At 34.3% G+C, this 115,343-nt stretch carries 101 protein-coding genes, 2 tRNA genes and 1 other annotated feature (2 of these 104 only partly in view); of the genes, 50 read left to right on the top strand and 53 right to left on the bottom strand.

The window, feature by feature from the left end:
* The 6 genes from D612_RS0117020 to D612_RS0117045 all read right to left on the bottom strand — a co-directional run.
* Positions 1 to 195 carry the start of an ABC transporter substrate-binding protein gene (locus D612_RS0117020; protein WP_017756710.1) on the bottom strand. 1,023 nt of this gene lie to the left of the window's left edge, so the window shows 195 of its 1,218 coding nt (coding positions 1-195); the start codon lies at positions 193 to 195; its stop codon lies beyond the left edge, outside the window.
* Positions 196 to 569: 374 nt separating this feature from the next.
* Positions 570 to 1,883, bottom strand: coding sequence for a UDP-glucose dehydrogenase family protein (locus D612_RS0117025; RefSeq protein ID WP_017756711.1), 1,314 nt, complete (start codon positions 1,881 to 1,883; stop codon positions 570 to 572).
* A 1-nt stretch (position 1,884) separates the two neighbouring features.
* The gene (gene galU / locus D612_RS0117030) at positions 1,885 to 2,790 is read right to left on the bottom strand and encodes a UTP--glucose-1-phosphate uridylyltransferase GalU (RefSeq protein WP_017756712.1); all 906 of its coding nucleotides are present in this window, start codon (positions 2,788 to 2,790) and stop codon (positions 1,885 to 1,887) included.
* 104 nt (positions 2,791 to 2,894) lie between these two features.
* Complete coding sequence (locus D612_RS0117035; protein ID WP_017756713.1) at positions 2,895 to 3,776, bottom strand: HipA family kinase; 882 nt, start codon at positions 3,774 to 3,776, stop codon at positions 2,895 to 2,897.
* The gene (locus D612_RS0117040; RefSeq protein ID WP_017756714.1) at positions 3,776 to 4,888 is read right to left on the bottom strand and encodes a glycosyltransferase family 4 protein; all 1,113 of its coding nucleotides are present in this window, start codon (positions 4,886 to 4,888) and stop codon (positions 3,776 to 3,778) included. The genes D612_RS0117035 and D612_RS0117040 overlap by 1 nt, the downstream gene beginning before the upstream one ends.
* Positions 4,889 to 5,033: 145 nt before the next feature.
* Positions 5,034 to 6,056, bottom strand: a complete 1,023-nt coding sequence (locus D612_RS0117045) for a hypothetical protein (protein ID WP_017756715.1) — start codon at positions 6,054 to 6,056, stop codon at positions 5,034 to 5,036.
* A 406-nt stretch (positions 6,057 to 6,462) separates the two neighbouring features.
* Between D612_RS0117045 and D612_RS0117050 the strand changes: the two genes are divergently transcribed.
* Positions 6,463 to 6,837, top strand: a complete 375-nt coding sequence (locus tag D612_RS0117050; RefSeq protein WP_017756716.1) for a hypothetical protein — start codon at positions 6,463 to 6,465, stop codon at positions 6,835 to 6,837.
* A 614-nt stretch (positions 6,838 to 7,451) separates the two neighbouring features.
* On the opposite strand, the gene D612_RS0117055 is transcribed toward D612_RS0117050, so the two are convergent.
* On the bottom strand, positions 7,452 to 8,363 hold the full coding sequence (locus D612_RS0117055; RefSeq protein WP_017756717.1) for a nuclease-related domain-containing protein: 912 nt from the start codon (positions 8,361 to 8,363) through the stop codon (positions 7,452 to 7,454).
* Between the two features lie 273 nt (positions 8,364 to 8,636).
* On the opposite strand from D612_RS0117055, the gene D612_RS0117060 reads away from it, so the two are divergent.
* Complete coding sequence (locus D612_RS0117060; RefSeq protein ID WP_017756718.1) at positions 8,637 to 9,266, top strand: PilZ domain-containing protein; 630 nt, start codon at positions 8,637 to 8,639, stop codon at positions 9,264 to 9,266.
* 177 nt (positions 9,267 to 9,443) lie between these two features.
* On the opposite strand, the gene D612_RS20015 is transcribed toward D612_RS0117060, so the two are convergent.
* On the bottom strand, positions 9,444 to 10,319 hold the full coding sequence (locus D612_RS20015; RefSeq protein ID WP_017756719.1) for a DNA/RNA nuclease SfsA: 876 nt from the start codon (positions 10,317 to 10,319) through the stop codon (positions 9,444 to 9,446).
* A 165-nt stretch (positions 10,320 to 10,484) separates the two neighbouring features.
* Between D612_RS20015 and D612_RS0117070 the strand changes: the two genes are divergently transcribed.
* Both D612_RS0117070 and D612_RS0117075 read left to right on the top strand, forming a co-directional pair.
* A complete protein-coding gene (locus D612_RS0117070) occupies positions 10,485 to 10,805 on the top strand; it encodes a YbjQ family protein (RefSeq protein ID WP_017756720.1) in 321 nt (106 codons plus the stop codon).
* 3 nt (positions 10,806 to 10,808) lie between these two features.
* Positions 10,809 to 11,033 (top strand): hypothetical protein, encoded by a 225-nt coding sequence (locus D612_RS0117075; protein ID WP_017756721.1) that lies wholly within the window; start codon positions 10,809 to 10,811, stop codon positions 11,031 to 11,033.
* 314 nt (positions 11,034 to 11,347) lie between these two features.
* Here the strand turns inward: D612_RS0117075 and D612_RS0117080 are convergent, their stop codons facing one another.
* The 23 genes from D612_RS0117080 to D612_RS0117190 all read right to left on the bottom strand — a co-directional run bounded on the left by D612_RS0117080 (position 11,348) and on the right by D612_RS0117190 (position 34,385).
* Entirely contained in the window at positions 11,348 to 11,662 is a 315-nt protein-coding gene (locus D612_RS0117080) for a thioredoxin family protein (RefSeq protein ID WP_017756722.1), read from the bottom strand.
* Between the two features lie 178 nt (positions 11,663 to 11,840).
* Positions 11,841 to 13,022, bottom strand: coding sequence for a NupC/NupG family nucleoside CNT transporter (locus tag D612_RS0117085; RefSeq protein ID WP_017756723.1), 1,182 nt, complete (start codon positions 13,020 to 13,022; stop codon positions 11,841 to 11,843).
* Positions 13,023 to 13,084: 62 nt separating this feature from the next.
* Positions 13,085 to 13,483, bottom strand: a complete 399-nt coding sequence (locus D612_RS0117090) for a cytidine deaminase (RefSeq protein WP_017756724.1) — start codon at positions 13,481 to 13,483, stop codon at positions 13,085 to 13,087.
* Between the two features lie 320 nt (positions 13,484 to 13,803).
* Positions 13,804 to 14,283, bottom strand: coding sequence for a 23S rRNA (pseudouridine(1915)-N(3))-methyltransferase RlmH (gene rlmH, locus D612_RS0117095; protein WP_017756725.1), 480 nt, complete (start codon positions 14,281 to 14,283; stop codon positions 13,804 to 13,806).
* Between the two features lie 82 nt (positions 14,284 to 14,365).
* Positions 14,366 to 14,530: a CxxH/CxxC protein gene (locus D612_RS19175; RefSeq protein WP_017756726.1), complete on the bottom strand. Its 165-nt coding sequence runs from the start codon at positions 14,528 to 14,530 to the stop codon at positions 14,366 to 14,368.
* 315 nt (positions 14,531 to 14,845) lie between these two features.
* Positions 14,846 to 16,075 carry a S1C family serine protease gene (locus tag D612_RS0117105; protein WP_026092562.1) on the bottom strand — a complete coding sequence of 410 codons (1,230 nt, stop codon included), beginning with the start codon at positions 16,073 to 16,075 and terminating at the stop codon, positions 14,846 to 14,848.
* Between the two features lie 163 nt (positions 16,076 to 16,238).
* Complete coding sequence (locus tag D612_RS0117110) at positions 16,239 to 17,033, bottom strand: MBL fold metallo-hydrolase (protein WP_017756728.1); 795 nt, start codon at positions 17,031 to 17,033, stop codon at positions 16,239 to 16,241.
* On the bottom strand, positions 17,017 to 17,757 hold the full coding sequence (locus D612_RS0117115; RefSeq protein ID WP_233275006.1) for a two-component system regulatory protein YycI: 741 nt from the start codon (positions 17,755 to 17,757) through the stop codon (positions 17,017 to 17,019). The genes D612_RS0117110 and D612_RS0117115 overlap by 17 nt, the downstream gene beginning before the upstream one ends.
* 61 nt (positions 17,758 to 17,818) lie before the next feature.
* Entirely contained in the window at positions 17,819 to 19,156 is a 1,338-nt protein-coding gene (locus D612_RS0117120; protein ID WP_017756730.1) for a YycH family regulatory protein, read from the bottom strand.
* Positions 19,153 to 20,976, bottom strand: coding sequence for a cell wall metabolism sensor histidine kinase WalK (gene walK / locus D612_RS0117125; protein ID WP_017756731.1), 1,824 nt, complete (start codon positions 20,974 to 20,976; stop codon positions 19,153 to 19,155). Before walK ends, D612_RS0117120 begins: the two co-directional genes overlap by 4 nt.
* 4 nt (positions 20,977 to 20,980) lie before the next feature.
* Positions 20,981 to 21,685 (bottom strand): response regulator YycF, encoded by a 705-nt coding sequence (gene yycF, locus D612_RS0117130; RefSeq protein WP_017756732.1) that lies wholly within the window; start codon positions 21,683 to 21,685, stop codon positions 20,981 to 20,983.
* A gap of 242 nt (positions 21,686 to 21,927) precedes the next feature.
* Positions 21,928 to 23,385 carry a M23 family metallopeptidase gene (locus tag D612_RS0117135; protein ID WP_017756733.1) on the bottom strand — a complete coding sequence of 486 codons (1,458 nt, stop codon included), beginning with the start codon at positions 23,383 to 23,385 and terminating at the stop codon, positions 21,928 to 21,930.
* 353 nt (positions 23,386 to 23,738) lie between these two features.
* Complete coding sequence (locus D612_RS0117140) at positions 23,739 to 25,031, bottom strand: adenylosuccinate synthase (RefSeq protein ID WP_017756734.1); 1,293 nt, start codon at positions 25,029 to 25,031, stop codon at positions 23,739 to 23,741.
* Between the two features lie 460 nt (positions 25,032 to 25,491).
* Positions 25,492 to 26,853: a replicative DNA helicase gene (gene dnaB, locus D612_RS0117145; RefSeq protein ID WP_017756735.1), complete on the bottom strand. Its 1,362-nt coding sequence runs from the start codon at positions 26,851 to 26,853 to the stop codon at positions 25,492 to 25,494.
* Positions 26,854 to 26,993: 140 nt separating this feature from the next.
* Complete coding sequence (rplI, locus tag D612_RS0117150) at positions 26,994 to 27,440, bottom strand: 50S ribosomal protein L9 (RefSeq protein ID WP_017756736.1); 447 nt, start codon at positions 27,438 to 27,440, stop codon at positions 26,994 to 26,996.
* Complete coding sequence (locus tag D612_RS0117155) at positions 27,440 to 29,410, bottom strand: DHH family phosphoesterase (RefSeq protein ID WP_017756737.1); 1,971 nt, start codon at positions 29,408 to 29,410, stop codon at positions 27,440 to 27,442. The genes rplI and D612_RS0117155 overlap by 1 nt, the downstream gene beginning before the upstream one ends.
* 19 nt (positions 29,411 to 29,429) lie before the next feature.
* Positions 29,430 to 30,362: a YybS family protein gene (locus D612_RS0117160; RefSeq protein ID WP_017756738.1), complete on the bottom strand. Its 933-nt coding sequence runs from the start codon at positions 30,360 to 30,362 to the stop codon at positions 29,430 to 29,432.
* Between the two features lie 148 nt (positions 30,363 to 30,510).
* The gene (gene rpsR, locus D612_RS0117165) at positions 30,511 to 30,747 is read right to left on the bottom strand and encodes a 30S ribosomal protein S18 (protein WP_026092563.1); all 237 of its coding nucleotides are present in this window, start codon (positions 30,745 to 30,747) and stop codon (positions 30,511 to 30,513) included.
* Between the two features lie 28 nt (positions 30,748 to 30,775).
* Positions 30,776 to 31,294, bottom strand: a complete 519-nt coding sequence (ssb, locus tag D612_RS0117170) for a single-stranded DNA-binding protein (RefSeq protein WP_017756740.1) — start codon at positions 31,292 to 31,294, stop codon at positions 30,776 to 30,778.
* A gap of 46 nt (positions 31,295 to 31,340) precedes the next feature.
* A complete protein-coding gene (rpsF, locus tag D612_RS0117175; protein WP_017756741.1) occupies positions 31,341 to 31,628 on the bottom strand; it encodes a 30S ribosomal protein S6 in 288 nt (95 codons plus the stop codon).
* Between the two features lie 227 nt (positions 31,629 to 31,855).
* Positions 31,856 to 32,956, bottom strand: a complete 1,101-nt coding sequence (gene ychF, locus D612_RS0117180) for a redox-regulated ATPase YchF (RefSeq protein WP_017756742.1) — start codon at positions 32,954 to 32,956, stop codon at positions 31,856 to 31,858.
* 101 nt (positions 32,957 to 33,057) lie between these two features.
* Positions 33,058 to 33,255, bottom strand: a complete 198-nt coding sequence (locus tag D612_RS0117185) for a DUF951 domain-containing protein (protein WP_017756743.1) — start codon at positions 33,253 to 33,255, stop codon at positions 33,058 to 33,060.
* A 113-nt stretch (positions 33,256 to 33,368) separates the two neighbouring features.
* Positions 33,369 to 34,385, bottom strand: a complete 1,017-nt coding sequence (locus tag D612_RS0117190) for a YkvI family membrane protein (protein WP_017756744.1) — start codon at positions 34,383 to 34,385, stop codon at positions 33,369 to 33,371.
* Between the two features lie 98 nt (positions 34,386 to 34,483).
* Here D612_RS0117190 and yyaC point away from each other — a divergent pair, with 98 nt between their 5' ends.
* Entirely contained in the window at positions 34,484 to 35,098 is a 615-nt protein-coding gene (yyaC, locus tag D612_RS0117195; protein WP_017756745.1) for a spore protease YyaC, read from the top strand.
* 51 nt (positions 35,099 to 35,149) lie between these two features.
* Here yyaC and D612_RS0117200 read toward each other — a convergent pair whose 3' ends face one another.
* The 12 genes from D612_RS0117200 to rpmH form a co-directional block, all read right to left on the bottom strand.
* Positions 35,150 to 35,863, bottom strand: a complete 714-nt coding sequence (locus tag D612_RS0117200) for a DUF554 domain-containing protein (protein ID WP_017756746.1) — start codon at positions 35,861 to 35,863, stop codon at positions 35,150 to 35,152.
* 14 nt (positions 35,864 to 35,877) lie between these two features.
* A complete protein-coding gene (locus tag D612_RS0117205) occupies positions 35,878 to 37,035 on the bottom strand; it encodes an aminotransferase class V-fold PLP-dependent enzyme (RefSeq protein WP_017756747.1) in 1,158 nt (385 codons plus the stop codon).
* A gap of 110 nt (positions 37,036 to 37,145) precedes the next feature.
* Positions 37,146 to 37,988: a ParB/RepB/Spo0J family partition protein gene (locus D612_RS0117210; protein ID WP_017756748.1), complete on the bottom strand. Its 843-nt coding sequence runs from the start codon at positions 37,986 to 37,988 to the stop codon at positions 37,146 to 37,148.
* Positions 37,981 to 38,742, bottom strand: coding sequence for a ParA family protein (locus D612_RS0117215; protein ID WP_017756749.1), 762 nt, complete (start codon positions 38,740 to 38,742; stop codon positions 37,981 to 37,983). Before D612_RS0117215 ends, D612_RS0117210 begins: the two co-directional genes overlap by 8 nt.
* A gap of 169 nt (positions 38,743 to 38,911) precedes the next feature.
* The gene (gene noc / locus D612_RS0117220) at positions 38,912 to 39,784 is read right to left on the bottom strand and encodes a nucleoid occlusion protein (RefSeq protein ID WP_017756750.1); all 873 of its coding nucleotides are present in this window, start codon (positions 39,782 to 39,784) and stop codon (positions 38,912 to 38,914) included.
* 248 nt (positions 39,785 to 40,032) lie between these two features.
* The gene (gene rsmG, locus D612_RS0117225) at positions 40,033 to 40,749 is read right to left on the bottom strand and encodes a 16S rRNA (guanine(527)-N(7))-methyltransferase RsmG (RefSeq protein WP_017756751.1); all 717 of its coding nucleotides are present in this window, start codon (positions 40,747 to 40,749) and stop codon (positions 40,033 to 40,035) included.
* Between the two features lie 133 nt (positions 40,750 to 40,882).
* Complete coding sequence (gene mnmG, locus D612_RS0117230; protein ID WP_017756752.1) at positions 40,883 to 42,763, bottom strand: tRNA uridine-5-carboxymethylaminomethyl(34) synthesis enzyme MnmG; 1,881 nt, start codon at positions 42,761 to 42,763, stop codon at positions 40,883 to 40,885.
* A gap of 35 nt (positions 42,764 to 42,798) precedes the next feature.
* Positions 42,799 to 44,175 (bottom strand): tRNA uridine-5-carboxymethylaminomethyl(34) synthesis GTPase MnmE, encoded by a 1,377-nt coding sequence (mnmE, locus tag D612_RS0117235; RefSeq protein ID WP_026092564.1) that lies wholly within the window; start codon positions 44,173 to 44,175, stop codon positions 42,799 to 42,801.
* Positions 44,176 to 44,417: 242 nt separating this feature from the next.
* The gene (gene jag, locus D612_RS0117240; RefSeq protein WP_017756754.1) at positions 44,418 to 45,041 is read right to left on the bottom strand and encodes an RNA-binding cell elongation regulator Jag/EloR; all 624 of its coding nucleotides are present in this window, start codon (positions 45,039 to 45,041) and stop codon (positions 44,418 to 44,420) included.
* Positions 45,038 to 45,805 (bottom strand): YidC family membrane integrase SpoIIIJ, encoded by a 768-nt coding sequence (spoIIIJ, locus tag D612_RS0117245; protein ID WP_017756755.1) that lies wholly within the window; start codon positions 45,803 to 45,805, stop codon positions 45,038 to 45,040. The genes jag and spoIIIJ overlap by 4 nt, the downstream gene beginning before the upstream one ends.
* A 234-nt stretch (positions 45,806 to 46,039) precedes the next feature.
* The gene (rnpA, locus tag D612_RS0117250; RefSeq protein WP_017756756.1) at positions 46,040 to 46,381 is read right to left on the bottom strand and encodes a ribonuclease P protein component; all 342 of its coding nucleotides are present in this window, start codon (positions 46,379 to 46,381) and stop codon (positions 46,040 to 46,042) included.
* Between the two features lie 74 nt (positions 46,382 to 46,455).
* Positions 46,456 to 46,590: a 50S ribosomal protein L34 gene (gene rpmH, locus D612_RS0117255; protein ID WP_017756757.1), complete on the bottom strand. Its 135-nt coding sequence runs from the start codon at positions 46,588 to 46,590 to the stop codon at positions 46,456 to 46,458.
* 664 nt (positions 46,591 to 47,254) lie between these two features.
* Here rpmH and dnaA point away from each other — a divergent pair.
* The 8 genes from dnaA (at position 47,255) to D612_RS0117295 (ending at position 57,650) form a co-directional block, all read left to right on the top strand.
* Complete coding sequence (dnaA, locus tag D612_RS0117260; protein ID WP_017756758.1) at positions 47,255 to 48,601, top strand: chromosomal replication initiator protein DnaA; 1,347 nt, start codon at positions 47,255 to 47,257, stop codon at positions 48,599 to 48,601.
* Between the two features lie 203 nt (positions 48,602 to 48,804).
* On the top strand, positions 48,805 to 49,944 hold the full coding sequence (gene dnaN, locus D612_RS0117265; RefSeq protein ID WP_017756759.1) for a DNA polymerase III subunit beta: 1,140 nt from the start codon (positions 48,805 to 48,807) through the stop codon (positions 49,942 to 49,944).
* Between the two features lie 297 nt (positions 49,945 to 50,241).
* Positions 50,242 to 50,466 (top strand): S4 domain-containing protein YaaA, encoded by a 225-nt coding sequence (yaaA, locus tag D612_RS0117270; RefSeq protein ID WP_017756760.1) that lies wholly within the window; start codon positions 50,242 to 50,244, stop codon positions 50,464 to 50,466.
* 32 nt (positions 50,467 to 50,498) lie between these two features.
* Positions 50,499 to 51,617 (top strand): DNA replication/repair protein RecF, encoded by a 1,119-nt coding sequence (recF, locus tag D612_RS0117275; protein WP_017756761.1) that lies wholly within the window; start codon positions 50,499 to 50,501, stop codon positions 51,615 to 51,617.
* 12 nt (positions 51,618 to 51,629) lie between these two features.
* Positions 51,630 to 51,881, top strand: coding sequence for an extracellular matrix regulator RemB (gene remB / locus D612_RS0117280; RefSeq protein WP_017756762.1), 252 nt, complete (start codon positions 51,630 to 51,632; stop codon positions 51,879 to 51,881).
* 73 nt (positions 51,882 to 51,954) lie between these two features.
* Complete coding sequence (gene gyrB / locus D612_RS0117285; protein ID WP_026092566.1) at positions 51,955 to 53,880, top strand: DNA topoisomerase (ATP-hydrolyzing) subunit B; 1,926 nt, start codon at positions 51,955 to 51,957, stop codon at positions 53,878 to 53,880.
* Entirely contained in the window at positions 53,873 to 56,389 is a 2,517-nt protein-coding gene (gene gyrA / locus D612_RS0117290) for a DNA gyrase subunit A (protein WP_034726481.1), read from the top strand. The genes gyrB and gyrA overlap by 8 nt, the downstream gene beginning before the upstream one ends.
* Positions 56,390 to 56,564: 175 nt before the next feature.
* Positions 56,565 to 57,650, top strand: a complete 1,086-nt coding sequence (locus tag D612_RS0117295) for an HD-GYP domain-containing protein (RefSeq protein ID WP_017756765.1) — start codon at positions 56,565 to 56,567, stop codon at positions 57,648 to 57,650.
* Between the two features lie 27 nt (positions 57,651 to 57,677).
* Here D612_RS0117295 and D612_RS0117300 read toward each other — a convergent pair whose 3' ends face one another.
* On the bottom strand, positions 57,678 to 58,643 hold the full coding sequence (locus D612_RS0117300; protein ID WP_017756766.1) for a YaaC family protein: 966 nt from the start codon (positions 58,641 to 58,643) through the stop codon (positions 57,678 to 57,680).
* Positions 58,644 to 58,778: 135 nt separating this feature from the next.
* Between D612_RS0117300 and guaB the strand changes: the two genes are divergently transcribed.
* The 14 genes from guaB (at position 58,779) to D612_RS0117375 (ending at position 77,789) form a co-directional block, all read left to right on the top strand.
* Positions 58,779 to 60,242: an IMP dehydrogenase gene (gene guaB / locus D612_RS0117305; RefSeq protein ID WP_017756767.1), complete on the top strand. Its 1,464-nt coding sequence runs from the start codon at positions 58,779 to 58,781 to the stop codon at positions 60,240 to 60,242.
* A gap of 110 nt (positions 60,243 to 60,352) precedes the next feature.
* Positions 60,353 to 61,711: a serine hydrolase gene (locus D612_RS0117310; protein ID WP_017756768.1), complete on the top strand. Its 1,359-nt coding sequence runs from the start codon at positions 60,353 to 60,355 to the stop codon at positions 61,709 to 61,711.
* A 199-nt stretch (positions 61,712 to 61,910) separates the two neighbouring features.
* Positions 61,911 to 62,798 carry a pyridoxal 5'-phosphate synthase lyase subunit PdxS gene (gene pdxS / locus D612_RS0117315; protein ID WP_017756769.1) on the top strand — a complete coding sequence of 296 codons (888 nt, stop codon included), beginning with the start codon at positions 61,911 to 61,913 and terminating at the stop codon, positions 62,796 to 62,798.
* 96 nt (positions 62,799 to 62,894) lie between these two features.
* Positions 62,895 to 63,476 (top strand): pyridoxal 5'-phosphate synthase glutaminase subunit PdxT, encoded by a 582-nt coding sequence (gene pdxT / locus D612_RS0117320; RefSeq protein WP_017756770.1) that lies wholly within the window; start codon positions 62,895 to 62,897, stop codon positions 63,474 to 63,476.
* Positions 63,477 to 63,579: 103 nt separating this feature from the next.
* Positions 63,580 to 63,805, top strand: a binding site (T-box leader).
* Between the two features lie 70 nt (positions 63,806 to 63,875).
* Entirely contained in the window at positions 63,876 to 65,165 is a 1,290-nt protein-coding gene (serS, locus tag D612_RS0117325; protein ID WP_017756771.1) for a serine--tRNA ligase, read from the top strand.
* A 79-nt stretch (positions 65,166 to 65,244) separates the two neighbouring features.
* A tRNA-Ser gene (locus tag D612_RS0117330) sits at positions 65,245 to 65,337 on the top strand.
* A gap of 155 nt (positions 65,338 to 65,492) precedes the next feature.
* A complete protein-coding gene (locus tag D612_RS0117335) occupies positions 65,493 to 67,400 on the top strand; it encodes a stalk domain-containing protein (protein ID WP_017756772.1) in 1,908 nt (635 codons plus the stop codon).
* 505 nt (positions 67,401 to 67,905) lie between these two features.
* Positions 67,906 to 69,129, top strand: coding sequence for a Fic family protein (locus tag D612_RS0117340; protein ID WP_017756773.1), 1,224 nt, complete (start codon positions 67,906 to 67,908; stop codon positions 69,127 to 69,129).
* Between the two features lie 864 nt (positions 69,130 to 69,993).
* Positions 69,994 to 71,112 carry a site-specific integrase gene (locus tag D612_RS0117350; RefSeq protein ID WP_017756775.1) on the top strand — a complete coding sequence of 373 codons (1,119 nt, stop codon included), beginning with the start codon at positions 69,994 to 69,996 and terminating at the stop codon, positions 71,110 to 71,112.
* 855 nt (positions 71,113 to 71,967) lie between these two features.
* Positions 71,968 to 72,741 carry a hypothetical protein gene (locus D612_RS0117355; RefSeq protein WP_017756776.1) on the top strand — a complete coding sequence of 258 codons (774 nt, stop codon included), beginning with the start codon at positions 71,968 to 71,970 and terminating at the stop codon, positions 72,739 to 72,741.
* A gap of 210 nt (positions 72,742 to 72,951) precedes the next feature.
* Positions 72,952 to 73,185: a hypothetical protein gene (locus D612_RS0117360; RefSeq protein WP_017756777.1), complete on the top strand. Its 234-nt coding sequence runs from the start codon at positions 72,952 to 72,954 to the stop codon at positions 73,183 to 73,185.
* A gap of 131 nt (positions 73,186 to 73,316) precedes the next feature.
* Complete coding sequence (locus tag D612_RS0117365) at positions 73,317 to 75,455, top strand: DUF927 domain-containing protein (protein ID WP_017756778.1); 2,139 nt, start codon at positions 73,317 to 73,319, stop codon at positions 75,453 to 75,455.
* 980 nt (positions 75,456 to 76,435) lie between these two features.
* On the top strand, positions 76,436 to 76,624 hold the full coding sequence (locus D612_RS20135; protein ID WP_017756779.1) for a helix-turn-helix domain-containing protein: 189 nt from the start codon (positions 76,436 to 76,438) through the stop codon (positions 76,622 to 76,624).
* A gap of 4 nt (positions 76,625 to 76,628) precedes the next feature.
* A complete protein-coding gene (locus D612_RS0117375; RefSeq protein WP_017756780.1) occupies positions 76,629 to 77,789 on the top strand; it encodes an S-layer homology domain-containing protein in 1,161 nt (386 codons plus the stop codon).
* 472 nt (positions 77,790 to 78,261) lie between these two features.
* Here D612_RS0117375 and D612_RS18550 read toward each other — a convergent pair whose 3' ends face one another.
* The gene (locus D612_RS18550) at positions 78,262 to 79,260 is read right to left on the bottom strand and encodes a tyrosine-type recombinase/integrase (RefSeq protein ID WP_017756781.1); all 999 of its coding nucleotides are present in this window, start codon (positions 79,258 to 79,260) and stop codon (positions 78,262 to 78,264) included.
* Positions 79,261 to 79,548: 288 nt separating this feature from the next.
* On the opposite strand from D612_RS18550, the gene D612_RS0117385 reads away from it, so the two are divergent.
* A tRNA-Arg gene (locus D612_RS0117385) sits at positions 79,549 to 79,621 on the top strand.
* A gap of 228 nt (positions 79,622 to 79,849) precedes the next feature.
* On the opposite strand, the gene D612_RS0117390 is transcribed toward D612_RS0117385, so the two are convergent.
* The 3 genes from D612_RS0117390 to D612_RS0117400 are packed head-to-tail and all read right to left on the bottom strand — an operon-like array spanning position 79,850 to position 82,972.
* Positions 79,850 to 80,539, bottom strand: coding sequence for an MAE_28990/MAE_18760 family HEPN-like nuclease (locus D612_RS0117390; protein WP_017756782.1), 690 nt, complete (start codon positions 80,537 to 80,539; stop codon positions 79,850 to 79,852).
* Complete coding sequence (locus D612_RS0117395) at positions 80,536 to 81,660, bottom strand: DUF262 domain-containing protein (protein WP_017756783.1); 1,125 nt, start codon at positions 81,658 to 81,660, stop codon at positions 80,536 to 80,538. Before D612_RS0117395 ends, D612_RS0117390 begins: the two co-directional genes overlap by 4 nt.
* A gap of 19 nt (positions 81,661 to 81,679) precedes the next feature.
* The gene (locus D612_RS0117400) at positions 81,680 to 82,972 is read right to left on the bottom strand and encodes a DNA methyltransferase (RefSeq protein ID WP_017756784.1); all 1,293 of its coding nucleotides are present in this window, start codon (positions 82,970 to 82,972) and stop codon (positions 81,680 to 81,682) included.
* 620 nt (positions 82,973 to 83,592) lie between these two features.
* Here D612_RS0117400 and D612_RS0117405 point away from each other — a divergent pair.
* From D612_RS0117405 to D612_RS0117450, 9 genes are all read left to right on the top strand, one after another.
* A complete protein-coding gene (locus D612_RS0117405) occupies positions 83,593 to 83,991 on the top strand; it encodes a hypothetical protein (RefSeq protein ID WP_017756785.1) in 399 nt (132 codons plus the stop codon).
* Entirely contained in the window at positions 83,991 to 84,629 is a 639-nt protein-coding gene (locus tag D612_RS0117410; protein ID WP_017756786.1) for a hypothetical protein, read from the top strand. The genes D612_RS0117405 and D612_RS0117410 overlap by 1 nt, the downstream gene beginning before the upstream one ends.
* 266 nt (positions 84,630 to 84,895) lie before the next feature.
* Positions 84,896 to 87,751 carry an AAA domain-containing protein gene (locus D612_RS0117415; RefSeq protein ID WP_017756787.1) on the top strand — a complete coding sequence of 952 codons (2,856 nt, stop codon included), beginning with the start codon at positions 84,896 to 84,898 and terminating at the stop codon, positions 87,749 to 87,751.
* Between the two features lie 374 nt (positions 87,752 to 88,125).
* Positions 88,126 to 88,353 carry an excisionase family DNA-binding protein gene (locus D612_RS0117420; RefSeq protein WP_017756788.1) on the top strand — a complete coding sequence of 76 codons (228 nt, stop codon included), beginning with the start codon at positions 88,126 to 88,128 and terminating at the stop codon, positions 88,351 to 88,353.
* Between the two features lie 13 nt (positions 88,354 to 88,366).
* On the top strand, positions 88,367 to 88,549 hold the full coding sequence (locus D612_RS0117425) for a hypothetical protein (RefSeq protein WP_017756789.1): 183 nt from the start codon (positions 88,367 to 88,369) through the stop codon (positions 88,547 to 88,549).
* 177 nt (positions 88,550 to 88,726) lie between these two features.
* Positions 88,727 to 88,915 carry a hypothetical protein gene (locus tag D612_RS0117435; protein ID WP_017756791.1) on the top strand — a complete coding sequence of 63 codons (189 nt, stop codon included), beginning with the start codon at positions 88,727 to 88,729 and terminating at the stop codon, positions 88,913 to 88,915.
* A gap of 3 nt (positions 88,916 to 88,918) precedes the next feature.
* Positions 88,919 to 90,343, top strand: coding sequence for a recombinase family protein (locus D612_RS0117440; RefSeq protein ID WP_017756792.1), 1,425 nt, complete (start codon positions 88,919 to 88,921; stop codon positions 90,341 to 90,343).
* On the top strand, positions 90,336 to 91,997 hold the full coding sequence (locus D612_RS0117445; RefSeq protein ID WP_017756793.1) for a recombinase family protein: 1,662 nt from the start codon (positions 90,336 to 90,338) through the stop codon (positions 91,995 to 91,997). The genes D612_RS0117440 and D612_RS0117445 overlap by 8 nt, the downstream gene beginning before the upstream one ends.
* Before the next feature lie 291 nt (positions 91,998 to 92,288).
* Positions 92,289 to 93,446 (top strand): tyrosine-type recombinase/integrase, encoded by a 1,158-nt coding sequence (locus tag D612_RS0117450; RefSeq protein ID WP_017756794.1) that lies wholly within the window; start codon positions 92,289 to 92,291, stop codon positions 93,444 to 93,446.
* Between the two features lie 301 nt (positions 93,447 to 93,747).
* On the opposite strand, the gene D612_RS18870 is transcribed toward D612_RS0117450, so the two are convergent.
* The 3 genes from D612_RS18870 to D612_RS18560 are packed head-to-tail and all read right to left on the bottom strand — an operon-like array spanning position 93,748 to position 96,108.
* A complete protein-coding gene (locus D612_RS18870; RefSeq protein WP_017756795.1) occupies positions 93,748 to 94,131 on the bottom strand; it encodes a type II toxin-antitoxin system RnlB family antitoxin in 384 nt (127 codons plus the stop codon).
* 14 nt (positions 94,132 to 94,145) lie between these two features.
* Positions 94,146 to 95,210 (bottom strand): type II toxin-antitoxin system RnlA family toxin, encoded by a 1,065-nt coding sequence (locus D612_RS0117460; protein WP_017756796.1) that lies wholly within the window; start codon positions 95,208 to 95,210, stop codon positions 94,146 to 94,148.
* A complete protein-coding gene (locus D612_RS18560; RefSeq protein ID WP_017756797.1) occupies positions 95,203 to 96,108 on the bottom strand; it encodes a ribonuclease H1 domain-containing protein in 906 nt (301 codons plus the stop codon). The genes D612_RS0117460 and D612_RS18560 overlap by 8 nt, the downstream gene beginning before the upstream one ends.
* Before the next feature lie 545 nt (positions 96,109 to 96,653).
* Between D612_RS18560 and D612_RS0117475 the strand changes: the two genes are divergently transcribed.
* Entirely contained in the window at positions 96,654 to 97,616 is a 963-nt protein-coding gene (locus D612_RS0117475) for a hypothetical protein (protein WP_017756799.1), read from the top strand.
* 346 nt (positions 97,617 to 97,962) lie between these two features.
* On the opposite strand, the gene D612_RS19610 is transcribed toward D612_RS0117475, so the two are convergent.
* A complete protein-coding gene (locus tag D612_RS19610; RefSeq protein ID WP_017756800.1) occupies positions 97,963 to 98,130 on the bottom strand; it encodes a hypothetical protein in 168 nt (55 codons plus the stop codon).
* A gap of 282 nt (positions 98,131 to 98,412) precedes the next feature.
* On the opposite strand from D612_RS19610, the gene D612_RS0117485 reads away from it, so the two are divergent.
* Complete coding sequence (locus D612_RS0117485) at positions 98,413 to 99,138, top strand: hypothetical protein (RefSeq protein WP_017756801.1); 726 nt, start codon at positions 98,413 to 98,415, stop codon at positions 99,136 to 99,138.
* A 441-nt stretch (positions 99,139 to 99,579) separates the two neighbouring features.
* Here the strand turns inward: D612_RS0117485 and D612_RS0117490 are convergent, their stop codons facing one another.
* On the bottom strand, positions 99,580 to 99,996 hold the full coding sequence (locus D612_RS0117490) for a hypothetical protein (RefSeq protein WP_017756802.1): 417 nt from the start codon (positions 99,994 to 99,996) through the stop codon (positions 99,580 to 99,582).
* A 204-nt stretch (positions 99,997 to 100,200) separates the two neighbouring features.
* Here D612_RS0117490 and D612_RS0117495 point away from each other — a divergent pair, with 204 nt between their 5' ends.
* The 11 genes from D612_RS0117495 to D612_RS0117545 form a co-directional block, all read left to right on the top strand.
* The gene (locus tag D612_RS0117495) at positions 100,201 to 101,211 is read left to right on the top strand and encodes an ABC transporter substrate-binding protein (RefSeq protein ID WP_017756803.1); all 1,011 of its coding nucleotides are present in this window, start codon (positions 100,201 to 100,203) and stop codon (positions 101,209 to 101,211) included.
* Positions 101,211 to 103,298, top strand: coding sequence for an ATP-binding protein (locus D612_RS0117500; protein WP_017756804.1), 2,088 nt, complete (start codon positions 101,211 to 101,213; stop codon positions 103,296 to 103,298). The genes D612_RS0117495 and D612_RS0117500 overlap by 1 nt, the downstream gene beginning before the upstream one ends.
* Entirely contained in the window at positions 103,295 to 104,638 is a 1,344-nt protein-coding gene (locus tag D612_RS0117505; protein WP_017756805.1) for a sigma-54-dependent transcriptional regulator, read from the top strand. Before D612_RS0117500 ends, D612_RS0117505 begins: the two co-directional genes overlap by 4 nt.
* Before the next feature lie 217 nt (positions 104,639 to 104,855).
* A complete protein-coding gene (gene tatA, locus D612_RS0117510) occupies positions 104,856 to 105,056 on the top strand; it encodes a twin-arginine translocase TatA/TatE family subunit (RefSeq protein WP_017756806.1) in 201 nt (66 codons plus the stop codon).
* An 18-nt stretch (positions 105,057 to 105,074) separates the two neighbouring features.
* Positions 105,075 to 105,965, top strand: coding sequence for a 4Fe-4S dicluster domain-containing protein (locus tag D612_RS0117515; protein WP_017756807.1), 891 nt, complete (start codon positions 105,075 to 105,077; stop codon positions 105,963 to 105,965).
* 13 nt (positions 105,966 to 105,978) lie between these two features.
* Complete coding sequence (gene nrfD, locus D612_RS0117520) at positions 105,979 to 107,262, top strand: NrfD/PsrC family molybdoenzyme membrane anchor subunit (protein WP_017756808.1); 1,284 nt, start codon at positions 105,979 to 105,981, stop codon at positions 107,260 to 107,262.
* Entirely contained in the window at positions 107,252 to 110,353 is a 3,102-nt protein-coding gene (locus tag D612_RS0117525) for a molybdopterin-dependent oxidoreductase (protein ID WP_017756809.1), read from the top strand. The genes nrfD and D612_RS0117525 overlap by 11 nt, the downstream gene beginning before the upstream one ends.
* Positions 110,354 to 110,368: 15 nt before the next feature.
* Positions 110,369 to 110,959 carry a molecular chaperone TorD family protein gene (locus D612_RS0117530; RefSeq protein WP_017756810.1) on the top strand — a complete coding sequence of 197 codons (591 nt, stop codon included), beginning with the start codon at positions 110,369 to 110,371 and terminating at the stop codon, positions 110,957 to 110,959.
* A 239-nt stretch (positions 110,960 to 111,198) separates the two neighbouring features.
* The gene (locus D612_RS0117535) at positions 111,199 to 111,669 is read left to right on the top strand and encodes a chemotaxis protein CheW (protein ID WP_017756811.1); all 471 of its coding nucleotides are present in this window, start codon (positions 111,199 to 111,201) and stop codon (positions 111,667 to 111,669) included.
* Positions 111,662 to 114,334, top strand: a complete 2,673-nt coding sequence (locus D612_RS0117540; RefSeq protein ID WP_017756812.1) for a chemotaxis protein CheW — start codon at positions 111,662 to 111,664, stop codon at positions 114,332 to 114,334. Before D612_RS0117535 ends, D612_RS0117540 begins: the two co-directional genes overlap by 8 nt.
* Positions 114,335 to 114,347: 13 nt before the next feature.
* Positions 114,348 to 115,343, top strand: the 5' portion of a protein-coding gene (locus tag D612_RS0117545) for a methyl-accepting chemotaxis protein (RefSeq protein ID WP_017756813.1). 552 nt of this gene lie beyond the right edge of the window; 996 of the gene's 1,548 nt are visible here — the first part of the coding sequence; the start codon lies at positions 114,348 to 114,350; its stop codon lies beyond the right edge, outside the window.

A 115,343-nucleotide genomic window follows, 5' to 3' on the forward strand; every position in this document is an offset into this window, starting at 1 on the left:
ATAAGAAGCAACCGCTCCAGAGAGCTCTAGGTTTGCTCCAATTAAAATTGTTTCTGCATCACCACCAGCTGTTTCACTGCCGCCTGATGTAGAAGTTGATGTTGATGGTGATGTTTCACTTCCACCAGAACAGCCTGCTAGTAGACCTGCAAATAACGTTGAGGCCATAAGAAGTTTTGAAAGTCCTTTCTTCATTCCTAAAAATCCCCCTTTTTTGTTATTTAACTATTCTGAAAATATGTAAGATATCTTAATTTATTCTACTAAACTAGTAGTGAATACATTACCATTTTGTTTATCAGAATAGAAAAATAATTTTTAATATTATTTCAATAATAGTATTGTAAATCAAAGACTTGTTTTCGTCTAGCATATATTTTTATATTTCTGAATATTATTTAACTATATAAATATACTACAAAAGTTCGCAATGAGAAAAAGAACAGCTTCCGATTTACTGTTCTTTTAAATTGCATTTTTTATTGGTGCTTTATAATTAAATTAGCCGCCTTTCACATCGTAAAAACCATTAAACAACTACTATTATAAACTACTATTATAAACTACGATTATTTAATAATGATCGCGGGTTTTCCAATTGGATAATACTCGATTGCTTCGCAAGCGGTTATCATTTCCTCTTTCAAACAGTTTCTGCCATCATACACAATTGGTTTTGCCATTTTATTGATTATGCATGAGAGATCTAAGTTTTTAAATTCATTCCATTCCGTTACAATAAATAAAGCATCTGTATTCAACACGGCCTCATTTACCGACTTTGCATATTTTATTGTATTTCCTAGGATTTTCTTAGCATTGTTTGTTGCAACAGGATCATACGCTACCACTTCTGACCCTAATTTTGTTAATAACGCAGCAATTTTGATTGATGGAGCTTCTCTCATATCGTCAGTTTCTGGCTTAAAGGATAGACCAAGCATCGCTATTTTTTTCCCATTTAAATCTCCAAAACGGTTCAAAGCCTTCACTACTAATAGTTCATGTTGGTGTTCATTTATTGTAATCGTTTCCTTTAAAAGTGAGAAATTGACGTTGTTATTATTTGCAGTATGAAGTAAAGCCTTCACATCCTTTGGAAAACACGAACCACCGTAGCCTATTCCAGCATATAAGAAAGCTTCACCAATTCTTTTATCCATTCCCATTCCTTTGGCAACATCTTCAACATTTGCTCCGACTGCTTCGCATAAATTTGCAATTTCGTTTATATAGCTAATTTTTGTTGCTAAAAATGCATTAGAAGCATATTTAATCATCTCTGCACTACGTAGTGTAGTTATAATTATCGGTACATTTAATGGTCGATACATTTCTGCAATTTTTGCGGCAGCCTCACTATTGTTGGAACCAATTATAATTCTGTCAGCATGCATCGTATCATGAACGGCTGAACCTTGTCTTAAAAATTCTGGATTAGAGACAATTTCAATTTTCGCATTGTTGCTACACTCATTTTCTAATACATTTTTAATGTGATCATTAGTACCAACAGGGACCGTACTCTTTATCACAACGATAGCATCATGGTTTAAATGGGCGGAAATATCCGTTGCCGCTTGCTTTAAATAAAATAAGTCCGCTGCTCCATCGCTCCCCTGTGGTGTCCCTACTGCAATGATAATAATTTCTGCTTCAGATAATCCCTCTTGGTGCGATGTTGTAAATAACAAGTTGCCCGCCTTACTATTTTTTACTAACATAGGCTCAAGACCTGGTTCGTAAATTGGTGATATACCTTGGCGAAGATTATTTATCTTTTTCTCATCAATATCAATACATGTTACTTTATGACCAATTTCTGCTAAACATACTCCTGTTGACAGGCCAACATATCCCGTCCCTACTATTGTAACGTTCATATTATTCTAGCTCCCTATTCATATTCTGGATGTCTTCACGTTTACACACGTCTTTTAAATAGGAGAGGAGCGCTTCTCTAGTATCATTTCTTTGAAGAGCAAAGTCTAAGGTTGCTTTAATAAATCCATTTTTATCACCAATATCATAACGAATTCCTTCAAAGTGATAGGCTAAAACAGCTTGATGTTTATTTAGTTCATTAATGGCCTCTGTTAGTTGTAATTCGCAACCAGCTTTAATTGGCAAATCTGCTAAAATATCAAATATCTCAGGGCGTAAAACATAGCGTCCCATGATTGCATATGTGGAAGGAGCTTCATCTATTCTTGGTTTTTCAACTAAGTAATCAATATGGTATAGGTTCGGCTCAATGTTTGCACCTTTTGGTTTGATGATTCCATACTTATATACCTCATTTTCAGGAACAGCCTGGACTGCTACAACCGAGCTATTGCAATACTCAAATACATTTATGATTTGCTTTAAGCATGGTATTTCCGACCTTACAATATCATCCCCTAGCAAGACCGCAAACGGCTCATTCCCTATAAAACTTTTTGCGCAAAGAATAGCATGTCCTAACCCTTTTGGCTCCTTTTGACGAACATAATATATGTTTACTAGGTTCGATATTTTTTGAATCTCCGCTAATAAAGCCAGCTGGTTTTTTTTTAATAACGCATCTTCTAGTTCATAGGATTTATCAAAGTGGTCCTCTATTGATCTTTTACCTCTGCCGATGATGATGACTATTTCTTCTATCCCTGAAGCGACCGCTTCCTCCACAATGTATTGAATCGTAGGTTTATCAACAATCGGCAGCATTTCTTTAGGTTGTGCTTTAGTTGCTGGTAAAAAACGAGTGCCAAGCCCTGCGGCTGGTAAAATTGCTTTCTTGATTTTCATAAGCTGCCTCCTTCTTGAATTTCCTATATTTATATTCAAAGCAGAGGCATAGGTCACGTTAGTAGCCTATGAAAATTGTTTAATTCTACAAATGATAAAATAGTCTAGTTGTGAAGGCTTTTGTATACTCTTTTTATAAATCTCGACATTACTTTAGGTAAAATTTTCCGTCGACGATGTAATAAAGTACTTACCATCGCCTTTTTTTCCTCCTTAGAAACAAACCAGTCCTCCGGGATTAATTCAACAATTTCTTCTATTAATAGAATAGGAATTGTTTGAATAATTTCTAGTTGTTCAAGAAAGTGTTCTTCATTTTTGATAAAAGACGCCATTAGTTGATGTGTTGCACTTTTGATAAGTCCGTTTGGCAACAAATCTAAATCAGTAAGCTGCCAATTATACGTTCCAAAAACCTCTGCATGGTCAATAATCCATAATTTGTATGTGTCTTTTGCATCTTCTTGTAGGAGAATATTTTTTCGCGTACGGTCGGTGTTGCATAACCAATAATCAAATAAAATAACTCCTGCTAATTCATGATGATTCGTAATTTGTGCAATATTTGTAATTTGATGCCCATTACTACAATTTGGTATATATCGAGAGGCAAATTGAAAACAGCTATAGTTCTGCTTTAGATGTTCTAGGATTAGCGCATTCTGCTTTTCGAGTTCTGATATTTGTGCATTCTCCTTTTGGAGTTTCGGTATTTGCGCATTCCGCTTTAGGAGTTCTGTTGAATTTTGCTTTTGGAGTTCAAGTATTTGCGCGGAGAATTCAGTTGGAATTTCTACTATTTGTGCGAATGAAACCGGGAGTCCGAGATAACGTGCTAAACAATACGAGACCCATTCATTTGGTAATGATTTTTCAAACCCTGGTTGGAAATATTTCACTACATAATCATTTCCATCGTTAAAAGTAATTAAATGTGCATTCGATTTCCCTTCCAATTTCCTTTGGTAGGCAACGGGTTCCATCATTAGGATTTCACCTCACTATCAGACCCTTCATCTTGCTGCACTAATTGCATTAACAAGTCCACATATTGCTTTGCCACAACTTCAATTTCAAAATGTTTTAAAACGTGTTCAATCGATGCTTTTGACATTTTCTCATGTAATTCACGGTTATCGATAATTTTGTAGAGCTGCCTTTTAGCATCATCTACATTTTGGCCCCGATATAGTAAACCTGTATTTCCATTTTTTACAATTTCGGTAACAGGCATCATTCTTGAAGCAACTACCGGGACACCACAAATCATTGATTCAATAAATGTATTACCAAATGATTCAGATTTAGTAGTTGCAAGCGTACATCCACCTGATTCGCGTATTTTGGCATACATATGCGGCATTTGCTGATAATGAATAACAGGAAACCATTTTATAATATCAGTGAGTTGTTCCTCCTGCCATTTTGCTGCAAATTCTTCGCGCTGAACACTTTGCGCCCCTCCAACTACCCATATTTCAATATCATTCCGTTCGTTTTTTATTCTCTTTGCTATTTCTAAAAGCATTGGCCAATTTTTCCTTTTATCTAATCTCCCAATATAGGCAACTACTTTTTTATTTTTTGGTAAAATAGGAACGCTTTTATAATCAATTTCTTCGTGTGGAATTGCGCGGAAAAACGATGAATCTACACCGTTATATATTACATGAGTCGGGATAGAATCAACGAGTATTGAGACTAACCGTTTTTGATAGAGGGAGGGGACTATTATTGAGACCGGTTGAATTCCTCTGAATTTTTCTAAATGAGGTTTTAGTTTAATAAGTTCTGGTGTACGTGCTTCTACAAATATCGGGCCTTTAAATTGTGCTTTTGTAATCCATTTATACGCACTAGCAGTATCAACAACAATGATCGCATCATAACTATTTTGTTTAATAATGTTGACGATTTCATCTTCATCTTTAGATAAATAAACTGGGGCTATATCCTCCATGATATGAAGGCCTCCATGATCAGTGGTATAAAGAAATTCTGTATGAATACCGTGTTTTTTAAAATATATTGAACGATTGCGCCAACCCGCATTTACCCCCCCGACAGTGAGCAAACGCCAAATTACAAGTACCTTCATCATAACGTCTCCTCTAGTTTATTTAGGGTCCTCCTCATTTTTTATTTTATTAATACATTAAGGTTTTTTAATTTTATAACAGTTGCTACTCTATTTTTTTATTTTTGGAATTTAATGGTTTTATGCTAATTCAGCAATATTTTTATTACTTTTTTCTTTTTTTTCGTTTTTCCTTATTAGTTTGTGCTTTATTCTCATTATTTTTTTTCTTTTTGCTATCCTTGTCTTTTTCCTCTGATTTTCCCTTAGCTTTTACCTTAGCTTTTACCTTAGCTTTTTCTAACCGTTTTTTTCGTTTACTCAAGTTTCTTTTGTTGAGGTTACCGTTCCCTTTTTGCTCATACTTTTCCCAGTGTTTATCGATTTTTTCCATTACAGCATCTGGATCATATCCCTGGGCAAGCATAGTTTTAACCCATTCTTCTTTAAAAACTTTATGCATTAACCCTTCTAATTGAATAACATACTTCTGGTCATCCTTTGTTGTTAATAATGATTTTGTACGCTTTTTATTTTTTTTATTAATTGACTTCTCAACAATTAGACCTTGGTATATTTGCCGTGAAAGTTCTTCCATGCGAATATAGTGCTTCCACTCCTCATATAGCTCTGGTGCCATTTCTTGAACATGAGTTAAAAATATTTCCTTATTTTCTTCACCTAAAGAAGTTAATAGCTTACGAGGATAAGGATAAACCCTGTCCCGCCAAACTGTTCTTGCTACATCAATTACCTTCAGATTACCGTCTGGTTGCAAATATATTTGGCGCTTATGGTGATCAATTCGCTCAAAGCCTATTTTTTTAAATATGATTAACATCTCTATTAGTTTTTCCGAAAGCGCCTTAGTTAATGGTTGCGATTGGAGATATTCACGTACATCTACACCTTTAACAATTTCCATAGCAATGTATAATGGTCCTTTAGCATACAATTTAGGAAAAAGACTACTTTTTTGTCCTAGTGATAGCGCGTAATATTCACGTTCACAATCCTCCTCATTCCCAAATACTTTTACGCATATATCATCAGTAAATTGAAAAACTGCGCCTTGTCTCCCTTTTCCCATCATCTTTAATGGAGACTTATTGACGACTTCCACATCAGCATTTACCATATTTTTTACTTGTATGTTTTTTACGCACTTTTTTAAATACAGAATGTCCATTTATTCACTCCCTCCCTTTGTTCCCCTCGACCTTGATACTATTTATCACAACCTTATTAGACTTATTATCAGGAGTAATTGCGGGTATCCCCGCCAATCTAAATTGTAGTATCCGTTAAAACCCTTCTATTTTTTATAAAACTTTAGACCCTACCCTTCTGTTCCTTGGGACTCAAACACTTCCTGATAATTTTTTGTAATTCCCGCTTTTATTGACCAGCTTATTTATCTACCCTTCTATATTTAATTCAAATTCTTAAGAAACGTACAGGCAATCATCCCAATTATTAAAAAAGGACTGGTTAAAATTTTACTTAAATTTAACAAATGCCCTAAAGCAGTCGTAAAAAAGAAATTTATAATGGAATTGTATACTATTATTTAATAGTGAAGAGGGATGGTACATATGAGTCAAAAGGAATGGAGAGGGTTTCAAGATAGGCGCCGCGGACCTGATTTTTGGAGTAAGGCTCTAGTGGTTGCACCAATTATTGCTTGGATATTATTATTTTTGATTCTTTCAGTAATTCATACTGCTCAACCTGAAGCATATACTTTTTTTGACCGTATTCTTAATCTTTCGCAAAGACGTACTTACTGGGATTCTCATGTTTTAAAATCAGCCTTCTATACAAGCATAATCTTGTTAGTTTTATCCATTTTCTTTTTAATTGTTAATAAATATCGGCATAAGCGAAAAACTGACCGATATAGTTATTCTTTGATCATTACAATGATTTTCTCATTTGCTATGATCCTATTTTATTTTTTTAAAATTTAGTCTCTACTTTGAGGTAATTAGGCTTTTTCTATTTTGCAACGTCTGAACTATGGTCAGGTTCGGACACCATTTGGTACTTATGCTAAAATCCTGTCCGAACTACCACCAAGTTCGGACTCCAATCGCTGTTTATGCTAAAATCCTGTCCGAACTATCGCCAAGTTCGGACACCATTTGGTACTTATGCTAAATTCCTGTCCGAACTACCACCAAGTTCGGACACCATTTGGTACTTATGCTAAATTCCTGTCCGAACTATCGCCTAGTTCGGACACCATTTGGTACTTATGCTAAATTCCTGTCCGAACTACCACCAAGTTCGGACACCATTTGGTACTTATGCTAAAATCCTGTCCGAACTACCACCAAGTTCGGACACCATTTGGTGCTTTTGCTAAAATCCTGTCCGAACTACCACCAAGTTCGGACACCATTTGGTGCTTATGCTAAATTCCTGTCCGAACTATCGCCTAGTTCGGACACCATTTACTGCTTTTGCTAAAATCCTGTCCGAACTATCGCCTAGTTCGGACACCATTTGCTGCTTTTGCTAAAATCCTGTCCGAATAGTCTCCCAAACAGCAGCGCCTATTTTTAAATCAATATACCTCGCTTCAACATTGATAATAAGTATTATTTGTACTACCAATAGTAGTGTAGTTTTTCTTTAAAATCCTACAAATTGTTCTTTTACTTACGTCCAAATTACACCAATCATAGATGCTTTGAGTAGTTACTTTTTGTTCAGGGAAAAGTAACATAAATTCACGTGCACTCCGCAAAATCGCTGTTTCAATCTTTTCTTTTCCACCACAATTACTACATAACAAAATATTATTTTTTTTGTAAACTTTAAATGACTTACAAGTATTACAATAAATGCCCTTATGCAATTGCTCATAATTGTACTTGGGCAATGAGGTAAATGGATTCTCGGTTTTGTGTAATGACACAATACTTTGAGCTAATTTTTTGTGACTTTCATTTAATTTTGATGGAGTTTTATTTAAGTCTTCTAAAAATCTATTAACTTGGGTTGGAAATATAAAAGGTTTGTCCATTGAGGCATGATATAAGGTGAATTCAGGATTGATGAAAATAACAGAGGCTTCTACTAGGAAATTTTGCCTGAGGTTTTGAAGAAATTGACGGAAAAGATTAGCACTTCTATTTAATTGATCTATTGGATTCTTGTATTCACGCTTAGTTGCCACGGAGTATAGTTTATTGGCCTCAAAGTAGCAATCACCATGATAATTTTTTATATCCAGTATGTGAATAACTCCCTGTGAGATCATTAAACAGTCTATTTGAAAAAAGTTGTTATTTACTTCAAGTAGCAAGTCATTAATGATATACCTTTCTTCTTTAAGACTTTTCGCTAGCAGATCAAATTGCAATTCTCCTTCATAACCCTTTTCCAAGTTTAAATAATGATACTTTTCCTTTTCCGTAAGCTCCATTCTCCTACTTAGATATCGCAATGCCAATAATTCATTTGATTCTAGTCTACTTTTTAGTAACATAAGCTCCATCCTTTCCTTGATATTAAACTCATTATACAAAAAACAAATTAGTATTAATTTTTTGAATATGATTATTTTGTTACATTTACATTGTTCATTTCACCGACTAATAAATTGATATCCTCTTCCTCTACTTCTATTTCATAAAGCCCGAGCCTAGATTGTCATACTTTTTTCAAAATGTTGGACAGGAATATGCTGGCCTTACATGAAATAGTTTAAGAGAGAATGTTAATTTATATTTTAAAAAAATTTATGCGGGAGGGAAATGGCATGAACAATAACTTGGACCAGCAGCTCCTTGGTGAAATTTGTACGTTAAAGTATGGTCAGGAAATATTAGTTGGACAGATTGTTCAAATAGATGAGGAACATTTTACGGTAAAACTAGTGGAAGGGGAAAAAAAATCTTCTTTTTTAGAAAAACAGGCTTTTAAAATTACAATCGAAACGCTTGATCGTAAAATTCGTTTATTAGATGCAGAATTTGTTTCTGAATCTTCTCAAGATATGAATCGATTATTATTACTAAAAGCCACATCAGATATTCAATTTCAAAGTAAGCGGCAAGGTCCACGTCTTCCATGTACAACTCCTATAGATATATTATATCGGGTATTCCCACCAATTTATCATTCTTGGAAAACCGGTAGCTTTTTTAATATCAGTACTGGTGGTGCTCAATTTATTGGTGATATGTATATTGCTATTGGCGAACTTATGGAGGTTAAACTTGGTCCACCGTTCTTTGCTGAAAATGAGATTGTCATAAGCCGAATTGTTCATGCTTCAAGTGAAAAAGGAAAGTATACGTTTTCGATTCAGTTTCTAAATTTGCAGGAAACTCATAAAGAACAGCTTAATAACTATATTAAAGAAACGCTTTCTGCGTTAAGAAAATGACCAGTTATTCGCAAGACTCAAGACGACTTAATCCACGAGTGTTTTCTCTAGTGTAAAAATATTTTATTAGATAAGGGGGCTGTCCTAAAATAGGGGCTGTCCCTATAATATTGTAGCTTTTACTTCTTTTTCTGACAAAATTCGGTATTGGGTTTGAATAGAATTTGACTTTTGCTTCTATTCGAGCATTTCTCCAGATAGATAAACCGGAAGTGGCTCATCCAAGACGATTTCATCCTCTCCGACAATACAGTCATAGGCTAAAATTTGTACTCCTTGTCGTGAAGCTTGTATTAAGGCATCCGTAAAAACTGGATCTATTTCCCTATTAGGTGCAAAAGCACGGCAACCTTTCATTTGCACTATAAACAAGATTGTACAAGTGTATCCTTCTTGAACGGCTTTTACCAATTCTAATACATGCTTTGTCCCCCTAGATGTCGGTGCATCTGGAAACATTGCGACTCCATTTGTCTCAAGTGTGACGCCTTTTACTTCAATAAATCCTTTTCCATTGTTGATATGCAGACCCTCTCCATTGTTGTTTTGCACATGGTTAGTATGCAGGCCATTTCCATTGTTGTTATGTAAGGCACTTCCAATGTTGCACTTTCCTCTCTCATTGCACTTCAAACCCTGCTTATCGATGTGCAGCACCTGCTTATCGATGTGCAGCACCTTTTTATCGTTCAGTTCAAAATAAATATCAAATCGGGAATCACCATAAGTAACTTCCCGTTTTACTAAATTTACCGAACCAAACTCCGCTAATTTACCGGCTTTAAGTAATTCAAATGCAATTAGATTGGGAGCCTGAGAATCAACATTCACCCATCCGTTATTTTTTGCTGCTGCTATTAACGAAAACCTTGTCTTCCTTGCCGGATTATCACTCAGCTCCAATAAAACCTCAGTATCCGGTAGCAGGAGCTCTTTTAAACGTCCGGTATTTTTTACATGTACCTGTTCTATTTTCCCGTTTATAAAAACTTCGGCAATAAATCTATTAACCCGCTTGTGCAGTCGGGCATGTACAATTTTTCGATATTTCATAGCTTCACTTCCAAGGAATCTTTTTCCCATATTACCAATTTGATCAAAAAATTCACAGTTGTTTCTCTTTATTTTATTGTTTATTCACATAGTAATGGTATTTTATATATATTTCAAAGTAAAATAAACATATAGTCATCCATTTTAACTAAGGAGCGAATTCATATGATCATCGTAACGACTGAGAATATTGCTAATCATAAAGTAAAAGAAGTGCTAGGTCCAGTATTTGGATTAACCGTAAGGGCAAGAGGAATCGGCAAAGATATCGTTGCCTCTTTAAAAGGGCTTGTTGGCGGAGAAATCAATCAGTACACGGAAATGCTGGAGGATGCCAGAAAACAAGCAATCGATCGTATGGTAAAGAACGCCTCTGCTATGGGAGCCAATGCGATTATTATGATGCGCTTTGATTCTGGTGAAATTGGCCAAAACATGAGTGAAATTGTCGCTTATGGAACAGCTGTTATTGCAGAAAAGGACTAAAAAATGAGCTGGATTTTTGGATTTTACGGCATACAATTCTTGATTTTACTTATTTTAATTATTGGCTCTTGGTTCATTTGGGACCGTCGTTTTAAAACAAAACATGGTAATCTAGTACCTAAAGGCTTCGTCCGAACGAACGAGATATCAATTGATCCAACCACAAGCAAAAGATTAATTGTATATTTTAATCCGGAAACTGGAGAGCGCTTTTATAAAGAAGAATAAGTATAATAAAAAGGGGTCTGTACTTTATCATAACAGACTCCTTTTCATCGCAATTAATGTAAGCCTATCTAGCACAATCCTACTTTGTAAAATGAGGAACCAAATATTCATACGTTTTCCATCAATAATTCGAGATTCTTTTTACATAGTCTAGAGCAAAATACATTGATAGCGTCAAAAGGATAAGTTCCATCTATCTTTTATCCCTTAAATATAAATCCCTTGTTTTATACCGGCATATGTAAAACAGCTACTTTTTCATACTTTTGTAAGTTAAGCTTTTGTACTAATGTTTTTGTCATTGATTACTCACCTTATTTTAATCCACTAATGAACGTTTCAATTTCTTCCTGCGTTTTGCGATCTTTGCTTACAAAGCGGCCTAATTCCGTGCCATTATTAAAAGCAATAAAGCTTGGGATCCCAAATATATCAAGCTGCTGACATAGATCGATATATTCATCACGGTCCACGTGAATAAAAATATAGTCCTTAAATTTTGATTCTACTTCCGGCAAAAACATATCAGCAAATCTGCAGTCAGGACACCAATCTGCCGAAAAAACAAATAAATGCTTCCCCTCTTTTTTTAACTGCTCAAACTGCTCTATAGATTCTAAGTTCCTCATGTATTCCTCCAACCTTGTAATAAAATTATTTTGCCATTACTCTGTCTGTATATACACCATCCTTATTTTAAAACAACTTATTCATAAAATTCTAGTTTTAGCTTGCTCATCTTTCTAATTATATTTTTGTTAAGTCCACAATTGGCGATACTTAAGCTGGTGTTGCCGTACATTTTTTTTACAAAACAATACTTACAATGACAGCTGATAGTACACTTACTAATGTTGCACCATATAAAAGTTTTAAGCCAAATTTAGCCACTACATTTCCCTTTGACTCATTCAGACTTTTTACAGCACCACTGATTATGCCTATTGAAGAAAAGTTAGCAAAGGAAACAAGGAAGACAGAGATAATCCCTAATGTACGCGGACTAAACGTTTCTGTCATTTCTGCCAAATCCATCATCGCTACAAACTCATTTGTTACAAGCTTTGTGGCCATAATACCTCCTGCCTTGACTGCCTCTGAAAAGGGCACACCCATAATAAAGGCAAAAGGTGCAAACATATACCCTAGGATTTCTTGAAATGAAATGCCGATAAGTAATTCAAATAAATTATTTATTGCAGCCATTAAAGCAACAAAACCGATTAACATGGCACCGACAATCACCGCTACTTTAAAACCATCAAGGATATATTCCCCTAACATTTCAAAGAATGATTGGCTTTCAGCGTCATGTATCTCCAGAATATCCTCCTCTGGATCAACAGTATACGGATTAATAATGGAGACAATGATAAATCCCCCAAATAAGTTTAAGACGAGTGCCGTTACTACATATCTCGGTTCAATCATGGTCATATAGGCACCAACAATCGACATTGATACCGTTGACATGGCCGATGCACAAAGAGTATATAAGCGAACAGCTGGCAAAAAGCCAAGTTGTTTTTTTACTGTAATAAATACTTCGGATTGTCCAATCATGGCTGATGCAACTGCATTGTAGGATTCCAGCTTCCCCAAACCATTTACTTTACTAAGCAATAAACCAATTGCTTTCATAATAAACGGCAGGATTTTTAGGTACTGTAAGATTCCAATCAGGACAGAAATAAATACAATCGGCAATAAGACATTAATGAAGAATGGAGATTCTCCTTTATTGGCAAGACCACCAAACACGAAGGATATTCCAGCACCTGCGTATTCCAGTAATTTCTCAAATACAGTAGCAAAAATTTTAATTAATTCCAGACCCAATACTGTATTTAATAATAAAGCAGATAATATTATTTGAATAACGACCATAAGAATAATTGGTTTTACTTTGATGTCTTTTCGATTATTGCTTGCCAAAAAAGCCATACCAAACACAACAAGCAACCCGATAACCGAAATAATATATTTCATCGTTTTCCTCCAGATGGTGTAAAAGTTCTTAGCTGATTAGTCGTATCCATTACTTTAAAAAACTATTGCTTTAAATCCTTCGCATAAAAAAATCCAGGCAGTAATTTATCAATAGTTGTCTCTACTTTATCCCCCTTTAAATTAGCTAAAATAATTTTTGTATTTATATCACAAAACTCAGCTATTACCTGACGGCAGGCTCCACATGGTGAAATAGGTCCTTCTGTATCACCGACCACAACTATTGTGTCAATTTCCCTTTCTCCCTCAGAAACTGCTTTAAAAATAGCGGTTCTTTCTGCGCAATTTGTTAACCCATAGGATGCATTCTCAATATTGCTTCCTGTAAAGACTTCTTTATTTCTTGTTAATACGGCAGCACCAACTTGAAATTTTGAATAAGGAGTATAAGCATTTTTTCGAGCCTTTATTGCTTGATCAAGTAATGATTGAGTATCCATTGTTTTATTCTCCTTTTAAATCGTGATTATTGAAGAGAGTAACGAGGTGGTGATTTGGAATTAGTCTTTTGCCGTCCATTAATAAGAAGATAAAATGTCGCCGTTCATAATTTTCACACCTATTTTCATTCCTAATTACATTTTTTATAGACATCCCTTAAGATACAACAGATAAAAAGAATTTATTCGTAATAACAAAGATTCGCATAATTGAAAAAGGGAAACAGCTGGGAAGGCTTATGGAACCATCTCTGTGGCTACACCGGTCAAACATTAGTGACTAGTCAAGGATAAGGCCCATATATACAAGAAAACCGCACCTATTTATGGTACGGTTCACCTCTATTTATCCGAAATGCCCGGTATACTTGCTCTACCAATATTAATCGAATTAGTTGGTGAGGAAAAGTCATTTTTGAAAACGACAGCGCAAAATCTGCCCTGTCTTGGACCGCTTTGCTCAACCCGAGGGAGCCGCCAATTACAAAGGAAACTTTGCTTTTGCCATAGGTAGCAAGGCGGTCAAGCTCAGCAGCTAGTTCTTCTGAATATAGCAATTTCCCTTCAATTGCTAGGATAATCACGTATGAATCATCGGAAATCTTTGCGAGGATCCGTTCCCCTTCTTTTTCTATTACTTGCAACATTTCCGCATCACTTAAATTTTCTGGGGCCTTTTCATCTGCAACCTCAACTATATCTATTTTTGCATATGGCCCTAAACGTTTTACATATTCTTCAATGCCTTGCTTAAGGTATTTCTCCTTTAATTTCCCAACACAAATAATCGAGATATTCACACTAATCCACCTACTATAAACAAGTTATTCACAATAGTTATCCACATATCCACATTTTTATCCTGTATGTTGTGGACGAATGCTAGTTCGATACAATATATACAGCGTTTTTTTCGCAATATTCACATGTTGTGAATAACTCTGGATAGTTATCCACAGATATTTTATCTATTTTTGGTGCTACTTCATATTCATCGACAATCGTATCAATTGCCACATCTACGTGTTCTTCACAACATTTAATCATCGTATCTCAACCTCTCAATAATGGTCTTACATTAGCTACTTTATGTTACTAATTTCCATTCCTTATTGTACATGAACTAGTATTAGAAAGACAGAACTTAAAAAGGAGACCATAATCCACATTGATCGCGTGGATGTTTGGTCCCCTAGTAACAGCTTACCTTTTCTCATTGTATTGTCGACTTTTACACTGTAGATGTTTCCATAGCAACTTTGTAGGTGTCTATTACTTTGAAGCTTTTTACATTATAGTTTTTTACATTATAACCTTTTACATTAAAGCTTCTCCCTTTACATTACAACCTTTTACATTTAATTAGAATGTATTTTCACCGACTAAATGCATCTGAGTTTTATATTTTTTTCCTTCGCGGTAATATATTACATCCATCGTATCACCAATATTTTTTTCTATATATAAATGCTTTCTAAGTTCCAGTACATCAGCTATCGGTTCGCCATCTAATTCAACGATGACATCCAATTCCTTCAATCCAGCGATTGCAGCTGGTGAATTTGGCACAACATTTACTAGGAAAACACCTTCATCAATTTGTTTAGGTAATTTTAGGGTTTCTTGCCAATGATAGCTAGGGATTTCATTTAATGATCTTAAACCTACTCCCATAAATGGGCGTCTAACTTCACCGAAATTCTCCAAATCCTCTATTATTGGCATAGCCATATCTATTGGGATAGAAAAACCAATTCCTTCGACAGCTTGCTCTGCAATTTTCATTGAATTAATTCCGATCACTTGCCCTTGAATATTTACTAGAGCACCACCACTATTGCCGGGATTAATTGCTGCATCTGTTTGTAAAACCTCTGCTTGCCAATCTGGTTGTCCGTCTCCATTAAGGTCTTGTGGAATCGTTCTTTCTACCCCGCTAATAATTCCCTGTGTTACTGAACCGGAGAACTCCAGGCCTAATGGATTACCAATCGCAATAACCGGCTCCCCAACTCTTACGTTTTCTGAGGATCCAATTTCAGCCACCGTATTAATTCGATCGCCATCTATTTGCAATACTGCTAAATCCATCATCTCATCACTACCTAGTACTTGAGCTGGGATACGAGTTCCATCACTTAAGCTGACTTCAACGTTTGACGCACCAGCTATAACGTGATGGTTAGTTGCAATAAAGGCCTTGCCTTTTTCTTTTTTATAAATAACACCAGAGCCTGTCCCTGCCTCACTTGTATCATTCCAAAAGCCTGTTTCCTGGATATTAATGACGCCAACAACAGCATCCGATACTTTATCAACAGCTTCAGTTACTCCAGAAATAATATTCACATTTACTTGCGATTGAATAATTTCTTGTTGATTCCCCGTTCCGTTAACTGTTGTTTGATTAGACTCTGGGCCTTTAGGAATCAAATTATATGGTAGAATATCATACTTTAATAAAATCGGAATTGTAAAAATTACAATTAATGCCCCCAAAGCGGCTCCAACTAACGCAGTTAAAAACAATCCACCACGGTTGCCCTTTTGCTTACTGTTATTTTGTTCGTAATTTTGATCATAGTAGCCCACTAATGTCACCAAGCCTTTCCTTCTGATGAATAATAATATTTGTCTAGGATGTACAGTCTTGGTTGCTAATAAACATATTATACTTATTTATCAGCCTAACTTCTATTTTGACGAACTGCTAATTTATGTAGCTTTTGTGACTTTTCAAATCACGTGTTTATACTTATACATAAGCTAGCTTTGTTGGTATTTTAGGATCCGTATCATATAGCTTGAAAGACTCACCTACTGAAAAGCCTTTTTCTTCCAATGTTTGTGAAACTGCCATTCGCGCTAATTCTTTAATGTTATTATCTTTGCTTAAATGCGCCAAATAAATTCGTTTTGTTTTTTCGCCAATACATTCAGCTAGCGCTAGACCAGCATCTTCATTTGACACATGTCCAACATCACTAAGAATACGACGTTTAACATTCCAAGGATAATGACCCATTCTTAGCATCTCAACATCATGATTCGCTTCAAATATAAATACATCTGAATTACGAATTGTACCTTTAATTCGATCACTAACATAACCTAAATCTGTGGCAAGCGTTACTTTTTTACCTTGGCTATGAAAAACGTAAAACATCGGTTCGGCTGCATCATGTGAAACACCAAATGATTCTACATCAATATCAGCAAATGTTTTAATCGAACCCATTTCAAAAATAAACTTTTGCTCTAGCGGAATAGCGCCAATTAAGCTTTCCATTGCCTTCCAAGTTTTTTCATTTGCAAAAATAGGAAGCTTGTACCGTCTTGCCATGATTCCTAGTCCTTTAATATGGTCACTATGCTCATGGGTGACTAACAGGCCGTCTAGCTCACCTGGATCCAAATTTACAGATTCCATTAATTGCTCCATCTGCTTTCCGCTAAAACCAGCATCAACAAGTAGTTTAGCTTTATCTGTTGCGATATAAAAGGCATTTCCTGTGCTACCACTTGCTAATACGCTAAAATGTAAGCTCATGCACTTCCACTCCATCTTCTAAGTATTCCATAATTTGTCCTTCAAATGCATTCACAAAATAATTCTCACTATTATCAACAATAATATGCCATGTAGGTGCAAAAAACTGGATATCATCTGACAAAGGTATATTTTTGTAATAACCAAACTCTATATTTGTGACCTGGCTACCTGGTGACAAATAATCGTTTTTATATAAGTTTTCAATTGCTTTTAAAGGTGGCAATATGTCCTGATTCGAGCCTTCTTCAGTTATTTCCTTCAAATCAATTAATAAAGTCTGTTCGTACCCGATTACTTGATTTTCTTCATTTAATTGCATTGATAGCATCGCGTGTTCATTGAAATATAGCGGTTTATTTTTAAACGTTTGAAAAAATAATAGCTTATTTGTTTTTTTATTCAATCCCCAATATAAATACTGGCCACCAGCATAAACATCTTTCTCAAGAATTTCGTTTAAAAAAGCTTCAACATTAAAGGCAGGAAGAGTTATTGGTTCATTAAATTCAGAGACAATCCATTCTTCTGTTAGAAATGAGATCCTCTGGTCTTCCAAGCTTTGGACTTCCTCTTCGGTAAACTTCTTGCGCTTCCCTGTAATATAGGTTTCATTGCGATCTACTTCAGGAAGCTCCACGTAAGAAATGTCTTCAGCCTCTAGCTGTTCTTCTATTGTTGACTCAGTAATATAATCAAGCTGACTGCTAGTGCGTTTCTCCATGAATTGAAAAACCAAAAATAAATCAAGGATAAGAAATATTAGAATAAAAATGGTTTTAGTTTTACTCCACTCCAAAATCATTTCCTCCTTGACCTATAATCGTGCTTGGTATGAAAATCTCTTCCCATTTTCCGGCATATTTTATAAACCATCTTGGCTGAACAGTTATTTCATAAACATTTGGGTTCTCAATAACAAAATCAAATCCTATTTCAGCTTTTTCTAAAAGATCTAGATTAAAGTCCGGTTTGATTTGTGCCAAATAACTTAGTAACTCTCTGCCTGATGGGATTTTAATCTGTTTTTGTTCATTTTCAACAGAGAACCTTAAATTAATTAATGACCGCTGATATTCATAGATCTCGCTATCACGCCATGATTGATAGATCGATGTAGAGCGATTTTGATCGAGCAAATTAAATACAGGATATCCTTTTATCATCAAACCAAATGTTACTGTTTGATCATTCTTGCTCCAGTTCATTAAAGAAAATGAATCTGTCCAACCTGAATGATCATTAATAAATTCAATTGATTTAAGGATCATTTCCGCTGATTCCATTTTTATAGTTTCTGATTTTGCAGGATTAACAAAACTCAACATACTTTGGTTGCTTGTAATTTCAAGTGCCTTTGATCCATCTGTATAAGATTCTTCACCGTTTAATAGGCTATATTGCTTAACCCGATTTGGGTCGGTAAATAAAGCATTCTTAAATTCGGATGCTGCTATATTTTGTGTTGTAAAAGTAAGTTGGTCTAAAATAAACGGGTTCTCAGGAAGATATATTAACTCCCCATTTCTAACCTTTATTGAAAAATAGACTGTATAATTTTGATTATTGCTTAGTATCTTTTCTTTAATTATATCAATCGTTTTATCTTCGATTTTCATTTTGATCACACTATCATTTTTCGAAGATACAAAGTATAGTGCCGGTTCTTTGTGAATACTTAAAGCGATTCTATCAAAATATTCTATTTCATACTCTTGTCTTAACGGAACCATTATATAATTACTTAGCTCCATTGGAATAGCAACAGGGAAAATCATTTCTACTATTCCATTCTGTTGTAAAAATAAATTTAATTCCTCATCAGACGAAAATGTTTCATGTTTAATCTCAGTAACATTCAAATCCATAACCATTTGATACAATTCATTGTTTTCAATATAATTAGTAAACCCAAAATGTTGATTATCCTTATGGTAAATAAATTGTATTGGTTTTATTACTTCATTGAATTGCCGTTTTTCACCTATTGTTACATTTTGAATATTATTTGTTGATTGAACAAACTCATTATGCGGTTGATAGGTCCATAATCCATAAGTTAATAGTAAGCTCAATGCTACTAGTAAAAAGAGTACGACTGACTTTGACATCTCCTTATTCATGACAGCTTCTCCTCTCGTTGATTTTCAAGAGGAAGTGTAAAGGTTATCGTTGTGCCTTTACCTTCTTGACTATCTGCCCAAATAGTACCTTGATGTACTTCTATAATTTCTTTTGCAATAGCTAAGCCTAATCCAGTCCCACCCATTTTCCTCGTTCTAGCTTTGTCAACTCGGTAAAATCGATCAAATATTTTTGTTAAACTAGCTTCAGGAATCCCCATCCCTTCGTCACTAACTCTTACATGGAGAAGGTTTTCCTTTTGAAGCAATTCAAACCTAACCTTGCCACCTTCTGGAGAATACTTAAGTGCGTTTGAAATAATATTATCCAATACTTGTGTAAGTTTGTCTTTATCTACTGCCACATAGCGATCCCGATGCGTAAAGGCTCTCTCAAATACAAAATCTGCGCCCTTACTCATTTCAAAACGATCAATAATATGCTCGAAGAAATCTGTAAAATTAATAACTTTCTTTTCAAATTTATAATCCTTGCTATCAATTCTTGAAAGCTGTAATAAATCGTTAACAAGACGAATCATTCTTTCTGTTTCTGTTTGCGTAACATTTAGAAAGCGAGGAGCCAATTCTTCATTTTGCCACGCACCGTCTGCTAAGGCCTCTAAATAGCTTCTCAATGTTGTTAATGGAGTTCTCAACTCATGAGAGACATTCGCAACAAATTCTCGACGCTCTAGTTCGATTGTCTCCTGTTCTGTTACATCTCTTAAAACCGCAATGAGGCCTGTTGGTTTTTCATTATCATCTTTTATGGCTGAAAAACTAGCACGTAATATATATTTTTTCCTTTGCTCACTTAAATCTAATAATAAGGAATCTTGATTATCGTAAAATTGTTCTATTGATGCTGCAGCCTCCAAGTTAAGTAATGAAAAAATCGAGGTATTATGCAACGTTTCACGTGAAACACTTAACATTCTTTTAGCTGGTTCATTCATAAGAATGATATACCCTTCACGATCTGTGGCTATGACACCATCTGACATATTAGCTAATACCGTGCTAAGCTTCCGACGTTCACCTTCAGTTGTTTCTTGAGCAATTTCAAGTTTGTTTGTTAAATCATTAAACGTTGCGGCAAGCTGGCCGATTTCATCATCCCCATAAATGTTTACCTTTCGGGAAAAATCCCCTTCTGCCAGTACTAAGGCTTGGGTTCTCATATCTGCAAGAGGTCTTGTAATTGTCCGTGCAACAAATACACCTAAAAACGCCGTAATTGCCAATGCCATCACAGTTCCAGATGCTAGAATGCCGTTAATAACTCTCATTTGTTCATAGACCTTTTCCATTGAAGCAACAAGATAAACAGCACCAATTACTTCCTCATCTACTTTGATTGGAATGGCTTTAACTAACATTCTATTGCCTGTTCTTTGATCAAGTAGTATATTTTCAGATTCTACCTCACCGATAATTGCCTTTTTTACCCGCACCTCTGTTGTTCTTTTGCTTATTACCTCTTGATTATATGGATTTGACGTACCAATTACTCGAAAATGACTATCTGCAATTTGAACCTCTGTTATATCATCAGAAAGGAAATCTTGCAAAATTGTATTAATCTCTTCTTCAAGATCCAATGACTTGGCGTTGCGTTCTTCATTCATTTCTTGTCCAATATTATAAACTAATAGGCGTGCACGTTCATTGACTGATGCTGTGAAATTTGTAACAAGTTGTTCCTCGAGTTGGCGTACAAAATATACACCAATTACTTGCATCGCAATTAAAATTAGCAATACGTATATTAATATAAATTTAAAATGGATCGATTTTAAGAAACCGACTTTTTTCATTTTTTTACTCCTGATCTGGATTTCGCAAATAATACCCCACGCCGCGCCTTGTTACAATCCACGTAGGATGGCTAGGAATATCTTCAATTTTTTCTCTTAATCGTCTTACAGTAACATCAACTGTTCTTACATCACCAAAGTAATCATAACCCCATACGGTTTGCAATAAATGCTCACGTGTCATAACTTGGCCAATATGCTTTGCCAAATAATGAATCAGCTCAAATTCTCTATGCGTTAACTCTATCGGTTCTCCCCTTTTCGTTACCGTATAAGCATCTACATGGATGATTAGAGAACCTATTACAATTTCATTTAATTCATTTTTATCTTTATCAGCTTCTTGAAAATGCCTTCTCAAGTTTGCTTTCACCCGGGCTATTAACTCTCTTGTGCTAAATGGCTTTGTAACATAATCGTCAGCCCCAAATTCTAACCCTAACACTTTATCAATCTCTGAATCTTTAGCTGTGAGCATAATAATCGGCATGTCATATTTCTTTCTTACCTCCCTGCAAACTTCCATTCCATCCATTTGCGGAAGCATTATATCCAACAAAATCAAATCTGGTTTCATTTCGTCTACTTTCCTTAAAGCCTCTAAACCATCATAAGCACAAGTAACCTTGTACCCTTCTCTTTCTAAATTAAATTGGAGAATATCAGCAATTGGTTGCTCATCATCAACAACTAAAATGTGCTTTTCCATTATCTATCACTCCTTAAGCATTTAGAGGTTTCCTACTATATAATTTATCATTTATTGACGTTTAAAGCACCTATTGACTTAAGTAATGTAATATATTGGCATACCAAAAACGTTAACGCCTTTATCGAAACCTTGCTCAAGCCTCAATCGTGATTTTAGTATAGAGCTAATTTTACATTTCATTGAAAATAACAAAACCCCTAGTCCGTTTTGAACTAGAGGTTGTCGTTGTTGCAATTAATCTATAAAACTTTTTTCGGATTTACTAAACTACCATTCTTATAAACTTCGAAGTGTAAATGAATTCCAGTTGAATTTCCTGTTGTGCCCATTATACCAATTTTAGATCCTTTGGAAACCGTCTGACCAACTTTTACACTAATTTCTGATAAGTGGGCATACACAGTTTTCATCCCATTATTATGATTAATGACAATCTTATTTCCATAGCCGCCATCCCAGCCAGCAAACTCAACTGTTCCATTGTCCGCTGCCATTATTGTACGGTTGCTTGGTCTTGCAATGTCCATTCCTTTATGCTGCTTACCCCATCTGTAACCAAAATCACTTGAAACGTAGCCGCCAACCGTAGGCCAAGCAAAGTCCCCTGTTCCGCGTGAAGGAATGACCTTCGTCCCTTTTATCATAATTTTCTTTTTTGGTTCTTTTAATACTTTTTCATTCGTAATGGTCTTATATATATTTTGACCATTTTCCTGAATAATGGAGTATGTTGCAAGCCTTTCTCCGTTTACACCTTCTTGTTTTACTTTTGTAGTTCCTTTAAACATGTTTTTATCTTCTTCTACTTCAATGCCAAAAGGGATTACTTCTTTACGAATCGCTTCCATTTTAACCTTTACAGTTACAAGCGGCTTGTAGGCAGTGACATTGATCTCATCACCTATATGAATCATCTCTTCTTCATCAAATTCAGGATTAAGCTGAAGCAATTGTTTTAAAGTTAAATCGTAATCATTTGCGATTTGACCTAATACTTCTCCTTCTTGAACTTCGTGTATCTTAGGCTGTAGAGTTCCTTTTAACAGAAGTTCAACTGCTTCATCAACAGATAAAATATCTTCCGGAAAAACTTTCCCTTCTGAAAATGTAACATTTTCACTTAATGTAACGTCTTTGTATATGTAATCATTATGTTCGACTCCATCAGGGTTGATTGCTAGCTTTAAAAGAACTTCTTCTGGAACATATTTCATCTTTATTTTCTTCAATACAACATCTGCATCCTCTTTAGTTGAAACAAATGCAACAGTTTTTCCGTTTACAACGATCGCTTCTGCCTTAGCTGAAATATCAAATTTCTCATTAAGCTTGTTTACAGCAACGCTGTTATTATGTGTAGACGTATATACTTTCTCAGGTATGTATACAATTTGATCTTTTACTGAAATATCATAGCCTTGATAATCTAATTTAGCATCTTTAACTCTTTCTTTTACGATATTATCAATAATCGATTTATCATTTATTGATCCGATTAACTCGCCTTTATGGTAGACATGATATATTGTCGATACATCTTCAGGATCTTTATCAGTATTTGCTGCATAAACCGAGCCTATTGATAATGTGGCAACAGCTGTTGTTGCAATGATCGCTCTTTTTATGTCAATTGAATTATGTTGATTTGGCTGAAAAAAACGTGCCACTTTAGATGAGACTGTGTGAAATTGGACCACGGTTCTTCCTCCTATGAATACTCTACAATAAATAATATGTATGATATTTTCTGAATATTTAGTTAAATTAACCAAAGGTTTTTACCTACTTACTTTACCATAATACAACATAAAACTCTACTATTAACTAAAACTTGTAACATTTTTGGTTATTACTGGTAGTAAAAATTTCATAAAAAAATTCCCTTGTCATTTAAAGAAATGTAGACTTAAATCCTTTAAATAATTTAAAAACCCTGAAGGATAAACAAAAACTTTTCCTAAGTGAAAAGACATAAGGACTAAATAGCCTTATGTCTTACTAAATTAATATGAACGATTTGTTTCATCTATCACTTAATAGCCAAATTTACTTATTTAGGTGCATATACACTACGAACTATATTTGTTTGATCACGGTCAGGTCCGACTGAGAAAATAGAAAGTGGTATTCCCGTTAGCTGAGAAATGCGCTCAATATAGTGTCTTGCATTGGCAGGGAGCTCATCAAGTTTTCTTACTCCTGTTATGTCTTCTGACCATCCTGGTAATTCTTCAAAAACAGGTTCACACTCTGCTAGAATTTTCAAGCTAGCTGGGAATTCTTCAATTACTTCACCCTTATACTTGTAAGCTACGCATATTTTAAGCGTATCAATGCCTGTTAAAACATCAACACAGTTTAATGATAGGTCCGTTAATCCGCTTACACGGCGAGCATGACGAACTACTACGCTATCAAACCAGCCTACTCGACGCGGGCGCCCTGTTGTTGTCCCGTATTCGCGACCTACTTCACGAATTTGGTTTCCTATTTCGTTATTTAGCTCTGTTGGGAAAGGTCCATCGCCTACTCGGGTTGTGTAAGCTTTACACACACCAACAACATGATTGATTTTTGAAGGCCCAACGCCTGCACCAATTGTTACCCCACCAGCAATCGGATTTGAGGATGTAACAAACGGATATGTACCTTGGTCAATGTCAAGCATTACACCTTGTGCTCCTTCAAATAATACACGTCTACCCTCATCCAACGCATCATTTAATACTACAGACGTATCACATACATATTTTGCAAACTGTTGACCATAGTTATAATACTCGTCTAAAATGTCTTCTATTTTAAAGCCTTCAGCATTATAAAGCTTTTCAAAAATGCGATTTTTTTCCTGTAAATTTCGTGTGAGCTTAGCTTCAAACTCTTCGCGGTCTAATAAATCAGCAATTCTGATACCAATTCGGGCTGCTTTATCCATATAAGCAGGTCCTATCCCTTTTTTAGTTGTCCCAATTTTATTAGCACCTTTGCTTTCTTCCTCAAGCTCATCTAATTTAAGATGATATGGTAAGATGACATGGGCACGGTTGCTAATACGTAGATTATCTGTATTTACTCCTTGATCATGTAAATATTTTAATTCTGATACTAATGCTTTTGGATCAATAACCATACCGTTACCAATGACACATATCTTGTTACTATAAAAAATACCAGACGGAATTAAGTGTAATTTATATTTTTTACCACCAAATACAATTGTGTGACCGGCATTATTTCCACCTTGATAACGAGCAACTACTTCTGCATTTTGTGAGAGAAAATCAGTAATCTTCCCTTTTCCTTCATCGCCCCATTGTGTACCAACTACAACTACTGATGACATTTTCTTGCACCTCCGGAATTGAAAACGGCTTAATTTTATTAAAAAATGACCAAAGTAAGTGTATCAATTTAATGCAGTAAAGTCAATAAAACACGAACGTTATTTTAAATTATTAATGTTTTGTTCGTAAAAAAATATTTGATCACCTATCATTTCCCTTCCTAATGAATAGTATTGATTAAAATTGAGTTTATATTAAAGCTTTTTGAAACAGCTCTATCGTGGCTCTATGAACAAAAACTATAAGCGCCCTGATTAGCGACGTATAAACTAAGAACGCATCGACTGAGATAAACAAAAAAAGTCGAGGGACGAGTCGATGTTGACTTATCGCAAAAGAGATGAGCGAAGTTTACTAGTCGCTGGGCGCTGGAGCTTGACGACTACTCTCTTTGCTATAGTATTGATCCACAGGATCAAATTTTATAATTTCCTAGACAATTAAAAAACCTGATGCTTATTAAGCACCAGGCTGCATATGTTCCTCACGTCGTCGTTCTAAATTAACAAATTTATTAAACTCTTTTACAAAGGCTAATTCGACAGTCCCTACCGGGCCATTCCGTTGTTTCGCAATGATGATTTCAATTATATTTTTGTTTTCTGACTCCTTATCATAATAATCATCACGATATAGAAAGGCAACAATATCCGCATCTTGTTCAATACTTCCGGATTCACGAATATCAGACATGATTGGTCGTTTATCCTGTCTTGATTCTACACCACGTGATAACTGAGATAATGCAATGACTGGTACATTTAATTCACGAGCGAGAGCCTTTAATGAACGAGATATTTCTGATACCTCCTGTTGGCGATTTTCTCCAGATCGACCACTTCCTTGGATTAGCTGTAAGTAATCAATCAAAATCATTCCTAATCCTTGTTCCTGTTGGAGGCGCCTGCATCTTGAACGTATTTCACTAACTCTAATACCAGGTGTATCATCGATAAAAATCCCACCATTTGATAAGCTTCCCATTGCCATCGTTAGCTTTTTCCAGTCATCCTCGGTCATTTTTCCCGTTCTTAACGATTGTGCATTAATATTGCCTTCGGCACAAAGCATCCTCATTACTAATTGCTCTGCACCCATTTCTAAGCTAAAAATAGCGACATTTTCATCTGTTTTTAAAGCAACATTTTGGGCAATATTTAATGCAAAGGCAGTCTTACCTACTGAAGGACGAGCTGCAACAATAATTAGATCGTTTCGTTGAAATCCTGCAGTTATCCGATCTAGATCAACAAATCCTGTAGGGATTCCGGTTACATCACCTTTGCGATTATGAAGCACTTCAATATTATCATACACATTAACTAATACGTCTTTAATATTACGGAAACCGCTCGTGTTTTTTCGATTTGAAACCTCTAATATTGACTTTTCAGCATCATTTAGTAATGATTCCACATCGTCATCACGATTGTAGCCGTCGGTTACAATTAAGGTTGCTGCCCTAATTAAACGCCTTAATATGGACTTTTCCTCAACTATCCGTGCATAATATTCGACATTGGCTGCTGTTGGTACTGAATTTGCCAAATCACTTAAATACGTAACTCCTCCTATTTCCTCTAGAAGCTTACGATCTGCAAGTTCAGCAGTAACTGTAACTAAATCTACCGGCTCACCTTTTTCAAACAAATCAAGCATGATTGTAAAGATTTTTGTATGTGACGAGCGGTAAAAGTCCTCAGGAAGCAATATTTCTGATGCAACTGTTAAGGACGATGGTTCAAGGAAAACAGCCCCTATAATGGCTTGCTCGGCTTCAATATTATGTGGTGGTGTTCGATCAGCAAATACATCACTCATTGTCGTCTTCCCCCTTTCTATAAGGCGAGGAGTTGAATTGTGCTATCCTTGCATCCCATTTCATCGATGAAACGGACTATAATTCAATAAAACAGTATAAACGAGGTTGACCCAAAAGTGTCAACCTCTATATCTTTAGATTATGCTTCTTTTACATGAACCTTTAATAGTGCAGTTACTTCATGGTGTAGCTTCACTGGTACATTGGTTACACCTAATGAACGAATTGGTTCTTCTAACTCCATTTTACGTTTATCTATCTTTATTTTATGGACCTTTTCTAGCTCTTCGGCAATTTGTTTTGAGGTAATAGAACCGAATAAACGTCCACCTTCACCAGATTTAGCAGAAAGCTCTACTGTAACCTTTTCAAGTTTCACTTTTAATTGTTTCGCTTCCTCTAATTCTTGGGCTTCCTCGCGCTTTTGTTTTTGCCTCTGTGCTTCTAATGATTTCATATTTGTCGTATTAGCTTCAACCGCTAAATTATTCTTAAAGAGGAAATTATGAGCATATCCATCTGCTACATTTTTTATTTCGCCTTTTTTTCCCTTACCTTTTACATCTTGTAAAAATATAACTTTCATTATTGTTTTCCTCCTTCTAAATACTCGTCTATTGCTTGTTTTAATAGTGTTTCGACCTCTTCTATTGATTCACTATTGATTTGAGTAGCAGCATTTGTTAAGTGGCCGCCACCATCTAAGCTTTCCATGATGAGTTGTACATTCACATCACCTAATGATCTCGCGCTAATGCTAATTTTTCCATCTGGTCGTTTTGAAATAACAAACGAAGCTAGCACGCCATTCAATGATAATAATGTGTCAGCAGCTTGAGCAATTAACACTTGGCTGAAAATTTGGTCTGGATTTGCCTTTGCAATTGCTATTCCTTTTTTGTATAATACTGTATTTTCAATAAGTCTAGAACGATTTACATACTGATCTAAATCTTCCTTTAAAAACTTTTGAACTAGAATTGTATCCGCTCCTTGTGCCCGAAGGTAAGAAGCAGCGTCAAACGTCCGTGATCCAGTACGTAATGTAAAGCTCTTTGTATCTACGATTATACCAGCTAGCAATGCTGTTGATTCAAGCATATCTATTTTTAGCGTTTTCGGCTGATATTCTAATAGTTCAGTTACTAATTCAGCAGTAGAGGATGCATACGGCTCCATATAAACTAATACTGGATTATCAATAAATTCTTCACCACGGCGATGATGGTCAATGACGACTACATCATCAATTTTATTAAGAATTCGTTGGTCAATTACTAATGATGGTTTATGGGTATCAACAACAACTAATAATGAATTGTCTGTTGCCATCTCTAATGCTTCTTCAGGCGAAATAAAGCATTGCCATAATTCTTCTTTTAATTTGATTTCCGTCATTAATCTTTGTATTCCCGAATCAATCTCTTGCTCTTTAAGAACAATATACCCTTCTTTTTGGTTTGCTTCAGCTACTTTAAGAATACCAATCGCAGAACCGATCGCATCCATATCAGGAGATTTATGCCCCATTATGATGACTTTATCACTAGCCATAATCCATTCACGCAACGCATGGGAGATTACACGAGCCCTAACACGTGTTCGTTTCTCCATTGGGCTTGTTTTCCCACCATAAAACTTCACTTTCCCATTTGTGTTCTTAATGGCAACCTGGTCACCGCCTCTTCCAAGCGCTAGATCCAAGCTTGATTGTGCTAAATCTCCAAGCTCCGGTAGATCTGAAGACCCTGTTCCAACGCCGATACTAAGAGTAAGTGGAACATTTTGTTTTGAAGTTAATTCACGTACCTCATCAAGAACACCGAATTTTGATTTCTCTAATTGAGTTAATATGTGTTGATTAAAAATTGCAACAAACCGATCAGATGACGTTCTTTTTAGGAAAATACCAAATTCACTTGCCCAAGAGTTTAGGATAGATGTTACCTTACTGCTCATTTTACTTTTCGATTGATCATCCATTCCTTGGGTAACATCGTCATAGTTATCTAAAAATACAATGGCTAAACTAACTTTTTCTTCCTCATATAATCGTTCAATTTCTGTCTGTTCTGTAACATCAAAAAAGTATAGAAGCCTTTCATCCCGTTTCATATGCATTCGAAACTCGCGCATATTTAACGTCAATCTTTCAATGTCTTCTTCACCCTTTAACATAGGGATAATCGTTTCTGATATTATGTTTAAATGGTGGCCAGCTAACGTGTTTTCCATAAAAAAAGACGCTATATAAGGATTTGCCCATTCAATTTGGTGTTCCTCATTATATAACACAATGCCAATTGGCATTTCCATTAATGCTTCTTCGCCGACCTTTTTAACACGATAAGAAAGTGTAGAAATATATTGTTCCATCTCATCATGTAACGTAAGCTCATATTTAAATAAAAAATACAATATGACCCCAAGTATGAGTAGGCTAGAAACTCCTAATATCCATTGGTAATAAGTAATGACAGCAACCATTACTATCGCTAATATTAATAAAACTATAAATGGATAGCTGCGCCAACGCTTTTTTATTGAATTTGGCATACTTTTCGCTCCTAAATTATTATGAACGTTTCATTCGCTTACGCAAATCAAATCCTAAATCAATTATACCTAAGATTCTAATTATAGAAAGTAGAAATGGAAGTAGCAGTGATACTACTAAAATGATTACAGGTATAGCAGATGAATAATTATTTCTGTGAGAATAGAAAAAAACAAACGAAAATCCTTGAATTGTCATAATAATCTCTAAAACAATTAAGAAATTAATTACGATAGTAAAAAGTATCGTCCCTTGTTCTACACCTATCATGTAAAGGATCATAACAATTAAATAGTACCATAACATACTTTTTGGAAAATGCCATTCCCGTATTGGCGGAAATGGATGAACTGAAAAATGAATTCGATTTAAAATTTGATTTCCAACTAGTTGCGTAATGAAGGCCAAGCCAACGCTTACCATCACCATACCGCTTGGAACAATATAGGAGATCAATTCAACTGATTCATACATAAGTTTAAATTGATCTGTAGTAGTTTGACCTAATGCAGTAACCATCTTTTCTGCAGCTTCAATTGATTGATACATCATTTTCTTCGTATCTTCAATAAAGTTAATATTAAAGAATACAATTGTAATAATAAACAACAACACAAAATTTATTAAAAAGCTTAAACTACCGCCAGCTAAAATTGCAAAGGAGCTTTTCTTTAAGGAATAGATATACCCCATAACCATTCCAGTGCTAGCGAACATTAACGTTAATGGCAGGGCCATAACAGAACCGATGATATATGTAATGAATAATGCGGCAATTAATAATAAAAAGCCTTTTTTAATAGAATGTCTTACAACATAAATCAAAAACGGAATAGATAAAATAAACATAAAAAGTGTTCCAAGAATCGGTAAATAAAAGACCGCTAGTAGAAAGATGGAATATAAAGCTGCTAATATAGCTCCTTCTGTGATAGAACGAATTGGATTCACATCTTCACCCCAAAATAGTGATAAATTTAATTAAATTATAGAGTATAAGTTAATTTTATTTATAAAAAAATAAAGTTTCAATTATAAACAGTCTACTCTAATACAGCTAATAAAAAAAGACAGCATGTAAACTGCTGCCTTTTTGTTATTAATCGTTTACGTATGGTAACAACGCCATAATTCTTGCGCGCTTAATAGCAGTTGTTAATTTACGTTGGTATTTAGAAGATGTTCCAGTTACACGACGAGGTAAAATTTTACCACGTTCAGAAATGAAACGTTTTAATAGATCAACGTCTTTATAGTCGATGTGTGTAATTCCGTTCGCTGTAAAGTAACACACCTTACGACGCTTTGCACGTCCGCCTTTGCGACCTCCGCCCATTGCCATTTAAATTCCCTCCTTTTCAATATTAAAATGGTAAATCATCATCAGATATGTCAATTGGTTGACCATCATCTTTAAATGGATCATCATCAATTTTTGTATAGTTTCCATTTGAGCGTTGATTCTGATTTTGTCCATAACCGCTATTAGCAGTTTGGTAATTACCACTTGGTTCGGTTCCGTATCCACCATATGGATCGCCTTGGCCTCTTCCTTGACCTGAACCTTTAGGCTCCAAAAACTGCACGCTATCAGCCACAACTTCTGTTACGTAAACCCGACGGCCATCTTGTCCTTCATAATTTCGGGTTTGAAGACGACCTTCAACACCAGCCAAACTACCCTTTTTTAAAAAGTTCGCAACATTTTCAGCTGCGCGACGCCAAACAACACAATTAATAAAGTCTGCTTCACGATCACCTTGCTGATTAGTAAATGTACGGTTAACTGCTAGTGTAAATTGGGTAACAGCTACTCCATTTGGAGTATAACGCAATTCTGGATCCTTCGTTAGTCTGCCAACGAGTACCACGCGGTTAATCATCAGAAACACTCCTTACCTGGAAATTCAATCATACAAAAAGTTTTCATTATTCTTCTTCACGTACTGCGATGTGACGAATGATATCTTCGCTGATCTTCGCTAAGCGATCAAATTCATTGATTGCTTCTGGCTTTGCCATAACGTTAAGAAGCATGTAATATCCTTCACGGAAATCATTGATTTCGTAAGCTAAACGACGCTTACCCATTTCAGTTGACTTCACGATTTCAGCACCTTGATTCGTTAAAATGTCATTAAAACGATCAATGACTGCTTTTTTAGTGTCTTCTTCAACGTTTGGACGAATGATGTACATAATTTCATATTTACGCATATCTTTCACCTCCTCTTGGACTAAACGGCTCACCCTTTAAAAGGGAGCAAGGAGCAATATTTAATATAATTACTCACGAAATAAAATTATAACACTAATGTAAGTGTGATGCAATAAGGTTTGTTTGAATCTATAATTTTCAGCTTCCCTTCACACCTTATTTGAGAATGAACTCGCTTTCCGCAGGCAATCCTCAAGCTTCCTTGATGAGCAAGCTTGTAACGCACTTACACGTTAAATCTAAAGTGCATGACGTCGCCGTCTTGGACTAAATACTCTTTACCTTCTAGGCGTACTTTGCCTGCTTCACGTGCAGCTGTCATTGATCCTGCTGCAAGTAAATCTTCATAAGAGACAGTTTCCGCTCGGATAAAACCTCTTTCAAAATCTGTATGAATAATCCCGGCACATTGAGGTGCTTTCATTCCTTTTTTGAATGTCCAAGCTCGAACTTCTTGTTCACCTGCAGTAAAATACGTAGCTAGACCTAATAGTGAATACGCCGCTTTAATTAACTGATCTAAACCAGATTCCTTAATACCAAGCTCCTCAAGAAACATTTGTTTCTCCTCACCATCGAGTTCAGCGATTTCTGATTCGATTTTCGCACAAATTACAATAACTTCTGCATCTTCTTTGTCTGCAAATTCACGTACTTTTTTTACATATTCATTATTAGACGGATCCGCAACTTCATCTTCGCCAACATTTGCAACATATAACATAGGTTTAATCGTTAATAAGTGTAAATGCTTTACAATTTTTAATTGTTCATCCGTAAATTCTATCGTTCGCGCCATTTTCCCTAGTTCAAAAGCTTCTTTAAGAATCACAAGGACCTCATGCTCAGCCATTGCATCTTTATCCTTTTGTTTTGCCATTTTTCCCACACGATCAATACGCTTGTCCACTGTTTCTAAATCAGCTAGAATCAATTCTAAATTAATTGTTTCAATATCTGAAATAGGATCTACCTTTCCAGCAACGTGCGTAATGTCATCATCTGCAAAGCAACGAACCACCTGACAAATTGCATCAACTTGACGAATATGTGATAAAAACTTATTTCCTAAACCTTCACCTTTGCTTGCCCCTTTTACAATCCCTGCAATATCAGTAAATTCAAATGCCGTTGGGACAGTTTTTTTCGGTTTTACTAATTGTGTTAGTTTATTTAAACGCTCATCTGGCACTTCAACAATTCCTATATTAGGATCAATTGTACAGAAAGGATAATTTGCCGATTCTGCACCCGCCTGTGTTATCGCGTTAAAAAGCGTTGATTTTCCAACATTGGGAAGACCAACGATTCCAGCTGTTAAACCCATTATTTAGTCACTCCTTAAGAGAAATCTCATGTAATCATTCTTTCCAATTATAGAAACACATGGAAGAAAGTGCAAGAAATAATCGAATTTTCTAGACTTCACTACTCCTCATGCTTAACAAGAATCTTCTTCATTTTCCTTGTAAATTCCTTGCGAGGTATTAATACACTATGGCCGCAACCTTCACACTTAATACGGATATCCATGCCTACTCGAATAATTTTCCATCTATTCGCACCGCATGGGTGTTGTTTTTTCATTTCGACAATATCATTTAAGTCAAAATTTTTTTCAACCATAATGAATCTCACCTTTCTCGTTAAGCACTAATAAAATTGATTTCACCCATATGTGTTTGTTCATAATTATAATAAAGTTTGTTTTTCTATAAAACTATAATAGCAATAAATTCCTACCATTTGTAGCGATTTGCAATAGGATAAAGTAAAATCGCAGCAAGAACATACAAATTAAGTAAACCATATAAAGGATATAGAATAGCTACAAGCGTTGAAAAACCAACTGTAGTAAGTGGGGCCATTACTAATAATAAAAGTAAGGTCATTATCCATAAAGGCAGTGATATCCGTTTTCTAAAACGAGATGTCAAGCCTAAAATTCCTGATGCCGCAGTTGTATAAATAGCTCCCCAAAGCATAATTGACATAAAAATTAGCATTGAATAATGATACTGTTGCAGGATTGCAAATAATGGAATCTCATACAATACAATTTCTGATGCAATTTGCAGTAAGGACTCATTGTATAAAAATGACAATGCCCCCAATAATAGTCCACTTCCAAAGCTTGCAATCCAAATTTCACCTTTATGCTTAATTTTTTGTCCAACAGCAGCTAAAACTGCAACTAAAGGTAGGATATTTAACGCTGTAAACGTAAAAGCTGCAGGCCAATTTTGTTGTTTACTCCAATCAATTATCCATGTCTGTCCATTTTGTAATGAAAATGAAATTAAAACCGATACAAGACCAATCATTAATAAAGGGATTAGTAAAGAATTCATCGACACCATACCTTGTACATCCCAAATAAATAATACAACTAATAAAACAATCATAATAATGATTCCAGCCCAATATGGTATAGAAAACATTTCTAGGGTAGCCCCGCCCCCAGCTAGCATCACAATCGTAACGGTTAGTAAGTAAAAAATTATGATTAAATCATAAAATCGTGCCAATCTTTTACCTAATAAAGCCTCCAAAATCGGTAAATAATGAATGGTTTGTTTTTCATAGCTGATTTTCATAATAATGTAACAGCAAATCGAAAATAATACCATAAACAAAATTATAGCAAGTCCACTATCATCCCCAAAAAATTGCCAAAGCTCTCTCCCTGACGCATATCCAGCCCCAATCATTGTTCCTAATATCAAAAACATCCACTTTAATCCACCTGTCCACATAATTTTCTTCCCCTTATTTTATTTTTTATTAGCAACTTATGTATAGGAACCGAAATTCCTCCGTATACTGTTACTACTATTAAAGAGGAGTGAATACTATGAATCTAAAACCAAAGTTTTTCGAAAAAAAAGAACCCTCCTCATACAGAATCTCATTTGAAGAACAAAACGCCCCTTTATATATAGGACAAAACTTAGTAAAGCTTTTACCAACATCATTAAAAAAGCCTATAATAATTGCCTGCATTGGTACTGATCGATCTACGGGTGATGCTCTCGGACCATTAATCGGTAGTTTATTGCAAGAGAAGCAAATACCCCATTTTCATGTTTATGGGACACTAGAAAATCCTATTCATGCTGTTAATCTTGAGGATCAAATGAATGAGATAAAAAAAATGCATATTCATCCTTTTATTATTGGTATTGATGCTTGTTTAGGAAGGTTAAAAAGTGTTGGTGATATCACTATCAATGAAGGTGCTTTAAAGCCAGGGGCGGGTGTCAATAAACAGCTTCCCCCTGTTGGTGAGGTACATTTAACCGGGGTTGTAAATGTCAGTGGATTTATGGAGTTTTTTGTTTTGCAAAATACAAGATTAAATTTAGTTATGAAAATGGCTCGTACGATTGCAGATGGGATTGTTGAAGCTGATAAATTATTACAGTTGCAAAAAATTGAGACAATATACAAAAGACCCCTTCTATTTTAGGATAGAAGAGGTCTAGTTTTTTGGCTATTGTGCTTTAACACAGCTATTTTTTTAAAAAAGGATGGTCCAAAAATATTGCGCGGTTACAATTATTGCTACAACTAAAATTGCCGGAAGCATATTTGCTACGCGGACACGTGTTATTTCAAGCATATTTAATCCTATAGCTAGAATCATAATACCACCTGTGGCTGTCATTTCAACAATGAATGAATCCATAATGGGTTGAGGAATCCATTTATCAATTTGCGTCGCAAATAAAGCTATCGCACCTTGATAAATCATGACTGGAAATGCCGAGAATAACACACCAATCCCAAGAGTGGTTGCTAATACTAAACTCGTAAAGCCATCTAGTAAAGACTTTGTAAAAAGAACACTATGATCATTACGCAAACCACTATCTAGCGCACCGATAATCGCCATTGCACCAATAGCAAAAATTAAGGTTGCAGTTACGAATCCTTTTGCAATTCCTCCTTCTTCCTTTGCACCCATCTTTACCTCTATCCAACGCCCTAACGCATTTAATTTACGATCTAAATCGATTACTTCACCAATAATGCTTCCAAATAATAAACTTAAGATTACAATTAAATATTGTTCACTTTTAAATCCCATTTGTATTCCTAATATAACAACAGCTAACCCAATTGATTGTAAAACTAAAGTTTTAATTTTTTCTGGAATGCGGTGAAGAAATTTGCCGAAAAAGGTTCCAAAAATAATCGCAATTCCATTCACAATTGTTCCTAATAAAACCATGTACACTACTCTCCCTAAATTAAATATCCTGCTCTAATTTCCTCAATTGCTTGTACAAATTTTTCAACTTCTTCTAATGTATTATAAATACCAAAGCTTGCACGTAGTGTCCCTCCTATTTCGACTGTACCTATTGATTGATGAGCTAGTGGGGAACAATGTAATCCAGCCCTTACAGCGATTTGGTAATGTTGGTCTAAAATCATTGCTACTTCTTGGCTATCAATTCCTTCTATATTAAATGATATAACAGCTAAACGATTAGAAGCTATATCAGGACCGTATATACGAACACCCTCAATTTTATTAAGACCTGTAAGACAAACTTCAGTTAATGTTTGTTCATGTTTAAATATTTGATCAAGGCCCGTTTTCTCAATAAACTTTAATCCTTCTAAAAGTCCTACTATCCCAGGTGTATTCAATGTTCCGCTTTCAAGCCTTTCTGGTAGTTCACTTGGTTGTTCAATTTGTTCTGATTGTCTTCCTGTTCCGCCAGTTACTATTGGCTTTAATTCAATATTATTGTTTACTAACAACGCTCCTGTCCCCTGTGGTCCCATAAGTCCTTTGTGCCCTGCAAACGCCAGTAGATCAATTCCCATTTCAGTCATGTTAATTGGTAATATTCCTGCCGTTTGTGAAGCATCAACCATAAAAATTAAATTTTTCTTTTTAGCTATTGCACCTAATTTTTCAATTGGGATAATTGCACCTGTTAAGTTAGAACCGTGTGTAACAATCAATAATTTTGTTGTTGGTTTAATTGAATATTCCAGTTGTTCAAAATTAATTTCACCATTACTAGTCGGCTCAATATATGTAATTTCAATACCTTTTACACGTTTTAAATATTCTAATGGTCTACGAACAGAATTATGCTCATACGAGGTTGTAATTATATGATCTCCAGATTCCAATGACAATCCTAGAATTCCTTGATTTAACGCTGCTGTTGCATTTTGTGTAAAAATAACATGACGTGGATTATGAAGTCCAAAAAAGTTGGCTAACTTAACTCTTGTATCATATATTTTAGCAGCGGCCTTATTTGCCAATGTATGGCCACCTCTGCCGGGATTTGCACCATATTCATTTATTGCTTCAGCTACAGCCTCTGCTACTTCCTTTGGTTTAGGAAATGATGAAGCTGCCTGGTCAAAATAAATCACTGCCATTCCCCCTCTTTAGTTGTAGAGAAAAAGAAAAATAAACCACCTTGTGATGGCTTATTTTACATTATATTGCTATTTATTTCGATAGGCAAAAAATTATTTTACTATCATTCATCTTCTAATAATTCAAGAATACGATTTAAATCATCTGAAGAAAAAAATTCAATTTCAATTTTACCTTTATTTTTATTTTGTTTTATTGTAACTGGTGTTCCAAAAAAGTCGCGAAGTCTTGATTCCTGCTGCTTTATAAATACATTCTTCTGTTTAATTTTCTTTTTTGTTTCACGTGGAACATTTTCATTTAATTGTTGAACAATCAATTCTAATTGTCTTACATTTAAGTTTTCTTTTTTTATTTTTTCTACTAAAGGCAACATCTTACTTTTGTTTTTTAATCCTAAAAGTGTTCGGCCATGACCCATTGATAATTCTCCATGTTCGATTAGTTTTTTTACCGATTCCGGCAAAGTTAGTAATCGAAGATGGTTTGCTATATGAGGGCGACTTTTTCCTAGGCGATTTGCAAGTTCGTCTTGTGTTAACTTCAGTTGTTCTATCAAGGTCTGGTAAGCAAGTGCTTCTTCAATTGGATTTAAATCCTCTCGCTGAAGATTTTCAATTAATGCAAGCTCCATCATTTGTTGTTCTGTGTAATCTCTAATAATAACCGGAATCGTTTCAAGATTTGCTTCCTTAGCCGCCCTAAAACGTCTTTCCCCTACAACAATATCGTAGCCTTTAATACTTTTGCGAACAACAATCGGCTGTAGAATTCCATGACTTTCAATTGACTCTTTCAATTCCTTAATAGATTCCGGATCAAACGTTTTACGAGGCTGATATGGATTTGGTCGACATTCCTTTATCTTAATTTCCTGAATTTGATCAGTTTGTTCTAGTACCTCTGGAAAAAATGCACTTAATCCTTTCCCCAATCCTTTAGCCATTAGAAATCACTTCCTTTGCAAAGTCTAAATATACCTCTGCTCCTCTTGATTTTGGATCATAAAGAATAATTGGTGTGCCGTGACTAGGTGCTTCACTCAATCTTACATTACGCGGAATAATAGATTGATAAACTTTATCTTGAAAATATTTTTTAACTTCATCAATAACTTGAATTCCTAAGTTTGTTCTAGCATCTAGCATTGTTAATAATACACCATCTATTTGTAATGAGTGGTTTAAATGTTTTTGTACTAATCGTACAGTATTTAACAGTTGACTAAGTCCCTCTAACGCATAATATTCACATTGAACAGGGATAATTACTGAGTCTGCAGCTGTTAATGCATTAATCGTTAATAAACCTAATGATGGCGGACAGTCAATAATAATATAGTCGTAATCACTTGAAATTGTTTCAAGTGCTCGTTTTAGTCTTACTTCTCTTGAAATAGTTGGAACAAGCTCTATTTCGGCCCCGGCAAGTTGAATTGTTGAGGGAATGATAAATAAATTTTCGACATTAGTGGGATGGACGACTGTTTTTGCCTCACCATCTTCTACTAATACATCGTAAATACAGTGGTCAACGTCTGCTTTTTCAACTCCACAACCACTCGTTGCATTACCTTGAGGGTCGATATCGACAAGTAATACCTTTTTACCTAAATAGGCAAGGCATGCACTTAAATTAACAGATGTGGTTGTTTTTCCAACCCCACCTTTTTGATTAGCAATCGCTATTATTTTCCCCACGGTGTCTCACCTACCTTTTAAAAAGAGGAATGATATTTTGGCTTTGTTATATTTTTTAATAGATTTTTTTCATACTAAACTATTTTATCATGAAACTTTGTTATTTTTGTTTAAAAAATAAAAAACCCATCTATTTTTTTTGAGATGGGGATCATGATCCGTTATAAATCTATTTTTTTGGTATTTTAATTGTAAATTGAATAAAATCTTCATGTTCTTCTTCTTGACTTTCAATCTTCATTCCACTGCTTTTTACCATTTGTAATGATTGTCGAATAGTATTCATCGCAATCCTTGTATCTTTACTAAATGCTCTTCGTTTTACTTTTGGCTTTTTAACCTTTTCTTCAAGCAGCTTTACAATTCTCTCTTCAGTTTGTTTTACATTAAGATGTTTTTCAATTATTTCCGAAACTAATTTTTCTTGAAGCTGAGGGTCCTTTAAAGCAATCATTGCGCGAGCATGCCTTTCAGTAATTTGCTTTTTTAATAGTGCTTCCTGAACCGTTTCTGGTAATTTCAGTAGTCTAAGTTTATTTGCAACGGTAGATTGCCCCTTACCTAAACGTTGAGCAAGAGCTTCTTGTGTTAAATTATGTAGCTCTAACAATTTCGCATAAGCAAGGGCTTCTTCTAATGGAGATAGTTCTTCTCTTTGTAAATTCTCTATTAAAGCAACAGAGGCTGTTTCTGCATCATTAAAGATTTTTATGATTGCAGGTATGGTATCCCAACCAAGCATAGAAACTGCTCTCCATCTTCTCTCACCAGCAATAATTTCAAATTTATTTTGATCATATTCTCTTACTACAATTGGTTGTATGATACCGTGTGTTCGAATGGTTTGTGCAAGTTCTAATATTTTTTCATCATCAAAAACAGTTCGTGGTTGAAAACGATTCGGGATAATATTATGAATGGGAATCCGCTTAACTTTTTCATAATCTTTTATTAATTCATCACTTTTTTCTATCATTACTTCTTCCATTGGTTCATCAACTTTATCACCAATGTTAAAAAAACGGGAAAAAGTATTTTTCATCTTCTTTCACCACCTTTTTTATACGTTTAAGAATGTATAAAATTGCAGCAAAGATGTATTTCGATGTAGTGCAGTTTTAAAAAATAAATAAAAGCGCAACTACGCCTCTGTCTTCGCCTTTAAGGCTCGCCTATTTTGCGAGTTTTCTTTTAAACCACAACAAACTAGAAACTAACATTAATAGTTAGTTCTCTACCGTACTTAAATATTCCTGCATGTTCCACGTGAAACATTGCGATAATTTAAACTTAACAAATAGGATTTTTATTTGGTGTACCAGGCTTTCTCGGGTATTGTTTAGGTGTGTTCTTTTCTTTTTGTATAATGACAATATTCCGTTCACTATTTTCTAATGGTAATTGAAAGTTTTGTATATTCATTATAGTTCCACCTAAAATTCGGATTGCCTTTTCACCAGCATCCATCTCTTCTGTTAGGTTAGCACCTTTCATTCCAATAAAAAACCCTCCAACTTTTACAAGTGGCAAGCATAATTCGCTTAATACTGTCATTCTTGCAACTGCTCTTGCAAGAACGATATCAAATGATTGTCTCATTTGAGGTTTTCTTGCAAATGTTTCGGCACGATCATGGTAAAACAAAACATCTTCTAGCTTTAGCTGTGAAGCTAATTCATTTAAAAATGTAATTCGCTTCTGTAATGAATCTACAATTGTAATATTTAGATGAGGAAAACATATTTTAAGAGGGATACTTGGAAAACCAGCTCCAGCACCAACATCACACACTTTATATTTCTTTGTAAAATCAAAATAGAATGCAGCCGTGATTGAATCATAAAAGTGTTTTAAATAAACTCCTTGTTGATCTGTTATGGCTGTTAAATTCATTTTTTCATTCCACTCGACTAACAGTTTAAAGTATAATGCAAATTGATTTAATTGTTCAGATGTTAAATTTATACCTTTTTCTTTAAGACTGTTTTGAAATAATTGTATATCCATTTTTGCTCCCCTTTCTTAAGGGTTCTGTTAAACTAATTGATGAAATTCGCTATAATCTGCTCCCTTTCCGCGGACTTTCGCTCATTTCATTTCCATAATTAATCAACAGCGCTTATTTAAAAGCTAAAATTATTTAAATTCGGGCTATTCTTCCTTGTTCTAGATACACTAGTAGTATTGATATATCCGCCGGATTTACCCCTGAAATTCGTGATGCTTGCCCGACCGAAAGCGGTCGAATATCCTTAAGCTTTTGTCGTGCTTCAGAAGCTATTCCATTAATTGCATCGTAATCTATATCCTCTGGTATTTTTTTATGCTCCATTTTTTTCATCCGATCCACTTGTTGTAAAGACTTCTCAATATAACCGGAATATTTGATTTGAATTTCAACTTGTTCTATTATCTCTTCATGTAATTGTTCCATACCAAACCCTAATAGTAAAAGGTGATTATAAGTAATTTCAGGCCGTTTCAATAAATCTGCCGCTCTTACTCCATCTTTTAATAAACTTCCACCGAGATCTTGAATTAGCTGTTGAACTTCTTCATTTGGTTTTATTATTATACCTTCAAGTCTAGCGATTTCTTTTTCAATTTGTTCCTTTTTATTCATAAATTTTTGGTACCGTTGTTCTGATATTAAACCTGTTTTATAGCCAATTTCAGTTAGACGAAGATCAGCATTATCGTGACGAAGTAATAAACGGTATTCCGCTCTTGAAGTAAGCAATCGATATGGATCAATTGTGCCTTTTGTGACTAAATCATCAATTAAGACTCCTATATATGCATCAGAACGCTCTAGAATAACTGAATCTTTATTTAATACTTTACAAGCAGCATTAATTCCGGCCATTAAACCTTGTGCAGCTGCCTCTTCATATCCAGACGTACCATTAATTTGCCCAGCAGTAAATAAATTTTTTATTATCTTAGTTTCTAATGTAGGCCATAATTGTGTAGATCTTACAACATCATACTCAATAGCATAGCCAGCTCTCATCATTTCAGCCTTTTCTAATCCAGGTACAGAATGAATCATTTCTACTTGTACTTCCTCAGGTAAACTTGTTGAAAGTCCTTGGATATACACTTCTTCCGTGTTTCTTCCCTCTGGTTCGAGGAAAATTTGGTGACGAGGTTTATCATTAAAGCGTACAATTTTATCTTCTATTGATGGACAATACCTCGTTCCGATTCCTTCAATCATCCCTGAATACATTGGTGAACGATGAAGGTTCATATTAATTATTTCATGTGTTTTAGGGCTAGTATAAGTTAACCAACAAGGAATTTGATCGGTAATAAATTTTGTTGTTTCAAATGAAAAAGCACGTACTACATCATCACCCGGTTGTATTTCTGTTTTACTATAATCGATCGTTTCACTTTTAATACGTGGGGGTGTTCCGGTTTTGAATCGAGCTAAACTAAAACCTAATTCCTTTAAGTGATTTGACAATTGAACTGAAGGACGCTGATTATTTGGTCCACTTTCATAAGCTAAATCACCGATTATAATTTTTCCTCTTAAAAACGTACCTGTTGTAATAATAACTGTTTTCGAATAATACATTGCTCCTGTTTCCGTTATTACACCTTTACATTCATCATTTTCGACGATCAATTTATTAACCATGGCTTGCCTTAAAATTAAGTTTTCTTCTTTTTCTAACGTATGCTTCATTTCATTTTGATATTGTGATTTATCAGCTTGTGCTCGTAATGCTCGTACAGCGGGACCTTTCCCCGTGTTTAACATCCTCATTTGAATATGAGTTTTGTCAATATTACGTGCCATTTCTCCGCCTAAAGCATCAATTTCGCGGACAACAACACCTTTTGCTGGACCACCAATTGATGGATTACAAGGCATAAATGCTACCATATCTAAATTTAAAGTAAGTACTAGGGTTTTTGCACCCATTCTTGCTGCAGCCAGTCCAGCTTCACATCCAGCATGCCCCGCACCAACTACGATTACATCATATGAACCAGCATTATACTCCATAAAATTTATAGCCTCCTAATGAACAAACATAAAACTTATTTCCCTAAACAAAATTGTGAAAATAACTGGTTTATTAAACTTTCATGGACTGAATCACCAATGATTTCCCCTAATATTTCCCATGTTCTAATTAAATCAATTTGAACAATATCGATTGGAACCCCTTCATCAATTGCAATAAGTACATCATCTATTGCCTTTTTTGCCTGATTTAACAACGCAATATGGCGTGTATTTGACACATATGTTATATCCTTAGCATCAATTTGTCCTTTAAAAAATAAGCTTGAAATTGCCTCCTCTAATTGGTCAATTCCTTCTTCCTCTTTTATTGAGATTGAGATAATTGGATTTTTATTTGCAAGCTTTTTAACCCCATCGATACTTATTTTTGCTGGTAAATCAGATTTATTTATTATAACAATAACGTCCATTCCTTCAACAACTGTAAATAATTTTATATCCTCTTCCGTTAATGGTTCTGCATTGTTTAATACTAATAAAATTAAATCTGCTTCTTTTAAAACCTGTTGAGATCTTTCTACACCAATTTTTTCCACAATATCTTCCGTTTCTCTAATTCCGGCTGTATCAACTAACCTTAATGGCACACCACGAACATTTACATATTCTTCAATCACATCTCTGGTTGTGCCAGGAATATCCGTCACAATTGCTTTATTCTCATGAACTAAACTATTTAATAAGGATGATTTTCCTACATTCGGCCGACCAATAATAACAGTTGATAAACCGTCACGTAATATTTTCCCTTGTTTTGATGTTTCTAAAAGCTTATTAATTTCTCCTTTAATATGTATTGACTTCTCTTTTAATAATTTATGAGTCATTTCTTCAACATCATCATACTCTGGATAATCAATATTTACCTCTATATGGGCTAAAGTTTCAATAATAATTTGTCGCAAACTACGTATTAATTGTGAAAGTCTTCCTTCCATCTGCCCAATTGCGACATTCATTGCACGGTTTGTTTTTGCTCTAATTAAATCCATTACTGCTTCTGCTTGTGATAAGTCGATTCTACCATTTAAAAATGCCCTCTTTGTAAACTCTCCTGGTTCAGCTAATCGTGCCCCTTGATTTAATACTAGTTGTAATACTCGATTTACAGAAACTATGCCACCATGACAATTAATTTCAACTACATCCTCACGAGTAAACGTTTTTGGAGCTTTTAATACAGAAACCATTACTTCCTCAATTTTTTTATTTACATCAGGATCTATAATAAAACCATAATGAATAGTATGGCTTTCTACCTCTTTTAAATTTTTTCCTTGAAAAATAGAAGCTGCAATTGAAATTGAATCAGGTCCGCTCAATCTAACAATTGCAATTGCACCTTCCCCCATTGGCGTTGAAATTGCAGCAATCGTATCCATATCTATTCACCTCACTTATAATATTTTTTAAAATCAGTCAATTTTTTACCTTTAATTACACATTATTAAATTATCCACTGTGGATAACTTTTTATTTTTTAACTTCCTTCTTTATCTTAAATAATAAAACTAGTTTATCTTATCCACAATGTGGAAAGCAACTTTTAGTATAATAAAAAAGCACGGAAAACGTGAAATCTTCACATTTCCATGCCAATTAATTATACTTTTTCATAAAAGCTATACCATTATTCTGGAACAATCACTACATGGCGATTAGGATCGACACCATCAGAAATGGTCGATATACCATTCACATCAAATAAAACAGTATGAATGATCTTTCTTTCAAATGATGGCATAGGCTCTAATACTACTTTTGTTTTTGTTTTCATTGCTTTATTTGCTAATCGCAACGCTAAATTTTCTAATGTTTCCTTGCGGCGCAAACGATAATCTTCTGCATCAACGACAACTGTCAAATATTCTTGAGAATATTTATTTGCAACCAATTGAACTAAATATTGCAAGGAATTTAATGTTTGTCCACGCTTTCCAATCAAAATGGCGATTTGTTCACCTGATATTTTGAAGGTTACTTCTCTTCCATTTCTAGTAGTATCAATATTTGCTGTAATTCCCATGCTTTTTATAACACTTTCAAGGAAGGACTGAGCCTCCATCATTGGATCAAATTTAACTGTAAGCTTCACAATTGCTGGCCTTGACCCAAAAACTCCAAATAATCCTTTTTTACCTTCATCAATAATTGAAATATCTACCTTTTCTTTCGACACTTTCAAATCATTTAATGCAGATTCAATTGCCTCATCAACTGTTTGTCCTGTACCAGTGGCCGTTACTTGTTTCACTTTTTTGCTCCCCCTGTATTTTTTGCCTCAATTTTAACTGGACTTTTAATAAAATACGTTTGAACAATCATAAAAATATTACCAACAACCCAATATAGTGATAATGCAGCTGGGAAAGAAACTGCAAAAACAATGATCATGATTGGCATTATATACAACATCATTTTCATTTGCGGATTATCATCCATACCCGCCATTGACATTTTTTGTTGTAAAAAAGTTGTTGCACCTGCTATTAAAGGCAAGATAAAAAATGGATCTTTATCACCAAGATCAAACCATAGGAAATTATGATTTGCAATTTCTTGTGTTCTCATAATGGCATGATAAAAACCAATCAAAATTGGCATTTGAATAAAAAGTGGAAAACATCCAGCTAACGGATTTACACCATGCTTCTGGAATAATGCCATCGTTTCTTGTTGCAGCTTTTGTTGAGTTTTTTGGTCCTTTGATGCATACTTTGCTCGAAGCGCTTGCATTTCTGGTTGAATAGCTTGCATAGCTTTGGAATTTTGTGTTTGCTTTATCATTAAAGGTAAAATAACTAAGCGAATTATAATTGTAACAACTATAATAGATAATCCATAACTATTTCCTAGTAATTCTGCAAAATAAACAATTAACCAAGACAAAGGATAAACAAAATACTTATTCCAGATTCCTTCACTTTCTGCAGTTATAGGTACATTTATTTCCGTACATCCTGATAAAACCGCTAAAAGACCAACTATGGTCATTATTAACGCGATTCTTTTTTTCAAACCTTCTTCCTCCTCTTTTCACCAAGTTATATATGTAAAAAAATCTATCACAATTTTACATTTACTATATAACACTACTTTATGAAATCTTTGTAATATAATCAACATATTCCTCATTATTATCAATAAAGTAACTGAGTTTTCACTTATAAATACTAAATATGTTGATCTTCAAACTAATATTTACTACGTTTCATTGTAGTTTTAAGTTTCATCATTATAATCATTTATACATTATTTTTTAAATGCTTTTGCTATTTTTAATACATGAATCAGACTTTTTTTTGTTTCAAAAAAATCCATTGTAGCTGTAGGCATCCTAGCAATTATAACATAATCAACATCTTGTTTAAGTTCTTCTCTTAAATCTTGAATAGCTTGTCTTATATATCTTTTAATTTGATTTCTAACAACAGCTTTTCCAATTTTTTTACTAACTGATAAACCAATTCTCAGTTGTGTTTGACCTGGTTTATCCAACATATAAATTACAAATTGCCGATTAGCGACAGAGCTTCCACTTTTAAAAACTTCTTGAAATTCTTCATTTTTTTTTATTCTATTCCTCTTGTTCATATTCTTTCACTCCTGTTTAAACAAACAGTCGAACATAGTTAGCTAGAAAAAAAACCACTGATCTTTTCAGTGGTCTATGCTGATAATACTTTTCTTCCTTTGCGACGACGACGAGCTAGAACATTACGTCCGTTTGCAGAGCTCATACGGCTACGAAAACCATGTACCTTTTTATGTTTACGTTTATTTGGTTGATACGTACGTTTCATTTTATTTGCACCTCCCTGAGGAAAAACTCTAAAAAGACAGTCTTACTAATTATAGTTAAGCAAAACTATATTGTCAAGATTTCTTCAATTTTTGCATATAATGATTGCTTTTCTAGCCTACAATAAAGTTTACTACTATTTCAAGAACATTTTATCAACATGTGGATACTTTTTTCGACAATTTTTATTTATTTATAATTTATCTACACCCTTTACACAAAATATAGTAGTGTGGATAAATAAAATCCACAAGGTGTTGTAATTGTGGATAAGTTTGTAAAACCCATTGCAATACAAGGTTTTTTTTGATATTATAGTTGTGTTTTCCTCTTCTTTTAAATTCATATTATCCACAAATGTGGACAACATGTGGATGACTTTATCAACATCAGTTAAAAACTTTGTCCACATTTCTTTATTAAAGTCGAATAAACCACTTTTCTACTATATTATTATTTTATTCACTTATATTGTGGAAAAATGGCGGTTGACGTCGTACCGCCTTTATTTAATTTGCCCTCAATTATTTAGTTGAGGTGTTTTTTACTAATTGATTTAGATAGGCTCTACTAATAAGTATCCCTATTATTTAATTATTATTCATTTTTAAAGTGTATATGTACTTATACATACTACTTTTCTGTTAATAAGGAGGGGCTCTAAGATGGAAAACATCGAGGATTTATGGTCCAAAGCTTTGGAAACGATTGAAAAAAAACTAAGTAAACCTAGCTTTGAAACTTGGTTAAAGTCAACAAAAGCTCACTCACTTCAAAATGATACACTTGTTATAACTGCACCAAATGACTTTGCTCGTGACTGGTTAGAATCACGTTATTCCAACTTAATCTCAAAAACAATTCTTGATATAACAGGTGCCGAATTAGAAATAAAATTCGTCATTCCTCAATACCAACAAGAGGATGAATTAAATTTTGAAAATACTACAAAGCCAAAAAAAGTTGTTGAGCCTACAGAAGAAATGCCACAAAGTATGCTTATTCCTAAATATACTTTTGATACATTTGTTATTGGTTCTGGCAATCGATTCGCTCATGCTGCATCACTTGCTGTTGCTGAAGCTCCAGCAAAAGCATACAATCCCTTATTTATTTATGGGGGTGTAGGCCTTGGAAAAACACACCTCATGCATGCAATTGGTCACTATGTTTTAGAACATAACCCAAATGCAAAAGTAGTTTATTTATCATCGGAAAAATTCACTAATGAATTTATTAATTCAATTCGTGATAACAAAGCAGTTGAATTTCGCAATAAATATCGAAAAGTAGATGTTCTCTTAATTGATGATATTCAATTTTTAGCTGGGAAAGAGTCAACACAGGAGGAGTTTTTCCATACGTTTAATGCTCTGCATGAAGAAAGTAAACAAATCATCATTTCTAGTGATCGGCCCCCTAAAGAAATCCCAACGTTAGAGGATCGTTTGCGTTCAAGGTTTGAATGGGGATTAATTACAGATATTACACCGCCAGATTTAGAAACAAGGATTGCTATTTTGCGAAAGAAAGCAAAAGCAGAAGGATTAGACGTTTCTAATGAGGTGATGCTATATATAGCAAATCAAATTGATACGAATATCCGTGAACTAGAAGGAGCTCTAATACGCGTTGTTGCCTACTCTTCTCTAATTAATAAAGATATGAATGCTGAATTAGCAGCAGAAGCTTTGAAGGATATTATACCAAGCGCAAAACCAAAAATTATTACGATTCAAGAAATTCAACGTGTTGTTGGTGAATATTACAATATAAAATTAGAAGACTTTAAGGCTAAAAAAAGAACCCAATCAGTTGCTTTTCCGCGTCAAGTTGCAATGTATTTATCTAGAGAGCTTACCGATTCATCCTTACCAAAAATAGGTGAAGAATTTGGTGGAAGAGATCATACAACGGTTATTCATGCACATGAAAAAATATCAAATTTGCTCCAAACAGATATAGAGTTTCAAAGGAAATTAAATGATATACGAGAAAAACTCAAAATATAAACCTTTGGATATTGTGTATAACTTGTAATAGATTTTACACAGTCTATCCACATGTGGATATTCTTTCTACTATTTGTAAAACTACAGTTATCCACAAATCCACAAGCTCTATTACTATTACTACTATTATTTTTATAATTAATAATAATTAGTACAAGATATGCCAACCGTTTTGAAAATATGACAAATAGGAGGCATTTTATATGCAATTTTCTATTCAAAAGGATCAATTAGTTCAGGCAGTAAATGATGTTATGAAAGCAATCTCTTCTAGAACAACAATCCCTATTTTGACGGGAATTAAAATTACTGCTACTGAAGATGGAGTTACTTTGACAGGTAGTGATTCAGACGTATCAATTGAAAGCTTTATACCAGCAGAGGATGAAGAACAACAATTTGTAGATATTAAAAAAACCGGCAGTATTGTATTACAAGCCAAGTTTTTTAGTGAAATTGTGAAAAAGTTACCAAAAGAAACAGTTGATTTAGAAGTACAAGATCAATTTGTAACGAAAATTATTTCTGGAAATGCAGAATTTAATTTAAATGGATTGGACCCTGATGAATATCCTCATCTCCCACAAATCTCTGATAATTCAGCTTTTCAAATGCCAATTGATTTGTTGAAACAAATGATAAGGCAGACAGTGTTTGCAGTATCAACATCAGAAACTCGACCGATATTAACGGGTGTAAATTGGAGATTAGAAAATGGAGAAATAATTTGTGTAGCAACAGACAGCCATCGTTTAGCGCTTAGAAAAGCACCAATAGAAGGTGGAAATATTTCAACATTTTTTAATGTTGTTATTCCTGGTAAAAGCTTAAATGAATTAAATAAGATTTTGGAAGAAAAAAATGATCTCATTGATATTGTTATAACTGATAACCAAATTTTATTTAAAACAAAAAATTTATTATTTTTCTCAAGATTATTAGAAGGGAATTATCCAGATACATCTAGATTAATTCCAACTGAAAATAAAACTGAAATTCAAATGGTTGCAAAAGAATTTTTACAAGCTATCGATCGTGCATCCTTATTAGCAAGAGAAGGTAGAAATAACGTTGTGAAGCTTGCAACATTAGAAGACGAAAAAATTCAAATTTCAACTAATTTACCTGAGGTAGGAAAAGTTGAAGAAGATATCCAATGTGAATCATTAATAGGAGAAGAATTGAAAATTTCATTTAGTGCTAAATATATGATGGATGCATTAAAGGCACTTGATAGTACAGATATTAAAATTAGTTTTACTGGTGCAATGAGACCATTTGTCATTCGACCACTTAATAATGATTCGTTATTACAGCTGATTTTACCTGTTAGAACGTATTAGCTGATCAGGAGTATTATTATAGAAAAAAATCATAATATTTATTTCTGTGGATTAGTTTTGCAAATATCAGTAATCCAGCGCCACCGCCTAGCCCTTCGGATAAAATTTCTTCCCACAATAAAGTCCAGTTTTGACTTTGTTGTGGGAAGAGCATTTTTCTGTTTGGTCTGTTCAAGGCGCTGGTGCCTTTTTTATTCCTGTCACTTTCTTTTATATTGATTAGACTTTTAGTAAAATAGAGGTAAGAGCTTTATAACAAAATTTAATTTTTTAAATCAAACGAATAGGTGTGAAAAGATGATACAAGAAGTCTCGATCTCAACAGAATATATTACGTTAGGGCAGTTTTTGAAGCTTGCTGGAATCATTGATACTGGTGGCGCAACAAAATGGTTTTTGAGTGAGAACGAAATATTTGTTAATGGTGAACCAGAAAATCGTAGAGGTAAAAAATTAATTCAGAATGATGTTATTACAATTACTGGAAAAGGCTCTTATAAAGTAATTTCTGCAAATAATTAAAATATATAGAGATAAAAAGTGGGTGTCTCTCTTTGTTTTTAACCGATTTAACAATTACGAATTATCGAAATTATAATAAAGCATCAATCGCTTTTGAAAATAAAGTGAATGTGATATTAGGAGAAAATGCCCAAGGTAAAACGAATTTGCTCGAAAGTATATTTGTTTTAGCTATTGCTAAGTCACATCGAACTTCTCGAGATAAAGAACTTATCAAATGGAGTCAAGAATATGCTAAAATAGAAGGTAAGGTTCAAAATAAACGACATTCATTAGCATTAGAGCTTATTATTTCAAATAAAGGGAAAAAAGCTAAAGTTAATGCATTGGAACAAAAGAAATTAAGCAGCTACATAGGTTCACTAAATGTAGTGATGTTTGCACCTGAGGATTTAAATCTTGTAAAAGGAAGTCCTCAGGTGCGAAGACGTTTTATAGATATTGAAATAGGTCAAATATCGCCTATATATATGTATGACCTTAATCAATATCACCATATTTTACAGCAAAGAAACCACTTACTAAAACAATTTCATAGGGATCCAGAAAAGAATAAAGTAATGTTAGAAATTCTAACAGCTCAGCTCGTAGAAATTGCAGTCAAAATAACGACTAGGAGGTATGACTTTTTACAGTTATTGCAAACCTGGGCCGAACCGATTCATAACGGTATATCACGAGGTTTAGAAACATTGAAAATTAAGTATAATCCGTCTATTGATGTATCAGAGAATATGGACTTGTCAAAAATGATAGAAGTATACTATGAAAAGTTTGCAAAAATTGTTGAAAAGGAAATAGACCGTGGAATAACATTGATTGGCCCTCATCGTGATGATATGCAATTTTTTGTAAATGACATGGATGTTCAAGTATATGGATCACAAGGGCAACAAAGAACAACAGCTTTATCTATTAAATTAGCTGAAATAGAGTTAATTAATTCAGAGGTTGGAGAATATCCGGTTCTTCTTTTAGATGATGTATTATCTGAACTTGATGATTATCGACAATCACATTTATTAAATACGATACAAAACAAAGTTCAAACTTTTGTAACGACAACAAGTGTAGATGGAATTGACCATGAAACATTAAACAAAGCTACTAAATATCAAGTTTCAGAGGGTCAAATAGTAAAGTCAAAATAAGGATGGAGAAACATGTTTATACATTTAGGTGAAGACGTTATTATTCAGTCTGATAATGTTGTCGCGATTATTGATAGTAGTTTAATGAATTCAATTATTTTAGAAGAGTTTGTTAAAAAAAATTATGAAAATAATAATATTGTTGAAATAGTAGAAGGTGCAGTTAAATCTATTGTGATAACAAAAGATTGCATATATTTTTCACCATTTTCTACCGTTACTTTAAAAAGACGTTCACAATATATTTCAGAGTTAGAGATGTAATTTAAAAATAAAAGTGGTGTGAGCGCTAGCAACGCTCCTTTTCTAGCGGAAAGTGAAGGTGATTATTGTGGCTATAGATGAAAAGCAAACAATCGTGGAACAAAGCTATGATGAAAGTCAAATTCAAGTGCTTGAAGGTTTGGAGGCTGTAAGAAAACGCCCAGGGATGTATATTGGTTCTACTAGTGCAAAAGGTTTACATCATCTTGTCTGGGAAATTGTTGATAACAGTATTGATGAGGCATTAGCAGGTTATTGTACGGAAATTAAAGTGAAAATTGAAAAAGATAATAGTATTACAGTAACCGATAATGGTCGAGGAATTCCTGTTGGTATTCAAGAAAAAATGGGTCGTCCAGCAGTTGAAGTTATTATGACTGTACTTCATGCTGGCGGTAAGTTTGGTGGTGGTGGCTATAAAGTTTCTGGTGGTTTACACGGTGTAGGTGCATCTGTCGTAAACGCACTTTCAACTGAGCTAGAGGTCTTTGTACATCGTGATGGAAAAGTGCATTATATGAAATTTAATCGTGGTGTAGTGACTGAAGAATTATCTGTAATTGGTGAAACAGATAAAACAGGTACAATTGTTCACTTTACGCCAGACCCTGAAATTTTTGATGAAACGACTGAATATGATTTTGATACACTAGCTACACGGCTTCGTGAATTAGCTTTTCTTAACCGTGGTTTGAAAATTATGATAGAAGATGCACGTGAAGATGGAAAATCGAGTGAATGGCACTATGAGGGCGGTATAAAATCATATGTAGAGCATTTAAATCGATCACGTGAAGTCATTCATGAAGAGCCAGTATATGTAGAAGGTGAAAAAGACGGAATTACCGTTGAAATTGCATTACAATATAATGATAGCTATGTTAGTAATATATATTCTTTTGCTAATAATATTCATACTTATGAAGGTGGAACACATGAAGCTGGATTTAAAGCAGCTTTAACGCGAATTATAAATGATTATGCCCGCAAAAGTAATATTTTTAAGGATGCAGATTCTAACCTTACTGGTGATGATGTTCGCGAAGGTTTAACAACTATTATATCTGTTAAACATCCTGATCCACAGTTTGAAGGACAAACAAAGACAAAGCTTGGTAATAGTGAAGTTAGGGCCATTGTTGATTCTATTTTTTCAGATCTATTTGAAAAATTTCTATTAGAAAATCCTACGGTAGGGAAAAAGATTGTTGATAAAGGTTTAATGGCATCAAGAGCAAGAATTGCTGCAAAAAAAGCTAGAGAGCTTACAAGGAGAAAGGGTGCACTTGAAATATCAAGTTTACCTGGAAAGCTTGCCGATTGTTCTTCAAGAGATGCTTCCATTAGTGAATTATATATAGTTGAGGGAGATTCAGCAGGTGGTTCAGCTAAATCAGGAAGAGATCGTCACTTTCAAGCGATTCTTCCGCTACGAGGAAAAATTCTAAACGTTGAAAAGGCACGTTTAGATAGAATTTTATCAAATAATGAGATTCGTACAATTATTACCGCACTTGGTACCGGTATTGGTGAAGATTTTGATATTGCAAAAGCAAGATATCATAAAATTGTAATTATGACCGATGCCGATGTAGATGGTGCACATATTCGTACACTACTCTTAACATTTTTCTATCGTTTTATGAGACCTATTATTGAAAATGGTTATATTTATATTGCTCAACCTCCTTTATATAAAATTCAACAGGGGAAAAGGATTGAGTATGCTTATAATGACAGACAATTAGAAAAAATATTAGCTGAATTACCAGACAATCCAAAACCAGGTATACAACGTTATAAAGGTCTAGGAGAAATGAATCCAGAACAGCTGTGGGAAACAACAATGGATCCAGAGGTCCGAACATTGCTTCAAGTACAGCTTGAGGATGCAATAGAAGCGGATGAAGTATTTGATATTTTAATGGGGGATCAAGTTGAACCTCGACGTGAATTTATCCAAGAAAATGCCCGTTATGTTAAAAATCTAGATGTATAGAGAGGAGGGGCACGAAGTGCAGGAAGAACGTCGACAAATTCAAGAGATAAATTTAAGCACTGAAATGAAGACATCGTTTTTAGATTATGCGATGAGTGTTATTGTTTCACGTGCTTTACCAGATGTAAGAGATGGTCTAAAACCAGTTCATCGGAGAATTTTGTTTGCGATGAATGAATTAGGTAATACTGCAGACAAAGCTCATAAAAAGTCTGCTCGTATTGTTGGTGATGTAATCGGTAAGTATCATCCACATGGAGATTCTGCAGTTTACGAAGCAATGGTGAGGATGGCTCAGGATTTTAATTTTCGTTATATGTTAGTTGACGGTCATGGTAACTTCGGATCAGTTGATGGTGACCCGGCAGCTGCAATGCGTTATACAGAAGCAAGAATGTCTAAGATTGCAATGGAAATGCTACGTGATATAAACAAAGATACGATTGACTATCAAGACAACTATGATGGTTCAGAAAAAGAACCTGTTGTTATGCCTGCGAGATTTCCAAATCTATTAGTGAATGGAGCTTCTGGGATTGCAGTCGGAATGGCTACTAATATACCTCCACATCATTTAGGTGAAGTAATAGATGGTGTTTTAGCTGTCAGTCATAATCGTGATATTACAATAGCTGAATTAATGGAAATTATTCAAGGTCCTGATTTTCCTACGGCAGGACAAATTTTAGGACGTAGTGGAATTCGTCGTGCATATGAAACTGGAAGAGGTTCCATTACGATTCGAGCTAAATCGTTGATAGAAGAAAAAGCAAATGGAAGACAGACAATAATCATTAACGAAATACCATATCAAGTCAATAAAGCAAAGCTTATTGAAAGAATAGCAGAACTTGTGCATGAAAAGAAAATTGAAGGTATTTCTGACCTTCGTGATGAATCAGACCGCAATGGTATGCGTATAGTAATTGAAGTAAAACGGGATGCAAATGCCAATGTTCTTTTAAATAATTTATACAAACAAACAGCTTTACAATCTAGTTTTGGTATCAATATGTTAGCGCTTGTTGACGGTCATCCAAAGGTTTTGAATTTAAAGCAAATGTTAAGTCATTACCTTGATCATCAGATTGTCATTATTCGTCGTCGAACTGAGTTTGAACTACGTAAAGCAGAAGCAAGGGCACATATTTTGGAAGGATTAAGAATCGCTCTTGACCATATTGATGAGATTATTTCATTAATTCGTAGCTCGCAAACAACTGATATTGCAAGACAAGGATTAATGGATAACTTTAACCTTTCGGAAAAACAAGCACAAGCAATTTTAGATATGAGATTGCAGCGTTTAACAGGGTTAGAGCGTGAAAAGATAGAGGAAGAATATCAAGAACTTTTAAAATTAATTACTGAATTAAAGGCAATTTTAGCTGATGAGGAAAAAGTATTAGAAATTATTCGAGAAGAGTTAACTGAAATAAAGGAAAGATTTAGCGATAATCGTCGTACAGAAATAATTGCTGGTAACTTTGGCGATATTGATGATGAGGATTTAATTCCAGAACAAAATATTGTCATTACGTTAACACATAATGGATATATAAAGCGTCTACCAGCTACGACATATAAAAGTCAACGCCGTGGTGGTCGTGGAATTCAAGGAATGGGTACGAATGAAGATGATTTCGTTGAACATTTACTTACTCCATCAACTCATGATACGATTCTTTTCTTTACAAATAAAGGAAAGGTTTATCGTCTTAAAGGCTATGAAATACCGGAATATAGCCGGACAGCAAAAGGACTTCCAATCATTAATCTATTAGATATTGATAAAGATGAATGGATTAACGCAATAATTCCTGTAGAGGAATATCATGAAGATTGGTTCTTATTCTTTGCTACAAAAGATGGTATTGTGAAACGCTCGCCACTTTCATCTTTTGCTAATATTCGTAAAGGCGGTTTAATTGCCCTAAATTTAAGAGATGGTGATGAAGTTATTTCCGTAGGTTTAACTGATGGCACAAAGGAAATTATGATTAGTACTCAAAACGGGATGTTAATCCGTTTTAACGAGACAGATGTTCGTTCAATGGGACGTACCGCAACAGGTGTTAAAGGGATTACATTAAGAAAAGGCGATCAAGTCATTGGTATGGAAATAATTGAGGGAAATATAGATGTATTAGTAGTAACACGTTATGGTTATGGAAAACGGACACCAATCTCTGAATACCGTTTGCAAAGCCGTGGTGGAAAAGGTATTAAAACATGTAATATTACAGAGAAAAACGGTCCATTGTCTGCAGTAAAGGCAGTTAAAGGCGACGAAGATTTAATGGTTATTACTGAAAGTGGCGTTGTTATTAGAATGGCAGTGGATGGCATTTCAATAACCGGTCGTTGTACACAAGGTGTTAAATTAATGCGTTTAGATGAGAATCAAGTTGTTGCTACTGTAGCGAAGGTAAATCGTGAAGAAGAAGAAGACATCGAGTTAGATGAAGATAACATCGATGGAGTTGAAGATCTTAATCAAGATGAATAAAAAAGGAACAAATTCTTGTACTATCAATAACTTTATGAATAGAAAGGTAGTATAAGAAGATAATCGACTTCCTCCATTCTAAGAGGAAGTCGTGTCTTTTTAATGCTTCTTTTCCAAAAAAATAGTAAAATAGTAACAAGAAATATTTATTTAAAGAATAAAGGAGAAACTTTTTATGAGAATTAGAACAAATCAATTAAAAGAGGGGTGTATATTAGCTGCTGATATTAAATCACTCACCAATCATCCAATTGTTCCTAAAAAGACAGTTATATCTCATAAAAACTTAGATATTATTAAAGCCTTTTTAGTAAAGGATGTTCAAGTTGAACCAATTCTTGTTAATGGGGACCCTTTTAAGCCTAATGAAATTATAAAGGATGATAGTGAAGAAGCGATTCAAGCAGACGATGTAATTAAGCCAATGTCTTCCCTTTACTTAAAAGCTGTACAAGATTATAAAAAGCTTTTTAAAGGGTGGCAAGCCAATGTTTCGATAGATATGCCGGCTGTACGGACAATAGTAGTACCAATAATTGAAGCAGCACTTGAAACACCAAGGGATATTTTTAGTTTATATCATTATTCAACGAAAGAAGATTATTTATATCATCATGCTATAACGTTAGCTGCACTTTCTGCTGTTCTAGGTAAAGTATTAAATTTTTCAAAAGGTGATTGTATTCAAATTGGTATTGCAGGTGCAATGTGTGATTGTGGAATGGCAAAAATTGATCCGAAAATTTTAAATAAAAAAGAATCGCTATCTAAACATGAATTTGATGAAGTGAAAAAACACCCCATTTATAGCTTTACGATGCTTGAACAAGTAAAAATATTAAAGGATGATGTTAGAAAAACTGTTTATCAGCATCATGAACGGATTGATGGAAGTGGATATCCTAATGGATTAACAGCTGAGTATATTCATCCTTTTGCAAAAATAATTGCAGTGTCTGACGTATATCATGCGATGACATCGGAACGAAACTATCGAGGAAAACAGTCACCTTTTAAAGTGTTGGAATCTATTTTGCAGGACCAGTTTGGAAAATTCGATCCAAGGGTTGTCAATGCATTAACGAAAGTAATGACAAACTTCTCTTCAGGTACAAGAGTTCTATTGTCTAATAATGAAGTTGGGGAAATTGTATTTATTGAACAAAAGTATCCAACAAGACCAATGATTAAACTTGAAAGTACTGGTGAAATTATTCAACTGATTCAAAATCGACAGCTCTTTATTGAAGAAGTATTGTAAAAAGAAAGGGCTTTAAAATCCTCTTTTTTAAAAGTTTTGATTTAAATATTCATAAATTAAATAGGGGACTTTATTTAAGGATATTGTTAAAAAATTACAAATGAACGGATAATCTAAGCTATCATAGCTATGTAATAATTCTCCCCACCATTCAGTTTCATATCTACTAATCATACTTAAATTGTATAGCAGTAAATAATGTGTCATTATTTCAGGGAAAATAGAAAATTGTTCTCGATTAATTGGAATATAAAGAGTTTGTTCAAAAAAATGATATTGTAAAGGTGAACATTCATTTATATTTATTTTTTTATTAATTAGAATTTTAATGAAATCATTATGATTCGTTTCAATACTAGTATGTAGTTGATGCTTGAATGGAAAAACTTGCTTTAAAAAGTCGATGAATCGTGAATGGGTCATGTTAAGATCATCTAATATACATATAGGGATATAAAGATATTCATTATTAACCATGCCAATTTTGTAGCTTTGAATTTTTTCAAAGCTTTTTTTGAAAAGATCATTTAATTCTGGGATTCTAGTTAAAAGCCTTTCCATCGTATACTTTTCTGCTTCAAGTTGTTTAATTTTAAAAATTTTTTCAGCAAAATGAGGAAAAAGACCGTTTTTTTGAATTTTTACTTCATCATTTAAAAAATCATAATTTTTTTTCTTCCGCTTTCTTGTTGTAACACCATGAGCTAAAACAATAGACGAATCTGGATATTCAGGGTCTACTGTCAATAAGCAAGCTTTTAGTAGCTGTATCATTCCATAAAACATTAAAATGGGTTGAATGGAGATAGGTGATTGAACAGCAAGCTTATAATAGCTTTTAGCATGATTAAGATAGTATATAAATGGATAACAATTATTGTAGCTCTTTTTCTCTGGGTCGATTAGACCTATTTTGTTATATCTATGTAAAAGATATTTTTGGACATAAATAGAAGAATGAAAGATAGAAAAGGATTGCCAAATAGAGTTCATGATGACTGACCTCCAAAAATATATTTCTTTTATAAAAAATAAACAAAGTAGTTTTACTTCCTTGACAGTATTGTGTCCAATTGTTAAGCTACTAATAATATTTTGAGGAAAATTAATGAGAGGGATGAATTTAGAATGTGGGAAACTAAATTTAGTAAGGAAGGATTAACTTTTGATGATGTGTTATTAATACCAGCTCACTCATCTGTACTACCAAAAGATGTAGACGTTAAAACAAAGCTATCGGATACGTTAAAGCTTAACATTCCTCTAATTAGTGCCGGTATGGATACTGTTACAGAAGCAGATATGGCAATTTCTATGGCAAGACAAGGTGGAATTGGAATTATTCATAAAAATATGTCGATTGAGCAGCAAGCTGAACAGGTTGACAAAGTAAAACGTTCAGAAAGCGGAGTCATTACAAATCCTTTTTATTTAACCCCTAAACAACAAGTTTTTGACGCGGAACATCTAATGGGAAAATACCGTATTTCAGGTGTACCAATCGTGAATAACAACGACGAATTAAAGCTTGTTGGAATTTTGACAAATCGTGACTTACGATTTATTCAAGACTACTCCATTAAAATTTCAGATGTAATGACAAAAGAAAATTTAGTGACTGCTCCTGTTGGAACAACACTTGAACAGGCTGAAAAAATCCTACAAAAATATAAAATCGAAAAGCTCCCATTAGTAGATGAAAACGGAACATTAAAAGGCTTAATTACGATTAAAGATATCGAAAAAGTAATAGAGTTTCCTAATTCGGCAAAGGATTCACATGGACGTTTGTTAGTAGGTGCGGCAGTTGGGGTAACGGCTGATACAATGCTTCGTGTTGAAAAGCTTGTAAATGCACATGTTGATGTCATTGTAATTGATACGGCTCATGGTCATTCAGAAGGAGTTTTAAGAAAAGTTCGGGAAGTAAGACAAGCTTATCCAGATTTAAATATTATTGCAGGTAATGTTGCGACTGCAGAAGGAACAAGAGCATTAATTGAAGCAGGTGTAAATGTTGTTAAAGTTGGAATTGGTCCAGGTTCAATTTGTACAACACGTGTTGTTGCAGGTGTAGGAGTACCACAAATTACAGCTGTATATGATTGTGCAACAGAAGCTCGTAAATACGGTGTACCAATTATTGCAGATGGTGGTATTAAATATTCAGGAGATATAGTAAAAGCACTAGCAGCGGGAGCGCATGCTGTAATGCTTGGAAGTATTTTTGCAGGGACAACTGAAAGCCCAGGTGCAACGGAAATTTTCCAAGGAAGACGCTTTAAAGTATATCGCGGGATGGGCTCAGTTGGAGCAATGGAAAAAGGTAGTAAAGACCGTTATTTCCAAGAGGATAATCAGAAGTTTGTTCCTGAAGGAATCGAGGGACGTGTACCATATAAAGGTCCATTAGCTGATATGGTTTATCAATTAGTTGGTGGCTTACGATCTGGAATGGGATATTGTGGTACAAAAGATTTGAAAGATTTGCGTGAAAATAGTCAATTTGTCCGGATGACAGGTGCCGGTTTACGTGAAAGTCATCCACATGACGTACAAATTACGAAAGAATCTCCAAACTATTCAATATAGCTTTATTAGTTTACCATTATTTCCAAACGGAGGAAGTTTTTCCTCTGTTTTTTTTATCTTAAATTTGATAGAATTACCCTTGTCTAACTAAGTATTCGGAGGGGTTTATTATGAATAAAATAATTAAGAGTATTTTTATATATAGTTTACTATCATTACTTATTGTTTCAACACTTGTTGTGAATTTCCCTACAAAAGCAGGTGCAGTTGAGCTTGGTTTAGAAGCTGAAGCTGCTATTTTAGTCGATGCCAAAACGGGAAAAATCTTATATCAATTAAACCCTGATATAACATTGCCACCTGCAAGTATGACAAAAATGATGACTGAATATTTATTGTTAGAAGCAATCGAAGATAAGAAGCTTACATGGGAAGATGAAGTATCGATTTCAGACTATGTATACAAAATCTCACAAAATACTAGTCTTTCAAATGTTCCTCTTCGAAAGGATGTAAAATATACTGTTCATGAGCTTTATGAATCAATGGCTATTTATTCTGCTAACGGATCAACGATCGCTTTAGCTGAAAAAATTGCCGGATCAGAAACGAATTTTGTGCAAATGATGAATGATAAAGCGAAGGAACTTGGCTTAGAAAATTATAAGTTTGTTAATTCAACTGGTTTAAATAATGAAGATTTACTTGGTAATCATCCAAAAGGTACTGGAGAAACAGAAGAAAACATGCTTTCTGCACGCGACACTGCAAGGCTTGCTTTCCACTTAATTAATGATTATCCAGAAGTATTGAAGACAGCGAGTATTCCTTTTAAAAAGTTTACAAAAGGAATTGACGGTGAAGGAATTAGCATGCTGAACTGGAATGCAATGCTTCCTGATATTCCTGGTTATTTACAGCAATATGCGTATCCTGGTGTTGATGGAATTAAGACTGGTTCCACTGATTTAGCAGGTTATTGTTTTACAGGAACAGCTGAAAGAAACGGAGTACGGTTAATAAGTGTTGTAATGAAAACAGATTCATTATATGCACGTTTTGAAGAAACGAAAAAGTTATTTGATTATGGGTTTAGTAATTTTGTTGAAAAGGAACTTTATCCAGTTAATTATCAAATCGAAGGCCAAGATCTCCTAAATGTAGAAAAAGGGAAAGAAAAAGAAGTTCAAATTGCTAGTAAAGAGTCTCTTAAAACGTTAGTGAAAGCGAACGAAGAGGAATTATATGAACCAAAGCTAATTCTTGATCAAAAGCTACTTTCTGAGGGTGGTAGTTTGATAGCACCAGTAGAAAAAGGTCAAACAGTAGGGTATTTAACGTTTGAATATAAAGGTGAATCAAACTATGGATATTTAACTAGTGCTGGTGAGACGAAAGAAAAGGTAGAGGTTGTTACACTTTCACAGGTTGAGAAGGCAAATTGGTTTTCACTTACCCTTCGTGCGATAGGTAGCTTTTTTGGGGATATTTGGACGAGTGTTTCTAATGGAATAAAAGGTTTATTTTAACTATTACCAATATTACCATAAAAATTATTATGAATTTCTTAGTATTCATAGTGGTTTTTATGGTTTTTTTATAATATTATATAATTTAAAATAGGAATTTTTCGATTTTTAGGTTAAAATAATGGACAGGTCTTTATTTGTACACTTAAAATAGAGAAATAATAAAATGTATCAAATTACATATAGGAGGAATTATTAAATGTCACAAAATATTGGTACAGATCGTGTAAAACGTGGTATGGCTGAAATGCAAAAGGGCGGCGTTATTATGGACGTTGTCAATGCAGAGCAAGCTAAAATTGCGGAGGCAGCGGGTGCAGTAGCTGTTATGGCACTTGAGCGTGTTCCGGCTGATATTCGTGCAGCTGGTGGAGTTGCTCGTATGGCAGATCCAACAATAGTAGAAGAGGTTATGAAAGCAGTGTCTATTCCTGTTATGGCAAAGGCACGAATTGGCCATATTGTAGAAGCACGAGTATTAGAAGCTATGGGCGTAGATTATATTGATGAAAGTGAAGTATTAACACCTGCTGACGAGGTCTATCATATTAATAAGCGTGAATTTACAGTTCCATTTGTATGTGGATGCCGTGATTTAGGTGAAGCTTTGCGTCGTATTGGGGAAGGAGCTTCTATGCTTCGCACAAAAGGTGAGCCTGGAACTGGGAATATTGTTGAAGCTGTTCGTCATATGCGTGAGGTTCAATCACAAATTCGCAAGGTTGCTGCCATGTCTGAAGATGAATTAATGACGTTTGCTAAAAATATTGGTGCACCATATGAGCTTGTTCTTCAAGTAAAACGAGAAGGTGGCCTTCCAGTTGTTAACTTTGCTGCAGGTGGAGTGGCAACGCCAGCAGATGCAGCGCTAATGATGCAATTAGGAGCAGACGGCGTATTTGTAGGTTCGGGCATTTTTAAATCTGATAATCCTGAAAAGTTTGCGCGTGCCATTGTGGAAGCAACAACTCATTATCAAGATTATAAATTAATTGGTGAGCTATCAAAAGGATTAGGAACAGCCATGAAGGGTATTGAAATTTCATCATTACAACCAAGTGAGCGTATGCAAGAGCGCGGTTGGTAATTATAGTGAAACTATTATCAGATGGATCCCCGATCCATCTGATATTTAGTTAATCGAGTGAATTCCTTAGCGATAGTAAAAAGGAGAAGTGTTTAAATGGTTAAAATTGGAGTTCTTGCATTGCAAGGAGCTGTAAGAGAACATATTCGTGCTATTGAAGCATGTGGTGCTGAAGCAGTTGCTGTTAAGAAAGTAGAACAGCTTGAAGAGATTGATGGTCTTGTTCTTCCTGGCGGTGAAAGCACAACTATGAGACGTTTAATTGATAAATATGGCTTTTTTGACCCATTACGTGAATTTGGACAAAGTGGGAAGCCAATGTTTGGAACTTGTGCGGGGTTAATTTTGTTGGCTAATCAAATTGAAGGGCAGGATACTGCTCATTTAGGATTAATGAATATGAAAGTCCAGCGTAATTCCTTTGGCCGTCAACGTGAAAGCTTTGAAGCAGAATTAATGGTGAAGGATATTGCTGATGATTTCATCGGTGTATTTATTAGGGCACCAAAAATAGTAGAAGTAATGGAACCAGTAGAAATTCTTTCGAAGCATCATAATGCCATTGTTGCAGTACGCCAAGATCAATATTTAGCTTGCTCTTTTCATCCTGAATTAACGGATGATAATCGAATTACTGCCTATTTCGTAAAAATGGTAGAAGAGGCAAAGAAAGACTGAAATCATAGGACAATCATCCAAAATTATTAATTATTTCATATTCATGAGTGGATATTATTTTAAAACTAGCGTAAAATAATGTTATAGATGTAATTAATCATAATTTAAAGTGTAGACGGGAACTAGTAACAGTTATGCTTTTTTTAGAGAGTCGATGGTTGGTGGAAATCGATAAAAGGTAATTGTGAATCCATCCCTGAGCAAAATATTGAACGGCTTTTCTATTTAGGCTTAGTAAGTATTTTCGGTTTAACCGTTATCTTTTTAAGTGGAAAAAAGCTTTGCTTTTTTCAAACAGGGTGGCAACGCGGGTAACTCTCGTCCCTTTTTGGGGTGAGAGTTTTTATTATGCTTAAAAAAGTGTAATTTTGAATATAAAAATTTAGGAGGAAGAGCAAAATGCTTGATTTAAAGTTTTTGCGTGAAAACTTTGCAGAGATTAAAGAAAAGTTAAAGTATCGTGGTGAGGATTTAGGTGATTTTGATCGTTTTGAAGCATTGGATCAAAAGCGTCGTGAATTAATTGTGGAAACAGAACAGTTGAAAAGTAAACGAAATGAGGTATCCGGTCAAATATCCGTATTAAAACGAGAGAAAAAGGATGCAGACCATCTTATTGTTGAAATGAGAGAAGTAGGCGATCGCATCAAAGCTCTTGACGAAGAACTTCGAATTGTGGAGAATGACTTGCAGGTTATTTTATTATCTATTCCTAATATTCCCCATGAATCAGTACCTGTTGGTGAAAGTGAAGATGATAACATTGTTGTCCGTACATGGGGTGATATTAAACAATTTAACTTTGAAGTTAAGCCTCACTGGGATATAGCGGATGAGCTAGATATTTTAGACTTTGAGAGAGCAGGTAAAGTAACTGGAAGTCGATTTGTATTTTATAAAGGCTTAGGTGCTAGACTTGAAAGGGCATTAATAAGTTTTATGATGGATTATCATGCAGACAACCACGGCTATACAGAAGTATTACCACCATATATGGTAAATAGAGACAGTATGACAGGAACAGGTCAGCTTCCTAAATTTGAGGAGGATGCATTTAAAATTGATGGTGAGGATTATTTCTTAATCCCAACAGCAGAAGTTCCAGTAACAAATATGCATCGTGATGAAATTTTAAGTGGAGAGGATTTACCAGTTGCGTATGTAGGCTATAGTGCTTGTTTCCGGTCAGAGGCTGGTTCTGCTGGTAGGGATACGCGCGGATTGATTCGCCAGCATCAATTTAATAAAGTTGAGCTAGTTCGTTTTGTAAGACCTGAGGATTCTTATAATGAATTAGAAAAATTGACAGGCCATGCCGAAAAAATTCTGCAATTATTGGAGTTACCATACCGGGTTATGAGTATGTGTACAGCAGACCTTGGCTTTACAGCTGCGAAAAAATATGATTTAGAGGTTTGGTTACCAAGTTATAACACATACCGGGAAATTTCTTCTTGCAGTAATTTTGAAGGCTTCCAGGCTAGACGAGCTAATATTCGTTTTCGTCGTGAACCAGGAGCCAAGCCAGAGCATGTTCATACATTAAATGGTTCAGGGTTAGCAATAGGTCGTACAGTGTCTGCCATTTTAGAAAATTATCAGCAAGAGGATGGTAGCGTTGTGGTACCAACAGTGTTACGACCTTATATGGGAAATATAGAAGTGATTAAAACTATTGGAAATAACTAACGGTTGGTTGGGGGCTTCTAGCCCCCAAAATATATTGACACTTAATTTTCATTATGTTAAATTATTAATTGTCTGACACGGAGGAATACCCAAGTCCGGCTGAAGGGATCGGTCTTGAAAACCGACAGGCGGGTTAAACCGCGCGGGGGTTCGAATCCCTCTTCCTCCGCCATACATACAAACAAATTCGTTGCCACTAGGTAACGGATTTTTTTATTTAATTTTGGTTTCATTTCATATAGAAACGACCACTATTTACCATAGTAAATCCACCCCATCGTTGGTAGATTTGAAGTAGACAAAAACATAGGTTATGGAGGGGATTATTTGCTTAAAAGAAAGATGAAAATTTCACTACTAATTTCAACGGTTTTCTTTCTCAGCATGTTTTTACCATACATAAGTGTAAAGGCAGCTGATTCAAGTAAAGAAATAGTAGAAATGAACGACTTAGTTGTTTCAATCAATGGCAAGCAAGTATTGTTTGATGTACCACCGATTATTAAGAATGGCCGAACTTTAGTACCTTTACGGGCAATATTTGAAGAAATGGGTGCTGAGGTAACATGGAATCCAAAAAGTTACACTGTTCAAGCCCACAAAAATGGCACAACCATTACGCTTGGAATTAATTCAAAAATTGCTAAAATAAATAGCATTGTGAAAAAACAACTTGATGTACCTGCAATGCTTTATCGGGATCGGACACTAGTACCATTACGTTTTGTTGGGGAAGCATTTGGTGGGACGGTTGATTGGAGCGAACAAGACCATACTGTAAAAATTAAATTAGTAGATTCAGATTCAAGTAGTTTACTTGAAAGTATGCCAGTTTATTTGAATAATAAACTGCTTCATTTTACTGAAAATAAGCCAATTGTAAAAAATGATACTTTTTACATTCCAATGGTAGAATTTTTAGATAACATTCCTGGTGATGTGTATTGGTCAAGAAATTTGGATACGCTACAAACACAAGTAGACGGGAAAATCGTAAACCTGTATATTGGTCAAAACTACATTTCGGTAGATGGAAAAACAGTAGAAATCAGTGAAGCTCCGATTGAAGCTGATGGTATGATTTATGCTTCCCTTAACACGATAGTTAAGCATTATGGTGTTCAATCATACTATGTTGCAAATGACAAAGAAATCAAAATTTATATTACAAGAGAGAAATTTAAGCATCCATTTTTGCAAAAAGAAACCATAATATTTTCAGAGCCTACAAATGTGGTAGATACACAGTTTGTTGGAAATCGACGGATCATGGTAAGTGACAATCCCGAAAATTTAAATGCACGGACGGTTCCAGAAGTGTATGCAACATTATGGCATGATGATGTTCAAACAGAAAAGTCTGCATTAGATCATCGTATCTTTGGCTGGCATATAAATGAATTTAAGCAAAATGTTCATATTGGTATCACAATTGAAAATCTCTCAACAACAAATGAATTAGAGATCGTCGACTTAAAAGGTGCTCATCGAAAATCACCTAATACTTGGGTTAATTATGATGTAGGTTTACCTCTAGCAGAATATGTATTAAGTGATACAATGACAAACGTTAACCTAAAAAATTCAACTGTTAAACAAGGAGAGACAGTGTTATTAAATTCCTTTGAACTACAAAGTAAGTATACAATAGGTTTTTCATATGATTTTACTGTGAAGAAAAAGTCAGGGACAGGAGAACTTAAATATAGAATTCGGACGGTGCTTAGTAAAAATAACATTGATTTAACAACAATTCACGACGATCCTGTTAATATTGACGAAACTGCACGTCATCCGCGAGGCATCTGGAGTGGGTCACAATTAGAAACTGAGCTACCACCGTATGAGGCAGGTAGTGATGATATTTCTTTCCAAATTTCAAATGGACGGACAGATAATTTAATGTCTGTTGAAAATGGAATTGGCGATCAGACACAAATGATCCGAAATCCCGGACATTTTGGAGCCTCCTATATAGTGAAGATACCAATTGAAAATAATACAGGCGAGCGAAAAACGGTAAGAGTTCGGTTTGGAGCCCGTGGTGGTATTTATAATGCCGCAATTAAATATAATGGAAAAGTATTTTTAACGCCAACTCTGACACCAATGACAGAGGTTGTGAATGTTGTAGATTATGAGGCAGTAAGTTCGAAGGGCTTGATTGAATTAGAAATCATGCATGCCGGTGGATCTGCATTGCCGCTAGCAATTGAATTGGTTACGTTGGAATAAATGAATTTCCTCTAAAAGAAAACTCACTTAGTTTAAAGTAACTAGGTGAGTTTTTGGCATATTGTAAAAAAGTTAGAAAGATATAGTGGATGTAAATTAATAGAATCATTTTGAATAACAAAAAAATAATTGGGAATAAATATAAGGGTGAAGAATAGTATTACATAAAAAGTGAATGAGTGAGAATTTAGAAGTGGATAATTTTAAGAAAGACTGGATTTTGTTTACTAAAGTGGCCTGTAAAAATTGTGGTAGAAGTGGTATACATTCAATGACAATTAAAGGAAGCAACTCATTTAGAACATGTAAATGTGGTTGGATAATAAAAATGCCTAAATGACAGAAAAATTATACTAATTAATTTTAATTTTGTTGTTTTTTATTATAATTAATAATTAAAACGGATGTCAATGTTATAAAAAACCACAATTTTATAACATTGACTGTTGTTTTTCTGGTTAAATGGGATATTATTATAGTAAATACTAGTTTTGGAGTGTTAAAAATGAGACACTTGTATAAGATATTTCGAGAAACTAACTTTGGAGAGTTTGAAGACTATTATCAAAGAAGAATTAATTTTGAAACAACTATTAAATTACCTTTCAAAATAAAACCTATTAATCAGTCGAAAACTTTTCAATTATACTATGTTCCAACAAATGAGTTAATTAATAAAATTAATGAGATATATAAACAAGATTCATTACTTAACTCAATAAATGAGACTTTACCACCAATCGCCCAACAAAATTTTATTTTTGATTGTTTAATGGAGGAATTACATAATACGAATGATTTGGAGGGCGTTAGAAGTTCTAAAGAAGAAATAATAAGAAGTGCAAAATTAATAAATAATACGAAAGTCAAAAACAGATTTAGTAGTATGATTTCTTCTTATAATAAACTTTTATCGGATGAACTAAAAAGGTTAGAATCTCCTGAAGATATTAGAAAAATATATAATCATATAGTTGACGAAGAAATAGATGATTTTGAAAAGCCGGATGGAGAGTTATTTAGAAAAGATATTACACATGTATATAAAAAAAGTGGGTCAGAAAAGATCATTCATAGAGGGATTACACCTGAAGATAAAATTATAGAATGTTTACTAAACCTCATTGATTTTTTAAATAATTCAAATGTTCCAACCTTGATAAAAATTGTTATCGGCCATTATTATTTTGGTTATATTCATCCTTTCTATGATGGTAACGGCAGAACATCAAGATTTATTAGTAGTATTTATTTAAATTATGAGTTAAGCAATCTAACTGCCATTTCACTTTCAAGAGGTTGTAATAAATATAGAAATAAATATTTAACTGCTTTTGAAATTACTAATAGTATTGCTAATCGGGGAGAGATGAATTGTTTCATAGATGAATTTTTGGAAATCATCTCGAATGAACAAAAACATATGATTCAAGAAGTGAAAGTAAAAAAGGAGCAGTTGGATGGATTTACTGAAAAATTATCAAATGATGAAAGGCTAAATGACAGAGAAATGTATTATGGTATTATGTATGTTCTAGGTCAAAATTACTTCTTTTCAGTTACAGAGAAGGGACTTACAGTCAAAGATTTAGCAATTATTTCAAACAAGTCAAAACAAAGTATTAGAGATGCTTTGAAAGACTTAAATGAAATGGGAATTATCAAAATGGAAGGAAAGAGACCTATTATTTATTCAATTGATGAAAAATATTTTGAAGAAGAAATTTAATTGAAGCAGGCTGCCTTAATTTTATTGGCAGCCTTACTTATGTTAAGTTATGCTTTATAAATTTTCCCTATTGGGAAATTTACCAGTTATTTTAAGAACTTTTAGGTTTACTTTTTTCCACCAGACGCTATAATTTATAAATGTAATTAAAATTTTAATCTGGCCCCGTAGCTCAGCGGATAGAGCGTCGGTTTCCTAAACCATATTTTACCAATATAATAAAGTTCAACGAAGCCCGTCGTTTCGGGCTTTTTTTGCGTTTTAGGGGATATAAAATATGCAAACATAGTATTCTTTTCGTGGCGGGCTGTTTGCAATATGTTGTTTGCGCCTTGTTTGCAAATTGTTTGCAAGCTGTTAGCACCTTAAAGAGAAGTGTCTTCACCCCTTTTAACAGTATATTAGAATAACAAATAATTGACAATATTTGTATGTTTGTGTTACAATAAGAATATAAAACAACAGACCGTTTAGCTTTAAAGTTCAGTAGTTTAACAGTAGACCGCTTAAATCCAGCCAAAAGAGGGGGAATATGATCGAACTCAAACACTTTCTTAAAACACTAATAGTTTTAGGTGCACACCTAAACGGTTCACCGAACCGCTTTGACTTGTTACCCGTGCATTTTACCGAAAGCATAACGCCTTAAAGCTCTCCACAAAGAGCAAGGGCGTATTTTTATTGGCGTCTTATTACCATAGGGGGTTCAGGTATTCGTTCAAACATGCGAAGCTCCCTGCGGGCGGTTATCATGAGTCGATTGACTTTGAATACGGGGGTTGATGTCTAATAGAGCCAGTTCTTTTGTTCATTGACAATTGAATAGCTCATTTTCACACTAATTTAACTACGGGAGGTTTTATCATGAAAGGTTGCGTTACTAAACGAGGAAAGACTTGGGCTTTTGTCATTGAAGTCGGCAAACACCCTGTAACAGGCAGACGGAAACAGAAATGGCAGTCAGGCTTTGCGACAAGTGAAGAAGCAGAAGCAGCGCTTGCGAAAGCTCTTGTCACATTGAACCAATCCACGAATGCGGGTGAATCCTCTAGTACAAAGGAGACTGTCGCCGCTTACATGGAATCGTGGCTAAAGCAGAAGAAAGCACAAGTTCGACCTGGCACTTACAAGTCTTACAACTGGATCGTTAACAAGTACATCATTCCGCAGCTTGGACATCATCCGCTAGACAAGCTTAATCCGATGCAATTACAGAACTTCATTCTTGAACTACAACAAGACACCAAGCTTTCCAACCGTTCCATCAATCACATTCGGACTGTGTTACACAACGCTTTGGAGTCAGCTTGTAAGTTTGAGCTAGTCACAAAGAACGTCGCTAAGCCAATCACAGCGCCAAAGGTAAACAAAGTTCATGTTAAAGTTTGGGACGAGCAGCAGCTTAAGACGTTCTTAACTGAGGCAAAGAGGACAAGGTACTACATTGCTTTCCTTCTAGCAGCCACGACAGGAATGAGACTAGGGGAAGTGATAGGAGTGAAATGGGAAGACGTTGACTTCAACAGACAAACGCTTTCCGTAAAACGCTCGTACACACGTGCACACAGTGGCTATCAGTTCAACGAGCCGAAGACAGCTACAGGAAACAGAGTCATTGCGTTACCAAAGGCGGTTTTAGAAGAGTTAGAGGCTCATAGAGTTACACAAGAAGCTGAGAAATCTAAGGAAGGGTACAACGACCACGGGCTGGTTACACAAACAACAAACGGGACCCCAGTAAGCCCGAGGAACCTGTACAGACTCTGGGCAAGTATCGTGAAACGAGCAGGCTTACCTAGGATTCGCTTCCATGACTTACGACACACCCACGCCAGCCTTTTACTAAAACAAGGTGTGCACCCTAAAGTCGTGGCTGAAAGGCTTGGGCACTCAAACATTCAACTGACGCTGAACACGTACAGCCACCTGCTCCCGAATATGCAGGAAGAAGCAGCAGCAAAGTTTGGAGAGTTTCTAACATGAGGCTCTCCTTCCTCTTAAACACAGCCACAAGCCCTCTGCAACCACAAGCAGGGGGCTTCCTTTATGGTTTGAGCCACAGCACCGAAAGCGATAATCGCACATGAATCTGCACTCGAACCCCGACACCCCTCACGCTACAGCCACAAAGATGAACACTCGCACTCATTCAACAGTTTCTGAGACCTTTCGCTCACACAATAGCCACAAGAAAAGCAAGCGTAAACAGGCAGGCTCTAGCTCTTTAACCTTGCCACACTCACACACTTTAACTCACCCACTGCGCAGATAAAGCGCATTCGCTAAAGGAATTGCGGCAGGGTACTTAAGGGTGCCTATAGGGTGCATACATCTCTCGCCCCCTCGTAGCGATCAAGGTGTAAGGGTGCATAGGGTACTGTTAAAAATATAAAATACTAGAAAACTAGAAAGCTTTTAATGCTGAAACAGTGTACATGTTTCGGGGCGTACCCACAGTACCTTAGCCTCATGACCGCTCACAGCGTGGATGAGTTAACAGCACCCTAGGGTACCCTTAAGGGGTGAACAGTTCCTGTGTGCCTTGCTTAACATTCTGTAGTTCACCTGCACCCAAACATACAAAAAATAGAAAACTTTAAAGAATTTCTTACATACAGATCTCCGTTCACAATATTGTAAGAAATTAAACGAGTAACGCGGGCGGGGAGTGTGGCTGAATTTATTAATGGAAATATATGTAAAATTCAATAGCTGAGCTATTGCTTAGGTGGTTTTAGTGGTGGTATAAATTGCATGTGCTTCACTTGTTCTTTGAAAATGTTAATAGCAGTGGATAGGTGAACATAGTTTCTAAAAATAATTTTAGGAGTGGTTCAGATGATAGTAAAGATCAAAACAAACGCATTAATTGTAAACCCTTTAGCAAGGGCAATTAATCTAGGAAAGGTGGGACATATGGATTATCTCACAGTTATTCACTTATCAAATTTAAGAGAGCTGGCTGAATACTTACAACTTCGTAATATTGCTTTCAACATGTGGATGGACAATCCAACTGAATACTTACACGAAATTATCGTTGTCCATGATAGTAATAATGATAAAGAAGGGATTATCTATCGAGTTGATGATGTAACGACGAAGCTTGATTATCTAAGTGCACCAAAAATAAATTTAAAGAAACTTAGACTAACTGAAGCTTCAACAATGACCACAAGCCAGATTCAAAATACTCTAAGCAATCTTGAATTCAATTATCAATCTTATCAACCGCAACATACTAATGCAAATTCAAATGTAACACTTACAAGTGTTGAGGTTATTCATAATAGCGAATCTATTGCTAAAGTGAGAAATCTCAATAATTCAAATCTCACCTTATTGAATGATTCTGTAAAAATGACTTATAACATAGCAAATAAAGATAACTCTATTAATCTCGTATTTATTCTTGCATTTAGCAATGGTAAAGCCTACAAAATTCCTTACACTCTTTCGAGTGAGGATATAAATCACCTTTGTATCTTCCGACTTCTACGAAGTTACTGTGACTTGATGAAGAATTGTATCTTTCTGTTTGATAAAGTAATTGTTCCTTATATGAATCAAGTGCAGCAAGATGCGTTAGAAATCAGCGACTTCAATTGGTAGATTCTAATTATACTAAACTTCCAAAAAATAGGTGATTCACCGCAACCGCCGTGGGCAGTGTTCCCGTGGGGGCTTGACGCCGCTGTTAAGCGTGTTGTAAGATGTGCTATCTTCTCATTCGCTCTTTGAAAACTGAATAGCAATCAATAATTGTAAGAAATTGGATGTTGGTGGTAAAATTCAAACGCAAAATTGGAAGGGGGTGAATTCATGCAGTTCCTCATGCGAAAACAAGACTTTGCGAGAGAGCTTGAAATCAATAGATTCACAGTAAACTTATTCATCAATGACGGAATGCCAGTCTTGAAACCAACTCATGAAGTGACGCTGATTGACTTGCGAGAAGTCGAAAAGTGGCTATGTGAACAGACAAGCCCGAAAAGAAGAGAATTAAAGGGGGTGGTTACTAAATTAATCATGAGTAAAAGCCAAGAACAAAAATAAAAGCGGATCTCTCACCATCCGCTTTTATCAAAATGAGGCATATACAAAATAATTGATGTGTCTATTGTAACATTCTAGTTTACATAGACACAATATATGCCTCTTAAAATTCACTGAGGAGGTTTATAAAAATGGCTCCATCCATTGATGAATTATTACAAGAACCGACAAAACCAGTAAACTTAACAAATCCAGAAGAGTTCAAGATTCATATTTCTAAATTACAAGACGAACATTTTGACGAAGATATGTTCAATCTTGTCGTTAGAGTTTTAGTTAGTAATAGTGAAAAGAGCGCTCAAATTTCAGTTGTAAAATCTTATGTAGATGAATTAATTAAGCGAGGAATTGCGGATGAGACTGACCGCAAAGATCTTGGAGCGGAATTAAGAAGTAAAGCTAAGAAATTGAAAGAAACAATTATTACGGAGAAACGTTACTCACATTTCACGGAAGAACACGACTTAAGCAGTGTTATTAATGACTTACCCGTGAAAGTATCGCTTAGAATTCCCGAAGGTTACAGACTGGATAAAGAATGCGGTATTCTGAGAGCCACCAACAACGGTGGTTATTTGGAAGTTTGCCCTTACATCATCCTACCAGTTCAAATAGTCGTGGATAAAAGTGATACGAGTGGGGACAAGCTTTGCCGAATTATCCGCTGGAATGAACAGTCACAGAAATGGCAGTACCATCCATACCCAATTTCAATTAAACATTTACAAGAGCCACGAGAGATTACTAGACTAAATGGGGCGGGAGTCATTGCAATCGGAACAAAGTACAACAAAGCTTTAGCTGACTTCTTCGTGGATTTTATTAACTGCAACAACATGCTTACGAATCTACCCACAAATGTGGCGATTCATGCTTGCGGCTGGACTGAAGAAAGATTGTTCTTCCCTTTCACCACCCAAGAGAAAGGAGAGGATTTAATATTTACAGGAAAGCCAAACACGACGGTAAACGGGATCAAATCAGCAGTGGAAGAACTTCCAGTTGGCAGCATGGATGAAGCAAAGAACATTATCAACACATTAAGTGGCAACCCTGTGTTTGCGGTTATGCTGGCAGGTTGTTTAGCCTCTCCACTCGTTCCTTTTATGAAGGGAATTCTGGACGAGAACATTGGAATAGATTTATACGGAAAGACTACCTCTGGCAAAACAACCATCCAAATTTTTGCCACTAACTTGATTTACGGACTTGGTGATGAGTTAAAGACTTCTTGGGCAAACGCTAAAGTAGCTGGAATATGGAGAAAAGCAGAAGCTATAAATAACTTACCTTATTGTATAGATGACAATCATCGCGCAGGGGAGCATCTCGCAGGAGTTTCTCATGACCTTATCAACCGTCGAGAAGGGGATAAGAGTGCGAAGACTGGGGACAGTTGGAGTTCCAAAGATAACACCAAGGATCAGTACACGGGTGTGATTCTTTTCAACGGTGAAGTTAGCATAAGCACAAAATCTCCACAGGATTCAGCAGGAATTTACGGAAGAATAATCATGATTAATCAGAAGCCCTTCCCTAGCGATTATGATCATTTCAAGGTTGAAGCGTTAAAGAATCGAGTTTATTCAAATCGTGGGCACTTCGCCAAACCTTGGATTGAGCATATAGCCAATATTGATAGTAATTCACTAAAGAATGAAGTCGCATTTATCAGCGAAGTATTTGAAGACAAAGACGCAGATGCACTTTATGGGCGTTTAGTAACGAAAGCCTCTTTACTCGTTTGGTGCCTAAAGGAGTTCAATAAGCTGTTTAACATGAATGTGGACGTGGATAGAGCGATTGAACTACTTAAGCAGTCTATGAATTCAGCCACAAACAACGTGAATGTAGCTGATAAAATCGTTAAGAGAATTGTTGAAAGCGTGTTTCAAAGAATCGTATATTATCAAGCTCAGGGATATTCAAAGTACATCATGTTCAATCACCTTCCGAATGAGAGGAATGGTAACATCAATGTCGTGTATAAAGACAATGACTATTTAATCATCACTCTCGATGTTCTTAAGGAAATTTTAAAGGGTACTTCCCACTCGGAAGAAAGTGCAAGAAATTTACTAGCATCTGCTGGTTATATTGAAAAGGCTGCTTCTAGGAGACATTCACGCCCAAAGCAATCACATGAATCGCAGAAGGCACACATGACAGGCTTCAAATTCAAATATGAAGATATTAAAGACTTCATTCCAGAAGAAGCAGATTATGATGAAGCAGATGATATTATAGCAGACGTGCCTATCATGATTTAAACAAAACTAAGGCTCTTCTTTAACTTGGGAGAGCCTTTAGTGTATTTCCTCATTTATTTCAGCTACAAGATAGCTCTAACGAAAACCTCAAACAAACAGGGTTCCATAGGGTACATATAGGGTGCATATTAGGGTGCTTATACCTCATTAACGCCACGGACGGTTATCTTTAAAGGGTGCATAGGGTACTGTTAAAAATATAAAATATAAAGAAAAGAAGAAATATGAACACAAGAAGAAGTAGTATATTCATTTTAACAGTACCCTCAGCACCTTATATCTCCTCACCGCTCACAAGGTGGATGAATCATATGCACCCATATCAGTACCCTATGAGTACCCTTCCACTTGTACTTCTAAGTAAAGAGCAGGAGAAACGGAACCCTTTACACTTCCCCCTAGTTAGTGGCTGAGTTTGTTGCTTCCTTTGTGACTTGTTACTTCCTTTACACACATGAAGAGAGGGCACAAGACCGTCGTCCGTACCCCCTCTTTTTACCTTTGCTTTTTATGCCTGGATTTTATCACCCTCGGAATCCACTCGCAATTCCCCCTATTCTCTTACACCTAGCGAAGGGTTGTGCTCACTCCCTGCTTGTGGATGTGCTTATGTTGCCGAAAGCGTTCTAGCACCTTCTCCTTGTTAAAAGGGCTGACAAACTACCTTTAGCTGCATTCTCAAACTCAAACTTCAACTCTCGTAGATTCACATGGCAATCCACCCTCATGAGCACACCTAGTTAATGAAATAGGGGTCACAAGGCTCCTTCGTAAAGTAAACAGGGGTTGTCAAAGCTTGTATTCCTAACTGGGTCCTAGGCTTGGCGCACTCTTCTTGCCCTCAACTTTGTGGATGACTTCTACTAAAAGAGCTTTCTAACTATTGCCGTACCATGTCGATTTATAGGGAATAATTGACAGAAAATTTAAGCAAGTGTTAAAATTTTCTTAGGAAAATAATAACATTTGGGGGTGTTGGGGTGGCTACTTATGATAAACGAGAACTGTCGGGGTTACTAGGAGTTAGCAAGCGCACCTTAGAAAGGTGGACAAATGAACTCGGCTTGCCCTGCCAAAGAGTGGGTGAGTTAAAGAAGTGTTATTTTGACGAGGGACAAGTCATGAATTGGATGGAACAACGAACTAAGTTATTTAGAGGGGGAAACTAGGAAGATGAATCTTAAGAAAGTTATTGTAAGTTCAACGTTAGCTTTATCATTAGCATTATCAGCTTCACCAAGCGGCTCATTAGCTGCAACTCCTGCGGATGTAAAAGGACATTGGGCAGAAGGTGACATCAACGCAATGGTCGATAAAGGGCTTATAGGTGGTTATCCAGATGGGACATTTAAACCAAATGCTCAGATTACTCGGGCAGAATTCTCAGCTATTTTAAACAGATCCTTAGGCTTTGATGCGCAGGCAGGCTCAGCTTTCTCAGATACAAAGAACCACTGGGCAGCCAATGATATTAACACTCTTTTCAAGAATAACATCATTCAATCAAAGGACTATGGAAATAAGTATGTACCTAACAAAAATATTACTCGTTTGGAAATGGCTCGTATGATTGCGAGATCACTAAAGGAAACAGCAAAGGATAATGGTGCTTCAAAATTCAAAGATGTGGGTAAGGTTAGTAGCGAAGACTTAAAGCATATTAGTTTGAATGTGGAAAAGGGTGTTATCGGTGGTTATCCTGATCAAACTTTCAAACCAGATCAAAGTGCCACAAGAGCCGAAGCGTCTAAAATGTTGAAGAAAATGCTTGATGTGAAAAATGGCGGGGCAAAAGTTGAAGTGCCCAAACCTGAGCCAAAACCTCAGCCTAAAACTGAGAGCTTTATTCCTGATAATCTTCGTGCGGAAGTAAAAAACCCTAATCCAAAAACTGCTGCTGAGGTTCAAGAGAACCTAGAAGAATCAACATTATATAACTTTACTGGTGATCTAAAAAATGCGGATCATAAGTGGGCAGACACTAAGGATGTATTGCTGGACGATAAGAATGGTAGGGTTAAGGGTATAATTCGTATGAAGTTGCCAGCAAGTGATCTCAAAATTGAAGTTGATAAGACTCTTGGATATAACATGCTGGTGTCTAAAACATTGGAAGAAAAAGGTTTTATTCATGGCGGAGACCTAATTGATGACGGTAAGATTATCGATCCTATAGGGTATGTAGGTGGTGGTCGTTACGGCGTCGGTAAAATCTCAGATGGTAATATTTATAAGGCTGATTATATAGCATTCACAAGACAAGGCTCAGAAATACATTCCAGTTTAACAGGACCTCTTTTCTACGTAATTATGGAGAATCCATTTAAAAAATAACTATCAAGGGGCGTTGGTCTTATGGACTAGCGCCCTTTTTATATAATTGTGCATCTGACCATCTTGAGGTTATAATTCTTCTGTAATTTCTCTTGCATTATCTTTCCCTTTAAGTTATCTGAACCGCATCCGATTCATATACTTACTCACCACCTCCATCATCTTCATTCACATTCATCTTAAATTCTCGTCTGTATATTCATTTTGTATTTCTCTGCTTATGTGGCTAGTGCAATAGTTGCAAACGTTCGTTCGATTTAACTACAACTTTAGCTAATACCCATTGTTCCCATATTATTTAACAAGTTTTCTCCGTGAACTTTGTGGTTCAATTGCAACAGTCCCCTTCACAAAGTGCCAGAACAAACATATATTACAAGTCGTCTTCATTCATTTTCCCTATGAGCTTCTTTTAATCTACTTGTGACTTGCTACAATACCCCTTCAAAATAATAATTGTCGGGGTATAAAATTAATACTGAGCCACAGGACTAGTTTGTTCATGTGTGTCTGTGAGGTCTTTCTCGGTCATTTGAACATATTTGCGACACATCTGGATATTTGCATGCCCCAATATCTTTTGAAGCGTAAAGACATCCCCGCCGTTCATTATGAAATGTTTAGCAAACGTATGCCTAAACGTGTGCGGTGAGACTCTTGCCGAAGTAATTCCAGCTCGTTCCCCATATACTTTAATCTGAGAATAAGCTTGATGATAGGTGAGCGGCTCCCCGTTGTTGAGCAAGAAGACGAACGGAATAACTTTGTTGAACTGCTGCTTGTTTTCATCCACAAGAGTCTTAATTAATTCGCTAGTTTTGCGAGTAATGGGAACAGTACGAGCTTTGCCGTTCTTTGAGTGACTAGCAGGAATCTGGATAAGTAGCTTATTATAATCAATGTGATTAACTTGCATTTGAAGCACTTCGTTAATTCTCATCCCCGTATCGAGTAAAAGAGTCATTAACACATAGTCACGAAAACCCGTGTACTCACGTTGATTCGGCTGACTTAACAGAAGCAGCATTTCCTCTTTTGTGAAAGCTCCGATTGTGTCCTCATCTACCTTCTGCAACTTCATACGCTTCGCCAAGTTCTCCTGCATGTGCCCCTCATCAAACAGAAATTTCAAGAAGCACTTGAGCGTACGAGTGCGGATGTTAACTGTCGCAGGCGAAAGACCTTGTTTGTGGCTGTGCTTTTCAAGAGTTGGGTGATTCTTGTACTGTGTCCGTTCGTTCAGCATGTAATGAAGATACTGGCGCACATGATCAGCCGTAAGCTCTTCAAGCTTTAAAGTTGGGTACCTTTCGACTAGCCACAGCTTAAAGTATTTGTAGTGACTTTCATGGTCTTTCAAGGTGCGAGACTTTAACCCCTCTACCTGCTTGGCTCGGATGAAGATTGAGAAGTAATAGTCTAGTGGATGGTGTAACGTGTTGGTGACGTTGGTCGTTCTCATTCGTTTCATTTGGAATTCCCCCTATAACGTAAAATATCCACCGCTGTGGGTGGATTAAAATAATTTATTTTATAATTGAGAAATATAAGCGGTCAAGTATAAATGATACTATTCTGAATGTTGGTTTTTAAGCACTTTCATTGAGGTTGTTGTTTGCAAATTGTTTGCAAGACCCCCTTCGAGGGGGGATCTGAGAGTATTCTTTGTCGGTCATCTTCCTTAATTATTCCAACCTCAAGAGTGTTTACTTTTCGGGCATTTTTACTATAATGGAATATGTGAATTAATTTAATATCTGGCTCCGTAGCTCAGCGGATAGAGCGTCGGTTTCCTAAACCGTGCGTCGGAGGTTCGATTCCTCTCGGGGCCGCTGTAAAACCCTTGATTTATCAAGGGTTTTTTCCTTTTTTCTAGATAAAAACATCCAATAAAAAAATCAGTTGGGAACAATTTGGGAACAAATATACAATTACCATTCAATTTGTACCTAATATAAAAACAAAATTTTAGAATCATTTGCAGTGAACCGTATTATAAGTAAATGAGGTTATAAATAAGGCCCGTATAAACAATACGGGCTTCAGAATATATAGCTTATTCAGTTTGTTTGTTTTAAATATAATTTTTTCGAAAGAGCATCCATAATTAATTTTTTTAGCTCGTCCATAACTTTAAAAGTGGCTGTTTCTATTTTCTCATAATCTTTTTCTTTTATTCCTTCTTTATGCGAACCATGAGCTACATTGTTTCTTTTATTTAGTAATTGATCTATAAGTCCTTCATAAGAAGCAAAACAGGTATGATTAAAACCTAATCTAAATAATAGCTTTCTAAGGACAATAGGCTTTAGATTTGCTTCAGTATCAACAATTTTTTCAGGTATGACGAGTTTTTGACTCCATATATCATCTACCAATTGAAGAAAATCTACCTGTCTGGAAAATTTATGTAACTTTTCATCATGAGGTAAGGGATTCTTAAAATAAGTATTCTTTTTGTCTCGATTTTCATAGTATTTAAAAGCTTCATCTAAAGAAGCTGTAGCAATGTAATAGTTAGCATCAGCTCTTGTCAAGTTTTCCTTGTTAATTTCATTTATATATATTTGAAAGACTGTTTTACAAAAGCCTTCGTAATGTGAATACAACATTACAATTAAGGATTTGCGGTATTTTTCTTTATCAGTGTCCTTTTGCATTATGGATAACTGATTCTTTAAGAACCTGATTTCATCGGATCTCCATGTTATCTCTTCTTCAATTTGTGCACGAATATCTAGTAAATTCATAAAACAGCCAGAACCTTTTCTTCTACAAATTCTATTCTAGCGTTAAGTGGTCGAGAATAATTTTTCCCTCCACCAGTTGTTATTTGCTTAAATTGGGGATCATTTTTAATCTCAAGAAAAGTCTCTTTTATTTTATTAATTGTCTCATCGTTCATCGGATCAATTTTGTCTAAAGCTTTTTGAATTCCTATGGAAAAGGCTTCGAAATGATATGTTAAGAATCTTTTTACTAAAGTACCCTTGGTGTTAGTCCCCGAGAAAACTTGGTCTCCTAATGCTTTACTTAGAATTAAGAACGTTTGTGTGAATATTTTTTCCTCTTCTTCATAATTAAAAGTAAATTCATTACTTTCTGGATCTGAAACCTCTTCTAGGTAATCTGTTAAAAAATCCCCCACATCATGCTTATACTGTGTTCTATTATTCTTAAAAGCAAAAAAACGCAGAACTAATTCTTGATCATAGCGTTGTTCATTCTGTTCTGTAGAGATATTAGCTATACAATCCTTAAATGCTTGAACCTTACTCATTTGTATAATAAATTGGTTAAATTCATCGTTTAATAATTTAATAACACTGTTTCTAATTTCTTGATCTGATAACTTCTCCCCACCAGTATTTAATCTTTTAAACATATAGTATCTCAAACGTTGGTCACTTTCTTTTCGTAATATATCTACACGAATAAAATTCCGCTTAAGTTTTATACTTAATGCCTGAGGGAGTTGATCATAGGTCATGCCATTAAGCTCAGGAACTATATCACAATCGGTTAGTTCAAGCTTTTGATAAGAACCATCATCGTTTTTCTTTAATTCATGCCTTCCTCGAAAGTGTAAATAAGAAGAAATACGCTGTAAACCATCTATAAGTTCATAAACCCCTTCTGAACGTTCAATAAAAAAAATTGGGGGAACTGGCATTTCTAATAATAAAGACTCAATGAACCTTGATTGATTTCCTTCAGACCATCTGAATAGTCTTTGATAATCTGGAGAAATAATAAGTTCGCCATCTTGATACATATCCATAATTTCATTGAAAGACAAATCCAAACTCCTTGTTCTAACTTTATCAATTTTCTTATCAACCGCACTTATTAAATCAATTCCTTGAGACATTTAATAACCACCTCTTTATTTAGTTTTTTTTCTTAAATATTAATACTGTTTCATCAACTTTGGAAGATTTTCTATATTTATTGTTATTTTTATGGATTCCAGCGATGGTATTTTTTTTATATGCAAATTTATTGTCAAGAACCCAAGAAAACTGTTGTGTCATATCTATAAAGACTTTTGATAAATCGACTAATATATCCTTATAATAAGAATTTTGTACTACAAACACACAATAGCTGTTTGGTTTTAACACCCGATTTATTTCTTCTAAAGAACTATAAATAGAAGAAAAATATTGGAAGTACACTTTATAGTAATACAACTTTGATGCTTTAGATTCGTGTTTGGAAATAAGTTCTAATATATTGTTTGCTGATTTACCCCACATTTCATGGGGTTCACCTATTAAGCGTGAAATTGTTGGTGTGCCTATCATTTTGTCCCTAAGGGTTTTAAGTTTTTTATTATCAGAATAACCGAGAATAGCTAATTCCAAAATTGTAGCAATAGCATAGTCTATTCTAGTGCAATAAGGTGGTGAAGTTATTACGGCATCTATAGAATTGTCATGTAATGGTAAAGATACTGAAGAGGCTAATGAAATGTTGCTATTTCCAAAACCACATGAATCTTCTTCGGCATTATTTACTGCATCTATCATTTGGTTTACATAAAATGAAAAAGTATTATAAACATCAATACTGTTAATATTGATTTTTTCATTATTATTTTTAGGACGTTTTATCCAAGTAGGGTTAGAAGATCTAAACCCACTTAATAATTCTTTAACAGTTTTAAATAAAGCGACATAATAAAAAGAAATTAGGTTAGAAATTCCTTCGTAATTATTTGAACTTAAGTCCTTTTTACTACAATTATTAGCAATTAAGAATGCAGTCTCTATTTGCCTAAACGGAATAACACTAGAAGGTTGTAACCATGCACTTAAGGGATCATTTAATACTTCTAAGTCAGAAATTCTATGTGCTTTTGCGAGATTAATTATTGAATCAGTTTTATTTTTTAGACTTTGAAGAGATGGGTAATCAATTCTTTTTGCTTTTGCAACTATTATCATAACAGGATTAATATCATACCCTATTGATTTATAACCAAGTTTAGAAGCAATATGAGTTGTAGTTCCGCTACCATTCCATGGATCAAAGATGATAGAATTTTTTACAGGATTTATGTATTTAATAATATCTTCAACAAATTGAGTTGAATAACCTGCATAGTAATCATACCAACTAGCTCTACCTGTTTTTAAATTAAAATTTCTTTTTGGATTTCTAAGGTCTACTTTCTTCATATTTCCAATTAACTCCATTTCAAATAGCATAAGCAATATTACTTGATATAGTTGTAAAAAACTTATAAATAAAGAAAGCTTTTTACAATTATTTTACCACTTAATATATTATACAGTTTTATACTACATAACAGTTTATTAATATAAATAATCTCCAATTACTCTCCAAGTACTCATTAAAGTATGCAATTTAAACCTCATTTAGATACCTCACGGTGAACCGTATCATAAATAGTGGTAAAGCAGAGATTTGAAATTGCACTTAATGAAGAGTGGTTAAACAAGTTGATATTATAACATGGGAGAAAAGAATCAATTATAGAGTTAATTTAACTTCGCTGTAGTTTTCTATATTTATTCACCTACCCATTAAGAAGGAATGGTATTGTTATTTAAAAAGTTTTTAAAATTGTAGAGAAGCAGAAAAAAATATATATTATTCTTTTGAACTGCCCCATTTCAATTTATATAACCAGAATCAAATTTGACAAATATATGTTTACAAAATATCATAATTGGTAACAGGTTTAATTTCGTTAATATTATTATAATCGTTAATTACTTTTAAATCCTCACTTTTTTTGATAACAAAAATATTAAATGAGTAACAGGAGGCTGATATGGAAGAACGTTTCATAATAAGAATATCCTCTGAAGAAAAGCAAGAGTTGACTCGAGTCGCAAACGAACTAGGACTTACATTAAGTGCTTTAGCTAGAAGCCGATTAATGGGGGAAAACTTGGAAAATCATTATTTTGAACTATTAAGAAAAAAGATTGATGTTATTCCCGATGATACAATCTTTACATTAAAAAGATTAATCCCAAATCACTGGAAGTTTTTATCTAAAGCGGAAAAGCGGTATTTGGTGGATTTAATTATGGATAAAGCTGATGAAGATGAATTACCAATTGAGGTTCACAAATTTTCTAGGGGCGGCAAGTGTAAGTTTCGAAAAGTCAGTGATTATTATGATGATTATATGTTTAGTGACTCAGATGACGAGGAGGACTTTTAATGAACGATACAATTGTATATTCTTTAGAAGACATTAGAATTCACGTAGAAGATTTGATTGAAGAATTTGACTTTAACTGTAGCGATTATGAGAATGAAATGAACAGGATCAAAAGAAAAGCTAAAGACTGGAAAGTAAAGAAAACTATACGAAGGATCCGCTTATTAGCATATGCCATTAACGGTCATTACATAGATATAGTCGAAACTCTAAAAAAATGCAATGATTATCTTTACCTAAATAATCATTTGAATAGCCAGGGCTATTCTAATATGGCTCTGGTTGATTTAGAAGAATTTAAAGATATTCGGAGAAATATTAAAAAAACAAATAAAGACAAAATAAATAAGTTGTATAGGAAATCACACTCATTGAAAAATGAGAGAAATAAGACCGCACATACAATGTGTGAGTTAATATCAACATTCCTGATTGAAAATAAAGTAGACATACTAGACTCATTAAATCAGTATTTGGAACTTTTAAATAAGGTTGCCAAAAATAAAAACGATATTAAGAAAAGAGAAAAACATAAACAATCTGTAGCATCCCAATTGGATAATATAAAAAAAATAATTGACGGCGACATTAAAACCAAAGGGGATATTAGAGTGTATTTGAACACTGATGAATCTTAAGTATATATAGGGTCTATACACACAAGGCATTATCAAGAAAGATAAAAACCTCATTTAGTTACGTCACGATGAACAGTACCATAAGTAACGGTAAACTTAAAAATGTTAAGATGGTATTAATAAAAAAATTTGTTTTGATTATCTACCACATATGCTTAGACGAGGACTTAAAAGTTCTCGTCTAATTTTTTTGTTTTACAGATTTTTCCGAAAGGAATTGAAAATAAAAAAAAATCTCTAGTATAATTTTAATAAGGAGTGAGTCGATGAATAAGTATCTACAAATAACGAAATATTTTAGAGATAGTATTGCAGCCAAGCTACGAGTTGATTTTAAGAATAATCACTATGAAATAGTACAATTAGAAAATATACAAGAAGGCATAATCGAAGAAAAACATTTTATCAATTTATTAAAGAATAAAAATGAAGATACTAAAAAAATTGATGTAATTATTGTTGCAAAGACAATCAAAACCATTTTTGTAACTCAGGAAAAGTTAAATAACATAGAAGATTTTACAGGAATTTTTTTCATTCCAGCAGTATTAAACTCAGACGGAACTCTCAGTCCTCCAGAAGGTAAGTTTCCCTGGATACCGAGAGAACATCTTTATCCTATCATTGAAGAGAAATTAGCAATTGGACATATAAATGACTTTGATGTATATATGAATGATAATCATCAAAAATTGATAAACAATTCAAGTTGGAATGTATATTATGATTTCTCTAAAGATATGTATGAAACAATCACTGGAAACAAAATTACAAATACATTTGTAAATGAAATAGAGCTTGACAATAAAGTTTATCTTTTACAAGATGAATCCATCATTGCTACAAGAAATATCTTAAAACTATATGATCATTTATTAGATGGTAATCATATAAAGTCGAAACTTTATCAAAACTTTATCAAACAAGAGTTTAATCAAAATGAGCCATTAATTAATAATAACATTAGTGCAATGAAAAAGCATACAGCTCAAATGGGGGGAGAGTATCCACTTTCTTTTTCTCAGAGAGAATGTGTTAATCACTTTAATAATATGAAAGAAGGAGAGATTTTAGCGGTTAATGGCCCTCCTGGTACTGGTAAAACAACCTTACTTCAATCTTTAGTGGCTAACCTGTATGTTGATAAAGCAATAAGAAAAGAAAAAGCACCTTTGATTGTTGCCTCTTCAACGAATAATCAAGCTGTAACAAATATTATCGAATCTTTCGGCAAAATCGATAAGAAATGGAAAAATATAAATATAGAAGAAAGATGGATAGAGGGTGTTAATAGCTTTGCAGTTTACTTCCCATCGAAAAATAAAATTAAAGAAGCTGATCAAAAAGGCTTTCAACATACTAATCCAGAAGGTGAAAAATTTTTTACTAAAGTCGAATCCGAGGAAAATATTCAGATTTCAAAAGTAAAATTTTTAAAGGAATGTGGCACTTATTTTAAAACATCGTTTAATTCTTTAGAAGAATGTGAAGATAAAATTTGGAGACTATTAAATGATGTACGATCTATGAATAACGAACTGTTAAGTATATTTAATCAATTTGTGCAGGTTAGTAATAGAGAGAAGGCAATGGACACTTTTCTAGCAGAATTAAAAGAAGAAATCGAACAAGATACAGAAGTTTTATCAAGAATACATTCTAGAATAAAAGATTGGAATAACCATTATAAAAGTATTCCTTTTTACTATCGATGGTTATCCTTTATACCGAATTTTAAAAAGAAAATTATTAACAGAAATAGGTTATCCATTCTTCCTCAAGAAGAATTTCTAGATGAGTCAATGAACATTGAAAAAATAATTTACATATATAGTAATAAATCGAAAGAATTACGAATGAAATTGCAGGAAAATGAAAAATTGTATAATAAAGTTGATGAATTAAACTCAAAGTTTAAAGTAGTAATCCAGAAACTAGTAGGTATACAAATCATAAAAGATAATAAAGTTTCATTTAACTCTATAGAAGAATTAAATGAGTTTTTGGATACTAGTTTAAGATATGTTTCATTTTGGCTGGCTGTTCACTATTATGAATGCCGATGGATAAAGGAAAAAAGATTAACAGATGGCCAGAAAGGAAAAAATTACAAAAATGTACTAGAGCAATTTTATAATAATTTAAGTATGGTTACTCCTTGTTATGTGATGACATTTTTTCAATTACCTAAACTCTTTCTTGCTTATGATGGAAAACAACAATTTCTTTATAATGAAATTGATTTACTTATCGTTGACGAGGCAGGACAAGTTACTCCTGAAATTGCAGCATGTTCTTTTTCGTTGGCTAAACGAGCAGTTGTAGTAGGAGATGTATATCAAATAGAACCAGTTTGGAATATAAATAAAGCACTTGATGTGTCATTAGCAATAGCAGCTGGGGTTATTAAGGAAAAAAATGAATTTGACGATTTAAGTAAATTAGGATTAAATACCTCAGAATCTAGTGTTATGAAAATTGCTTGTAAATGTTGCAATTATGAAAAGTTTGGGGAAAGGGGTCTGTTTCTAAGTGAGCATAGACGTTGCTATGATGAAATTATTGAATATTGTAATAAACTAGTCTACAAGGGAAACTTAGAGCCAAAAAGAGGACTGGGAAAAAATGATAAAGAGTATCCGCTAATTGGTATATCAATACCTCACTTTGGTCACATTCAGGTTGATAGTAACCAATCAAGTAAACTAGCTGGTAGTAGATATAATGAAAAAGAAGCAGAGGCAATAGCGAAGTGGTTAAGTAAATATTTTGACGATATAAAAAGGGCCTATCCGAAAGAGGATGTAAAGAACCTTATTGGTATTGTCACACCTTTTAAAATGCAAGTTTCAAAGATTAAAAAGTCTTTACCATCCGATATTAAAAATTTTGTTGATGTAGGTACAGTACACACATTTCAAGGTGGGGAACGAAGAGTAATAATTATGTCTACTGTGTATGGGAGTAAAGACGGATGTTATTTTATGGATGCAAGTAAAAGTTTATTGAATGTAGCAATATCAAGAGCGAAAGATAGTTTTATTGTTATTGGTGAGCTTGGATGTTTATCAGAAAGTGTAGCAGCACCAAGTGGATTGTTAAAAAAGATGTTAACAAATTAAAAAGCTAAGATAAATACTGAGAGCCGTACCATAAAATAACGGCAAACTTTTATTAATTTCATTAAAAATTGCTTACTGGAACTAAAGCAATTTTTTTCGTTAACAATAATGTTGAGTATAATACTTGCTAATTTTTTCTCTATTTTTAGAAAGAATCTAGTGTTTTAATAGGCTTTTTATTTTAAATTTTTTTATAAGTATTGACAAATTTAATTGAACGTAATAATATAAAAAACAACTTAATGTTACAAAAACAGACATTTTTAACAAAATTTAATAGTAACTAAAAATGCGAATCCCGCAAGTTATATACCCTATAAAGTAGGGTCTGTTTCTTGCGGGATTTTTTGCGTTACTAAAAGGAGGACAACTTAATGAGAAAAACAATGACAGCTAAAGAAGCTGCAAATCTTCTAGGGGTTTCTTATTGGCTACTACTAGAAATGGCAAAAAAGGGGCAAATTCCAAACATAAGAGCTGGAAAAAGAGTTTTGTTTAGATTAGAAAGTCTTGAAGAGTGGATGGATCAACAGGAGAAGGATTCAATTACAAAATCAGAAAATGAACAAAAACAAGGCACTTTACGAAAGGTAGATATATAGGGAGGTTAGAATAATGCAAAAAAAAATAATAGAAACACCATTTCAGTTAGAAACTTATTTTCAGAAATTATTAGAAAACTGCAAGGATCTTGAAATACCAAGCTATGTAATTGAAAAATATATTACTCAAATAAAAAATATTGAGAAGAAGAATATCTGGATGTTAAAGGATGGTGAAAAAAGGAATGTATCATAATACTTATCGAAAATTGAGACTGCCAGGAAGCAAGCCAAAGGTGATAAGAGTAAAAAGAAATTATGGAAAAGATAAAACAATACATATTCAACAAAAGCTTGATCTAAAGAAATAAATAATGAATTAAATCCGACATTTCTGTCAATTATGTATAAAAAATTGATAGGAGTGTTGTGATTGAAAAAAGGACGAGTAGTACACGTTTCATTTGCTGACGAGAATTCACCTGAAACCGAAATTTGGATGTTTAGGATTATGGAAAGAATTATATTAGACCAATTAAATATTCATCCGATTGTTAAAAGTGAGTTGTTATTTGCTAATCAAAAGCGAATAACAAAATTAATTGAAGAAAAGGGTTGTTAAGTTATGGAACAAAAATTAAGAGCTATTTCTGAAATAACAGTGCCTATTTTGGAAGAAATAAAAAAACATATTGCGGTATATTTTCGTGTTAGTGGAAGTTCTCAATCAATTGAAATGCAGGAAGCAAGAGCAAAAAATTGGGCAAAGGAAAATGGATTTTCTTGGGAACAAGATATTGAAGTTTTTAATGAAAATGCCTTATCTGCAAATAAAGTAATAATGGAAAATAGGCCAGAACTAATGAAACTACGGGAGGCAATAAAATCAGGACAAATTACTGTCCTCGTCGTATTTGCAAGGGACCGCCTTGCAAGAAATTTTTATGAGTACATGGAGCTTGTAGAGGAATTTCTTCAAAATAGATTAAAAGTAATTTTTGTAGGAGAAACAGTACCTTTTAGTTATGACTTCTTAGTCGAGGGTGTACATGGAATTCATATTCAATCTGAAGGAAAGAGTATTGCATCAAGGCTAAAAGTGGTTCAGCAGTTATATCCACCAAAAAAATTTGGTTATGTAAAAACAGATGATAAAAGAGGTTATGTCATTGATGAAAGGTATCAATTTATGATTAAATCCTTTTTTGAAGAAATCGTAGTTACTGAATCATTTGAGATGTTAAATGAGTGTCTTAAAAAATACAAAAGCATATTAAATAGGAAGAGCATAGAGGACTGCTGGCAATTATTAAGAACGGCGTTTTATGCAGCTCATTATCCAAAAAATGAAGACTTTTTTCCATTGGATTATGTTCCGCCTATCGTATCACTTGAGCTGTTCAAAAAAGCACAGGTAGTTCTAGATAACTTTGAAAATGACTTTATTAATGCAGTTAAACGATCAGAGGAAATAGGGTACTTTACACCAACATGTGGAATCTGTAATGAATTCATGAAACATAATAAAGCAAAATTAGGTCAATCCGCTATTTATCAATGCTCAAGACATAAGGACATACAAATTTCTGTCGAAGAACTCAATAAACAAATAAAAACAGTGTTAACTACATTTATCAATTCTCTATCTCAAAAAGAACTAAAAAATATTGTAGTTTACTCAGTAGAGGATGCTATTAAAAAATTAGAGCTGAAGTTGAAACAATATCAAGCAAATTTAAAAGCAGAAAGATTCTCCTTTTTTATAGAAGTTAAATCTGGAGAACCTACCCAGTACATAAAAAAGGTAAAAAAAATTGAACAAGAGATAGAGAATTTAAAAAGACAGCTTGTTGATATTAGATATACAAAGACAATTGTAAATCAGCTTATAGATTCTATTAAATTTAATTTACTTCATAAGCTTGATACTGAAGAAATGTATAATTATATTCTATTTCTAATTGAAGGCATTTACGTAATTAATCATGCCATTGATTTTAAACTGTATTGTACAGAATTTAGTAGAGATGTAGGTGTTTTAAATGCATAATTGTAATAATTTACCAATAAGTGGCAATGACATAAATATCCTAAGAGAACAGGCAATTGAAATAATTAATAATATGACAACCAAACTTAGGCATAGTGTAGATTATTATTTACCTGATCCAGAGTATAATGTTTTACTAAAACCAGCAATTGCTTATATTCGTTATTCGGACCAAAAGCAAGATAACAACCATTCAATAGAAATTCAGAAATATGAAATTAATAGTCGTGCAAAAAAGGAAGGGTACCAAATTGTATTATGGTGTATTGATGAGTCAGTATCTGCAACTCATAATCGTGCAATGGAACGACCATGGATGCAAATCCTTTATAAAGTAGCATTACTAGATCAATTTGAAGGTGCAATCTTTTTTTATGATGATAGCCGTGTTAGCAGGCAGACAACTGACTTTGTAAGGGAGGTGTATACTCCTTTAATTACATTAAAGCCTTTCCTAAAATTTATTTGCTCAGATACTCAAGGAATATGGGATCCTAACACCCCTTTTACTCAAGTTAAGTTACTTCTAAATAGAGAACATTCAGTTAATCAAAAAGGAAGGGCAATATCTTATCAAAAAAAATGTTTATATCCTGACAAAAAGGAAGACTTCAGGAGACCAGGTGCTAAACTTCCTTTTGGATACGTCAAAGGAACAGAAACAAATCCAAAAATAGACATATCTAAAGGACAGGCATATATTGTATTTCTTATATTTTATCTATCAAGTTGGGGTTATAGTAACGATGTAATAGCAAAATTCTTGAATAAATGCGAAATATTATCTCCAAAAATGAGTAGTTGGAGTCAGGGAGCTATAGATAAAATTTTGCATAATTACTTTTACTTAGGTCACACAACTTGGGATGTTAGAAAAAGTCGAAAAAAATCTAATAGAAAACCGCTTGGTCAATTTAGTCTATTTAATGATACGCATACTGGGATCATTCCACCATATCTAGAAACTTTGGTAAATCAGGTTAGAAATTTTAAAAAGATTTATGGCTTGCAGATGGATTCTGAATTTTTACTTAAGGAACTAGTTAAATGTGACAAATGTAATTGCAAATTGGAAGCTAAAAATACTACGTCCGGAAAGAGTAAAACAAGTAGGCGTGTTTACCGTTGTCCTGAGTGTAAAAATTATGTAAAAATTCAGGAAATGCACGAAATTATTTTTCAAAAATTTTTTAGCCTCATAATTAAAAATAAAACAATCATGAAAGAAGGTTCAATTAAAACTTTAAAGAAATGGGTAGTACAAACAAAACAAATTGCAGAGGAAATTAAAAACTACAAAGATTTAGTTGTTTATCAAGAAAAAACATTTAAATATGAATTAATTGGATATGAAAAAGAGTTAAAGAATGAAACTAAACAAATGCTAATGGATTTAGATAATCAACTAAAAGATATTAATGCTTTTATCGATCAAATTAATATTTTATTAAACGATTCAGAGTTGAATTTTTTATTTGATAGATTTTTTGATAGTCAAATTGATACATTAAGTAATGTTGAGCTACGTTGTCTATCATTACACTTCATATCGGAAATTAGATATGATTTTAATACCAATAATACAGCCATCAATTATAGTAAAACGCCATTTATTGATTTTGAAAAATGGAAAAGCTTATTTGAACAAGAATAAAATTACCTGTAGTTAAATTACCGCATTTTCATTAATAGATAGGGTTGGATTACCGCATGGTATAAATATTTTTCAAAAATTTTAGGTTCATATTTACTACAAAAGCCTTGGTATCAAGGTTTTTGTAATAAGATAGTGCGGTTAAGCAAATATCTATGGATACTAAGATATCCAATTGACCGCTCCTATATTTAGCATTGTAGACAAATTACCGCACCTATATACATTATGTATATCAAATATTTTTAATGTAAATTACATTACTAATGAACTGAAATGAGGTGTATTATTTTGGCGGGAAATATAGATCAAAGAGGTAAAGACTCATATCGTTTAACAGTCAGTGGAGGATATGATTCAAATGGAAAACGTATATATCATAGAAAAACTATAAAAGCTACAAGTCCGCGAGCAGCTGAAAAAGAATTAGCAAAGTTTGTAGCTGAAGTTGAAAATGGTCAATACATAACGGCTACAAAGCAGACTTTTGAGGAATTCTCAAAGTTTTGGCTAGTGACATATGCTAGAAAAAATTTAAGGATAAGCACTGTCCACGGTTATGAGCAGATGCTAAATACAAGGATATTGCAAGCAATTGGTCATATACCCTTGGAGAAATTGAAGCCAATCCACCTTCAAAGCTTCTATTCTAACCTTCAAGAAAATGGTATCCGTCTTGACGGGAAGCCTGGAGGATTATCAGCAAGAACAGTTAAGCATTATCATAATTGTATTTCTTCAATACTTCAGTCTGCCGTAGAATGGCAACTCATTAGATCAAACGCTGCTAATAATGTTAAGACTCCTAAAATCGAAGATAATGAGGCTGATTATTATACTGAAGAGGAAGTTAAAGAAATACTAGCTTGTTTAGCTAATGAAGATGTTAAATATTATGTACTCTACTCCTTGGCAATCACAACCGGACTACGTAAAGGTGAATTATTAGGGCTTGAATGGGATCATATTGATTTTGAAAAAAAAGAGCTTACTGTTAAACAAACTAGTATGTACCGCCATGGAGTAGGCATTTACAAAGATGTTCCTAAGACGAAAAAATCAATGAGAACACTTTCGCTTTCAGATACAGAAATAAAGTTGCTCAAACATTTGAAAGAAGTTCAAACAAGAATGAAAGAAGAAGTTGGAGACCTGTGGGTGGAACATAATAGGTTATTTACGCAATGGAATGGCATGCCGATGCATCCAAATACACCAAATAACATGCTTAAAAAGTTTCTAAAAAAATACGGCTTCCCTACAAAATCGTTTCACTCTTTACGTCATACAAACATTACTATATTATTGGCAAACAATATTGATTTTAAAACTGTTATCAGCCGAGCGGGACATAGTGATGGGATAATGACAATTAACCGCTATGCGCATGCATTAAAGTCAAAGGATGTATCTGCATCAAATTTATTAGAAAAAAAGCTGTTTTATTAAACGAATGGATTATTAAGTCAGGTAAAAGGAGAAGTGTAATTTACACTTCTCCTTTGTTCTTTAAGCTATTTAATTCATCAATGTTGTTGCTAAGAAAAGTAGTTAATTGTATATAGTGAATTTATTAGCATTTTATTGAAAATAAAGCAATAAGAGATTGCTCAATCATTAGTAGAGGGAAGAGCTATTTAGGATGTATCACCAGCTCTGGAAAATAAAAAAACCATGAATGTTTGTTAGCACTCTTGGGTTTTACTTTTTAAGTTTTCAGGTGAAATGCATCTTTTCGAGTAGCCCCTTACTAACAAGTGACACCTGATATTTCTCCAACTAAATTTTTATTTAACAAAACATATTTCTGAGGCTCTGGCAAACTACTAGCTAAAACATACTGCGGATTTTCAGAAAAAAACACATATATTTCATCTAAAATGTTACTCTTCAAGGAGGTTAATACTTTTATTTCTCCAATATTGAGTTTCTCACCATCAAAATTTGTTTTTAAAAATCTATTGCTTGAGAAACCATTCGATAATACTAAATCGAATATTACTTCACCTTTATAATTCATTGATTTCAATTCATATGAAATGGCGTATATTTCAGAAAGAGGACTGACGTATGATGTAGCAATAACTACTTTACGCGTGTCACTCTTTAAATCTAAGATATGATATCTTTTCATACGTCAGTCCCCCTTTAATTTATTTGTTTCAAATTATAAACTAATGATTTTTCTATGTTTTCACAAGCTTCAATAATTATTTGTAATGCAGCTTCCTTGCTTTCAACCAATTTCATACCCGCAAGAATCTGAGTAGCATGAAACATTTCATGTCGATTTTTACGTAAAAAGTCATAACAATTTACGAGAGTATCTTTAGCATCTTGAGGCATATTGCCGATACTAGGATTTATTCCGGTTACAGTATCAGTTGCGAAATCCATAGTAAAGATCCATGCGGTAGCTCTTGGGTTGGCAGTATTCGTGTAATACTTAAATCCTTTTGTTTCATCAAGTATCACACTATAGTCTAAACAAATTTTCTTGATTCTATACTCTAAAACCCTCATAACAGGCATAACCCAAGCTGCATAATCACTGAGCTTTGTATTCACTTCCACTAAAGTAAAACTATCCTTAATAAATCCTTGTAAAGTGGGTTCTAAAAAACCCCAACCTTTTGGGAAATTCATCTTTAAATGTTGCTGAACGTTATCTGCAAGTGCTTTCTCTCCAACATCTGTTTCTGAAATTGTATTCTGTAATGTTAACAAATATGATTTAATTATTGAATAAAGCTTCATTAAAAGACCCTGATATAACATTCTACTAGTTGTTTGAAAATATGTCAAAGTAACAAAATCGCCAAAGTTAGTTTTTACCCTATATATAATGCCATTGTTTCCTTTATCTTCAGCATCTGAAACCGAGATACTAGGTAAGTCCCTCAAATAATTAATCAATGATTCAAAAAACTCTCTAGACATTTTAGCGGAAAAACTGCCACTTCTAACTTCTGTATACTCTAGACTATTAATAATAGCTTGTTCAAGTTCTTGTCCATTTTGACAATTAGGTAAAACTGTAGTTGTTCCTTTTTTTGTGAAAAATACATCTAAATAAAATTCTATACTTTCTTTTTCTACATGATATCGATAAAATCCTTGTGCGGGATTTTTAAATTCTATTTGTTTTACGCTGCAATTAGCGTTTATCACTGCCTCTAATTGCTCTCTATTTATATATAAACCCTTAGCCATTTTCTTTAAACTCCTTTAAATCAAACTTGAAAACTACTTCATTACTATTTGTATTTATCTTAAATAGAATTTTTCCCTCTTCTATATCCAAAAGAGTTTTGAATTCTATGATATCTTTCAATTTTTTACCTTTAGCTTTCCATTTTTCTTTGAATATTCTATATATCTTATCGCTGTCATATATTTCATTGTCAAATATAAAATTCAAATTCACTGATTTTTTAGTAGAATTTAAATCATTAAAAACCTCATCATATAATGTGTCTAAAGGTGTTGTGACTTTTCTAGTTATTTCATAATCTTCTATAGCTTTTTTTGCTAATTGATCAACTTCATCATTATATTTATTTCCAGAATGTGATTTTACTTTTTTAAAATTGATATTTATCTTTGTTTTAACACTTTCGATATATTTTACATATTTTTGGGTAAAAAAGTTTTTTGCTTGCCAATTTTTATTGGCCCAATTCTCTATTCCGGCATAATCATAATAGATATCAATTGATTTAGCCTCATTTTTTAATGCTAGGTTAATAACATGCATTGCAGCTTTAATTTCTCCAGCAACATTTCTTAAACTAATAAGTTCACTATCTGAATCAGCATAGGAAAACTCTAATCTCTCCTCATTTTTTAAGAAAACAATCCCAGCATAACTATATATTTTTTTACTATCATCATAACTGCCATCTATATAAGCTGTTATTTCTGAAATTTGTTCTTCAATATTTTGTGAAGAACTATTATTAGTTCCTTTAATATAATTTTTGGCTTCTTCGAATGTAGCAAATGATTTATATAATGCATTAGGGAACCCATTGACTTGTTCTTTACATTCATTCCACGAAGTATAAATTCCTTCTTTTCTTCCCTTTTTTACAGCATAAAACTTGGTCATTATTTCACCTACTCTTTAATTAACATAAATAGAACACTTACATTCTACTATTATTTTATAGAAAAATCCCCCATTTTTGTAATAAAAACTACAATAATTTTTGGATTTTTAGCTATATCTTTATTTCACCAGAATCCAGGATATTTTTAGAGGAAGGGGTACTCTAATAAAGTTGGTAAATTAAGCATGAAGGCTTGTTAAATTGTCCAGTTTTCTTGTAAAATTACGAAGAATTATAAGTTTAATCCACGTTTTAGGCTCTAAATTCATCAAATTTGTATTCCCTTTTATATCAAGACTACGTGACACTCCAAAATCATAATGAGTTATCTTCAATAGCTAAAGGTCTAAAATCATGTGAGTATGATAATTTATAATCAAGGTAAGGTACTCAGGAGGCTTAAACATTGTCTTACTAAAGTCAAATTGTGTTGTTTCGGGTGGCAAGCGCTGCTATGGGAAAGGCTCTGATGGTTAAGTTTGTCGGCACCGTAAATCGGAAACATTATACGTCATGTTTATTAAATCAGGGAGGGGAAAAGTAAATGAAGTTTAAAATTTATGGATTTCTAAGTTGTTCAGCATATTTTTCAGACATGAAATTGACATCAGTAGAATTCAATATTGAATTAGTGCAAACCTCAAGAGGTCTATGCATTTCAATTGAAATAGAAAGAGATGAAACCTTTCTGGCCCGCGAGGACAAGCTTATATTAAGGGATATTAGGGCAATTGTAAATCAAGTAATTCCTTTTGTGAATGAAATATTGCTAAAAATCAAGTATTCTGATGCTCATCCCCTTATTGATACAATATCATTATTAGATTTTTATTATTTATTTGTTGAAGATCAGTCAATTAAGACTGGAAAAGAATTTGATAGGCCATTTGCGATCGAGGGATTTCCTCCTTTAGCAGGTGTTGATTATAACGATGAAATATTCATAAGAGATTATATTGATGCGATGACTAGTTATTTTAAATATAATTTAGATGATTGTATTAGAAGAGGAATTACTTCACTTGAGAATTATTTTGAGTATTTAGGCATAGAAGGGAAAAAAGAGGGATTAGTATTTAAATCCGGATCACGACCTACATTTATGTCTAAATTAGAAGAGCATCTTAGAGTTAAAGAAAATTTTGTTATGCCACCACAAGTTATAAATATTGCATTTAAAACTATTTGGTTAATATATAAGATACGAAATGCTATTGTTCATGATAAGTATAGACTACAAACTAATGAACGATGGATGTGTAACAGGCTAATTTATGCATTATATAATATCTATAATCCAAGAATAGGTGCAAAGGGATTGGGTTCTATGTATATTGTTAGGTTAGGTATTCAGTTTCAGACAATTGATAGTTTAATTAGCTGGAATGAATTTAATCATAACTACACATTAGAATTCAGTGAAGAGCAGACTAGATATTTATGTAACAAATTTGGATTAAAAATTCCTCAAGTTATACAAAGTGGAAGTTTCCCGCACAATGTATAACAATGCTTCTAAGCATGTGACATTTTTTCAAGTTTAGCTACTCAAACCGCTTTAAACGGACAAAGTTACAAAGCAATACTCAATAACTTAAATTCTACATAACTAACTAATGCATATTAGTTGAAGAAACTACCTAAACGCCGTCTCCTATAATGTGAGAAACGGCGTTTTTTGTTATTGTAATTTTTCTAGTTTAAGGCATTGCTATTCAACATTAGACCCATTAGAAACATATAGAAATTTAGTAGAGAGAATATTGGATTTATTTTTATTTATAAATTTTCTTGAGATGTTTATAACAATATCAATTATTATAACAGATGATTAAAATAAGATTTAATCTCTTTTATGCAGCCTTTTGATGCTTAACTTTTTTATTCTTTTTTGGTCTATTCTTAATAAACTCAATAAACATTATAATAAACATACCAAAGGTCAATAGTGACATGATGATAGTTAAAATAAATGTACCAAAAACAAGAATAAGGTTAAGTAGTTCTGTAGTGACAATCATAATGTTCCTCCTTAGGAAAGATAAGTTAATATTTGTTAGTTTTTATAGTATATGCAGAAAGTGTCGAAATTAAACTTTATACTAGTTTGATAAAAATAAAGATTAGGTATCTCGTTAGTTTAAAAGTTTTTTTCAATTATTAGTTCTAAATTTTTAATTTTAAAGCGGAGGATAATATCATTTTCTGTTGAAGTAATTTTTAAAATCCAAAAAAGAAAGTTTGGTTAGATGAGAATAACTATAGTAATAGGGACGTTCATAACTCTAATAATATTGGGGGTAGTGCAACAATACTTATTAAACGGATTTGACGATAACACTATTAATGGAATAGTAATAAATTTAATAACTGATGGGATAAATATCGTAATTACAGTGTTATTAATTGATACCTTGATGAAAAGGCACGAAAAAGCACAAGATAAGAAAAGAAGTATGCAAAAGAAAAAAGAGCAAGAAAGACTTATAAATGAGATTATGGGTAATAGGCTTTCTAACTTATTTAGTGAATTATCTGTAGTTTATATTAATTTCATATATAAAAAGCCGCTGCATTATTCTGAAGAAGAAATGAATGATATATTCAAAAAACATAAAGAAGCAATTGATGATATTATTGGTAATGTAGATAAATATGTTGGTGCTGGATTTAGAAGTGCACCAGTAAGAACCTTAATTATTGATAAAAACAATTTGAGCAATGTGAATTATGATGAAACAATAATGTCCTATCAAGATTTTTGTTACAGAGTATTTAAAGGGAAATTTGATTATGTGATTAGTGGATTTATCCGAAGGTATATTTCAATTTTACCGGAGGACCTGAGGGTCTCAATATACAAAATAGAAAATTCAATTGATGATTTTGTATTTGTTACTTTGTTGGAACGCGGTTTAGTTGGTCCACTACCAACAACAGAAGAAGATATAGTTGACCTTAAAAGACAGCTCTTAATTATTGGAAATGAACTTTTAAATATTTATAAAATTATTAGTAACAAGGATTAACCAATAATAAAAATGGATTTTTTCTTATTCATCCAATATATTTTAAATTCAGATCTGTAACTGTCAAATGCATGAGGTAATTTAATGGGCAAGTGATACGTTAATAAATTTTTGAGTAGTAATAACGGAAACGAATTGGGAACCATTTGGGAACAAACTTTACAAAACAGTCCCCAAAAACACCAAACTAAGCCAAGATGAAATCTTATAAAACCTTAATAAATCAACTTTTCCAAACAGAACTTAATTACAAAAAACACTAATTATCAAATTCCTAAACCGTGCGTCGGAGGTTCGACTCCTCTCGGGGCCGCTAGATGAACCCTTGCGTGTGCAAGGTTTTTTGTTTTGAAAATTTATTTTAGGTGAAAAATAAAAATTGGAAACAACACCCCTTACTAGGAGATGTTATTTCCACATAGGAATAAAGTTTCGGTTGGATTAACAAGCAGTAATCTCAACTGGTATTGATAAACAAGGCAACATGATTGGACCTATTTGCAGATTAATACATACTTGTCCACTAGAATTCAGTGTTAATGTAAAAGAAACTAGATCTGGACCCCCGCCATTAATGATTAAATTCCCCTCTACATCTACTTCTAGTATTTGGTCGCCGTTGTCCTCAAAACAAACCGGGAATCCAACAGGTTCCCCTTCAAAAGAAGCAGTTACTTCCCCAATTATTGGGATATTTGCAGAAAAAGAGGCATTAACAAAACTGTTGTCCAATGTACAATCTGGGCAAATATTGATATCAACATCAAAATTTAATGTAACATTGATTGGACCAATCGGAATAGTTTGGGATCCTGAAGCATCAACTGTAGCACTACAAGCGCAAGGAAGAACTCCCATACTTAATCACCTCCATAAGTAAGATAATACATACTATGAAGGAGATTTATTATTGTATTGGCAGATTACCTGAATAAAAATCATTAAAATTAAAGTATCCCCCACATTTTTCTAAAATACCAAAAAAATGTATCCTAAATATATAAATACACAAGTTAATTCGTTATAGTTGAAGTAAGGCTATGAATATAGGGGAGTATACTTATGAAAACGAAATGGTATTTATTTTTCCTAACCATTATTACGGTATCTTTTATTTTAAACAATCTAGCAAGCAACGAAAGTGATTCACCATATAAAATCGGTGTATTGATGATTGGAGAAAGTCGCTATGAGAAATATACTGGCTTACGAGAAGGCTTAGCGGATTTAGGTTATGAAGAAGAAGAGTTTTCGTTTGTTGTCAAAAATGCTAACAATGATAGCACTCAGTTACAGAAACAAGTAGATGAACTTGTCAATCAAGGGTTAGATTTAATTGTGACATTAGGTGCTATTGAAACGGTCGAGTTGAAGAACAAGCTTGAAACTGTAGGCGCAAATTCAAACATTCCAGTTGTGTTTGCTGGTGTTGCAGCTCCAAAGGAAGTCGGAATCATAAACGATTACCGTTCACCTAGTGGTAATTTTACAGGAATTAATAATTATCACACAAGCTTATCGGCGAAACGGTTAGAGTTACTTCGTGACCTTGTTCCTAGCATAAATAGGGTTTTTGCTATTTATGATCAGCAAATTGAAATCAGTAAATTAAGTTTACAAAATACAATTGATGCCGGGAATTTGTTAGCTATTGAAGTTATTCCATGCGATGTATCACAAGAAAACTATAAAGAAATTCTAGAAAAAAACGTGGGAACAAATGACGCATTATTTATATTGCCGGGTTACCGAATTGAATCTATAACTGAAGATATCGTAAATTTTTCCCAAAAACACCAACTTCCAGTAATGGGGATTTATGAACATGAAGTAGAAAGCGGGTACATGGCAAGCTATGGAACGAGTTTTTATGATCAAGGCTATCAAGCGGCTCGTTTTGTTAGCTCGATAATTCAAGGAAACTCACCAAGTCAGCTCCCTGTTGAGCCACCAGACACATTGCGGTTTTTAGTGAATAAGCAGGTTGTTGAGGATTACAATCTCGAAATTAATCAAAATTTAATATATATAGCAGAATTTGTTGATACCCGTGAAAAGGGGGAGAACAACTAATGAGAAGAAATCTATTCACTCGTTGGTTTTACCCCCAATCGATAAAAAATAAAGTGCTTGTGTTTGGGGTTATTATGTCAACGATTCCGCTTTTATTAATTAGTTATTTTTATTACACACAGGTGAAAGAGGATTTAGAGGGTCGAATTATTGATAAACAAGAGCTGATGACTGAAAATTTATCAAATGAAATTAAGCTGAAATTTAACCAAACGTTTCAGCAACTCCATATGTTTTCGACTATAAGTACCTTTCAAGAAGGAAAAAAAGGTTTCTATGAATTGCTACAGCAAAACGAATTTATTGAAGACATCGTGATAACGGATAAACGTGGATTCGTTGAAGAACGAGTATCACGGTATCAATTAAATGTTAGCGCCCAAGGGGAAAAATGGTTTACTGACGACATGTGGTATGCATTTCATACAGAAGATCAAGTATATGGAGAGGTAGAATTTAATTCATTTGGACAACCCGTCATGAAGCTTGCAATTCCTTTCCATACTGATGAAGGAATAAAAGGGATTGGCGTCGTCATTCAGCTACAAAAGATCATTGGTCAAATTTCATCATTACGTCAGGAGGATTCTTCTTATTTATACTTAGTCGATCAAAATGGTAGAGTTATAGCTCACCAAGATTATAGTAAACTATGGGAGAAAAATTCTACCGAAATGAAAGAGGACATGCTAAGTGTTCAAACTATTATTGATGATTTAAATTGGACATTAGTAATGGAGCAGCCAAAGAAAACAGCTTATGACCCGATAAATAAAATGATCCAAATTGGTCTTATGGCTGTCGCTATAACGACCCTTCTAATTAGTTTAATCAGTATTTATGCTGGTCTTTATTTTATAAAACCGATTGTTTTACTAGATCATGCGATGAAAAAATTACAGCTTGGCTATAGTATAGATCCGATCAAATTAAAGCGAAATGATGAAATGGGAAAGCTAACCGAGTCTTTTAATAAAATGACAGAAGAGCTGCAACAAAAATCACTTCAGTTAGAAATGGAAAAAGAAAGACTAAAGGTCGTTGTTGACGGTATTGGTGCAGGGCTTGCCCTAATAACGAAAGACTATATGATTACATGGATGAATCCAACATTAAAAAAATGGATGCACGAAGATGAGCAAACATTGCCATGCTATACATGTATCGGGGGTTATGAGGTACCTTGTCACGATTGCCCGATTACAACTCCTACTAAAGATGATAGTTTTGGGAATAAAATGATCAAACTGCGGACAGCAAACGGAGAAGAACGAATATTTCAGCATCGCGTCTTTCCTTTAAACCATGCAATTGAAGGCGAAGGAGAGTTTCTTCTAGTCATTGAGGATATTACCGAACAAAAAAATATGGAGGAAAAAATTATTCAAACCGATAAGTTGTCCGCGTTAGGATTAATGGCTTCAGGCTTTGCGCATGAGGTTAATAATCCATTAACAACTATAAATGTGTATGCAGAGGATTTAAATGATCGCATTAAGCAGAATGATGAACATTTAAATGTGGATGAAATGAATCATTACTTGAAAAAAATTGTTGAAAATACAGAACGATGCAAAAAAATAACAAGCAACCTATTAAATTTTTCACGAAAATCAAATTGGACGATTGCTTCGGTTGATATTCATGAGACGATTCAAAATAGCATAAATTTAGTTGAACATACATTAAAAAAAGGGAATATCGAGCTTTATGTGAATATTGACCAAAACTTGCCGACGATTTTAGGTGACAGTTTAAAATTGATGCAAGTACTTGTAAACCTTATTAATAATTCCGTTGATGCGATGGAGAATGGGGGGCTTTTATCAATAAGTGCGCAAAAGGAAACTGACACGATTGTGTTAACGGTAACAGATTCAGGCACAGGAATTTCTGAAGAAAAACTTACAAAGGTTTTTGATCCTTTTTATACGACAAAGCCAATCGGAAAAGGCACTGGTTTAGGACTATCCGTTTGTTATGGGATTATCCAGCAATTCGGTGGTAGCATGGAAATTGAAAGCGAACTAGAAAAAGGTACGAGCGTCATGATTCGAATTCCAATTAAGGAGGAGAAACAAAAATGATACAAACTACAAGGCTCCTACTTGTTGATGATGAGAAGGATTTACTAGAATTACTAGTCAAACGTCTAACTAGGAATGGCTATAAAGTGGACTCCGCAGAAAGTGCAGAAGCTGCACTCGTGTTGTTGAAGGAAAATTATTATGATGTAGCGATTTATGATATTAGACTTCCGAAAATGGATGGAATTACTTTGTTAAAAGAAACAAAAACAATTCAGCCAGATTCAGAAATCTTAATGTTAACAGGTCATGGAACGTTAGAAACTGCAATTGAAGCGATGAAATTAGGTGCATTTGATTATTTAACGAAACCGTATAATTTAACGGAGCTAGAATTGACGATTAATAAAGCGATCAATAATAAAAGTTTAAAAGAAAAAAATGAAAGTATGCGGAAAATTATTAAGCAACAAAATGAGTTTCAAATTATCGGAGAAAGCGAGACTCTTACCGAAGTTATCAATCTAACAAAAAGAATTGCTGATAGCGAAGTTCCTGTTCTGATTGATGGAGAAAGTGGGACAGGAAAGGAGTTATTCGCAAAAGCATTACATTATTGGAGTTTACGCTGTGACGAACCATTCGTTGCGATTAACTCTGGTGCTTTGCCAGAACAACTTCTGGAAAGTGAACTGTTTGGTCATGTAAAAGGAGCATTTACAGGTGCGAATCAAGATAAAAAAGGTTTAGTGGAAACGGCTAATGAGGGAACGTTATTTTTGGATGAACTAGGGGAAATGCCACTACCCGTTCAGGTTAAACTGCTTCGGTTTCTTGAATCTGGTGAATTTAGAAGGGTTGGCGATGTTAGAGAACGCAAAGTGAAAGTACGGATTGTTGCAGCAACAAATTGTAATTTGGAAAAGGAAGTTGCTGCCGGAAATTTTAGAGAAGACTTATATTACCGCTTAAATGTAGTAAGATTGACGGTTCCGCCTTTACGTGAAAGAAAGGATGATATTCCGTTATTGATTGAGTATTTCCTTAAGAAAATGAATCATAGTCAAAAGAAGTTATCAAACGAAGCAATGGAGGCGTTAAAACAATATCATTTCCCTGGTAATGTCAGAGAGCTACACCATATTATTGAACGAGGATTGCTTTTAGCAACATCAAATTATATTGAAGTAGAGGATTTATTAATAAAAGCAAAAGAAAACCAATCTCGCCCAAGTTTGACGTTCGATTCTTTATGCTCTTTAGAGGAAGTAGAAAAAACACATATTAAAAATGTATTAAACAAAACGGGATGGAATAAAACAAAGGCTGCAGAGATTTTAGGAATAAGCTTGAGAAATTTATATCGGAAAATTGAACATTACGAATTAGTAGAGGTTTGACAAAATGACATAGTGACTTTTCGGCATAGTATGACAAATTGGCATGGTTTAGTAGATGGACAAAAACGCAACAGTTTTTGTCCATCTTTTTTTGCCTTAAAAATTAAGAGTATCCGTACTTTTTATTACGAATTTAAAACTTGGCACGAAACTTGCAACAGTAAATATCGAAGCATAAAAAAATATAGAGAGAATAAAAAAGAAAAGGGTGAATGAAATGCTATCAAACATTGGTATTCCTGGGTTAATTTTAATTCTCGTATTAGCACTTATCATTTTTGGACCAAAAAAGCTGCCGGAAATTGGAAGTGCAGCAGGTCAAACATTAAGAGAATTTAAAAAATCAGCAAGAGAGCTAACTAGTGATATTCCAGAGGAAATTCATGAAACTAAGGAAGAAAAAATTACGTTGAATTAGGAAAAAGAGGTGATAAAAATGGGATTTTTCAATAAAGAAACATCACCAGCAGTGTACAGTAAAATGATTAATGGAATTTTACCTAATGCTGAAAAAGAACTAGCTGATTCTCCATTTGACACACAGCTTGGTTTAAATATGGCAAGGGATGCTAGGAAGGTCATAAAGGGAAGCTTAGCAATTGAGGATTTCCATAAAATTTATTCTGCTTCACTTTTGAAAGAGTTCGGCACTCATTATGCATCTGGACCAGATGAGAATACTAAAGAGAAAACAGGTCCGAAATGGGTTATGGTGATTGACTTAAAAAAATGTGTTGGCTGTGATACGTGTACTGTTTCCTGTAAAGCAGAAAATCGAACACCGCCAGGGATTTCTTATAACGTGGTTATGGAGCAATTAGAAGGGGATTTTCCAAATATAAAATCTCTTAATCTCCCAAGACCATGTATGCAGTGTGACAAACCATCATGTGTACAGGTTTGTCCGACAAGAGCAACGTATAAATTGAAAAATGGCATTGTCACAATTGATAATGACCGTTGTATTGGGTGCCGTTATTGTATCATTGCATGTCCATATGGAGCACGTTCCTTCGACTTTGGTGAAAGCTATGAACAAGAAATGGTTGGTTATAATGATGTGACAAGTCCAGAATATGGAACAGAGCGAGGCGAACGGAAAAAGGGGAAAACACCAATTGGTACGGTTCGGAAATGCAGCTTCTGTTACCACCGCTTAGAGCGTGGCGAAGAGCCTGCTTGTGTCGAAACTTGCATTGGTGATGCTCGTTATTTCGGAGATATTAATGATCCAAATAGTGTTGTCGCTAAATTAGCTGCAAGTCCAAGAGCTTTCCGTTTAAAAGAAGAATTAGGGAATAAGCCTAGTGTGATTTATTTACGATAGGAGGGATTTATATATGTCAAATGTAGCTTTGGATAGGAGACAGCACGTGAAAACTACAAGTTCTCCCATTTTTAAAATTTGGATTGCATTTCTATTTATTGTGTTTGCAATCGGAGGCTATTTCATTGTTAATCGTTTTATATCTGGATTGGATGTAACGAACCTTTCAAGCATTACACCATGGGGTGCATGGATAGCCTTTTATATTTTCTTTGTTGGTTTAAGTGCAGGCTCGTTTTTATTATCGACTTTAATTTACGTATTCGGAATGGAGGAATATGAACGAGTCGGGAAAGCAGCGTTGTTTACAGCAATTGTTTGTATGATCGTTGCGTTAACATTTGTCTTATTGGATTTAGGGCAACCATTTAGAGCGCTAAATGCTGTGATTTATTGGAATGTAACATCGATGCTTGCGTGGGAGGTCCATTTTTATATAGTATATATTGTTTTATTAAGTGTTGAGCTTTACATTGCGATGCGTGAAGACTTAGTTAAGCTTGCAAAAGAGAATTCGTTAAAAGGGAAAGTTGCAAGACTGATTACGTTTAAAAATGCAACGATCAATGAGCTTACAAAGAAAAGAGATCACTTTTGGATGAAGGTTTTAGGGACAATTGGAATTCCAATTGCGATCTTAGGTGTTCATGGTGGAACAGGTACAATTTTTGCAATGGTAAAGGCTCGGGCTGCCTGGAATACGGCGATTTTCCCAATTATTTTCGTTGTATCAGCGATGGTTTCAGGCACAGCGCTATTATTAGCGATGTATGTCATTAAGAGGAAAGTAATGAAACAAGAGATTGATCAAGGAATGGTTCAGTCATTAGCCAAGTTAATGGCAGGATTTTTAATAATTGACCTTGGTCTGCAATTTTATGAGTATTTGACAGGCTGGTATGGTTTGGAGGAACATCACTTAGATTATTTAGGAACGATGATGGCTAGTGATTTTGCTTGGTCCTTCTGGATTGTACAAATGTTTTTGGGAGCAGTGATTCCACTTACGATTGTATTTTGGAATAAGACAAATCAATCAGTCAACGCCTTATTGACTGCGGCGGTTTTAATTGTAATAGGAATTATTGGTGTTCGCTTTAATATCGTTGTACCAGCACAAGTTGTCCCACTTTTTCATGAATTGCCATGGGGGCAGTATTATCCGACATTTAGTGAATGGATTATAAGTGCAGGTGTTGTAGCAATGGGTTTATTAATTTACTCCTTTGGTGAAAAAATGCTGCCGATTGAGGAATCAGAAGCTCATACAAATGAGGTGACTAACAATGGGAAATAAAAATATGGATAGACGTGGCTTTTTAAAAGCATTAGGAACACTTGGTGCGATCGCATTTGTAGGGCCGGCTTTTATTGGCCCAGTTAAACAAGTTATAAGTAACAATGTTTTTCTTGATGATGAGCATGGAATCGGAACAAGCTACCAAGATTATACGGCGGAAAATGTAATTTTCACATCTTGTCAGCAATGTAATACGACTTGTACGATTAAAGCTTATGTCGTAGCTGGTAGTGCCGGCGGTGCATATACATCAATCGTTCGAAAAATTGCTGGGAATCAGTATAGTCCAATGAACATGATTCCGTATGGACATATCAACTATGATACTCCGATTGAACTTGCTGTAAAAGGAACTGGAGACGTTGCCAAATCAGGTAGAGGATTCCGTGGTGGACGGACATGCTTAAAGGGACAGGCAGGCATTCAAACTGCTTATGACGCTTATCGTGTCCAACATCCGTTGAAACGGGTTGGTGACCGAGGAAGTGGTGTTTGGAAAACTATTACTTGGGAGCAAGCTTATAAAGAAATTTTAGAAGGAAGTTCAGATTTAAAAACACCAGGGTTAAAAGAAATATGGAAGTATGTTCCTCAAGAAGGTGTTATGGCTGACTGGGAAAAAGTGAAAGCTGGCGAAATGACACAAGCTGATTTCGACAAAAAATATAAGGATGTATTAATCGATACAAAGCATCCTGATTTCGGACCAAAATCAAACCAAATTGCGATTATGTCTGGAAGTAGAAGGGATTTCATTTTACGTCTTGCTAATAATAGCTTAGGAACTATCAATTACTATGATCATGGTGGAGTATGTGGAGTTAATAGTGCCATCGGTAACGTTCGCTCTCATGATGCCACAAAGCAGAAAAAACGGGTTATTCCTGATTACGAAAAGGTTGAATTCGTTTTAGTTTGGGGTGCCAATCCATTAACAGCAAATCGTGGCCCAACTGTGTTTGCACCGCAAATAACAAATGCAATTGATCGTGGGATGAAAATGGTGGTGATTGATCCTCGATATAGTAAAACAGCAGAGAAAGCTCACACGTGGATTCCAATTAAGCCAGGTGGAGATGGGGCCTTGGCCCTTGCAATGTGCCGTTGGATCATTGAAAATAATCGTTATGATGAAACGTATTTGCGAAACCCAAACCAACAGGCCGCAAACTTAGATGATGAGCCAACATGGAGTGATGCTACTTATCTAGTAAATGTAAGTGATCCGAAAAGACCATTCTTAAGAGCAAAGGATTTAGGATTAGGGGATCAAGAGTTCGTTGTATTGGAGAATGGTAATGCCGTTTTGCATTCAAAAGCAAAAAATGGTGATTTAGAAGTAAATACAACAGTTAATGGTATAAATGTAAAGTCTGTATTCACTATATTCAAAGAAAAAACATTGGAGAAAAGCTTTGAGCAGTATTCGAAAATGTGTGACGTACCTGTCGAGCAAATTGTTCAGCTTGCTAAAGAATTTACTTCGCACGGCAAAAAGGCAGGGATTCATGCTTACCGTGGACCAGCGATGCATGCAAACGGCTATTATAATGCTAGAGCAATTAATATGCTTAATCATCTTATCGGAAACCACGATTGGGTTGGCGGAGATACGAAGCTAGGTGCAAAATATAAACAAACAGAAGGTCGTTATGATTTACTAAAAGTACCGAATCCAAATATATCATGGGGTATTCATGTTACACGACAAAGAATACCTTATGAAAAGACATCTCTATTTGCAAAGGATGGATATCCGGCAAAACGTCCTTGGTATCCATTAGGTAATAACTTAATTCAAGAAGTATTGCCAAGTGCCGCTGAAGGTTATCCATATAAGTTAAGAGCACTTTTAATTAACCGGACATCACCAATTGCATCGGCACCACGGTCAGACATGCAAATGAAATTTATTAAAGATCCGAAAGTAATCGAACTTGTTGTGTCGTCGGATATCGTTATTGGCGAAACCTCTAAATACGCTGACTATATACTACCTGATTTATCGTATTTAGAAAGCTGGAATAAAGAAGATATCTTCCCGTTATTGAAATATAAATTCGCTGGCGTGATTCAACCAGTAACCCGCGTTGTACCGGATGGACGACAAACAGAGCAAGTATATATCGATTTGTTAAAGGGAATGGGGCTACCAGGTGTTGGAGACAAGGCGTTGGTTGATGGATCGTCCATTAATAGCCCGGAGGATTACTATCTTAAAATGATAGCCAATGTTGCATTCGATGGACCAAAGCCAGTAAAGGACGCAAGTGCTGAAGAGCTAGCTATTTTTGAAAAAGCTAGAAAACTAGCACTTGGAAAATATTTTGATATCAATAAATTGAAAAATGCCGTCAAGCCAGAAGAGTGGAAAAAGGTTGTTTACGTTCTTAATCGTGGTGGACGCTTTGAAGCATCAGGTGATGAGCATGTAGGTCAACATATTAAATATCAACTTGCAAGTACAGCTCATTTCTATGATGATAAGGCCGCTGGGTTTAAGAGTGCATATACAGGAAAGTTCTTTGAAGGTGTCCCTATTGCTGACGAGATTAGACAATATAATGGTGAGGTTTACAAACCAAATAAACCATTCCAGTTCATTAACTGGAAATCAAGAAATATGACGACTCATCGTACTGGTGGGAACGCATGGCTGCGAGAAGTCCGTAATGAAAATTATTTATGGGTGAACCCTATAGATGCTAAAAACAAGGGGATAAAAACGGAGGATACCGTTTATATCACTTCAAATAGCGCAAAAGTGAAAGCGAAAGTCTTTGTTACGCCTGGAATTAAACCAGGAGTCGTTGGGGCTAATTTTAGCTTTGGACATTTTGGTTTTGGAGTGCAAGAAGAGACGATTGACGGGAAAACAATAAAACCAGTTGAAGGGTATGGACATACTCCGTTTGAATTTAATCGACCGTTACATGAAGAGGCAGGTTATTATAACGGAAGAGGAAAAGGGTTCTTAGTAAATGCATTAATGGATTTGGATGATAGTTATTTTGAAGGCTTCTTAGCAGATCCGATTATTGGCGGAGCAGCACAGCAGGATATATTCGTTGACATTGAAAAAGTTTAAAAAAAGGTGATAACTATGAACAAAACAAAAGAGGAACAATATGGGAAACTAGCATTAACAAATATCCTTACTACAGTTTGGTTAGGGGATTGGGATCGTTATGAGGAGATTTTTCAAAGTATGGATAAGAATTTGGAGAAACACTTCCCATTTCACATCAATTACAATCGGGAGAATGTGAAGCTATGGCATGAAAATTATTTTTCTATCCCTGGGGATTATTTTGTATCCCCTTACTTCTCATCCTACATGGACCAAAGCACGGATCCGGAAGAAAGAAAGAAAAACCTTCTTTGTTTAATCGGAGCTTATGAAAATATGGGATTCTATTTTCCATTGGATGTTGAGCTTTATCCTGACCATATTGGATGTTTAACCGCTTTTATCGGTGCTGTTCAGCAGGAAAAGATTAAAGCCTATCAAAATAAGGATTATGAATTAATGAATCAACTTTCTAGTTTAGAAGAAAAGATTGGTTTGAACTATATTATTCCTGCTGCTGAGTCTATGCAAAGGCAAGCAAAGGGCAAAATTCACCATCCATTTTTTAAACAGTTTTTAGTGTTTTATTCTACTATTATGAAAGAAGAGTATATTCAGCATTAATAGTTATAAATAAGGGGACGGTTCTTGTGTTTCTTTTTAGGAGCATGGGAATCGTCTCTTTTTTTTTAACTTTTAACATAAATAACAAACGTGCAACTGTAAAAAAATATCAAAACTAGGGAATTTTTGTAGATTAATAGGGAATTCCCTGATAGTGCATATTTAGATAGAAAATTTATATTTAAGATATAGAAAATTGCCCGAAAATTTAAAAAACGAAAATGATAAGGGGTGATTAGATGGAAAATCCAAAAAATATAAAAGCGGGCCAATATGTTGTCTTTACCATTCAAGATAAGCTTTCAGCTTTAGCTATTGAAGAAGTTATCGAAATTATCCGCATGCAAACTATTTCTAATGTTCCTGGAGTTAAAGACTATATCCCTGGAATGATAAATTTGCGGGGTAAAATCATACCTGTTATTGATTTACATAAAAGGTATAACATGTCTGATCTAGAAATAACCAAAAAGACACGTATGGTCATCGTACAGAATGAAGGAGAAGATATTGGCTTAATTGTTGATGAAGTGACGATGGTCATTGATGTAGAAGAAAAGGATATAGAACAAACGCTAGAGATGTTTAACTCCTTAGAGAAGGATTGCTATCGTGGATTTGCAAAAGTAAACGGCCAATTAATCGGCATATTAAATATTCAAAAGGTACTATATCCTGAATATGAATTGGAGGTGAACGGTGTTGAGTGATTTTGATCTTTCTAGTTATTTATCTGCCTTTTTAGATGAATTAGATGAACAGCTGCAAATATTAGATGAAAAAGTGCTTGATTTAGAGCAAGACAGTAGTAACCTTGATACAATTCAGGCTATTTTTCGGGCAGCCCATACATTAAAAGGGTCATCGGCAGCGATGGGCTTTGAAAAAATGAAAGAGCTTACTCATAAGGTTGAAAATGTTTTTGACCTCATCAGAAATCAGCAATTGCAGGTGAATACAAATATTATCAACGTCATCTTTGAGTCTATTGATTTTATAAAAGTATTAAAGGATGGAATTATATCTGGGTCTCTCGAAGAAATTGAAATTAGTCCAGTTGTGGAAAAGTTAGAGAATATAAAAAATGGCACAACTACAGTTGAGGTGGAAAAAGAAAATAATGTGGAATTAGATCCAAAAGAACATAGCAAAACGCCTAATTCTACCTCAAATGGTGTGAATCCTACTCTTAATTTAGATTTAAGTCAAATTGAAAAAATGAAAGAAGCGATTTACTCAGGATTGAACGTTATATCTGTTCATGTGAGTTTAAATCCTGAAGCACTACTTAAATCAGTACGAGCGTTTTTAATTCAAAATAACTTACTTGAGGTCAGTGAATTAATAGGTTCCTTTCCAGAAAATGAAGTGATAGAAAACGATGAAAACTTTGATGGCCAGCTAACCTATATTATAGTAACCAATTCGGCAAATGAAGAAATTAATTCAATTGTTAATAGTATTGCGGATATTCAGTCTGTTCAACTTACAAATATTTCTGAAGATAGTCTTAATGAATTTTTATGCAATGACGATAAAACAGCAACAAAAAATGAATCGACGGGTCAGGAAACTTCTGCTTCAAATGAACAGAAAGTACAAAATGGATCAGGAGCAAAACCTGAAACAAATGGAAAAACGGAAGGCAATAAATTTAAAGTTCAACAAACAGTTCGCGTTGATGTAGAAAGACTAGAGCATTTGATGAATTTAGTTGGGGAGCTCGTCATTGATCAAACACGGTTAGCGGATGTGAGAAACCGTTTAGCAGACCGCTATCAAAATGATCCTGAGATTGAGCAGTTTAGTGAAGTTGGAAATCATATTGGGCAAGTTATTAGCGAGCTGCAAGAAGGTATGATGAAAACAAGAATGCTTCCAATTGAACAGCTATTCAATCGTTTCCCAAGAATGGTTCGCGATTTATGTCAAAAGGCCGGGAAGGAAATTGATTTCAATATAGAGGGAAAAGAAACAGAATTAGATCGGAATTTAATTGAGGAAATTGGCGATCCTATTATTCATTTGTTGCGAAATTCGCTTGATCATGGCGTTGAAGAGCCAGAAGAAAGAGAACGTTTAGGAAAGCCAAGAAAAGGAAGAGTAACATTAAAGGCTTCCCACGAAGAGAATCATATTGTTATCACGATTACTGATGATGGCCGCGGTATTGATCCAGAAAAGGTTAAAGCAACTGCTCTGAAAAAAGGGTATGTAACCGAAGAAGACGTTGAGAGAATGACAGATAAGGATTTAATATTCTTGATCTTTAAGTCGGGTGTCTCAACGGCTAAACAAATCACCGATATTTCTGGTCGTGGTGTGGGTATGGATATTGTCCGCAGCCATATTGAAAAGCTTAATGGTATGGTCGATATTGATTCAAAGTTGGGAGAAGGAACGACGTTTACAATTAAGCTTCCTCTCACTCTTGCGATTATTCGCTCCTTGTTAGTGGAATTAGGAGATCGGGAGTTTGCAATTCCTCTTGCTAACGTTCAAGAGATTGTCCGACTGAATAAGGATGAAGTGAAGTCCATTAAGAATCAAGAAGTAGGTATTATTCGTGATCGAGTACTTCCACTCATCCGTATGCATAGCCGTCTAGGTGCACAGGAAAATAATTTAAATGAGAAAAAACGTTTATTTGTTGTTGTCGTTGGTTTAGCTGAAAAACGAGTAGGAATTGTTGTTGATCGAACATTAGGAAATCAAGAAATTGTAATAAAACCTTTAGGGAAATATATAGGTCAACCAAAATATATAGCAGGTGCAACTATTATGGGGGATGGTAGTGTTGCCCTTATCCTAGACATTGGTTCGATTGTTCGAGAGGAAGGAACAAAAGAATTAGGAAATCAGGAGTATGACCATAAGGAAATAAGTAGTGAAGATGAAGTTATTCAACTTGCAACATTTAAACTGGGTGCTGAGGAATACGGAGTTGAAATCGACCGTGTGAAGGATATCATTACAGTTCCGGAAATAACAAAAGTAATTAATGCGCCATACTCGGTATTAGGAATGATCAATTTGCGCGGAAGGCTTATTCCTGTTATGGATTTAAGACAACGGTTTGATATTGTTCAACAGGAGCTAGATCGGAAATCGAGGATTATGGTTGTGGAGTTTGCAAATCAATTAGTTGGGATTTTAGTTGACCAAGTCACTCAGGTTATTAAAGTACCGGTAAGAACAATTGAAGCACCACCAGATAATACGAGCCAAGTTGATGCTAAATTTATTAAAAATATTAGCAACTTAAATGATAGATTAATTATTTTACTAGATTTGGATCTAATTTTAGACATTCAAGAATTAAAACTATTAACAAATATCGTAGAAGAGACTAAGCAGCAGCTTGTAGAAATTTAAAAGGGGGACATAAATGATGAAAAGCTTGCGAAGCAAAATACTGGGGAGTTTTGCGATTATCCTATCATTGCTATTACTATTAACTATATATAACTATATTCAAACTAATAATTTTAAAACGAAGGTTGAAGATGCACTAGGGATTGAATTAGAAAAGCTTGTTTATTGGATGGAGTTAAACAATAATTTGGCCAATCGGACAGCTCAAGTTCGTGCTTATTTCTTATACGGAAATGAGGACAGTATTGAAGAATTTGAAAGATTGACAGAAGCTGGTAGAATTGTCCAAGAGGATTTAATGGCACGAAATATCACGGCAGAACAAGAGGCTATTTTTGCAAAAACAGAAGAATGGTATATGTCTGCTCAAGGATTGTTTGAAATGTATCAAGAGGATCCAGAAGAAGCGATTGCAAACGCTGCAATAATAAAGGACCTTACAACAGAATTAACGAGTGACTTCCAAGGTGCAGCGGACGAAAGTAGAGCATATATGAGGTCCTTAAGAGAGCAAGTAGTAGAAACAGGAAATACAATTATGTTTATTACGGTATTAATTAGTGTCATTGCCGTTGCAATTGGGGTTGTTGTTGCATTTGTGTTAGCTCATAAGATTACAGGACCAATTTTGGAAATTGTTCGTCGTTTAAAGAAAGTGGCGGAAGGCGATTTAACAGGTGATAAAATTGTGGTCAAAACAAAGGATGAGGTTGGCCAATTAGCTAAAGCAATTAATGATATGGTTTCATCGTTACGTGTTTTAATAGGAGAATTATTGGAAAGTGCCAATAATTTAGCCGCAAGCTCAGAGGAAATTTCAGCTAGCACTGAAGAAATCGCTTCTGGTAGCCAAATGCAAGCAAACAGTGCAAGCTTGGCTTCAGAAATGGTTAAAGAAATGGTTAATGCAATTCATGCCGTGTCTGTTAATGCTGAGGAATCAGCAGATTCATCGGAAGAAATGGTAGCTTCAGCGGCAAAAGGAAATGAAGTAATCCAAGATACGTTG

This window comes from Calidifontibacillus oryziterrae, assembly GCF_000331575.1.
Lineage (GTDB): Bacteria > Bacillota > Bacilli > Bacillales > Bacillaceae_J > Calidifontibacillus_A > Calidifontibacillus_A oryziterrae.

Bases quoted from the DNA above. Each gene is read 5' to 3' on its own strand.
- D612_RS0117200 (WP_017756746.1), bottom strand. From the start codon at position 35,863: ATGGTTTTATTAGGAACAATTGTGAATGGAATTGCGATTATTTTTGGA.
- D612_RS0117075 (WP_017756721.1), top strand. From the start codon at position 10,809: ATGAGCTGGATTTTTGGATTTTACGGCATACAATTCTTGATTTTACTT.
- D612_RS0117185 (WP_017756743.1), bottom strand. From the start codon at position 33,255: ATGGTTGAAAAAAATTTTGACTTAAATGATATTGTCGAAATGAAAAAA.
- pdxT (WP_017756770.1), top strand. From the start codon at position 62,895: ATGGTTAAAATTGGAGTTCTTGCATTGCAAGGAGCTGTAAGAGAACAT.
- galU (WP_017756712.1), bottom strand. From the start codon at position 2,790: ATGAAAATCAAGAAAGCAATTTTACCAGCCGCAGGGCTTGGCACTCGT.
- D612_RS0117040 (WP_017756714.1), bottom strand. From the start codon at position 4,888: ATGAAGGTACTTGTAATTTGGCGTTTGCTCACTGTCGGGGGGGTAAAT.
- noc (WP_017756750.1), bottom strand. From the start codon at position 39,784: ATGAAAAATACTTTTTCCCGTTTTTTTAACATTGGTGATAAAGTTGAT.
- D612_RS0117035 (WP_017756713.1), bottom strand. From the start codon at position 3,776: ATGATGGAACCCGTTGCCTACCAAAGGAAATTGGAAGGGAAATCGAAT.
- D612_RS0117110 (WP_017756728.1), bottom strand. From the start codon at position 17,033: ATGAGCTTACATTTTAGCGTATTAGCAAGTGGTAGCACAGGAAATGCC.
- D612_RS0117060 (WP_017756718.1), top strand. From the start codon at position 8,637: ATGAACAATAACTTGGACCAGCAGCTCCTTGGTGAAATTTGTACGTTA.
- D612_RS0117085 (WP_017756723.1), bottom strand. From the start codon at position 13,022: ATGAAATATATTATTTCGGTTATCGGGTTGCTTGTTGTGTTTGGTATG.
- D612_RS0117210 (WP_017756748.1), bottom strand. From the start codon at position 37,988: ATGGCTAAAGGATTGGGGAAAGGATTAAGTGCATTTTTTCCAGAGGTA.
- D612_RS0117295 (WP_017756765.1), top strand. From the start codon at position 56,565: ATGAGAATTAGAACAAATCAATTAAAAGAGGGGTGTATATTAGCTGCT.
- D612_RS0117080 (WP_017756722.1), bottom strand. From the start codon at position 11,662: ATGAGGAACTTAGAATCTATAGAGCAGTTTGAGCAGTTAAAAAAAGAG.
- D612_RS0117375 (WP_017756780.1), top strand. From the start codon at position 76,629: ATGAATCTTAAGAAAGTTATTGTAAGTTCAACGTTAGCTTTATCATTA.
- D612_RS18560 (WP_017756797.1), bottom strand. From the start codon at position 96,108: ATGACCAAGTTTTATGCTGTAAAAAAGGGAAGAAAAGAAGGAATTTAT.
- walK (WP_017756731.1), bottom strand. From the start codon at position 20,976: ATGAAAAAAGTCGGTTTCTTAAAATCGATCCATTTTAAATTTATATTA.
- D612_RS0117400 (WP_017756784.1), bottom strand. From the start codon at position 82,972: ATGAAGAAAGTAGACCTTAGAAATCCAAAAAGAAATTTTAATTTAAAA.
- D612_RS0117140 (WP_017756734.1), bottom strand. From the start codon at position 25,031: ATGTCATCAGTAGTTGTAGTTGGTACACAATGGGGCGATGAAGGAAAA.
- D612_RS0117405 (WP_017756785.1), top strand. From the start codon at position 83,593: ATGGAAGAACGTTTCATAATAAGAATATCCTCTGAAGAAAAGCAAGAG.
- D612_RS0117395 (WP_017756783.1), bottom strand. From the start codon at position 81,660: ATGTCTCAAGGAATTGATTTAATAAGTGCGGTTGATAAGAAAATTGAT.
- remB (WP_017756762.1), top strand. From the start codon at position 51,630: ATGTTTATACATTTAGGTGAAGACGTTATTATTCAGTCTGATAATGTT.
- gyrA (WP_034726481.1), top strand. From the start codon at position 53,873: ATGTATAGAGAGGAGGGGCACGAAGTGCAGGAAGAACGTCGACAAATT.
- D612_RS0117115 (WP_233275006.1), bottom strand. From the start codon at position 17,757: ATGGAGAAACGCACTAGCAGTCAGCTTGATTATATTACTGAGTCAACA.
- pdxS (WP_017756769.1), top strand. From the start codon at position 61,911: ATGTCACAAAATATTGGTACAGATCGTGTAAAACGTGGTATGGCTGAA.
- D612_RS0117490 (WP_017756802.1), bottom strand. From the start codon at position 99,996: ATGGGAGTTCTTCCTTGCGCTTGTAGTGCTACAGTTGATGCTTCAGGA.
- D612_RS0117420 (WP_017756788.1), top strand. From the start codon at position 88,126: ATGAGAAAAACAATGACAGCTAAAGAAGCTGCAAATCTTCTAGGGGTT.
- dnaN (WP_017756759.1), top strand. From the start codon at position 48,805: ATGCAATTTTCTATTCAAAAGGATCAATTAGTTCAGGCAGTAAATGAT.
- D612_RS0117360 (WP_017756777.1), top strand. From the start codon at position 72,952: ATGCAGTTCCTCATGCGAAAACAAGACTTTGCGAGAGAGCTTGAAATC.
- D612_RS0117050 (WP_017756716.1), top strand. From the start codon at position 6,463: ATGAGTCAAAAGGAATGGAGAGGGTTTCAAGATAGGCGCCGCGGACCT.
- D612_RS18550 (WP_017756781.1), bottom strand. From the start codon at position 79,260: ATGAAACGAATGAGAACGACCAACGTCACCAACACGTTACACCATCCA.
- D612_RS0117535 (WP_017756811.1), top strand. From the start codon at position 111,199: ATGGAAAATCCAAAAAATATAAAAGCGGGCCAATATGTTGTCTTTACC.
- tatA (WP_017756806.1), top strand. From the start codon at position 104,856: ATGCTATCAAACATTGGTATTCCTGGGTTAATTTTAATTCTCGTATTA.
- D612_RS0117120 (WP_017756730.1), bottom strand. From the start codon at position 19,156: ATGAATAAGGAGATGTCAAAGTCAGTCGTACTCTTTTTACTAGTAGCA.
- D612_RS0117390 (WP_017756782.1), bottom strand. From the start codon at position 80,539: ATGAATTTACTAGATATTCGTGCACAAATTGAAGAAGAGATAACATGG.
- yycF (WP_017756732.1), bottom strand. From the start codon at position 21,685: ATGGAAAAGCACATTTTAGTTGTTGATGATGAGCAACCAATTGCTGAT.
- D612_RS0117410 (WP_017756786.1), top strand. From the start codon at position 83,991: ATGAACGATACAATTGTATATTCTTTAGAAGACATTAGAATTCACGTA.
- mnmG (WP_017756752.1), bottom strand. From the start codon at position 42,763: ATGGAGTATAATGCTGGTTCATATGATGTAATCGTAGTTGGTGCGGGG.
- rsmG (WP_017756751.1), bottom strand. From the start codon at position 40,749: ATGGATATACAATTATTTCAAAACAGTCTTAAAGAAAAAGGTATAAAT.
- rplI (WP_017756736.1), bottom strand. From the start codon at position 27,440: ATGAAAGTTATATTTTTACAAGATGTAAAAGGTAAGGGAAAAAAAGGC.
- D612_RS0117300 (WP_017756766.1), bottom strand. From the start codon at position 58,643: ATGAACTCTATTTGGCAATCCTTTTCTATCTTTCATTCTTCTATTTAT.
- D612_RS0117495 (WP_017756803.1), top strand. From the start codon at position 100,201: ATGAAAACGAAATGGTATTTATTTTTCCTAACCATTATTACGGTATCT.
- yyaC (WP_017756745.1), top strand. From the start codon at position 34,484: ATGAATCTAAAACCAAAGTTTTTCGAAAAAAAAGAACCCTCCTCATAC.
- D612_RS0117310 (WP_017756768.1), top strand. From the start codon at position 60,353: ATGAATAAAATAATTAAGAGTATTTTTATATATAGTTTACTATCATTA.
- rpmH (WP_017756757.1), bottom strand. From the start codon at position 46,590: ATGAAACGTACGTATCAACCAAATAAACGTAAACATAAAAAGGTACAT.
- D612_RS0117365 (WP_017756778.1), top strand. From the start codon at position 73,317: ATGGCTCCATCCATTGATGAATTATTACAAGAACCGACAAAACCAGTA.
- rpsR (WP_026092563.1), bottom strand. From the start codon at position 30,747: ATGGGCGGAGGTCGCAAAGGCGGACGTGCAAAGCGTCGTAAGGTGTGT.
- D612_RS0117460 (WP_017756796.1), bottom strand. From the start codon at position 95,210: ATGGCTAAGGGTTTATATATAAATAGAGAGCAATTAGAGGCAGTGATA.
- D612_RS0117190 (WP_017756744.1), bottom strand. From the start codon at position 34,385: ATGTGGACAGGTGGATTAAAGTGGATGTTTTTGATATTAGGAACAATG.
- D612_RS0117515 (WP_017756807.1), top strand. From the start codon at position 105,075: ATGGGATTTTTCAATAAAGAAACATCACCAGCAGTGTACAGTAAAATG.
- D612_RS0117090 (WP_017756724.1), bottom strand. From the start codon at position 13,483: ATGGATACTCAATCATTACTTGATCAAGCAATAAAGGCTCGAAAAAAT.
- D612_RS0117525 (WP_017756809.1), top strand. From the start codon at position 107,252: ATGGGAAATAAAAATATGGATAGACGTGGCTTTTTAAAAGCATTAGGA.
- D612_RS0117355 (WP_017756776.1), top strand. From the start codon at position 71,968: ATGATAGTAAAGATCAAAACAAACGCATTAATTGTAAACCCTTTAGCA.
- D612_RS0117505 (WP_017756805.1), top strand. From the start codon at position 103,295: ATGATACAAACTACAAGGCTCCTACTTGTTGATGATGAGAAGGATTTA.
- rnpA (WP_017756756.1), bottom strand. From the start codon at position 46,381: ATGAACAAGAGGAATAGAATAAAAAAAAATGAAGAATTTCAAGAAGTT.
- guaB (WP_017756767.1), top strand. From the start codon at position 58,779: ATGTGGGAAACTAAATTTAGTAAGGAAGGATTAACTTTTGATGATGTG.
- rpsF (WP_017756741.1), bottom strand. From the start codon at position 31,628: ATGCGTAAATATGAAATTATGTACATCATTCGTCCAAACGTTGAAGAA.
- D612_RS0117415 (WP_017756787.1), top strand. From the start codon at position 84,896: ATGAATAAGTATCTACAAATAACGAAATATTTTAGAGATAGTATTGCA.
- dnaA (WP_017756758.1), top strand. From the start codon at position 47,255: ATGGAAAACATCGAGGATTTATGGTCCAAAGCTTTGGAAACGATTGAA.
- ychF (WP_017756742.1), bottom strand. From the start codon at position 32,956: ATGGGTTTAACAGCTGGAATCGTTGGTCTTCCCAATGTTGGAAAATCA.
- D612_RS0117155 (WP_017756737.1), bottom strand. From the start codon at position 29,410: ATGCCAAATTCAATAAAAAAGCGTTGGCGCAGCTATCCATTTATAGTT.
- D612_RS0117350 (WP_017756775.1), top strand. From the start codon at position 69,994: ATGAAAGGTTGCGTTACTAAACGAGGAAAGACTTGGGCTTTTGTCATT.
- D612_RS0117025 (WP_017756711.1), bottom strand. From the start codon at position 1,883: ATGAACGTTACAATAGTAGGGACGGGATATGTTGGCCTGTCAACAGGA.
- D612_RS0117475 (WP_017756799.1), top strand. From the start codon at position 96,654: ATGAAGTTTAAAATTTATGGATTTCTAAGTTGTTCAGCATATTTTTCA.
- D612_RS0117045 (WP_017756715.1), bottom strand. From the start codon at position 6,056: ATGGACATTCTGTATTTAAAAAAGTGCGTAAAAAACATACAAGTAAAA.
- D612_RS0117500 (WP_017756804.1), top strand. From the start codon at position 101,211: ATGAGAAGAAATCTATTCACTCGTTGGTTTTACCCCCAATCGATAAAA.
- D612_RS0117445 (WP_017756793.1), top strand. From the start codon at position 90,336: ATGCATAATTGTAATAATTTACCAATAAGTGGCAATGACATAAATATC.
- dnaB (WP_017756735.1), bottom strand. From the start codon at position 26,853: ATGAGTGATGTATTTGCTGATCGAACACCACCACATAATATTGAAGCC.
- D612_RS18870 (WP_017756795.1), bottom strand. From the start codon at position 94,131: ATGAAAAGATATCATATCTTAGATTTAAAGAGTGACACGCGTAAAGTA.
- D612_RS19175 (WP_017756726.1), bottom strand. From the start codon at position 14,530: ATGATTAAATGTTGTGAAGAACACGTAGATGTGGCAATTGATACGATT.
- nrfD (WP_017756808.1), top strand. From the start codon at position 105,979: ATGTCAAATGTAGCTTTGGATAGGAGACAGCACGTGAAAACTACAAGT.
- serS (WP_017756771.1), top strand. From the start codon at position 63,876: ATGCTTGATTTAAAGTTTTTGCGTGAAAACTTTGCAGAGATTAAAGAA.
- D612_RS0117055 (WP_017756717.1), bottom strand. From the start codon at position 8,363: ATGTTACTAAAAAGTAGACTAGAATCAAATGAATTATTGGCATTGCGA.
- D612_RS20015 (WP_017756719.1), bottom strand. From the start codon at position 10,319: ATGAAATATCGAAAAATTGTACATGCCCGACTGCACAAGCGGGTTAAT.
- D612_RS0117530 (WP_017756810.1), top strand. From the start codon at position 110,369: ATGAACAAAACAAAAGAGGAACAATATGGGAAACTAGCATTAACAAAT.
- D612_RS0117425 (WP_017756789.1), top strand. From the start codon at position 88,367: ATGCAAAAAAAAATAATAGAAACACCATTTCAGTTAGAAACTTATTTT.
- D612_RS19610 (WP_017756800.1), bottom strand. From the start codon at position 98,130: ATGATTGTCACTACAGAACTACTTAACCTTATTCTTGTTTTTGGTACA.
- D612_RS0117070 (WP_017756720.1), top strand. From the start codon at position 10,485: ATGATCATCGTAACGACTGAGAATATTGCTAATCATAAAGTAAAAGAA.
- D612_RS0117340 (WP_017756773.1), top strand. From the start codon at position 67,906: ATGAGACACTTGTATAAGATATTTCGAGAAACTAACTTTGGAGAGTTT.
- yaaA (WP_017756760.1), top strand. From the start codon at position 50,242: ATGATACAAGAAGTCTCGATCTCAACAGAATATATTACGTTAGGGCAG.
- D612_RS0117440 (WP_017756792.1), top strand. From the start codon at position 88,919: ATGGAACAAAAATTAAGAGCTATTTCTGAAATAACAGTGCCTATTTTG.
- ssb (WP_017756740.1), bottom strand. From the start codon at position 31,294: ATGATTAACCGCGTGGTACTCGTTGGCAGACTAACGAAGGATCCAGAA.